The following is a 113,187-nucleotide window of genomic DNA, read 5'->3' as shown; positions in this document are numbered from 1 at the left end:
CGCCTGGGACTGTAGCCCCGCAGGCGCGCGGCTTCGGCGCTATTCGAAAGCGAGGCCGTTGGCCCGCGCGACGGTACGCACGGCCGTGCGCGCGGCTTCGAGACCGGCATCGAGTGGCAGGCGCCGCGCACGGCGATCCAGCGTGCACTCCAGTCCGCGCGACAACAAGGTAGCGTGGGCCTCCAACAGCGCGGCGGTGGTCGCGGCGTCGAACAAGCCGGCCGCGTGCATCGCGTCCACCAGTCCAGGGGTGTTGCGTGGCGCGAGCAGCTCGCGCCGCGATTGCGCATGCACCAGCACCAGCGCCTGCAGCACGAACTCCAAGTCGACCAGCCCGCCCTCGCCCTGCTTGAGATCGAACACGGCCGCATCGCTGCGATCCAGCTCCGCGCGCATGCGCCGGCGCATCGCGACCACGTCCTCGCGCACCTGCGCGGGATCGCGTGCAAGCGCCAGCGTTTCCGCGCGCACGCGCTCGAAGTCGGCATGCAGGATCGGGTCGCCGGCGACGAAGCGCGCGCGCACCAACGCCTGGTGTTCCCAGGTCCACGCGCGCTCGCGCTGGTAGTCGCCGAAGCTGGCGAGCGACGACACCAGCAGGCCCTTGGCACCGTCGGGACGCAGGCGCACGTCGACCTCGAACAGGCGTCCCGCGGCGGTGACCGCGCCCAGCAGCGCCACGATCTTCTGCGCCAGCCGTGCGAACCAGCGCGTCGCGTCCAGGGGCCGCGCGCCATCCGAGTGCGCGTCGGGCGGCGCGTCGTACAGGAAGACCAGGTCGAGATCGGAGCCGAAGCCGAGCTCCTCGCCGCCAAGGCTGCCGTAGCCGAGCACGACGAACCGCGCATCGGCGATGACGCCGTGCGCGCTGCCGACTTCCTGCCACGCCAGGGCCAGCACACGCGCGACCACGCCGTCGGCGAGCCAGGCCAGCTGCTGCGCGCTCGCGGCAGCGGGCTGGCGGTGATCGCGCACGGCCATCGCGATGCGGAAACTCAGCGCCTGCCGCAGCTCGTTGAGCTCCTGCAACACCGCTTCGGTATCGTCGTCGCCAGCGACGGCGGCACACGCGTCGAACAGGGCCTCGCGACCGGGCAGGCTGCCACCCACGCGGGCATCCAGCAGTTCATCCAGCAGGAGTGGATATGCTGCGAGGCGTTCGGCCAACAGCGCACTGCGGGACACGACGTCGACCAGCCGCTGCAGCGCCGCGGGTTGTTCATCGAGCAGTGCCAGGTAGGCACTGCGGCGCAGGATGTTCTGCAGCAGGGCCAGGAGCCGGCGCAGCGCCAGCATCGGGTGCTGCGAACCCGCCGCCCCCTGCAGCAACGCCGGCAGCACGCGATCGAGGCGCGCGCGCGCCGAATCCGACAGCCCTTTCACGCCCGGACTGCGGGCGAGATCACGCAGTAGACCGTCGGCCTGCTCGGCTTCTGCGAAGCCGGCAGCGCGCAGTTCGTCGGCATCGCCTGCATCGGGCAGCGCATGCCAGTACGACGCCAGCGCACCAGGAGTCAGCGCCTTGTGCCGGGGTGCGAGCAGTGCGTCGAACTCGGCGGTGACGCGCGCGCGATGCGCATCGAGCTCGGCCCGCAAGGCGTCCCAGCCGTCGTAGCCCAGTGCGATGGCGATGCGCCGGCGATCCTCATCGCGTTCCGGCAGCGCGTGCGTCTGCGCGTCGGCAAGCATCTGCAGCCGGTTCTCGATGCGCCGCAGGAAGCGATAGGCATCCGCCAGCGCGAGGCCGGTGTCCGCGCTGACGTGGCCGGCATCGACCAGGGCCTGCAACGCCGGCAGCAGGCGGCGCTCGCGCAGGTGCGGCTCGCGCCCGCCACGGATCAGCTGCAACGCCTGCGCCAGGAATTCGATTTCGCGGATGCCGCCAGGGCCGCGCTTGATGTCGTCGGCCAGCTCGCGACGGGCGACTTCGGCGCTGATCGCCGCCTTCATCGAACGCAGTCCGTCGAGCGCGCCGTAGTCGAGGTAGCGCCGATACACGAACGGCCGCAAGGTTTCGAGGAAACGTTCGCCCGCCGCGAGGTCGCCGGCGACCGGCCGCGCCTTCTGCCATGCGTAGCGTTCCCAGTCGCGACCTTCGTGCTGGAAGTACTGCTCCATCGCCGCGAACGACCACGCGACGCGACCGACGTTGCCGTACGGGCGCAGGCGCAGGTCGACGCGGTGACTGAAGCCGTCGGCGGTGGCTTCATCGAGCAGCTTCGCCAGCTGCTGGCCGATGCGCGCGTAATAGGTTTCGGCCGCCAGTGCGCGGGCGCCATCAGACTCGCCGTCGCACTCGTAGGCATAGACGAGATCGATGTCGGAGCTGAAGTTCAGTTCGCCACCACCGAGCTTGCCCAGCCCGTACACCACCAGCCGCTGCGGCTGGCCCTGGCGGTCGCGGATCACGCCATGACGCTGGGCGAATTCCTGCTCGATCGCGCTCAGCGCGCGTTGCAGGCAGGTTTCCGCCAGGGCCGTGGCACCCGCGAGCGTGTCGCCCACCGCGTCCATGCCCAGGACATCGCGCCACACCAGCCGTGCCGATTCCGCCGCGCGATAACGCCGCAGCAGGGCAGGCCAGTCGGCCCGGTTTTCCGCGGTCAGCTCCGGCGGCGCCGGCGCCGGCGTGTCAGCCAGCAACCGGGGCAGCAGTTCGGGCTGGCGCAGCATCGCCTCGATCGCGAAGTCGCTGGCCAGCGCGACGCGGCGCAGGCGATCGCAGGCCTGCGGATCGGCCAGGGCCGCGGCGCACCCGGGCAGGTTGCGCAGGCGCTGCAGTGCGCGTTCGGCGATGGCATCACGGGTTGCGTCCTTCATCCGCGCAATTCTGGCATGCGCCAAAAAAATGCGGCCGCCCTGAGGCGGCCGCATGGTCTGACGCGTTAGCGGAAACTCAGAACTGCACGGCCTTGGCAGCGTTGACGCGTCCGGCCCCGTAGAAGTCGTCGTTACCCGGCTTGCCCAGGTCGTCGGACGACGCGCGCAGGATGCGCTCGACTTCCGACGGAGCCAGCTCGCCACCGTGCTTGCCGATGATCAGCGCGGCAACGCCCGAGACGTGCGGCGCCGCCATGCTGGTACCCGACGACCAGCTGTAGGACGCCAGCAACGGACCGCCCGGATTCTGAGCGTAGCCACCCACCGCAAACACGCCGTCGAACACCCAGCACGGACGGGTGATGCCGGCGACAACGCAGTTCTCGTTGCCCGCATAGGCGAAGTCACCGCCTGGCGCGGCTACCGAGATTCCCGACTGCCCATAATTGGTGTAGCTGGCAGGAAGGTCGAGATTGCTGCCGCCAGCGGTCGCCCAGCCCATCGGCGACGTTGCCGCGACGCTGACCACGTTGGGCAGCTGTGCCGGGAACGCACGCAGGTTGGCGCGGTAGCAGTCGGCGCCATCGCAGATCTGCACGCCCGAATCGTGGTCGAGATCGCGCCCGTCGTTGCCGGCAGAAACAATCGTGATCGCGTTCTGCGAGCGCGCATAAGCCACGGCGCGCTTGGTGGCATTGACCAGTTCCGCCGTGTCGTTGGCGCCCGGGCCATTGACCTGGAGTCCGCCGCGCACGCCCAGGCTCATGTTGATGACATCGGCACCGTGGTCGGCGGCATAGACGATGCCGTTGATGATGCCCTGGAAGCTGCCGCTGCCGGTGACTTCCGATAGCACCTTGACCGCCAGGATCTTGGCTTCCGGAGCGACGCCGATCGTGCCGATGCCATTGTCCGGCGATGCGATGGTGCCGGCGGTGTGCGAGCCATGGTTGAACGCGTTGACATGGGTCAGGCAGACGCCCTCCCCCGGTACGAACGAGGTCGATTCCGACATCAGCAGGTTGGCCGCGATATCCGGATGCAGGCACGCGATGCCCGAATCGAGCACGGCTACCGTCGCGCCGGCGCCGCGATAGCCGGCATTCCAGGCCCCTGCGACGTCGACGGCCGCGCTGCCCCACTCCAGGTTGAATCGCGTGTCGTTATCGCCCGACGCCGGCGGATTGGCGAAGTCCGCCTCGACGACCGAAGTCGCCTCGGGAACGTCGTACTGCAGCACGATGTCCTGCGCCACCGAACGCACACCCTGCACTTTCGCTGCGCGCGCCTTGAAGGCACCGTCCGTCGATTCGACGATGACGACGCCGATCTGCGGCAGTCGCGCGGTGATCGTGCCGCCCGCGGCTTCGATCTTGCGCGCGAGTTGCGCATCGAATGCGAGGTTCTTTGCCTGGACCACGTAAGTCGCCGCGTGCGCGGACGACGCAAACACCACACCGCCGAGTGCCAAGCCAATGGCACGAGAGAGCTGTCTCATGAGTAGGAATCCTTGATTGCCCCTGGGGAAGCGTGAGGCCCATCACGCTTTGGCCAGTCTAGACAGCCGGTGCGGCCCGACGCCCGCTGCGCTGCAGCATCGCTCCGCTCAAGGAAGCACCAAATAAAAAAGCCCGCTATCGGTCGGAACCGGTAGCGGGCCTTGCTCCCTCCCCCACGTCGGGATGCGAGCCGATCGTGAAGGAAGCGTTATTCCCAATGCACGCTGCAGTGCAAAACAATACTTGGGAGTTCAGAAAGGCGCATGCCGAGGCCGCTTTTCCGGGGTCTTGGGCCCGGCTACGCCTTGGGGGGAATGGCTTTTCGCGGTTGTCAGGTCACCATGCGCGCGACAGCGTCACGATCCAGCCGCTGTCGTCACCGCCGTAGATCGGGTACTGGCGCGTGCGTTCGTCGCGGCCGCTGACCTGGCTCCAGGCTATCCGCAGATCGAACGGCTCGAACGCGATGCCCAGCCCGACCTGGGCGTCGACGCGCGTGTCTCCTCCGTCGTCGCCAGCTCCATCTTCGCCGCGGCGCTGCCATCCCAGGTGTCCCAGCAGCCGCAGGCGCCTGCCCATCGGCTGGTTGCCGTTGAGCTCGAAATAGACCGCAGGGACATCCCGGTCGGGATAGCGCGGCGCGTACGAGAGCCGGGCACCCAGTCGCTGCGAGGCGAGGCCGACATGGAACTCCGGATAGTTGTAGTCCGACTCCCCCACCAGCGCCGCGTACTCGGCGCCCGCGTCCCAACTGAGATTGCCGCGCATGCGCCGGGCATAGCCGGCGTACGCAATCGCCTGCAGATCCGCCTCGGTACCGAACGGGCGTCGCACGCTCGAGAGCATGGCCCCTGCATACCAGCCCCCCGCCGTGTCGTAGGCGAGACCCAGTTGCAGTGCCGGCGCTTCATCGCTCAGCGAAATGCCACGCCAGCGGTAGTCCGACGTCAAGGTGACGGTGCCCGAAACCTGGGCATGGGCGCCGGCAGCAGCCAACAGGGCGCCAAGTGCAACCACGACTCGCACGGGATGTTCTCACCGGCGCGGCATCGACCTCGCTGTCTGCGCTGAGGCGCAGTCGCAAACGCAACGCTGGCTGACGTGCGCGACCGCGGCGCACGCGTCGATCGACTGGGGCCGCCTCGGCGCCAACCCTACCGCATCGGTGGTCAATGCGCGGCGCAGCTGCGCGGGGGCGAGTCCCGGCGAGAGTTCGCGCAACAGGGCCACCAGGCCACTGACCTGCGCCGCCGCATACGAAGTCCCCGACACCAGGCGCCAGTGGCCGCCGGGGACCGGCGCAGGAATGCCCTGGCCGGGTGCCAGGAGGACCCCGGGCACGCGCGCGCCCTCGTTGATGGCGGCGATGGCGAGCACACCCGGGTGGATGGCCGGGAAGCCACCATCCACGGCCTTTGCATCGACGGCTCCGACTATGACCACGCCCTGCGCGAGCGCGACATCCAGCAAGCGCGCGAGCAGCCGATCCGATGGACCGGTCAGGCTGAGGTTGAGCACCTGCGTCTTCGCATCCACTGCGAACTGCAGTGCCTTGGCGAGGGTGAAGGTGCTGCATAGCGCGGTGTCGGCCGCCGTCGGTTGCCAGCACGCCCGCAATGCCAGCAATCGCGCATCCGGCGCGACGCCCTCGATCCCGATGCGGTCATCGGTGCGCGCCGCGATGATCCCCGCCACCTCGGTGCCATGGCTCTCGGCGCGATACGCACTGCCGTCGACGAAGTTGCGCGCCAGCGCCACCCGTCCGCGCAGATCGGGGTGCGCGGTGTCGACCCCGCTGTCGACGGCCGCAATGGTGATGCCGTGGCCGGTCGCCAGCGCATGCAGTTCATCCAGGTGCCAGCGCGCCACCGCGGGCTGGGCCATTGCCAGGGGATCACCGGCGCCCAGCATCCGGAAGCGCTGCATCGGCTCGACCGACTCCACGCGAGGATCGGCGGCCAGACTCGGGATGGCGCGTGCGCGTTCGTCGGCGTTGGGCGCTTCGAGCACGAAGCAATCCAGCCCCAGCGCCGGCATCGGCCATTCGTCCGACAACTGCAGGCCATGCTCGCGGGCGAGCGTGGTGACGATGCGCTTGCGCGCCGCGTGTCCGGGCGCGGACTGGTAGCCATTGCCGTAGGCGTTGTCGGGACGGAAGTGCGGCGGCGGTGCGCGCAGCATCACCAGCAGCTGCCGGTCGAGGGCGGCTTCATTCTTGGCGTCGGTGTCGATGGCCGCGCGCCCAGGATCCGGCTGTGCCTGTGCCATCGCGCTGCCCACCATCGACAGGCACGCCATCAACAAGAGGGGCAGAAGCGCGCGCATGTCAGCGCTCAGCCGCGGCATCGAGCGGCTCGACCAGCACCACGCCCGGGGTGGCGCGCAGCGCGGCGCGCGCGCTTGCGACGCGCGCGGCCGGGATGGCGAGCACGTAAGCCCCCGCCTCGTTGGGCCCGTCGATGATGCGTGCCTGGTTCGCGCGCAGCAGCGCGCGCATCCGCTCCTGGCTCATGGCCGGTTCGAACACCACGACCAGCTGGCGGCTTTGCGCATCGACCGGTAGAGCATCCGTCGCGCCAAGGGAGCGGTACACCGCGGGCCCGTCGCGTTGCAGGCCGGGATCCGGGGCCATGCTCATCAGCAGCGTGCCCCCCAACACGAGGATGCCCAGCCCCTGGGCGACGACCAGGCCGCGCAGCCACAGTGGCATCTGCGGCCACGCACGGTGCCAGTCCCGCCACTGCAGCGGCGAAGGCGACGAAGACCTGTCGCTCGCCTGCAGGCGACGCCGCAGGTTGGCAAAGGAGGGCGCCGGCACCGCCGGTGCGGCCTGCGCGTACGTCGCGCGCAATTGCTGCAGTTCCTCCACTTCGCGCCGGCACTGTGCGCACTCGGCGAGGTGGTCCGACATGCGCTCGAACTCGCCTCCCTCGAGCGTGCCGTTGACCCACCAGGGCAGCATGCGCTGCGCCTCGAGGTGCGCCGAACCGCCGAACGGGAGCACGCGGCCGCTCACATGGCCTCCTCGCGGTCCGCGCTCAACAGGTTTTTCAATCGCTGGCGTGCGTAGAACATGCGTGTCTTCACCGTGTCGACCGGGCAACCCATGATCTGTGCGATTTCTCGGCAGGCGTAGCCCAGGTAGTACGTCAGCTCGATCGCGGCACGTTGTTCCGGCGACAAGGTTCGCAGGGCCGCATCCAGGCGCACGCGCAATTCATGCCGCGCCAGCTCGCCTTCCGGCTCCTGCTCGGCGGGCATCGCTCCTGCCGAGTCCGCGCCGGATTCGACGGCATCGTCGACCTGCCGCAAGGCCTTGAGCGCCTGCCGATAGGCGATCCCGAAAATCCATGTCGACACCCTGGCATCCGGGTTGTAGGCATGCGCCTTGCGCCACACCACCAGCATGGTGTCGTCGAGGATTTCCTCGACTAGCGGCGGCCGCCGCGTCATGCCCAACAGGAATCGCGCCAGCCGCGGGTGATACAGGCCATACAGCAATTCGAACGCCTTCATATCTTCGGCCGCGACCTTCTCCATCAGCGCGACCTCGTCCACAGACGCCGCACCCTTCATGTCGCGCGCATCGATGCCGGTGCCCGGCCGTCGCACCATCTGTTCTCAACCTCGCTGCACAGTAAATGCCCGAAGCGGACTCGCCGGTTCAATTGTCGGCGCCCCGGTCGCCGTCGATGTTCAGGCGGTGTGAGGATGAACCTTCGTCGGCGTGGCCGGCATACACCCTTGGCCGCAGCGCCCACCGCACGCAGCGCTGCGCACTCGCAGTTGCAACTGCACTACCCCAAGGAGAACCGAGATGAAGTCGCTTACCGCGCGCACCTGCGCGACCCTGGCCCTGGCGTTCGCATTCGCGGCCGCCCCCGCTTTCCAGGGCGTCCAGGCACACGGATTACGCTTCGAACAGCGCAACCTGGTGTCCGACGGATTCATCCCCGCCGAGCACACCGATCCGAACCTGGTGAATTCCTGGGGCGTTGCCTTCAACCCGTTCGGCTTCGCCTGGGTGGCGAATGCCGATGGCCACACGTCCACGCTCTATGACGGCGACGGCAACGCCAACGCCCTGGTCGTGCAGATTCCCACTCCCACCGATCCCACCGGCGGCTCGCCGACCGGCATCGTCTTCAACGGATCCGGCAACTTCATGGTCGCGCCCAACCAGCCGGCCCGCTTCATCTTCGCCACCGAAGAAGGCGTCATCGCCGCCTGGGCGCCCGCGGTCGACCTGACCCACGCCATCCGCAAGGCGGACAACTCGGCCAGCGGCGCCAGCTATCGGGGCCTGGCGCTCAGTGCCAACGGCAACATGCAGCTGCTGTACGCATCGGATTTCTTCCATGCGAAGGTCGATGTGTTCGACCAGAACTTCCAGCAGTTGCAGCTGCCGGCGGGTGCGTTCGTTGATCCTGGCATCCCGAAAGGATTCGCGCCGTTCGGGATCCATGCCATCGGCGGCGACATCTATGTCACCTACGCCAAGCAGGACCCGTCGATGCTCGAAGACGAGACAGGGCCGGGCCTGGGCTATGTCGACGTGTACACGCCCAAGGGCACGCTGATCCGGCGCGTCGCAAGCCGTGGCGTCCTCAATGCGCCGTGGGGCGTTGCACTCGCACCGGCGAAGTTCGGGGTCTTCAGCAACGCCTTGCTGATCGGCAACTTCGGCGATGGCCGCATCAATGCCTTCGAGCCGGTGTTCGGCTTCCCGATCGGCCCGCTGCGCGACCGCAACTTCAAGCCGATCGAGATCGATGGCCTGTGGGCCCTCGCCTTCGGCAACGGCCTGCTCCATCAGCCAGTCAACACGCTGTTCTTCTCCTCCGGCCCGGATGACGAGGAACACGGGCTGTACGGGCGCCTTGATCTGATCACCCAGTGACAACACGAAAAAGAAAAGCCCCGCATCGGTGCGGGGCTTTTCCGTGTTGCAAGGTTCATCGCGGCGCGATCAGAAATCCATGCCGCCCATGCCGCCCATGCCGCCGCCGCCCGGCATCGCCGGCTCTTCCTTCTTCGGCAGCTCGGCGACCATCGCTTCGGTCGTGATCATCAGGCCGGCGATCGACGCGGCGTTCTGCAGCGCGGTGCGGGTGACCTTGGTCGGATCCAGGATGCCGGCTTCGATCATGTCGACGTATTCGCCAGTCGCGGCGTTGTAGCCGTAGGCGCCCTTGCCTTCCATCACCTTGTTGAGGATGACCGACGGCTCGTCACCGGCGTTGGTCACGATCTCGCGCAGCGGCGCTTCCATGGCGCGCAGGGCGATCTGGATGCCGTGGCTCTGGTCTTCGTTGGCACCCTTGAGGCCAGCGATCGCGGCCTTGGCGCGCAGCAGCGCGACGCCGCCGCCCGGGACGATGCCTTCTTCCACGGCAGCACGGGTGGCGTGCAGCGCGTCTTCAACGCGGGCCTTCTTTTCCTTCATCTCGACTTCGGTGGCCGCACCGACCTTGATGACGGCGACGCCGCCGGCCAGCTTGGCCACGCGCTCCTGCAGCTTCTCGCGGTCGTAGTCCGAAGAGGTTTCTTCGATCTGCGCCTTGATCTGCTTGATGCGCGCTTCGATGGCGGTGTGTTCGCCGGCGCCGTCGATGATGGTGGTGTTCTCCTTGGAGATCTGCACCTTCTTCGCGCGGCCGAGGTCCTTGATCGTGGCCTTCTCGAGCTGCAGGCCGACTTCCTCGGAGATCACGGTGCCGCCGGTGAGGACGGCCATGTCTTCCAGCATCGCCTTGCGACGGTCGCCGAAGCCCGGAGCCTTCACCGCGCAGACCTTGACGATGCCGCGGATGGTGTTGACGACGAGGGTGGCGAGGGCTTCGCCTTCGACTTCCTCGGCGACGATCAGCAGCGGCTTGCCGGCCTTGGCGACGCCTTCGAGCACGGGCAGCAGCTCGCGCACGTTGGAGATCTTCTTGTCGTGCAGCAGGATGAACGGATCTTCCAGTTCGGCCTGCATCGACTGCTGGTTGTTGATGAAGTACGGCGACAGGTAGCCGCGGTCGAACTGCATGCCCTCGACGACGTCGAGCTCGTTCTCCAGACCCGAACCATCTTCGACGGTGATCACGCCTTCCTTGCCGACCTTGTCCATCGCCTGGGCGATGAGGTCACCGATGTTGGTGTCGGAGTTGGCCGAGATCGCGCCGACCTGGGCGATTTCCTTGCTCGTCGAAGACGGCTTGGAGATCTTCTTCAGTTCGGACACGGCTTCGACCACGGCCTTGTCGATGCCGCGCTTGAGGTCCATCGGGTTCATGCCGGCGGCGACCGCCTTCATGCCTTCGCGGATCAGCGCCTGCGCCAGCACGGTCGCGGTGGTGGTGCCGTCACCGGCGTTGTCGGAGGTCTTGGAAGCGACTTCCTTGACCATCTGCGCGCCCATGTTCTCGAACTTGTCGGACAGTTCGATTTCCTTGGCGACGGACACGCCGTCCTTGGTGATCGTCGGGGCGCCGTAGCTCTTCTCGAGCACGACATTGCGGCCCTTCGGGCCGAGCGTTGCCTTGACGGCATTGGCGAGCACGTTGACGCCGCGCAGCATCTTTGCGCGGGCGTCTTCGCCGAAACGGATTTCCTTGGCAGCCATTTGCGGATTACCTCAAAGAGAATTCAGTAAAAAAGAAAATTTGGAAGCGACGCGCGATCAGACAATGACCGCGAAGATGTCGTCTTCCTTCACTACCAGGTATTCGGTGCCGTCGAGCTTCACTTCGGTGCCGCTGTACTTGCCGAACAGGACCTTGTCGCCGACCTTGACCTTGGGGGCACGGACGTTGCCGTTGTCGAAGACCTTGCCGTCGCCGACGGCGACGACTTCGCCCTTGATCGGCTTCTCGGTGGCGGAGTCCGGGATCACGATGCCGCCCGCGGACAGCTTTTCTTCTTCCATGCGCTTGATGACCACGCGGTCGAACAGCGGCTTGATGTTCATGGCAACCCTCGTAAATGCTTGAGTGGTAAGGAAATGGCCTGCGTTTTAGCAGTCACTTCAGGCGACTGCCAGATTCGCGGCGTAGAAAGACCCGGCGAGCCGGGACTGCCACCAGATGGGGCCCAGGGCCGGGCTTTCAAGCGCCGGAAAAGAAAAAAGTCCGAACGGGGGAGGTTCGGACCTAAGGGAGAGGGCCAAAAAGAAAGAGCGCGGACAGGGGTTCGCGCTCTTTCCGGTTTGGAGATGGCTGTCCTCGCCCTGGCGCAGTCCCGGCGCCGCATCTCCTTACCTGACGTCTTGTCGAGCCGGCATCCGTGCCGGACCGGTGCAATTTGTGCCGGCGGTTGCCCCTTGTCCAGTATGAAATCGTAGTCATTTGTTGAACACTGGTATCTGTTTCACTCCAAAAGCTCACATAAAGTATTGATAGATAAATATTTTGCTTTCATTCATGATACCAATGGTGAACACCGACTGGTGTCTGTTGATATCGACGTGACTTTTGGTAACAATCGGCCCGTGTTCATGGAACGGAGCAGGCAATGACGCCCCAGCAGCGCATCCGATTGGCCCGGCGCCATGCCGGCCTGTCCCAAGCCGCCCTCGCCAGTGCGATCGGGGTGCAGCGCAGCGCCGTCAGCCATTGGGAAACCAACAACAGCAAGCACCCCAAGGTCACCCATATGCGCGAGGTGGCCCTGGCGTGCGGAGTGCAGTTCGAGTGGCTCGCAACCGGACGCGGGAAGATGAGCCTGTCCAGCGATACCGCCCTGGATTCGGTCGCCGCGGCCGATGCGTTGTTGATCGAGGACCCGATCGAGCTGCGCCTGATCCTCGCCTTCCGCGACGCCCCCACCCGTTCGCGCGCACCCCTGGTGGAAGTGGTCGAGCAACTGGCCTCGCTGCGCACCGGCCGCAAGATCGGCAGCGCGCGCTAGGGCGGGATCCAGGCGGCGCCACTAGCGACGTGGAGAAAACCGGCACTACCCGGGCTATTTCGTAGTTGCGGCAAAGGCTGGCCGGACGCCCACCGCTACAATCGCGCCCATGTCCGTCCTGCTCGCCTACAGCACCTGCCCTGATGCGGCCAGCGCCGACGCGATCGCGCGTGTCCTGGTGGATGAACGCCTGGCCGCGTGCGTGAACCGCCTGCCCGGCGTGCATTCGACCTACCGTTGGCAGGGCCGGGTCGAGCAGGCCGACGAAGTGCTGCTGCTCATCAAGACCACCGCCGATCGTCTGGACGCCCTGACCGCCCGGCTGCGCACCCTGCATCCATACGAACTGCCGGAACTCATCGCGGTCGAAGCGTGCGCCGGCCTGCCCGCCTATCTCGACTGGGTGAGCGCGGAAACCACCTTGCCACCCTCCCTGGGCGCCTGATCCCGAATGAGCCTCTCTACCTCGCGCATGCCGTGCGCCTTTCTCGCATTGGCCAGCCAGCTCGTGGTGTGTACCGCCCTGCTGTGGACCGGCGCCGCGCCGGCCCTGGCGGCAGCGCCGTCGTGCAACGACCAGAACAACCTGCTGCCGGTCGAGCAGGCCTTCGTGCTCGAAGCCCAGGCGACCTCTGTCGACCGCATCGCGCTGCGCTGGAAGATCGCCCCGGGCTGCTACCTCTACCGCCACCAGATCCGGGTGCAGAGCGATGCCGGCTTCACTGCGCAGGCGCCGCAGATTCCGGCCGGCGAGCCGCACCAGGACGAATACTTCGGCCGCGTCGAAACCTATCGCAATGCACTCACGGTCAACCTGCCGGGCGAAGCGCACGGTGCGTCGACCACGCTGAAGGTGCGTTACCAGGGCTGCGCCGACGCGGGCATCTGCTATCCGCCGCAGACGCGCACCCTCACCGTGGCACTGCCGGCCGCGGCCGCGGCCGACGAACCGGTCGTGGCGTTCGGCAGCAACGCGGCGCGCGGTTCCGGCGTGCCATTGAGCGGTGGTTTGCTGGGCAACGCCGGCGCGGGCGCCGTCGATGCGGCGCCACTGCCTCCTGAAGACGCCTTCCGTTTTGAAGCCATCGTCGGCGATGGCAACGCGCTGCTGCTGCGCTTCACTCCCGCGCGTGGCTATTACCTCTATCGCAACAAGACCACCTTCAAGTTCGACGCCGCCGCCGCGAAGGCCGGCATCGCCGCCGGGCGACCGAAGTGGCCGCAGGGCACCGCGCATCACGACGAACACTTCGGCGACGTGATCGTTTTCTTCGACCAGGTCGACGTGCCCTTGCCGCTGCAGCGCACGCGCACCAATGCGGCGAAGCTGACCCTGACCACCACCTTCCAGGGCTGCCAGACGGACGGCATCTGCTATCCGCCCATGACGCGATCGGTGACCCTCGACGTGCCAGCGGGCACGATCACGCCGGTCGCCAATCCCGCCGACGCCGCGCTGACCGAGGCGGCCGCGACAGGGGCTGTTGCGAACGCCGCGTCGGCCGCAACGACCGCGCAGGCGGGTGACGCAGCGACGGGCGCACACCCGCCCACAGCTTCGAGCACCGCCGCGGTGCCCGGCGTGCTCCCGCGCGGCGGCAACCTCAATCTGTTCTCCGCGCTCGCGCTCGCCCTGCTCGGTGGACTCATCCTCAACCTGATGCCGTGTGTCCTGCCGGTGCTGTCGTTGAAGGCGCTGTCACTGGCCGGCAACGGCGAGGACCCGGCGCGCGCCCGCAGGCATGCGCTCTGGTACACGGCCGGCGTGGTGCTCAGCTTCATCCTGCTCGGCGGCCTGGCACTGGCGCTGCGCCAGGCGGGACTGGCGCTGGGCTGGGGTTTCCAGCTGCAACAGCCGCTGGTGGTGGCGCTGCTGGCGCTGCTGATGTTCGGACTCGGCCTGAGCATGTCGGGCGTCTGGCACGTTGGCGGACGCTGGACCGGCGCGGGCCACGCATTGACCACCAAATCCGGGCCCCTTGGCGACTTCTTCACCGGCGTGCTCGCGGTGGTCGTGGCGACGCCATGCACAGCACCGTTCATGGGCGCCGCACTGGCCTGGGCCTTCACGGCGCCGCCGCTGATCGCGTTGCTGGTGTTCCTGGTGCTTGGCCTGGGTCTGGCGCTGCCGTTCCTGTTGATCGGCTTCGTGCCCGCGCTCGCACACCGGTTGCCGCGCCCCGGCGCTTGGATGGAAACCTTCAAGCAGGCGCTCGCCTTCCCGCTCTACCTCACCGCGGCGTGGCTGGCCTGGGTGCTGACCCGCCAGCGTGGCGCCGACGCGATCGGCTGGTGGCTGTTCGCAGCAGTGCTGCTGGCCTTCGCCGCCTGGGCGTGGACGCGCGCGCGCACGACCGGCCACCGCTGGGCCATGGTGGCAGCGGTGCTGGCGGCGGTCGCCCTGGCCTGGCCGTTGCGGGTGATCCATACGATGCCGCGTCCGGACGCGACCGCCACCCTCGCCGCGCCCAGCGAAGGCATCACCCCGGTGCCCTTTTCCGAACAGCGCCTCGCCGACCTGCGCGCTGCGGGCCGCGTCGTCTTCGTCAACATGACCGCCGACTGGTGCGTCACCTGCAAGGCCAACGAACGCGCGGTGTTCCGCAGCGACGGCTTCCGTAGCGCGATGTCCGCGGCCAACGCGGTCTACATGGTCGGCGACTGGACCGATGTCGACCCCGCCCTGACCGCCTTCCTGCAGCGCTACCGGGCGGTAGGCGTGCCGCTGTACGTGGTGTTTCCGCGCAACGGCGGCGAAGGCCAGGTGCTGCCGGTGGTGCTGACCGGCGACGGCGTGCGCGCGGCACTGACCGACGCCGCGCGATGAAGCTGGGGTCGACAGCGAAGCTGCTGCTGGTCGCACTGGTCGCTGGTGGCCTCGGGGTCGCGGCCGGCCTGTGGCGCCATGGCTCCGCCCCGTTGCTGCATACGGAACTCGGCCAACGGGTGCTGCAAGGGGCCTTGTCGGCGTCGGCACCCAAGCCGCCTGCCGACCTGAAGATCGCCGAACGTGGGGCGATCGTCCCAACTTTCACCCTCCCCACTCTCGGCGGTTCAGCGGTCACCCTGCCGCAGGCCTACGCCGGCCGGCCGCTGCTGGTAAACGTGTGGGCCAGCTGGTGCGGACCCTGCGTCCGGGAAATGCCCGAGCTGGACCGTTATGCCCGGTCCCAGGCGACAAACGGCACGCAAGTGATCGGCATCGCCCTGGATGACACAGCCGCGGTCAAGGCCTTCCTGCAGCGGATTCCGGTGAGTTACCCGCTGCTGGTCGATGCCCCCGGCCCGCGCGATGCCGGCGTCCGCCTCGGCAACCCCCGCGGCGTCCTGCCCTACTCTGTGTTGCTGGACGCGCAGGGCCGGGTCGTGAAGCAGAAGATCGGCCCCTTCGGGGAAGGCGAAATCGAGAGGTGGGCGCAGTGAACGCCGCATTCGAACAGTGTTTTGAAGCAAGAAACCCACGGGCTTGTGATCCGGCGCGCGGCGGCGCGGCAGAAAATCAGGTAGCCTCGGCCTACCGCAGCGCCGTTCTAGAGTGACCGCTCCAACAACTGCTTAACTCCCTACAACTTCGCCGATACGGTAGCGAACGTCTGGACAGCCGAACCGCCTTGGGCCACACTCCCGGCCTTCGGTTCGCGGACCCCCGCTCTCCATGGCAAAGCTGTTGGTCCTGCATGGCCCCAACCTCAACCTGCTCGGCACTCGCGAGCCGGGGGTTTATGGCCACACCACGCTGGACCAGATCGACGGCGACCTGGAGTCCCGTGCCCGCGCCGCCGGCTACGACTTCGACAGCCTGCAGAGCAACGCCGAGCACGAGCTCGTCGATCGAATCCAGGCCGCGCGCACGGACGGCACCCGCTTCATCGTGATCAATCCGGCCGCCTTCACCCATACCAGCGTGGCGATCCGCGACGCGCTGGCGGCGGTGGCGGTTCCGTTCATCGAAGTGCACCTGTCCAACCCGCACGCGCGCGAACCGTTCCGCCACACCAGTTATTTCAGCGATCTCGCGGTCGGCGTCGTCGCCGGCTTCGGCGCCGACAGCTACCGCTATGCGCTCGATGCCGCGCTGGCGCGGCTGGACCAACACTGACGCCGCACGCGCGCGTCGCTCCGATTTCCCACTCATCATCGTTACAGAGGCCCACCATGGACCTGCGCAAGATCAAGAAGCTCATCGACCTGCTGGAAGAGTCGAACCTCGCCGAAATCGAAATCAAGGAAGGCGAAGAGTCCGTCCGCCTGGCACGCACGCCCAGGGGCACGATGACGATGGCCGCGCCGATGATGCAGGCCCATCCCGCACCCGCGCCGGTGATGCCAATGGCGGGTCCGACCGATGCCGCCAGCGGCGGCACGCCCAAGCTCGCTGCCGACCTGCCGCCCGGGCATGTCGTGCGCGCGCCGATGGTCGGCACCTTCTATGCATCGCCCGCGCCGGACAAGCCGGCCTTCGTCACCGTCGGCCAGGCGGTCAAGGCCGGCGAGACGCTGGGCATCATTGAAGCGATGAAGATGTTCAACCCGATTGAAGCCGACGTCGCCGGCACCGTGGTCAAGGTCCTGGTGGAGAGCGGTCAGCCGATCGAATTCGACCAGCCCCTCTTTGTCATTGGGTGAGCGGGGTTTCGAGCGGCGCCAGCCGCGAGCCCGCGAACGCCGGTCGGCCTGAAGGCCGACGGGCCGGAACGAACTCCAGAATTATGAGAACCACCCATGCTCGATAAAGTCGTAATCGCCAACCGCGGTGAGATCGCGCTGCGCATCCTGCGCGCGTGCCACGCGCTGGGCATCCGCACGGTCGCGGTGCATTCCACCGTCGACCGCAACCTCAAGCACGTCGCCATGGCCGACGAGTCGGTGTGCATCGGCCCCGCGCCGTCCACCGACAGCTACCTCAACATGGCGCAGATCATCGCTGCCGCCGAAGTCACCGACGCGCAGGCGATCCACCCGGGTTACGGCTTCCTCAGCGAGAACGCCGACTTCGCCGAACGCGTCGAGCAGTCCGGCTTCATCTTCATCGGCCCCAAGGCCGACACCATCCGCCTGATGGGCGACAAGGTCGAAGCGATCCGCGCGATGAAATCCGCTGGCGTGCCCTGCGTGCCCGGCAGTGGCGGCCCGCTCGGCGACGACGCCGCGACCAACGTCAAGATCGCGCGCGAAATCGGCTACCCGGTGATCGTGAAGGCGGCCGGTGGTGGCGGTGGCCGCGGCATGCGCGTGGTCCACACCGAAGCGCACCTGCACAGCGCCATCCAGACCACCAAGACCGAAGCCAAGGCCGCGTTCGGCAACGACATGGTCTACATGGAGAAATTCCTGGAGAACCCGCGCCACGTGGAGATCCAGGTGCTCGCCGACGGCCAGGGCGGTGCCATCCACCTGGGTGAACGCGACTGCTCGATGCAACGCCGCCACCAGAAGGTCGTCGAGGAAGCACCGGCGCCGGGCATCACGCCGGAGCAGCGCGCGGAGATCGGCAAGGTCTGCGTCGAAGCGTGCAAGCGCATCGGCTACCGCGGTGCCGGTACGTTCGAGTTCCTCTACGAGAACGGCCGCTTCTATTTCATCGAGATGAACACCCGCATCCAGGTCGAGCATCCGGTCACCGAGATGGTCACCGGCATCGACCTCGTGCGCGAGCAGCTCAGCATCGCCGCGGGCAACAAGCTCACGCTCAAGCAGAGCGACATCGTGCTCGAAGGCCATGCGATCGAATGCCGCATCAACGCGGAAGACCCCGAGACCTTCATGCCCTGCCCCGGCCTGATCCAGCACTTCCACGCACCGGGCGGTCCCGGCGTGCGCGTCGACAGCCACATCTACGAGGGCTATCGCGTGCCGCCGAACTACGACTCGATGATCGGCAAGCTCATCGTGCACGGGCCTGACCGCGAAACCGCGATCGCGCGCATGCGCGTGGCGCTGAGCGAGATGGTCGTCGACGGCATCAAGACGAATATCCCGTTGCAGCAGCGCATCCTCTCCGACGCCGGATTCCAGCAGGGCGGACAGAACATCCACTACCTCGAGAAGCGGCTGAAGGAACAGAAGGAAAAGTCGATCTCGATGGCGTGACGAACGCACTGACAGGCGACGAGGAATCTTTCCCTCTCCCCGTATGCGGGGGTGAAGGCGTGCTGCTCACGCGCCACTGGCGCGTGCACGCCTGAACGCCCTCGCGCTATGCGCGAGGGCCGGGAACAGAGAGAGGGACCGCGTCGCCTGCGACGCAGGGTGAGGGGACGTGAGTCCCCCGCAAGACGGAGGCGATCACGCATGGAGCTGCAAGTCTTCATCGGATTGAGCGTCGACAAGAAGTTGTTCGGCGGCCGGGATCCCGCTTCCGAGGAGTTGGAGGCGCTGCTGGAGCAGGCCTCCGAACAATTCGCCGCGCATCTGGCCGCCACCGTCGCCGCGCAAAGATCGCCGCTGCGCCAGATCCACGCGACCTGCGGCCTGTTCGATGCGACCGACACCAGCGCCTCGCGCGCCCGGTTCCGTCGTCAGGGCGAGCAGTTGGAAGTGGAGTGCGCCGTCGACTGGCGTCCCTGGTTGGAGCGTCCCGCGCTCGCGCAGGCCGGCTGCGTCGTCGAGCATGCTGGCGAGGCCATGGCCACGGCACTGGAGAACAAACAGCAGCGCACGCTGGCCGACGCCTGCCGTGCGTTTCGACCCGATTTCGATCTCGATGCGGCGCTGGCCAAACGGCGTGCTTGGCTCGAGGGTGGGGACCAGTGATATCTCCCTTCTCCCCGCACCAGCGGGGAGAAGATGCCCGAAGGGCAGATGAGGGGTGCTGTCTAAAAGATCGCGCCTGCCCCCCTGAGGGATAATGCGCACCGGTTTACGCGGCGCACGTCCATGCCCTTCCTCGAACTCAGCCTTCCCTGCACCGAAGCCCAGCAACCGCGCTTTGAACGCGCGCTGGAAGACGTCGGCGCGCTCGCCGTCACGCTCGCCGACGCGCACGCCGATGCGCCCGACGAGCAGGCGATCTTCGAGCCCGGCGTCGGCGAGCAGCCCTTGTGGGGCGAACTGGTGCTCACCGCGCTGTTTTCCGACGACACCGACGCCCTGATCCTGCTGGCGGCGCTGGAGGCCTTCGACAGCGAACTCGACTGGACCCAGGCGCGCTTCCGCAAGGTCGAGGACCAGGACTGGGAGCGCGCATGGATGGACCAGTACGTGCCGCTGCGTTTCGGCGCGCGCACCTGGATCGTGCCGTGGAACAGCGAGCTGCCCGCGGACGCGCAGGCAGCCGATGCCGCGATCGTGCGCCTCGATCCCGGCCTCGCTTTCGGTTCCGGCACGCATCCCACCACCGCGCTGTGCCTGCAGTGGCTGGATCAACTCGCCAGCGACAACGCACTGCAGGACCGGCGCGTGCTCGATTTCGGCTGCGGCAGCGGCATCCTCGCGCTCGCCGCGCTGAAGCTGGGCGCCGCGCACGCGGTCGGGGTCGACAACGACCCGCAGGCACTGATCGCCACCCATGACAATGCGGAGCGCAACGAGGTCGGCGATCGCCTCAGCGTGCATCTGCCCGCCGACGAACCCGCCGCCACCTATCCGATAGTGGTGGCCAACATCCTCGCTTCCGCGCTGGTCGCGTTGGCCGACACGCTCACCGCACGCGTCGCCCCCGGTGGCCGCCTCGCCATGTCCGGCATCCTCGCCGGCCAGGAAGACGAAGTGATCGCGCGCTATGCCGCCGACTTCGAGGACCTGCGCGCCGAACGGCTCGAAGACTGGATGCGCGTCACCGGCACGCGTCGACGCGGCTGACCGCGCGCGCGTCGGCGTGCTTGAATAGGGCCATGTTCGTCGCCTGCCCGAATTGCAGTTTCCTCGTCGCCGCGCCCAAGGGCGCCAGCCTGCGCTGTCCGCGCTGCGGCAGCGCGATCGATCCGAAGGCGGCCAAGCCGCTGGCGAAGCCTGAAGCCCAGGTCAGCGCAACGGTGCCACCGGCCGACACCGCCGTCGCACCGGTGGCAACGGCCGACGAAGACAACAGCGCCGCGCCCGCACCGCCCCCGGAAGTCGCACCACTGCGCCGCAAGCGCAGCTCCCACGCGCCCAGCTTCGCGCGTCGCCACGCACCGGCCCCGGTACGCACGACGCACTGGCGCAGCTGGCTGGCGGTGATTGCACTGGCCGTCGTGCTGTTCGCGCAGATCCTGCTCGCACAACGCGAGGAACTGGCCGCCAACGCACGTTGGCGACCGCTCATCAGCGGCGTTTGCGGTGCACTGCGTTGCCAGGTGCCGGCATGGCGCGAACCGGCGGCATTCACCATGCTCCAGCGCAGCGTGCAGCCCAAGCCAGGCGCACGCGGGGTGCTGCACGTCAGCGCCAGCTTCCGCAACGACGCCCGCTGGGAACAGCCGTGGCCGACGGTACTGCTGACGCTGTCCGACATGGACGGCCGCCAGGTCGGCCTGCGCGCTTTCACCCCCGCCGAATACCTGGGCAAGCGTGACCAGGGTCACATTGCGCCCGGCCAGAGCGCGACCATCCAGCTCGACGTCATCGAGCCGCCCCGGCAGGTCGTGGCGTTCACTTTCGACTTCATGTAGGGTCAAAAACACGAATTGCGGACCCCCCCGCATTTCTTGTTGTTGCCTGCGACAACCCCGCGCTAGACTCCCGGTCCCGTCGGCACCGTGTGGGCACACGTGCGGCGGAGTATTCCGGGGGGAACTGCTTGAACGCCGCTGCCGATCGTAACGATCACAATCGCACCAAACCGCGCCCCCCCCTGCGCGACCACGTCGCCACCTCGATCCGCCGTTACCTCGGCGATCTCAACGGCAGTGGCACCGAGAATCTGTACGAGATCGCCCTGCGCGAACTCGAGATTCCGTTGTTCGTCGAAGTGCTCGCGCACTGCGAAGGCAACCAGAGCCGCGCCGCCTCGATGCTGGGCATCCATCGCGCGACGCTGCGCAAGAAGCTGCGCGAATACGGGCTCGAGCAGTAAGCGGCAGCGCAGGTGCGGCTCCGGGCCGCACCATCTGGCCCGCACCATCTGGAAACACTGGCCCCCCGGCCCATCCTGCGGCCGCCGGTATAATTCCGGGTCTTTCCCCCCGCCTCACTCCCATGACCACCGATCGTCTGCCCGTGCGCCGGGCATTGCTGTCCGTTTCCGACAAGACCGGCCTGATCGACCTCGCCAAGGCCCTGGCCGCACGCAATGTCGAACTGCTCTCGACCGGCGGCACCGCCAAGGCGATCCGCGAGGCCGGCCTGGCCGTGAAAGACGTCAGCGACGTCACCGGGTTCCCGGAAATGATGGACGGCCGGGTCAAGACCCTGCACCCGCTCGTGCACGGTGGCCTGCTTGGCCGCGCGGGACTGGATGACGAAGTCATGGCCCGGCACGGCATCGGCAGGATCGACCTGCTGGTGCTCAACCTGTATCCGTTCGAGAAGGTATCGGCCAATCCGGAAAGCTCGATGGACGACATCGTCGAGAACATCGACATCGGCGGGCCGGCAATGCTGCGTTCGGCGGCGAAGAACTTCGCCCGCGTCGCCGTCGCCACCGATCCGGCGCAGTACGCCGGCCTCGTCGGCGAATTGGACGCCAACGACGGCACGCTGTCGGCGAAGACGCGCTTCGCGTTGTCGGTCGCCGCCTTCAACCGCGTCGCCCAGTACGACGCCTGCATCAGCGACTACCTTTCCGCGATCAATGATGACGGCTCGCGCGCCTTGTTCCCGGCGCAGCAGAACAGCAACTTCGTCAAGGTGATGGACCTGCGCTACGGCGAGAATCCGCACCAGCACGGCGCGTTCTACCGCGACCTGTGGCCGGTGCCGGGCACGCTGGCGACGTTCACCCAGCTGCAGGGCAAGGAACTGTCGTACAACAACCTCGCCGACGCCGACGCCGCGTGGGAATGCGTGCGCCAGTTCGACAAGCCCGCCTGCGTGATCGTCAAGCACGCCAATCCCTGCGGCGTGGCCGAAGGCAATGGCTGCCTCGATACCTACGAAGCCGCCTACGCCACCGATCCGACCTCGGCCTTCGGCGGCATCATCGCCTTCAACAAGCCGCTCGATGCGGCGACCGCGAAGACCATCCTCGACCGCCAGTTCGTCGAGGTGCTGATCGCGCCGGATTACGAGCCGGGCGCACTCGACTACGCGAAGAAGAAGGCCAACGTCCGCGTCCTGCGCATCCCGCACGGCGACGGCCGCAACAACATGGACGTGAAGCGCGTCGGTTCGGGCCTGCTGATGCAGACCGCCGACATCCGCGAAGTCGGCCGCGACGAACTCAAGGTGGTCACCAGGCTCGCGCCGACCGAGGCGCAGATGGCGGACCTGCTGTTCGCCTGGCGCGTCGCCAAGTTCGTGAAATCCAACGCCATCGTCTACGTCAGGGACCAGCGCACCGTCGGCGTCGGCGCCGGCCAGATGAGCCGCGTGGTGTCGGCGAAGATCGCCGCGCTCAAGGCCGAGGAAGCCGGCCTGGAAGTCCCGGGCTCGGTGATGGCGTCCGATGCCTTCTTCCCATTCCGCGACGGCATCGACGCCGCCGCGGCCGCGGGCATCAAGGCGGTGATCCAGCCGGGCGGCTCCATGCGCGACAACGAGGTCATCGCGGCGGCCGATGAACACGGCATCGCGATGGTGTTCACCGGCGTCCGCCATTTCCGGCATTGATGCCGTCTGCGCCGGCATCAATCCGCCCGCGCTGCCACCCATTCGCGCCTGCGGCGCGAATCGCCCCCTGACTCAGGGGCCGGTATCAGGCAGTTCAGCAAGAAATCGTAGGACCGGCGTCCGCCATTTTCGTCGTTGAGGTTCCTGCAAAAGCTGTAGTTTCCGAGGCGTCGCTGTTTCAATTCCTCGCCGGGAAAGGCCGTCGCGTTACGCCTTCCCCGTTGAGATGAAAGTTAGAGCTGTGTTCCTTCCCCCGCACACGGGGGAAGGTGCCACCCCAACCCTCCCCCGCCAGCGGGGGAGGGAGTGAGAGAACATAAGGAGCAGGCACGCATGAAAGTTCTCGTCATCGGTTCCGGCGGTCGCGAACACGCCCTCGCCTGGAAGCTCGCGCAGTCCGCGCGGGTGACCGAAGTGGTCGTGGCCCCCGGCAACGCCGGCACCGCGACGGAAACCAAGTGCCGCAACGTCGCCGTCAATGCCACTGACATCGACGGCCTGCTGGCACTGGCAAGGAACGAGAACATCGCGGTGACCGTCGTCGGTCCCGAAGGCCCGCTGGTCGCCGGTGTCGTCGACCGCTTCCGTGCGGAGGGCCTGCGCGTCTTCGGCCCCACCGCCCAGGCCGCGCAACTGGAAGGCAGCAAGGCCTTCGCCAAGGATTTCCTCGCCCGCCACAACATTCCGACCGCGCATTACGCCGTGCACACGCACGTCGACGAAGCGCTCGAATACGTGCGCCAGAAAGGCGCGCCGATCGTGATCAAGGCCGACGGCCTCGCCGCGGGCAAGGGCGTGATCGTGGCGATGAACCTGGCCGAAGCCGAAGCCGCGATCACCGACATGCTCGGCGAGTACGCCTTCGGCGCCGCCGGCGCGCGCGTGGTGATCGAGGAATACCTCGACGGCGAGGAAGCCAGCTTCATCTCGATGGTCGACGGCAAGACCGCATTGCCCATGGCCACCTCGCAGGACCACAAGCGCGTCGGCGATGGCGACACCGGCCCCAATACCGGTGGCATGGGTGCGTACTCACCCGCGCCAGTGGTCACGCCCGAAGTGCACGCGCGCGTGATGCGCGAAATCGTGGGTCCCACCGTCCAGGGCATGATCAAGGACGGCGTGCCGTTCACCGGCTTCCTCTACGCCGGCCTGATGATCGACAAGTCGGGCGCACCCAAGGTGATCGAATTCAACGTGCGCTTCGGCGATCCGGAAACCCAGCCGGTGATGCTGCGCCTGCAGAGCGACCTGCTCGACCTGGTGGAAGCCGCGATAGACGCCCGCCTGCACGGCGTACAGGCACATTGGGATCCGCGTCCGAGCCTCGGCGTGGTGATGGCCGCGGAGAACTATCCGGGCACGCCGCGCACCGGCGACGTCATCAACACCATCGACGCCCCCGAGATCGACGACACCAAGGTCTTCCATGCCGGCACCAGGATCGAGGGCGAACACGTCGCCACGTCCGGTGGCCGGGTGCTGTGCGTGTGCGCGCTGGGCGACAGCGTGGCCGATGCGCAGCGCCTCGCCTATGAGGCGGTCGCCGGCATCTCCTGGCATGGCGAGTTCCATCGTCACGACATCGGCTGGCGCGCGATCGCCCGCGAGCGCAAGGCCGCCTGAGGCCATCGCCCAGCGTTCCCCCGCGCGAACGCGGCCAGCGCCGCCAGGCGATCGCGGCAGCACCGCACCGGAAGCCCGCCGCAGATTCGCGGTGTGAAGCCGCCCTTCACATCGCTAACGCAAGATTTCCCGTCCGTCTGTCTCCTCGGGAAACGCCATGGCTTCAAGCGCCGCGGGTGAAGGCCACGCTGCCGGCCTGCCGTTGTCGTCCGCCGAATCGGCCGGCACATCACGGCCCGCGGACGTACCGCCGGTAGCCACCGCTGCGGACAGCGCGCCGGCGCAGTTCGAGCATGCCCTGCAGGCCGGCCGGATCGGGACCTGGCATCTCGACCTGGTCACCCACGAACTCACTGTCTCGGCCTTGTGCAAGGCCAACTTCGGCTTGCCGGCCGATGCGGACCTGACACTGGAGCGTGGCCTGGCCGCGATTCCGGAGCCCGACCGTACGCGCGTGCAGCGCGCACTGGACGATGCCGCGGCGGGCCACTGCGACTACGACATCGAGCACCGCGTGGTCTGGCCGGACGGTTCGATCCACTGGATCAACGCGCGGGGCGGCAGCGGCGCGGCCCACGGCCAGCCCCACAGCCTGTCCGGCGTCACCGTCGACATCACCCGCCCGCGGCGCGCCGAAGCCCTCGCCATGGCGCAGAACGCCCTGCTGGAAATGGTCGCGCTGGGGCGGCCACGCGCGGAATGCCTGGAAGCGGTCAACCAGGCGGTGCATGGCCTCAACCCGCGCATCCACGGCTGTTTCGTATTGACCGATCCGCAACGCACGAAGGTCGTCGAGGCCGTCGCTCCCTTCGCGGAGAGCGCATTGGCCTACCTCGTCCAGATGCCCATCAGCCCGGGACACCACGGCACCTGCAGCGCGGCGATCCACCACAACAGTCCGTTCTCCTGCGCCGACACGGCCGATGACACGTCCTGGGATGCGCGGTGGCGCCAAGTGTGCCTGGCGCACGGCATCCGCGCGACGTATTCGGTGCCGGTACTGCGCCCCGACGACGGACTGGCGGTCGGCTCGTTCTGCCTGTGCCTGGAGGATCCGCGCGCGCCGTATGAATGGGAAACGCAGCTCGCTGTGTTTGGCGCGCAGATGGCGGGCATGCTGGTCGAACGCGACCGGCTGGACGGCACGCTGCGCGAGCGCGAGGCGCAACTCGCCGGCGAACTCGCCGATGCCCATACCCTGCACGAGGTCAGCCGCGAACTCCTCGGCGAGGACGACGTCGCGATCATCCACGAGACGATCATCGACGCGGCCTGCACGATCATGCATTCGCCCTTCGCCAGCCTGCAGATGCTGCACGGCGCGTCGCGGCTGCAGCTGCTCGCCTATCGCGGCTTCACGCCCAGCGCGGCGGCGGCGTGGGAATGGCTGGACGACCATTGCGGCACGTCCTGCGGCGTCGCGCTCGCCACCGGCCAGCGCGTCATCTACGGCGACGTGCGCGGCATGGCCGCCGAGATCGGCGAAGCACTGGTGGAGACGTATCGCGAAACCGGCATCGTGGCGATGCAGACCACGCCGCTGAAGTCACGCAACGGCCGCATCGTCGGCATGATGTCCACGCACTGGGGCGAGGCGCACCAGCCCTCCGAGCACGAGCTGCGCCAGCTCGACATCCTCGCCCGCCTCGCCGCCGACCTGCTCGAACGCCGGCATACCGACATGGAACTGCGCGAAAGCGATCGCCGCAAGGACGAGTTCCTCGCCATGCTCGGCCACGAACTGCGCAATCCGCTGGCGCCACTGCGCAACTGCCTGCACATCCTGCGCATGGAGGGAACGGCCAGCGCCGATTCGCGTGCGCTGTTCGACGTGATGGACCGCCAGGTCAACCAACTGGTGCACCTGGTGGACGACCTGCTGGAGGTATCGCGCATTACCCGCGGCCGCATCGAGCTGCGGCGCCGCCACGTCGCCCTCAGTGACATCGTCACCACCGCGGTGGAGACCAGCCAGCCGTTGCTGGATGCCTATGGCCACCACTTCAGCGTCGAGCTGCCTGAGCAACCCGTCGCACTCGACGTCGATCCGATACGGATCGCGCAGGTGCTGTCGAACCTGCTCAACAATGCCGCCAAGTACACGCCCATTCGTGGCGAGATCGCGCTCAGGGCGCGCGTCCACGGTGCCAGGGTGCGCATCAGCGTCGTCGACAACGGCGCCGGCGTCGACCCCCAGCTGCACTCGCATATCTTCGAGCTGTTCATCCAGAGCGAACACACGCGGCAGCAGACGCAGGGCGGTCTGGGCATCGGCCTCACCCTGGTGCGCAACCTGGTGATGCTCCACGGCGGAACGGTGGCCGTGCACAGCGAGGGCATCGGCAAGGGCAGCGAATTCACCGTCGAACTGCCGCTGCTGGACGCGAACGCCGCCCTCGACCACACGATCGAAACCGCCATCGCCCCCAGCACCCGACCGAAACGCATCCTCATCATCGACGACAACAGCGAACACGCCGATTCCCTCGCCCGTCTGCTCGCCCTCGCCCACCACGAGGTCCACGCCGTGTACGACGGCTTCGACGCGCTCTCGGTGATCGAATCTGTGGCACCGGACGTCGTGCTGCTGGACCTGGGCATGCCGGACATGGATGGCTTTGAGGTGTGCGACCGTATCCGCGCGCTGCCGAGCGGCCGCGACATCGTCGTCATCGCCGTCACCGGCTGGGGCCAGCAGGACGATCATCTGCGCACGGCCAAACATGGCTTCGATGGCCACCTGGTCAAGCCGGTGGATCCGGCCGAAATCCTGGGGCGGCTCGAAGCGGCGTAATGCCCTGCATGGTGCGATCAGAGTGCGATCAGCGTCCGCGCTCTGGCCTGTGCGATCCGCTTGTGGATGCCTGAGTGGCAAGCCCTTGCCGGCATCGCGGCCGGCAAGGGCCACCGTCCCCTCATCAGGCAACGTATCCGAGCATCAGTGCAGCGTGCCGGCCTCTTCCTCCGGCGCCGGCTGCAACGTTACCGCCAGCGCCTCGAGCTCGGTGATCTCGGCTTCGAGCGCGTCGTACAACTCGCCCTGGCGCGTCATCAGTTCCTCGATCCGCGCCGCCTGTTTCAGCTTGGACAGCTCACCATCGAACAGCAGCCATTGCGTCGTCAGCAGCTCCACGTTGTTCTTGCAGTAGTGGCGCATCTCCTTGAGCTGCACCACGGTGGCGTTGACATGGTCGAGCGGTGTCTTGGTTTCCGCGGACATGGCGACCTCCTCTTGCAGGTATCAGCCACAGGTTAGGCGCCTCCCGCGGCCGGACGACGTGAAGACCACACTCACGGCTCGGCCGCGGTTCACCTTGGTGACGCCGCCCTCAAATCCGCCCATTCACGCCGCGCATTACGCGTCGCCGCTCCCTTGCAGCGACAGGCGACTCACGAACACACGCTCGGCGCCCGTGAGCGGATCGGCAAACCGCAGTTCACGCGCCAGCAACTGCAACGGCCGCGCGAAGTCATTGGTGGCGTCCGCCGTGAGCTGCGGATACAGGCGGTCGTTGCGGATCGGTGCGCCCAGCGCTGCCATGTGCACGCGCAACTGGTGCTTGCGCCCGGTGACCGGCTCCAGCGCGTAGGTCCACGTCGCGCCATGGCGGCTGAGCACATCTATGCGGGTCTGGCTGTTCGCCACGCCGTCGACTTCGCGCATGCGGAAGAACGGCTCGCCCGCCTCCAGGCGCGAGGCATGGACCAGTGGAAACGCCAGGGCCGGCAGGGCGGGCGCGATCGCCTCGTAGCGCTTGTGGATGCGGCGCTGGCGAAACAGCGACTGGTACGCGTCGCGCGTGGCGATGTTCGCCGAGAACAGCACCAGCCCGGCGGTATCGCGATCGATCCGGTGTAACGGCACCAGGTCCGGATTGCCCAGCCTGCGCACCAGCCGCGCCAGCAATGTTTCGCGCACGTGGCCGCCGGCGGGCGTCACCGGCAGGAAGTGCGGCTTGTCTGCCACCACCAGCTGCGCATCGGCGTGCAGGACGGTTTCCGCGAAAGGAATCGGCGTCTCGTCCACGACCTCGCGGAAGTAGCGGATCTCCGCACCGGCGCGGTACGGCGCGTCGAGCGGCAACGCCGTGCCATTCGGCGCCTGCACGAGCCCACGGGCGAAGCGATCGATCCAGACGTCGCGCGCGATCGCCGGGAAGCGGTGGCACAAGCCGTCAAGCACCGTGGTCCACGGGCCCGGGGGCAATTGCAGGCGGCTGGGAGCCAGGCCTTCCGCGTCCCGCATCGTCATTGGCTCCGCAAGGCATCCCGGCGCGGATCTTAAGCCCGTCGGCGCTGAGGACATCCCGTTCCGCGGCAACGACGCCTGGCCGCGGCAGCTGTCATGGCCACAGCGGCTCCCGCTTTTGCGGTGTCCGCACCGGCGCGCCGGGCGGGCGCATGGCGGCCTCGACCTCGAATTGCCCGCCACCACGCGCCTTGGCCTGGTAGCACAGCTCGTCCGCACGCTGCAGCAGGCTGTGCGGCGACAGCGCGTCGCCGTGGAAGGTGACCACGCCCATGCTGGCGCCGACCGAGAACTCGTGCTCCTGCCAGCGAAAACGGAACTCGCCCAACGCCTCCATCACGCGCCCGGCCAGCAGTCGAGCTTCGGCGGGATCGCAATGCTCCAGCAGCATCACGAACTCGTCGCCACCCAGCCGCGCCACGGTGTCCATGTCACGCAGGCTGCGCTGCAGCAACACCGCGAATCCGCGCAGGAGTTCGTCGCCGGCGAAATGGCCRCAGGCATCGTTGACGGCCTTGAAGCGGTCCATGTCGAGGTAGAGCAGTGCATGCGCCGTGCCGTCGCGGCCCGCGTTGGTGACCGCGCGCTCCAGGCGCGACTCGAAGGCACGCCGGTTGGACACGCCGGTCAGCGGGTCGTGGGTGGCGTGGTAGTGCAGCTCATCGTTCAGGCGCGTGGCCGCGGTGACATTGCGGAAGGTGACGACCGCACCGACGCTGCGGCGGTGCTCGTCGAGAACGGGCGTGCAGGTGGCATGCACCAGCACCTCGTGTTCGTCCTGGCGAACCAGCAGGGTCACATCGTTACCACGGCCCGCCGCCATCAGGTCCACGGCGAGCCCCTGCGAGTCACGCAACTGGACGACTTCCTGCACGGGTCGCCCCAGCGCCTGCGCCTGCGGCCAGCCCGTCAGGTGCAACGCGCACAGGTTGATGTCGGTGATGCGGCCCTCGGGGTCGAGGACCACGACTCCGTCCGGCAGCGCGTGCAGCGCCGCCTTCACCCTGGCCAGTCGCGCCTGGGATGCGCGCAGAGCCGCCGTCGCCTTGGCCCAGCGCAGGCGCAGCTTCGCATCGCGGGAAACAGCGGGGTCGTCCACGTCCGTCGTTGTTCGAACCAGATGAAACGACGGTACGGACGCTCATGCCAAGGCCAAGTGATGGCGCGCCCGCCCGTCGGATCACGGGGTCTTCGCCGGCTCCGCCAGGACCTGCTGCGCTTCCGCGTTGCCGGGATTGAGCTGCTGCGAGCGGCGGTACGCCGCCAGTCCCTTCTCGCGATGCCCGTTCTTCAGTTCCAGGTCGCCGACATTGTTCCAGGCGCGCCACAGGCCGGGATTGGCTTCGGCATCGACGCTCAGGACTTCGAGCGCATCGGCCAGCTTGCCCTGGTCGACCAGCGCATAGCCGGCGGAGGTCATCGGGTCATCGCGTGCCGCGGTCCACCACGGCACGCCATGGAAGCGCGCCTGGCGCTGCGCGTACACGCGGCGCACCGCCGCACCGCCGTCGCTGGCGGCGATCAGGTGCAGCGCTCGCATCTCATCGCCGGCGAGGATCGGATCCACCGCCGGATCGCGACCGGCGATGTAGTCGGCGAAGGAAAACACCGCCGGCACGTCCACCGGCGTGTACGGATCATGGCTGTCAGAACGGCCCCAGTGGCGGCGCCTCGAGCAGCTCAACGACAGCTGCGCGCGTTCGAATTTGAACGTGCCCGCATCGCCGAAGGAATTGAGCCCCGCGCCCGCCGGCTCGCCGACGAAGGTGGCCGGCGTGCGGGCGAGGAACTCTTCGACCGCGCCCACCGCGGCGCTGAAGGTCTTGCGTCCGGTGAGCACGTACAGCTCCCGCCACGGCGGCGTGTCCCCCGGAGTTGTAACGCCAGTCGACGATCAGGCGGCGCGGCTTCTGCTTGTCGACTTCGGCCATGGCGCGGTGGAAGAAGGCGTTGAACGCCTCGTCCTCGTGATCGAGCACGTAGTTGACCTGCATGTAGTACGCGTCGCGCTCGGGCAGCGGCACGCCGATGTAGTGGCGGCGATAGCGCAGGTGCAGCGGACGCGCCGGATCGGGTGTGCGGAACGCGCTGGAAGGCGACGCGCCGAAGGCTGCGACCCAGTCCGGGTAGTCGCCGATCGATGCGCCGAACACTTCTCGCCCGGGCTCACTCCACCGCGCGCACGAACAGGGTCTTGCCGGTGCTGCCCGGCGTGGTGCGCTCCTCCACGGTGAAGTGGCGCGGATGCTGGCGCAGCAAATCGCTCAGCTTCTTCTGTCCGTACAGGCGTGGATCGAAGTCCGGACGGATCTTGGTGAGGTAGTTGCCGACGCTGCCAAGGTGCGCCCAGCCCTCCTCGTCCGAGGCTTCCTCGATCGCCTGCCGGATCAACTCCAGCGGCAGCGGCAAGGGCCCGGCAGGTTTGTCCGCCGCCGGTGCGGCCGTGACAGGAGCAGCGGGTGCTGGCGCCACGGGCGGCTTGGCCTGCTTCGCGGCCTTCTTGGCCACGGGCTTGGCACCCTTCGCCGGCGCCACGACCGGTGCCGGCCCTTCGGCGCGCAGCACTTCGGTGTAGATGAACTTGTCGCACGCCTGCACGAAGGCATCGGGCGTCTTGCGTTCGCCGAAGCCATACACCGTCAGCCCCTCCTCGCGCAGGCGCTGCGCCAGGCGGGTGAAGTCGCTGTCGCTCGACACCAGGCAGAAGCCGTCGAAGCGACGCGTGTACATCAGGTCCATCGCGTCGATGATCAACGAGCTGTCGGTGGCGTTCTTGCCGCTGGTGTAGGCGAACTGCTGCACCGGATTGATCGAATGCTTGAGCAGCGCCTTCTTCCACTGTGACTGCTGGTTGGAGGTGAAGTCGCCGTAGATGCGCTTCACGCTCGCCACGCCGTACTTCGCCACTTCCGCAAGAAGTCCTTCGATCACCGCCGGCTGCGCGTTGTCGGCATCGATGAGCACGGCCATGCGGCGCTGGTCGTCGGAGGTGAGGGAGGAGCGGGGTTTCATCAAATATTCCTTGTGGGCGCGGGCGGACGGTGGCAGCAGGCGAACGCCGGGTCCGCCATCGACAAGATACCCTGCCGCGGAGAACGGGTCTCACGCCCAGCGGTTTGCGTTCTTCGGAAACCCGGGGCGCTGTACGCGCACCACACAGAATCGCTGCCCCGTCGGCGCCTGCATCACCACCCACCGTTCCAGGCGACTCACCACGCTGGCCCCCAGGCCTTCGAGCCGGGACACCTCGGCGGGAATGTCATCGGTTTCGATGTCGATGTGCACGCGGCTCTCATGCTCGACGCGTTGTATCTGCACGATCGGCTCGTCGGGTGGCGTTTCCAGCATGCGGTAGTTGCCGCGCGTGCCCGGGTGACCGGGGTCGATCGCACGGCCCAATGCCCCGGCCCAGAAGCTCGCGGCCTGGTCGACATCGGCGGTGTTGCAATCGATCAGCAGGGCGCACAGTCGTGAGTAATGCATGGCTTCCTCCATGGCAGCGGGATCGGACAGGCCGTCGGGACACTCTGCTGAAAGGACGGCCTGCTGAACGGACCGCGTCAGTATGCAACGCGCGTCAATGCGCGCCGCAACCCGGGCATGCTGCGACGCCCGACATGCCCGGCGCTGCGCACGCGTCGCGTGATGCACGCAGCATCCACACCGATGAACAGCGCTGGGGCGTTGCGCCCGACACGGCGACGCGATGAACGCGTGCACGCCTGTCGCTTTCACCATTCCTTCGATGCAAAACACTCAACGTAGTGGCACTCCCCACAACGCAAGGAACCCCGACATGAAGAAGTCGGCCATCAACCAGGACCAGCTGCAGGAACTGCTCTACCAGGTCCTGGAAACCGAACTCGGTGGCGTCAAGGTGTACGAGACCGCGCTGCGCTGCGCCGTCAACGACGACCTGCGCAAGGAATGGCACGAGTACCTGGCGCAGACTCGTACCCACGTCGACGTGGCGACACGCCTGCTGACCGAGCTCGGCCTCGACCCCGCCGCGCCCACGCCGGGGCGCAGGATCGTCGCCCACATCGGAGGAGCGCTCGTAGCCGCGATGGAGATGGCGCTCAAGGTCGGCGACCGTACCGCCGCCGAACTGGTCGCCTGCGAATGCGTGGTGCTGGCGGAAACCAAGGACCACAGCAACTGGGAACTGATCGGCCAACTCGCCGAACACGGTTCCGGCGACACCCGCATGCTGCGGGCCGCGCATGACGCGGTGGAACAGGACGAAGACCACCACCTCTACCACACGCGCGGCTGGTGTCGCGAACTGTGGCTGCAATCGCTCGGCATGCCCGCCGTATTGCCGCCACCGGAAGAGGTCAAACAGGTCGAGACCGCCATCGGCGCGTCGCGCGCGGAACAGGCACGCGAGCAGATGCTCAAGCACTGATGCCGCGAACGCAGGGAAGAGAACGGGCCGCTTCAGCGGCCCGTCGCTCGATATCGAAGCAATCCCAACTGCACGCGCGCTCGCCCGGGGGGAAGCAGACGCGCTTGCCTTACGCGGCTGCCTTGTTGCATGCGCGAGTCAGTGCGCCTCGACCAGTACCGCCCGCGGCCGGTACAGCGTGGGATAGAGGCGCTTGAGTTCGCCAATCTTCGGCAGATCGTTGAACCGGATGTAGGCCTCGTCCGGATGCAGCGTCAGGTAGTCCTGGTGGTAAGCCTCGGCTGGGTAGAACCGCTTGCCGCTTTCAACCTGCGTAACGATGGGTGCATGGAACACGCCGGCCCGGCCCAGCTGGACGATGTAGGCCCGAGTCGCCTGTGCCTGCTCCGGCGTGGTGGTGAATATCGCCGAACGGTATTGCGTGCCGTGGTCCGGTCCCTGGCGATTGAGCTGGGTGGGGTCGTGGACGACCGAGAAGAACACCTGCATCAAGGTGGCGTAACTGACCTGCGCGGGGTCGTAGGTCACCTGCACGGCTTCGGCGTGACCAGTCGCACCCGTAGCGACGACGTAGTAACGAGCGGTGGCCGCACTCCCGCCGATGTAACCGGACACGGCCCGTTGCACGCCATTGACGTGCTCGAACACACCCTGCACGCCCCAGAAGCAGCCGCCTGCGAACACGACGGTTTCGCTGTGCGCGGGCATGCCCGCGCGTGCCTGCATGCCCGCCTCGGGGGCCGGCGGCGGAATCGCCATGGCCTGCGCATTGGCGCTGCCGAACGGGACCTGCAGCGCGAACACGGTCGCCATCATCAATCCGGCGACGCCGACGGCGATGACACCGGCAAGCAGTTTTTCCATCGGAAGTTTCATGACGGGTGCTCCAAGGGATATAAGCCGGGGATATCAGCCAAAGGTGAAGGCGTAGGCGCGCGCGCCCGGATCCAGGAACTCGATCTCGAAGGTGTGTTCGCCAACATCGCCGCGCTGGCGCACGAGCTGGTACAGGCGGTGCCCGCCGATCACGCCCATGCCCGAAGCATCCGTGTCCTCGCCGTGCGCATCGCCGGGCGCGCGGCCGTCGACGCGCACGCGGAAGCGCACGGGCCTGGCATCGGCATCCGGTGACAGCACCAGATGCAGGTCACGGGCATGGAAGCGGAAGGCGACGCGGCCACCGGCCTGGTCCACGCGCGCATCCTCGGGGCCGACGGTCCACGTGCCGGACAGGGCCCATTGGTTCAACGCCAGCGGCGTCGTATTCGCGTACTCGTGGCCGCGATCGTGCACCAGGCCGCCCGCCGAGGCGAAGTGTTCGGCGCGCGCGTAGCCGACGTAGGTCTCCGGCGATTGCAGGTTGTCCGTGTCGGCCTGCTGTTCCACTCCCTGCGCTTTGCCGGCGCTGTCCGCCAGGGTCGGCAACTGCGAGCGTCCCGCCTCCTCCAGCAACTGGCGGATGATCCGTTCGGACCCTGCGTAGTCGCCCTCGCCGAAGTGGTGGGCGCGGATGCGGCCTTGCGCATCGATGAAATAGTGGGCGGGCCAATACTGGTTGTTGAAGGCGCGCCAGATCGCGTAGTCGTTGTCGATCGCCACCGGATAGGTCACGCCCAGGTCGGCCACGGCGCGGCGGACATTGCCCAGGTCGCGTTCGAAGGCGAACTCCGGCGCATGCACGCCGATCACCACCAGGCCCTGGTCCTGGTACTTGTGCGCCCACTCGCGCACATAGGGCAGCGAACGCAGGCAGTTGATGCAGGAGTAGGTCCAGAAGTCGACCAGCACCACCTTGCCGCGCAGGGAAGCGGCGTCGAGCGGCGCGCTGTTCAACCACGCATTGGCGCCCGCCAGCGACGGCAGCATGCCTTCGCTGTGGACGGACGCATCAACGGGACCGGCATTGGCAGTCATCATCATCGCGGGGGCATCCGGCGCGTCCTTCATCATCGTGTTGGCTGCGGACGTCGCGTTGGGATGGAAGCGATCCAGCAACGATTGCTCCACGCGCGCGGTGCTGACCGTGGACAGGCGCGTGAGCAGGCCGGTATCCAGTCCCAGCGCGATCGCCGCCACGGCGGCGAGCACCGCCACCCCGAGTCCGCGTCGCACCCATTCGCCCAGGCCGAGCGAACGCTTCAACGCGGCGAAGACGCGGCCGCCGATCAACAGCGCGATGGCGAGCGAGCTTGCGGCACCCAGCGCGTAGGCCAGCAGCAATGCGGTTGTCCCCACGCTGGTCCCCTGCAGGGCGGCGCCCGTCAGCACCAGGCCGAGGATCGGGCCGGCGCACGGCGCCCACAGCAGGCCGGTGGCCACGCCAAGCAGCAGCGACGCACCGACACCGCCGTGGCCCTGTTCGTCGGCAATATCGGAGGAGCGGCTGAGGCGGCTGCCCAGCGCCTGGAACGGCGCACCCACCCGGTTCGCCAGCGCGGGCCACAACAGCGCCAGCGCGAACGCGGCCATCAGCACCAGGGCGATCCAGCGTCCCACCTGGTTGGCTTGCGCCACCCATTGGCTGCCCACGGCCGCGAGCGTCGCCACGGCGGCGAAGGTCACCGCCATGCCCACGAGCATGGGCAAACCGGCGCGCGCGAAGGGTTTGTCCGAACGTGCAAACACGAACGGCAACACGGGCAGGATGCACGGACTGAGGATGGTCAGGGCGCCGCCCAGATAGGCGAGGATGAGTAGCAGCATCGGAATTCCCTGGGCTTTAGGCTGGAAGGAAGAGGCAGACTGGTTATCGGAGTGCGGTTATCGGACTGCGGCTCAGCCGGGGGCGAACAGCATCGCCACGCCGTTCATGCAGTAGCGCAGACCGGTGGGGGCCGGGCCGTCATCGAAGACGTGGCCCAGGTGCCCGCCGCAACGACGGCAATGCACTTCGGTGCGTGCCATGCCGAAGGTCGAGTCGGTGTCCTCCCCGACCGCGTCGTGCAGCGGCGCCCAGAAACTGGGCCAACCGGTGCCGCTGTCGAACTTGGTGGCCGAGGAATACAAGGGCAAGCCACAACCCGCGCACGCGAAGGTCCCGTGGCGGTGCTCATCGTTGAGCGGGCTGCTGTAGGGACGCTCGGTGGCGTGCCCGCGCAATACCGCGTACTGCGCCGGCGTCAGGCGTTGCCGCCATTCGGCGTCGCTGTGCATCACTTCAAAACGCCGGGCCATGGCGGTCGCCGCCGGCGCGCGGCTGCAGGCGCCCAGGCCCAGCAGGCCGCCGGCCATGGCAAGGCCGCCAGCGCGTAACGCTTCTCTGCGGGTCAGGGACATCGTGGGCTCCCGGTTGCGATTGCATGGGCGCATGGTCCGCCCGGCCGTGTCACCGAGTCCTCACGTAAAGTTAAATTTTGCGTGACACCTTCAGCGCCGCGATTGACCACAATCCCGCCTGACCCCACGACGGCTTGCCCGATTTCCCTGGATGCCCCCCGAATGCGCCCGGTCAAACGCGTACTGATAGTCGAAGACGACGCGCACATCGCCGAGCTGCTGCGCCTGCACCTGCGCGATGAAGGCTTTGAGGTGGTGCATGCTGCCGACGGCAACGAAGGCCTGCGCCTGCTCGAGGAAGGCGGCTGGGATGCGCTCGTGCTCGACCTGATGCTCCCCGGCGTCGACGGGCTGGAGATCTGCAAGCGCGCCCGCGCCATGGCCCGCTATACCCCGATCATCATCACCAGCGCACGCTCCAGCGAAGTGCACCGCATCCTGGGCCTGGAACTGGGCGCGGACGACTACCTCGCCAAGCCTTTCTCCATGTTGGAACTGGTGGCACGAGTGAAGGCCCTGCTGCGGCGCGTGGAGGCGATGGCGCACAACGCGCGCATCGACTCCGGCGTCCTCGAGCTGCACGGCCTGCGCATCGATCCCGTCGCGCGCGTGGCCAGCATCGAGGGCCAGGCGCTCGAACTGACGCCGCGCGAATTCGACCTGCTGCACTTCTTCGCCCGCCACCCGGACCAGGTGTTCTCGCGCATGGACCTGCTCAACCAGGTCTGGGGCTACCAGCACGACGGTTACGAACACACGGTCAACACCCACATCAACCGCCTGCGCGCCAAGATCGAAGCCGATCCGGCCCATCCCCGGCGGATCCTCACCATGTGGGGGCGTGGCTACAAGTTCGCCGATGCGCCTTCCACTGCGGGCACCGGAGCATGATCCGCCTGAGCCTGTCGCAGCGCCTGTCCGCCGTGTTCTGCGGCCTGCTGCTGGTGTGCGTCGCCGCGTTGGCGATGATGCAGGTGCGCACCAGCGCGATGCACGAACAGGAAGTGGTGCAACGCCTCTCGCGCGGGCTGGCCGAGCACATCGCCCACAACGGCGAACTGATGGACCAGCGTGGCCTGCGGCCGGCGAATGTGCGCGACCTGTTCGGCAAGCTCATGGCCGTCAATCCCAGCGTCGAGGTCTACCTGCTCGACGACCAGGGCCGCATCCTTGGCCACGACGCGCCCGAAGGCCACCTCAGGCGCAAGCAGGTGGATGTCGCACCGATCCAGCGACTGCTGCGCGGCGACCGCTTGCCGATCCTGGGCGACGACCCGCGCAGCGCGCGCGGCCGCAAAGTATTCAATGCCGCGCCACTGCGCGTGCAGGGACGCGACGTCGGCTACATCTACGTGGTGCTGCTGGGCGAGCAACGCGATGCCCTGGTCGCGGATGTCGCGGCCAGCACGACGCTGCGCACGACGCTGTGGTCGGTGTCGCTGGTGGCGGTGCTGGGACTGCTGGCGGGCATCGCCGCTTTCCGCTGGGTCACACGCCCATTGCGCCAGCTGACCGAGCGCATCCAGGCCTTCGACGTGGAGGGCCACGCGCCGCAGTCGCCGTCCGTCGCACCGGCTCCGCTGCCTGCGGACGAGAAGGACGAGATCGCCATCCTCGATCACGCCTTCACCCACATGTCGCAGCGCATCGGCGAGCAGTGGCAGGAACTGACCCGGCAGGACCAGCAGCGCCGCGAGTTGGTGGCCAACATCTCGCACGACCTGCGCACGCCGCTGTCCTCCCTGCACGGCTATCTCGAAACGCTGGCACTCAAGGACGCGACGCTGGACGAATCCGAGCGTCGCCGCTACCTGGACATCGCATTGGCGCAGAGCCGCAAGGTCGGCCGCCTGGTGCAGGAGCTGTTCGAACTGGCGCGCCTGGAATACGGTTCCGTGCAGCTGGACCTGCAGGCGTTCTCGTTGCCCGATCTGGTCCAGGACGTCTTCCAGAAATTCGAGTTGGCGGCCCAGTCCAGGCGGCAATCGCTGGTGGCCGATATTCCCGCCGATGTTCCCGCCGTTGTCGGCGACTTGGGACTGATCGAACGCGTCCTGACCAATCTGCTGGACAACGCCGTACGGCACACGCCCGAAGGCGGCCGCATCGAACTGGCGTTGCGCACTGCACCGCGTAGCGTGATCGTGACGATCGCCGACAACGGCCCGGGCATCCCGCCGGCGCTGCGAGCCAAATTGTTCGACACGCCGTCGGTGCTGGTGTCAGGCAATCGCGACAGCGGCGGCCTCGGCCTGATGATCGTGCGCCAGATCCTGCAACTGCACGGCACGGCCATCGAGTTGGTCGATGACGATCGCGGCGCGGTATTCCGGTTTGAGCTGGCGACCGGGTAGTCGCCGTGGCGTTTCCAGGCTGCCGTGGCCGCGTCGCCATGAATGTCAGAATTTTTGTGCGGCGCGCCCGGAGCAGGCGATGCGGCGTGATCGCACGCGCGGGCGACCAGTCAGCTGCATGAATCGGAAGCAGCGTCGCAGTGGCGCCGCGATTATCCCCTCGCCTTATCATTCGAAAACGTGAATCACGTTATCCAGTGCTAACGCAAATCGAGCAATCAGCTAACGCGCGATCCGTAAGGTAGGTCGCGGTCCAGCAAGGACCTCCTTCCAACGGAGATCACGAATGCCCACCACCCCGCAGAAAGGCAAGTCGGATTCGCAGAACACCCGCCGCGACGACCAGTCCAGCAAGCAAATGGGTCGCAGCGACGACCAGAACAAGAAGCTGGGTTCACAGGACCAGTCGCAGGATCGCAAGCCCCCCATGGGCACCCCCAGCGATCGTGACCGGAGTGGCAGCGATCGTCACTGATACGTCGCCACTGATACGTCCAACGTAGCGACACACCCACGTAGCGTGGTGTGCCAAAGAAACGGGCCGCTTGATGCGGCCCGTTTCCTTTGGTGCAGGCGCGCTTGACCGATGGCCGAAGCGCCCCTAAAGATGCTGCGCATATCCCGGCTGCGCTGAGTCCTCATGAGCCCAGGTCTAAAGCTGCTGACCATCGGCATCCTGCTTGTTGGACTGATGTATCTATCCATTTGCGGACTGCTCTACTTCTCCCAACGCTCCTATATCTATTACCCGACCGGGCGGAATCCCGACGTTCCCGCATTCATCCTGCATCGCGAGGACGCGCGGATCGTAGTCTCCTCCAACGGCATCCACGGCCATCGCGCCATCCTCTACTTCGGCGGGAATGCCGAAGACGTTTCGAGGGCCATCGCGCCCTTGAGCCAGGCCTTCCCGGGCACGGCGATCTATGCGATGCACTACCGCGGCTATGGCGGCAGCAGTGGAACGCCGTCGGAGCGCGCGCTGGTTGCCGATGGAATCGCACTGCACGACCTGGTAGCCAGGACGCATCCGCGCATTTCCATCATCGGGCGCAGCCTGGGGAGCGGAGTGGCGATTCAAATCGCAGCATCGAGACCAACGGATCGGCTGGTCCTCGTCACGCCATACGACAGCATCGCCGGGCTTGCCGCCGATCGCTTCAATCTGTTCCCGGTCAGGCTGATGCTGCGCGACAGGTATGAATCGTGGCGTTATGCCAGCCGCATGACAGTTCCAACAACGCTCATCGTTGCCACCCAGGACCAGGTCATCCCGAATCGAAGCTCGGAGAAGCTCGCCAGGGCGTTCCCGCCTGGCGTCGCCAAACTGATCAGGATCGTCGGCGCGGACCACAACAATGTGTCCGACTTCCCCGGTTACGTGGCTGCGCTTGGCGGACAGATTGCGCAGGGGCACTAGCGCCGACAGCACGCTCCGCAACGCAGCAACCCGCCCGCACGCTGGCCCCGCCCCACCCCCGGGAGGACAATCCCTGCACCGTCCCGCGGAGCACCGCCATGTCGACCGCCCCCGCCGCAACCGCCGCCGGCGGTCCCGCCACGCTCCGCGACGAAAGCGCCGCCAAGCAGCTGTTCTTCGGCAACATCCTCGACGAGCAGCTGTTCCCGTATCCGCAGATCCGCCCGCGCGACCGCGAGATGCTCGGCGCGATGACCGACGCCATCGACCAGTTCCTCGCCGACAAGGCCACCGACCTCAAGCACTACGACCGCGACGCCGAACAACCCGCCGACTTCCTCCAGGCCCTGCGCGACATGGGACTGTTCGGCCTGATCATTCCCGAGGCCTACGGCGGGCTGGAACTCTCCAACGGCGCCTACGCGCGCGTGCTCGGCCAGACCAGCAGCCACGACAGTTCGGTATCGCTGACCATCGGCGCGCACAGCTCGATCGGCATGAAGGGCCTGCTGCTGTTCGGCAGCGACGAGCAGAAGCAGCGCTACCTGCCGCGCCTCGCCAGTGGCGAGCTGATCGCCGCGTTCTGCCTCACCGAATCCGGCGCCGGTTCCGACGCCGCGTCGATTCGCACCAGGGCGACGCGCAACGACGACGGCAGCTGGACGCTCAGCGGCGAGAAGATCTGGATCACCAACGGCGGCATCGCCGGCTTCTACACCGTGTTCGCGCGCACCGACACGCCCGAGGGCAAGATCACCGCGTTCCTGGTCGAGGCCGGCTGGCCGGGCGTCAGCCACGGCCCGCACGAGGACAAGATGGGCATCCGCGCCTCGTCCACCACCACCGTCGCCTTCGTCGATGTGCGCGTGCCGGCGGAAAACGTGCTGGGCCCGGTCGGCAAGGGCTTCAAGGTGGCGATGAGCATCCTCAACAGCGGCCGCACCGGGCTGGGCGGCGGCGCGGTCGGCGGCATGCGCACGCTGCTGCGGCTTGCGACCGCGCAGGCGAAGGACCGCCAGCAGTTCGGCAAGCCGATCGCCGAGTTCGGCCTGGTGCGCGAGAAGATCGCGCGCATGGCGGTGGACTGCTTCGCCGCCGAGAGCACGGTGTGGATGGTCGCGCACCTGATCGACAGTGGCTGCAGCGACTACTCGGTGGAAGCGGCGATCAGCAAGGTGTTCGCCAGCGAAGCGGTGCAGCGCGCGTCGTACGAGGCGCTGCAGATCGCAGCCGGCAACGGATTCATGCGCGAATACCCCTACGAGCAGATCACCCGCGACACCCGCATCCTGTCGATCTTCGAAGGCACCAACGAGATCCTGCGCCTGTACATCGCCCTGTCCGGGCTCAAGGGCGTTGGCGCCGGCCTGGGCGAGCTCAAGGCCGCGGTGGGCGACATCTTCAACGACCCGATCAAGGGTTTCGGCGTGCTCGGCGACTACACGAGCCGGCGCGTGCGCGAGGCCACCGGCGTCGGCACCGACCGCATCGTGCATCCGCTGGCCGAGCCGCTGCGCAAGCTGGCCGCGGTGTACGAGAAGTACGCGGTGGAACTGTCGAAGTCGTCCGACGCGCTGCTGCGCCAGCACGGCAAGGCCATCGCCGACCAGCAGCACGCACAGAAGCGCATCGCCGACATCGCCATCGACCTGTTCGTCGGCCTGTGCGTGCTCTCGCGCGCCGACAGCCTGCTCAAGCAGCAGCATCCCGCCGCGGCGCAAGCGCAGGAGATCGCTGAACTGTTCACCCGCGCAGCGCGGCGTCGCATGGCGCGTAACCGGCGTGGCCTGGAGCGCAACGAGGATGCGCAGACCGAGCGGCTCGCGGCCGACGTGCTGGCGCGGGGCGGCTATGCGTGGGATGTGATCTGACGGGCCCGAGCCTCGCGTTCTCTCTCCTTCTCCCCGCGACCGGGGAGAAGGTGCCCGGAAGGGCGGATGAGGGCGGGGGGCGGCAGTACCTGGCGCGCTCCCGGCAGATGCGAAATCCCCACAACCGCATGACGCCGCGCTCACATGGCCCGTAGAAAATTCCGCATACCGGAGTTCGTACCCAAGGATTACCCGCAACGCAACCGCCTCCTGCCGCCATGGAAACCAAGTTTCGTCTGATGCAACAGATCGCGGAGCTTGATGAGCAGTTGTCGCAAGCTCAAAGCGCGATATCTCCCGCCGCCAAGAAGCACGCCTTATCGGTATGCGCCGACATACTCGACGAGGCGGATGTCCCAGAAGAGCGCTTCATCTGTAGAGCGATCCACTGCCTGATCCATAAGCACGGCCTGGAGCCGGAGCGTTACTGGCCCCAAGCCCGCGCATAGCGACAACGCGGCGCCCCGGCGCAATGTCGGTGCAGCGGTTCATGTAAATTCTGCGCCCGACTCGCGCGGACGCAGCGCCGGGGCCGGTCAGTGCCTGCTTGCTGCCCTTTCCGGCGCCTGCACCGAGAGCTGGTTGTCCACGCTACGCACGCCCGGCATCTCCGCCACGGCATGCACCACGGGTTCGATTTCGCTGGCGGCCACGGCGCCGCCGAGCACGACGTGGCCCGCCTCCACATCCACCAGCAGCGTCGAGGAATGCGCGACCACATGGCCCAGTCGGGAGCGGATGCGGTCACGCAGCAGCGCGTCGTCGACGGGCTCCGTTCGCACCCGCGTGCGTTCGGGCATCACCGTGCCGTGCGTGCGCTCCGCCCTGCGCCGCGCGCCGGCTTGCGCGGCCTCTTCTAGCTTGTGTCGCAGGTCGCCGCCACCCCCGCGCACACGGGCACGGCGAAGGCGGCCGGCCTCGGGATCGAGGTAGTACATCACGGCGGCACCGGCCGCGAAGGCCACGGCCAGCCTGACTACGCTGTTCATGCCAGCTCCTGTTCCGGGTGCGGCGCTGCGCGGATTGCGCAGAGGCATCGTCGGGGAGCGTGCCATCACCGACGGAAAGACCACGCGAAAAAGGGCTGCCGATGCGCGCCAGGGCCCGGAGCCGCAGCCGCGCCGCTACGCCGCCAACCGATGCTCGTAGTACGGCCGGTCGCGGTCACCGAGGACCGCGCGCTCGACCCGGGCGGTCCGGGTTACGACTCGGCGCGTTCCTGCGCGACGTGCGCGGCGGCCGCTCGCACCACCTACGCGCCGCCCGGTTCTTGGCTCGCATCGCCGGTAAGGCCGGAGGGACACCCGGGTTGCAACGTTACGTCTCGAAGGCCCCGAGTGCGCTTGGCTTGCCCGGCTACGCTTGATTGCCTAGGTCCGGACCCCTTCCTGCCAGAAGCATCGGTAATCGGCGGACCAGTCCGCTGTGCACCAGCGGCGTTCGCGGACGCAAGGGCGAAATGTGTGTCCGGATGGCTATGACAACTCGCCTGAGTGCTGGACCACGTTCACTGGCGCATAACGTTTGCAAGCGTGGAGTGAGAGGGTTCGCCAAGTACATGGGCCGTGGTGTGATCATTGCACGCCTACAAAGCTCAATGGCGTCGATTACCAACGGTGCGGTTCGACGTACTACGCCGCGGCGTTGCAGGGAAGCAGCGTGGTGTTCGTGGCGGTGGTACAGCACCTATGGGCGGCTTTCCGTCGATTCTGGCGACGACAGCCATCGCAATGAATTGGGGGCGTAAACGCATTTCTACCGCAGAGGAATCGACATGAATGCTTCCCGCAACATTGCCCAAACCATCAAGCCTTTCCTGCTTTGTTCACTGCTGGCCATGGCGGGCCTAGCCATGGCGGCCGACAAGAATGATGAGACCCGTGCCAAGGTGCGCACACAGTCAGAGCAGGTTCTGGCTCGCCTCTACGCCGCCCAACCGGGCGCGCGCCAGGTGATCGCCTCTTCGCGGGGATATGCGACCTTCAGTCGCTGGGGTCTGAAGTTGGGCATCATCGGCGGCGGCCTTGGCAAGGGCCTGTTGGTCGCCAAGCCATCCGGCCATGAAACCTTCATGCGCTTCGTCGAAGGATCGGCAGGTTTCGGGTTTGGCCTCAAGAAGTTCGACCTGATCTTCGTCTTCCAGAACGAAAAAACGATGGCCGACTTCACCAAAGGTTGGGAAGCCGGCGGCGATGCGACGATGGCCGCCAAGAGCGACGCCCACGGCAAGACCATTGAGGGCGCTGTTGCAGTGGCGCCGGGCGTTTGGGTTTATCAGAACACCGAAAAGGGACTGGCAGCCGAACTGGGCATCAAGGGCACGAAGTATTACAAGGACGATGCCCTGAACTGACATCTGCCGCTCCAAGTAGTGATCTAAACACGCCGTATTGCTGGATACGGCGTTGCCATAGCGGGAGGAAGATGGGCTTCCTACGGCTTGCTGGCATCGGCCATTGCGGCCACAGCTTTGAGCGAGTACGCGGTGCTCGGCCACTTCGTGATCCGGCGTTATCCGTCGTGCGCATCGGTGCTCAGCAGCGTTGCCGTCCACAGATTCGGGAACGACCGCTTTGGGTCGATAGCGGTCACTGCGCGGTCGGTCGAATGCAGCGTCCGCTAACGGTCAGAAGCAGTCATCTACAGCAGCCGAGGTTTTGCCCCAACCTGCTCTCCGCCGAGTGCGCCGCCGGACGATTCTAACGATGAAAGTCCGCGGTCGCTACGAGCTAACGGCCGGGGCTTCGCCTCCGTTGCCCCCCCCAGCGGCCTTGACGTAATGTGCCGGGCGTGACCGGGTCCACCTCCAGGCTGTCGCACCTTCGCGCCATAGGGTTGGCGCTATTGGCGCTGGGTCTGATCATCAAGCCGTCAATGACGCAGTTGAACGAGCTTCACAGGGAGCAGCACACGCTGTCAGCGGGCAAGCTTCACGGCCATAGCGGCCACGACCACGTTGCCGACCATGCAGATGGCAGCGGCCGCAGCCACGTTGGCAGCCATCGCCACGACGACCAGTCCGGCACTAAGCATACCGATGGCACCCACGGACTCCTGCATCAGGCCGGTTTTGACGGCGCGCTTGACGGAATTGCAAGCGAAATCTCCCTGACTTCCATGCTCGACCCGAGCATGGCATTGCCGACCGCTGCGGCCTTGCCCCCCATCCGACGACACTTCGGTCCGCCCCTCCGGCCCCCAATCGCCTGACGCCAGCTGCGAAACCGCACTGCGTTTTGACCACTACATATTCGCCAATCCCAGCCACCGGGATTGGCGGGAGGGCGTGCGAATGAAATTGTCACAGGACGACCTGCCCCACGCGCAGGCAGCGCAGGGGGAACAAGTAAAGGGCTTTCCGCTCGCGCTCCCGCAAAGCGGCTGGCGACGATGGGTGAAGTTCTCACTTGGCGCCATCATGCTGCGCCTTCATCCGGATCTCGTAACAAGATTCGAGTCCGGCCTGCCTCCGCGTAACCGACTTGAACAGTTGGCGCTCGCGGTGCTTGCCATCCGCTATCGCGAAGCGGGCTGCTTCAATCGACTGGCCCGGCAGCATCATGAGTTCTGGGTGCGCGGTCCTTGTGATTTCGTCTACGACGCCACTGCTCCTCGTCTGGAAAAGCAGCTGTTCCACGGCCCGCATCGGATCGCGCTGGACCGCCTGGAAGCAAAACTTAAGCAGGGCACTTTTCATACCGTCTGCGAGATCGGCTGGGGGAACGGCGCCGTCCTCGCTTACCTTGCTGGTCGATTGCCCGCTGTAGACCGATTCATCGGCCTGGACCTCAATGCTGCGCAAATCGCACGAAACCAAGTGCAACATGCCGCGGATACCCGGCTCGAATTTTCAGCCTGCGACGCCATCGACTGGATCACGCACCATGCGGGGCCAAATATGGCCTTCTACACCTACGGTGGCGTCTTCGAGTATTTCACCCAGAGTCAACTCGAAGGTCTTCTGCTGACGCTGGCCATGCACACGCCAACCTGCATCGCGCTGGTCGAGCCGGTCAGCTTCGACCATGACTTCGAGACGGATTCGACGTCCCGGCCCCACGGCAGAGAACTGAGCTACAGCCACGCATATCCGGCCTTGATAGCCAAGGCCGGCTTCCGGGTGATCTGGCAAGCCGAAAGTGCCGACGAAAAATCACGCTGGATGATGCTGCTGGCGCGCCCATGAAGGGGCGGGCAACACTCTCCGGCCTACGCCCGCCACAGGCGCGGCTGGTTTGCCAGCCCCTGCTCACACCTGGAGATGACGAGAACTCGGCGCAGACACGGCTGACGGAAATGTCGCTCGCGCAGCTGCAATCATCATTCGTGTCAGCCAAGTGCGGCTGGCCGTGGCAAACGGTGAAGTGATCGACGTGCTGGCAACTGAGCCGATTGGAGTCTCGGGCTGTTCAAGGCCGCTGCGCATAGGCGGCAAGCGTCCGCTAAAGGCCAGAGGCGGACGCGTGGCCATGCCACTAAGGGTATCGTCAACGGCACCGCGCTAGGAACGTACCGTATGGCGATTCATGGCGACCACCCACATCCCTCCGGGGAAACCACTGCCGTCGATCCGGTCTGCGGCATGCGCGTAGACCTCGTGACCTCGCGATTTCACACGGAGCACGCCGGGCAAACCTTGCACTTCTGCTCCGGGCGCTGCCTGCAGAAGTTCGTCGCCGACCCGGACGCGTACATGGCGAAGGCTGTACCCACTGCTCCTTCCTCGCCATCGACGCCTATGGCGGTCGCCGGCACGCAATACACCTGCCCGATGCATCCCGAAATCATCCGCGACGCACCGGGCGCCTGCCCGATTTGCGGGATGGCGCTGGAACCGGTGCTGCCGACGGAGGACGAAGGCAATCCCGAACTGGACGATTTCCGCCGGCGCTTCTGGTGGACGCTGCCATTGTCGCTGGCCGTGCTTGCGCTGGCGATGGCAGGCCACCGACTCGCGTGGCCCGATGCGGCGACGCGCACCTGGATCGAAGGGGTGCTGAGCACGCCGGTGGTGCTCTGGGCCGGCTGGCCGTTCCTTGTGCGTTGCGTGCGCTCGCTGCGTACGGGGCAGCTCAACATGTGGACGCTGATCGGCATCGGCGTCGCCGCGGCGTACGCCTACAGCACCGCCGCGGCGGTCGCGCCGGACCTTTTCCCCCCGTCGTTCCGCGAACACGGCCGCGTCGGCGTGTACTTCGAGGCGGCGGCGGTGATCGTCTCGCTCACCTTGCTCGGACAACTGCTCGAACTGAAGGCTCGCTCGCGCACATCCGCGGCGATCAAGTCGTTGCTGCGCCTGTCGCCGAAGACCGCGCGACGCTTGCAAGATGACGGCAGCGAGACCGACGTGCCTCTGACCCACATCCACGTCGGCGACCGCCTGCGTGTGCGGCCAGGCGAGAAGGTCCCCGTGGACGGCGAGGTGCTCGAGGGCCAGTCGAGCGTGGACGAGTCGATGCTCACCGGCGAGTCGATGCCGGTCAGCAAGCGCGCAGGCGACAAGGTCATCGGCGCGACTATGAATGCGAGCGGCGCGCTGGTGATCCGGGCGACGCGCGTCGGCGCCGAAAGCATGCTCGCCCAGATCGTGCAGATGGTGGCGCAGGCGCAGCGCTCGCGCGCGCCGATGCAGCGCATGGCCGACCAGGTGGCGTTCTGGTTCGTTTCGGCGGTCCTGGCGATTGCGGTAGTGACGTTGCTTGCATGGGGGCTGTTCGGCCCCGAGCCTTCCTGGGTCCACGGCGTGCTCAATGCCGTCGCCGTGCTGATCATCGCCTGCCCTTGCGCGCTCGGGCTGGCGACGCCGATGTCGATCATGGTGGCCACCGGACGCGCCGCGAGTGCGGGCATCCTGTTCCGAGATGCAGAGGCAATCGAGACGTTGCGCCGCATCGATACGCTCATCGTCGACAAGACAGGCACGCTGACTCTGGGCCGGCCGGCCTTCGACCGCGTCGTCGCCGTGCCGGGATTCTCTGAAGACGAAGTGCTCCGTTTAGCCGCCAGCCTCGACCGCGGCAGCGAGCACCCGCTGGCGACCGCGATCGTCGCCGAGGCCACCGCGCGCAACCTGCCGCTCTCCGCGGCGGAAGGCTTCGCCTCCGACACCGGCACTGGCGTACACGGTCGCGTCGAGGGCCACGAGCTCGCACTGGGCAGCGCGTCGCTGCTGCAAGCGGCCGGCGCGGACGTGGCACAACTGCAGGCGACCGTCGCCGACCGCCGCGAGGCGGGCGCGAGCGTGATGTACCTAGCGGTAGATGGCCGGCTCGCGGGGCTGCTCAGCGTGGCCGACCCGATCAAGGACACGAGCGCGCGCGCGGTGCACGAACTCCGCGCAGCTGGCGTGCGCGTGATCATGGCCACAGGTGACGGCACGGCGACCGCGCAAGCCGTCGCCGCCGTACTCGGCATTGACGAGGTGTACGGCGAGGTGCGCCCACAGGACAAGCTTGACCTCATGAACCGGCTGAAGTCCGAGGGACGCCGCGTAGCGATGGCTGGCGACGGCATCAACGACGCCCCCGCGCTGGCGGCAGCCGACGTCGGCATCGCCATGGGCACGGGCACCGACGTGGCGATGTCCAGCGCGCAGCTCACCTTGGTCAAGGGCGACCTACGCGGTATCGCGCGGGCGCGAGCGCTGTCGGAGGCGACGGTGGCCAACATGCGCCAGAACCTCGGCTTCGCATTGGTTTACAACGCCCTCGGCGTGCCGGTCGCCGCCGGAGTCCTGTACCCAACCTTCGGCGTGCTCCTGTCGCCGATGCTCGCCGCCCTGGCGATGAGCCTGAGTTCGGTGTCGGTGGTGGGCAATGCTCTCCGGCTATACAGGTCGCGGCTTCCGGACTAGATCACGGCTCTCGCCAGCGACTCGCTGCTGAGTGACCGCCCGGGGTCGGAAGCGGACATTGAGCCGTGCCTACGCCCTTCGCGCGAATGGCTGCTTTCGGCCAGACATCGTTCGCCACTTTGACGGTACCCAGGCTGCCGCCCTTCCAAGGAGGATGCATGTCTTGACCTTGTCACGACGTTGGCATCGTATCCTCGAAATGCTCAGCGCGAGGAGACGAGCAATGGATTCGCTCCGTAGTCGGGTCGCATACCGGTCCCCCATCATTCCACGCGGGATAGGAAGGCATCTGGCTTGCCTCTTCCTGTCGGCGGTATTGGCGATGCCAGGTATCGCACACGCCCAGCAGTGGCATACCGACCGCGACAAAAATGGCATCCGGGTGGAGAGCCGACGCATTCCCGGCGAGCGTTACGACGAGCTCCGCATCAGCACGTCACTAAAAGTGACGCCGGAAGCGATCGCGGACTACCTGTTCGGAAAATTTCTAGATGACAAAAACAAGAACGTCAGTCGCACCTTCATCCAACGAGGTCGAGAACTGACCATCTGGTCGGACGTCCTCCGCACGTCGGTGATCAGCGATCGCTGTTACTCCATGCGCTTCGAGCGGCAAAGCTTCGCCAATGGCGAGATACGGGTGAAGTTCGCGTCCCTTGCCTATGTCGGAAGGAAACCGACGCCAGACTGCATCGCGCTACGCTCGCGCGGCGAATGGATCATGACTCCGACGCACGCCGGGACACGATTGATCTATGTATCGCTGACAGATATCGGCGGCAACGTACCGGCTTTTTGGGCACAACGTTCGCTTTCATCGGCGGCGATCCTGAGTATCCGCAAGGTGGTCGCGGGCGCATCTGGCCTGGCCCTGCCTCAGGGAATACGCGACTGAGCGCCACCAATTCGCATTGTCCGCTTCTTTAATCGGTCGGCGGTATCAAGGTTGAACTCCTTCCTTGGTCGGATTCGTCTCCGCGCGGGGCACGCTTCTTTTCGCAGTCGGCGCGGTGGGGCCCGGCTCGCCACGTTGCCGTAGTTGTTGTCGATGCACCGACTGTGATTGCTTGAAAGACCAACGGTCCGGGTTACGACTCGGCGCGCTCCTGCGCGGCGCGCGCGAGAATCCAGCCTTGCCGGCGCCGTAGCAGGCGCACCCCGCCAAGGAGGTAGTTGACGCTGAACAACAGCGTCAGGCCGATCAGCAGCAGGTGCCAGCGATCGTGCAGCAGCGTGCGCGGATAGGCATGCACCAGCCACCAGGCCAGGCCCTGGAACGCCACCGCCAGCGGCATCATGACCGCGATGTTGAGGCGCTGGTCGCGGATGATGTCGTCGAGCAGTGCGCGTTCCTCCGCGGTGCCGAAATCCGGGGCATGGCGCCGCACCAGGCGCAGGTCCCACGCATACAGGCCCCAGACCGCGGCGGCGTAGAGCGCGTTGAGTGCGAACCAGTGTTCCGGATTGTCGACCTGGCTCAGCGCAGCCGCCTCGATCAGCGTCGCGCCGAAGTAGAGGAAGGTATGGCCGAATTCCAGCGGCCAACCGATGAACGAGAGCGTGTGGATCAGCGAGCGCGACCAGAAGATCAGGATCACCAGCAGTCCGGTCAGCAGATACGGCCATACCTGCCACTGCATCCGCACCAGCGGTTGCACGGCGCTGGCGACGAGCACCCCCAGCGCCAGGCCCTGGATGATGCTGATGAGCGTGAGCTCGATGCCGACGACGGTGGCGTCGAGCTGACTCTTGGCCTCGCGGCGTCGGCGATCGGCGGAGGGCGGCTCGGTCATGGGCGGTCGGATCGCAGCGACGGTGTCCATGCCTACGCGAAGCGGTGATGGCGGCGGCCGCGCGCAGCGCCGATGCGCTGACCCATGGACCGCTTCCGGCAGCAGCGATCACTCCTGCGCCGGTGGCACGTGGTCCAACCGACCAATAGCGACGACTCACGTGGCGATAACAGTTTCGTGCCGACCCTATGGCCCCACGCCACAGGAGAACGAGATGAAGCACGCGTATGCGTTGACTTTGCTGGCGATTAGCATCGCGATGATCGCTGCCGGTGCGCAGGCGTCAGAGCCTGCTTCCAACAAGTGGCCCAGCACGAAGGCTGGCCAGCCTACTCCGACGGTCAGTGGAGTCCCTGCCGAGCTGGCGAGGAATCTGGCGAATTTCGACGACCTCGACTTCCGTGTGTACACCAATCAGCAATGGCAGGATTTGCACAAGTCGCACACCAAGGACGTGATCGTCCATTGGCCGGACGGACACACGACGAAGGGCATCGAAAAGCACATCGAGGACCTCAAGTACATGTGGACGTTCGCGCCCGACAACCGGATCCAGGAGCATCCGGTCAGATTCGGAACCCAGGATGCCGAATGGACCGCGGTAACGGGTTGGCTTGAGGGCACCTTCACCAAACCGATGGTTCTTCCGGACGGAACGACCATCCAGCCCACCGGCAAGGCCTACCGGATTCCGATGGCAACCATCGGCCACTGGAACAAGGAGGGCATCATGTTCGAGGAGTTTTTGTTCTGGGATAACGGCGAGTTCATGAAGCAAATCGGGCTTGGCAAGTAGCGCGGAAATTCCGCCAAGTGTCGTCAGCGGCCTCGCCAATTCACCGCAACGGACTTCCTGGCCATGTCCGCTTCCGGCCAGAGACGGCCGTTCGCGCAACCCCTTGAACGGATCCAGAAGCCGATGGCAGGTGCGCGCCCCGGTGTCGGGTAGCGCTACAATCCGCCCATGTCGATGCGTCACCTTGCCCGTCTGGCCCTGCACTGGCTCCTGGTCATTTCCATGATCACGACGACACTGGTGGTGCCCGCACAGGCCGCGACCGACACGCTGCAAAGCGCCGCGGCCGCGCGGATGGCCGCGGCCATGGCGGACATGCCCTGCGACGACATGGACGCGACAAAAACCGCGCACAAGATGCCCTGCGACTGCTGCACGCCGGCATCCTGCGACCTGTCTGCGTGCATGGGCACGGCTTGCCTGCCCGAATTGCCGCGCCTGGTCATGGGCATTCCCGCAGCGACGGTCCAGGTGCCGTGGGATGCGCCGGCGCCGCCTTCACGACTGATCGATACACCGCTCCGACCTCCGATCGCGTGACCTCTCCGTAACGACGATACGGACGCCTCGCGTCCGCACGCCGCCGTGCGCGGCGATCACGGAGAACATCCATGCAATCCCTTTCACGCTGGGCAGCGATGGCGCTGCTCAGCCTGTTGCCCATGCTGGGCATGGCGAAGCCGATCGCTTTCGCGAAAGGCACGACGGTCATGGCCGAATACGGCGCCGGCACCATGAACGAGGTGCAGCTTTTCTACGCACCGCGCTATTGGTACTCGGCGGGCGGCGGCTGGCTCGAGCTCAGCAGCGAAGACGGCAGCAAGCAGCGCCACGTCACCTACCTGCGCGGCAATCTGCTGGTCAAGCGCTGGAACCTGCCCGGCGCGCAAGCCAATGTCTTCGGCTGGGGCGGCCTCGGGCGTGCCACCGGCAATGATTTCGGCGGCAGCACGCTGGCGCGCAATGCCGGTGTCCAGGCCGATTACGAAACCCGTCGCGTGTACGGCGCGTTCCGCTCCGACCTGCAGGAAAGCGATCACTACTCGCATCGCATCGACACCCTGCAACTGGGCTGGGCGCCGTACAAGCACGAATACGACACGCTGGCCACCTGGTTGGTCGTGCAGGGCCGTCGCTACACCGGCGACCTGTTCGATGGCACCGAAACCGCGCTCCTCGTCCGCTTCTTCAAGCGCGGCGCCTGGGTCGAGGTTGGCGCCACCACCGACGGCAAGCTCCAGGCCATGGCCATGTTCAATTTCTGACAGGACTATTCCCATGAACCGATTCAAGTTTCTTCTGGCCGCATGGCTGCTCGGCGCTTCGCCATTTGCGATGGCGAAAACCATCGAGATGGACGTCAACGGCCTGGTCTGCGGGTTCTGCGCCCAGGGCATCGAGAAAACGCTGAAGGGCCTTCCCGCCACCGAAGGCGTTTTCGTCAACCTCGAACACCACCTCGTCGCGGTGAAACTGAAGGACGGTGCCGACATCGACGATGCCGCCCTGCGCAAGGCACTCAAGGATTCCGGCTACACCGTGGTCGCGATCCATCGCACCGAGCACTCGCTCGACGAAATCCGCCAGCAGGTGAAGCGCGGTGACTGACGCGATCGATGCGCAGGCGCCGCTGCGCCGCAACCTGGGCGTGGCCCTGCTGACCCTGCTCGCCAGCGGTGGCACGCTGGTGTGCTGCGTGCTGCCCGCGGTGATGGTGGCGCTGGGCGCAGGCGCGGCCCTCGCGGGCCTGGTGACCGCGGTACCGCAACTGGTGTGGTTGTCGGAGCACAAGGCCGCCGTGTTCGGACTGGCCTTCGCCCTGCTGGTGCTGTCGGGGGCGATGGTATGGCGGGCACGCACCTTGCCGTGCCCGGCCGATCCCGCGTTGGCCTTGGCGTGCATGCGGTTGCGGCGCGCCAGCCTGGTGCTGTGGACCGTTGCCACGTTGTGCACCACGCTGGGCGCTGCATTTGCGTTTGTACTGCCCGCGTTGCAATGACTTAGGGAGGGCGGCCACGCCGCCCTCCTTCCATCCACCGGAGATCCGAATGACCGCCGTGCAATTGCAAAGCCTCCTGACCTGCCCCCATTGCGGGCACCAGAGCCTGGAGACCATGCCGACCGAGGCGTGCCGCTTCTTCCACACCTGCGCTGGATGTGGCGAAACCCTCAGCCCGAAAGCGGGCGACTGCTGCGTGTTCTGCTCATTCGGCAGCGTGCCGTGCCCACCGATCCAGCAACAGGGATCGTGCGGGAGTTGCGGATCGCCAGGTTGAAATGGCGCGCGAATGTCCGCGTGCGGTCGTCGCGGGCCCGGGCTCCACGGCGTGCGCGCCTCAGCCGGCGAGATGGCGCCGATCTGTGCCGTGATCCCTGCGGATGATCCGATCCAGGCGCCCGCGGACATGGCGCAAGTGCAGGATCGGGTAGACATTGACGAGCACCTGCGCCAGCAGGAACCAGGCTGCGACGCCCCACATGCCGCTCAGCGCGGCGAACACGACATATGGCATGAACAGTACCGCCGCCCAGAAGTGACTGGCTTCCGCCGACTCGGCTAGATGGCGAACCTGGAGTGGATGCCTGCGCTGCCGATCGAGGTACACGGCGGAATTCAGATAGCGAAGCGGGGTCCGGCGAAGCAATCGTCCAAAGCCGACAACGCCGAGCCGACGGTACACATGGCCATCTCGTTCCCAGTGGCGAACCGGGCGCAGCGTAGCCGGCATCCTCAGCACGAACAACGGCTCGGCCACCTTGGCGAGGCCGAGAAAGTAGAACATTAGCAACAGCACCAGCCAGGGCGAAGTGATGCCGATTACCCGGCTCAGCAGTACGAACGAAACTGCAAACACCAGCAAGACGGCCAACAGGGCCAGCGCATGCAGCCGCGGACGCATGGGGCGCTCCTTACGACTCAGCGGGCGGTTGGTTTCCAAGAGGCGTGACTCCGGTTAGCACCACTGCGCCGAATCGAACAGAGTGCTGGGCGATGGGCGCAAAGCTAGGCCGCTAGAACCCGGACTCCACACCGCACCACTGGTCTTCGCACGGCACGCCATCATGGTCCCCATCCATCTCGGTGGCCGGACAATGTTGGATGAAGTACTTGGCCTCGGCGCACGAGGTCATTTGCGGGCAGCGGGTGCGGCCGTCGCAGCGAGACCGATCGACTGCGGAGGGCGCGGCGGAAGCGGAGAGCTGCGCCGGCGCGGCGGCCTGGTTCGAGGTGAACGTGCTGTACCCAAACGCACCAATCGCTCCGACGATCAGCAGGGCGAGCATTGCGGCAACCGGGCCAGGCGTGGCCGTAGTCGAGTCCCTGCTACGTGCCCTATTCGCAGCCGCACGGCGCCCCGGTCGTTGGACGCAGACGGCGCGTTGCTTGCCATCGTTACCGGCTTCGATCTCAAACGACACGAGTTCGCCGATGCGGGGGCGGCCGCCATCGCGTGGGAAGGCGGAGATGTGGACAAGATGTCGTCGCTCCCTTGGGTGGGGGTGATGAATCCAAAGCCGCGATCGTCATTCCACTTGGACAGGTTGCCGTGAACTCGCATGCACTTGCCTGATTTGTCGTTTGAAGAGTCGCGCTACGGCTGGGTTGGCTCGGCCCTATGGGGAAACTGCTCCACGTAAACCCTCTATGGTGGTAGGTCAGAGCGGGATACGAAGTCCTCGACCGAATAATCCTTTACGAAATACCTATCGGTCAGATTCTTGATCGTCTCCAGCCGATCTTTTGGGCGAACAATCTCGAAGACAATGGATGTGAAGTGCTTTTGAAGTAGGTCGAGTTCACGCCTATTGAATTCAGTTTGCGGCTCGTGCAACAAGTTATATGACGAGACCAGGAACTCAAGAGCGAGATTCCTATAGCCCCGATAGGCGGCCGGCTTTTCGTCGCCGAACGCGTCTCCCTTAAGAATGTTTGGGAAGAAGAACCTGCCCTGCTCGATTAGCGAAGAGAGCGCGGAAACATCCGCACGATAGCCATCATCGGAAGCTTCACGACTGATGTGCTTAAAGCGCATCAGCAGATCTATCACACGGTTATGCCAATCCAACAGCTCGGTCGTATAGCTGCTGGCGATGGAGAACTTTGCGTGGGCTCTGTCCCGTAGATAGACGGCCCCAAGAACCACCGAAAACAGCAATGAAATTCCCGCAATGACGTCACTTGCGTCCATTAGTCCTCCACAATATCGCCCAACATCATTGCCTTCCGCTTACTAGTTGGTTAGCTGATCACTGCGCTAAAAGCAGTAACCAGGCTCACTAGCACTCCAGCTATGGCAACCAGCGCCGCAAACCACCAGCGACGCTCCTGCTTGTGTTTGAGCTCACGCTCATGCAGATCGACAGCGAGGTTCACGAGCATCGATATCTCGCTTGAATCGAGCGGCGCTCGACTCAGCTGCTGGGCGTCGTCCTCGGGATCCCGTTGGGCAATGGCGACGGCTGCCTCACGCGGCACCGTGGCGTGCTCGTGGGTATCGAAGTTGCGCTCCTTGCTCCTTCGCCAGACCAAGGACACATTAGGATTGTTCGATTGGTGCGGGGCCCTCTCACGGATGACAGTGAAGAACTCCGGATGCTGCGCAAACACTTCGCACCATGACACGGCGCTCAAGGGAATCCGCCCCAACCGCTTCTCCCAGCGGTCCAGCCGTCGAACCGCGAACCGATAGGTCCCCATCACCTGGATGGCTGCGATCAAATCGGCTAGACGCTCTGGGCGTCTCAGATAGCCACTCATTCTCAACACCCCCAAGCTCAATTCTGCAATGCGCGACGTGACTAAGCAGCCACTTCAGCTAACCGGCGTCCTTTACAACATCAAGTATGAGAGTGCATTTAGCCCCACCGCCCCCTTCACCGTCCCCTTCTCCCGTCGACTGGGGAGGTTCGTTCGGCGGGCCCTGCTCTTCCCCAGTCTCATTGAATCCATAGTGCATTTCAGCCGCGTGTTCGGCCGTAACGAACTCCTCGCACTTTGCTTGAGCGAGGGCGGCCGCGGTTGCATCTAGGAACTGAAACCCAGTTGTCTTGATTGGGCATCCTTTCAGCGATGCTCCAAACCTTGGTGCGTGCCCCGAGAACTCGATCCCAACCGGCCCGTTCAGTAAGGATGAAGGCCCATGCCCCACACCTACCGAAGGCAGGTACGCCGAAAGGTTCAAGACGTGACGCCCTCTGGCGGCTTTGGAGTGACGGCGCGTCCTTCCAAACCGAAGCATTTGCACGGCTAAACGATGCCATTCCGGGTAGTTCGCGGGCTCGTCGATTCGTACACCGAACGCACCCGGCACACCTGCACACATGCCCAACAACTGCTCAGAAAAGGACCCGCTATGCCATGGCGTTCCACGGCCCATCCACCTCCATTGCCACGGATGCGGGCATCTTAGCGGCAGAGCACCCACGTAAGGCGGGCAGTAGCCGTAGTCGTAAGCGGCCAGAAAGCTCCAGTGTCGGTAGTTTCCTGGGATCCGACCAAAATCCGAACTCAAGTCAAAAATTGGACTTGGAGGCTGCGCTAGAAACTCAAAGGGCGGGCACGCCTCAAGCAGTTCGACCTCTTTCTTTGTCGAGTGATCTGTTGGAAGACTTGCTATCGGCGACGAGAGCTTCTTGACCTGCAGTAACCACATGCTTCTTTCGTGCTTATCTCCCACACTTCGGCGAACGATTACCGCAAGATCACACAGCTCCCGCTGCTCGAGCAGTGCGCCTGATCTGCTGCTTGAAGACATATCGACTGGCGCCACATATTGCGCCTTGTCCAGCCAAACCGAAGTTATACGTATGTCTGCATGCAGCTGGGCAGTGATGAACTGCTGGATCTCCGTAAGGGTTTGGACATTATGGAAACCGTGGAGATAGTCGAGCTCATGAGGAGGCGGCGCTCCGCGCTTGATATGCGGAACGCTGTTGAAGTGAAATACTCCTGCATCCCAGATGCGAAAATCCATCCACGCCGGTGTGTTTACGGGGTGCGGGTTCGTGAGTCGTGGGACCTTCATTTCGGCACCACGTATGCCGCCAAGTCATTGCCCATAAGCGCTCGCGCCCGCGCCAAAGTAGTGGTCGTACACGTGCGCATAGGCGCGCGCGAGCTTTTCAGTTCGAATGTCGCTTACATAGGCCGATGGCAACCTGCGGAGGTTGAGCTTGATGGCTTGCATGACCGCCGCGCGGGCCTGCTGCTTCTCCCGCCAGTCGAGCACTAGCTTCTCGCGTTTCAACGACTCCAACAGATCTCGGCAGACCCGCTTAACCTCATTTACTTCCTTGTTTGATAGCGCGGGCTCCGGCTTCGTGAGGATGTCGAAGAGCGCCAACTCCTCCTCGCTCAGCCCTTCCGATACAGCCCGTCTCTCCTCCTGCGTGAGCTCTCGGGCGATCTTCACCAACTCGGCGAACATCTCCTCGACGTTCTTGCTGCCGGAGTTGTACTCGTCGATCAGCTTCTGGAACTTGTCGGCAAAGTCCACCCGGGACGGGTTCAATCGGAGCATCTCGGCGAGCTTGCCCTCGATCAGGCGTCGCAGTTTCTCTGCTTCGGTGTGCTTGCGGCTGCTGGCAAATTTCTGCTGCAGCGCCTCGAAGTCAATCTCCGACAGATTGATCAAAGACTCCGGCCGGCTAGGCGGGGCGATGTGATAACCCTCGGTGGCGATGGAGTCGTTCAACAGCGACTCGATGTCACCCATCACGCCCGAGATGTCTGGCTGCTCGGTCTCGGCGCGGATCTTGGCGGCGAGGTAGGTGACCAGGATCGCCATCGGCGCCAGTTCGTTGGCCATCGGGTCCGGCAGGATCGCCTTGAACAGCCGCGCCACTCGCCCCGCCAGCTGGATGAAGCGCTTCTTGTCTTCGTCGCTGCCTAGGATGGCCTCGATGGCGTCATCGATCCGGCCGATCCGCTCGAAGCCCTGCGCCTTGGCAATGGCCGCAAGCTCGACACCGCGCGCGGCGCAGAACCGTTGCGCCTCCTCCAGCGCCTCAGCCAGCGCGGCGACCAGCAGCTTCTTGGTCTCGATCGGGTCGCTACGCTCACCCGATTGGCCGGTCGTCGGCTTGGCGTAGATCGCCAGCGCCTTCTGCAGCGAGCGGAAGATACCGACGTAATCGACGATCAGGCCGGACTCCTTGCCCGGCGCCACGCGGTTGGCGCGGGCGATGGTCTGCATCAAGGTATGCGCACGCATCGGCTTGTCGAGGTAGATCGTCGAGCAAGTCGGCACGTCGAAGCCGGTGATCCACATCGCGCAGACGAACACCAGGCGCAACGGGCCGTCGGGGTTCTTGAATTGCTCGTCCAGATCTTCCCTTAGCATCCGCTGGCGGTGCGGCGTGATCTCCAGTCCCTTGGCCCTTAGGTCTTCGACCTCGTTCTGGCCCTGCGACACCACCACCGCCATGTCGGTGGTTTCCATCAGCCGGATGCGGGCGATCAGGCGCTCGCGGTCGTCGCTACCGGCCTTGCCCAGTTGCACTTTGAGTTGCGCGATCTCGGCCTGCCAATGCGCCTGCACCTTGTCGTACATGCGTACGGCCGTGGCCTTGTCTATGCAGATCATCATCGCCTTGCCGCGATAACCGCGGCCGGTGAAGTGCGCGACCACATCTTTGGCGATGGCGTCGAGCCGATCCTCGCGGGTGATGATGTGGTACTCGCGGGCGAACTCGCGCTCCAGCTTCTTTTCCTGCGCCTCGTCCAGCTCGGCGTCCTCCAGCAGGCGCTCCAGGTCCTGGTTGAGGTCCTGGTTGGTGAGCTGTACCTCGGGGATACGGTTCTCGTAATACAGCGGCACCGTCGCCCCGTCCTCGATGGAGCGGGCGAAGTCGTACACGCTGACGTAATCGCCGAACACCTCGCGAGTGCGCTCCTCCTCGCCGGCGATCAGCGGCGTGCCGGTGAAGCCGATGAAGCCGGCGTGCGGCAGCGCGTTGCGCATGTTGAGCGCAAAGATGTCGTACTGGCTGCGGTGCGCCTCGTCGGTGATGACGATGACATCCGAGCGGTCGGACAGCTCCGGGTACGGCTGGCCGGGCTGAGTCCGGAACTTCTGGATCAGCGTGAAGATGTAACGCTCGTTGCCGCGCAGCAGGGCCTTCAGGTGTTCGCCGCTGGTGGCACGCACATCCTCGCGGGTGGTGGCCCCCGTCGCCTTGAAGGTCTTGCTGATCTGGTCGTCCAGCTCCTCACGGTCGGTCACGACCACGAAGCTCCAGTTGCCGGGCAGTTTGCGCAGGATCTTCTGGGTGAAGAACACCATCGACAGCGACTTGCCCGAGCCTTGCGTGTGCCAGAACACGCCCAGCCGCTTGCGTTCCTGGGCGTTGGCCTGGCGCAGCTCCACCAGCCGGTCGATGGCCTTGTTGACGCCGAGGAACTGGTGATTCTTCGCGGTCTTCTTGATCAGCCCGCCCTTGCCCTCCTCGAACACCGTGAAATTCTCGATGTAGTCGAGCAGGCGCGCCGGCTCCAGCAAGCCACGTAGTGCGCGCGGCAGCGAGACCTTGTCGGCGGCGTCCACGACCTCGTCCTCGCTGAGCACGCGCTTCCAGTCGAAGAAGTGCTCCCATGCGCTGGTCAGGGTGCCGACGCGGGTGTCCGAGCCGTTGGACAGCAAGATGAAGGCATTGGGGTGGAACAGCTGCGGCACCGACTGGCCGCGGTAGTCGCGCAGGTTGTCGTCGAAGGCACTGCGCAGCGGCACCGACGGCTTCTTGAGCTCGATGAACACCAGCGGCAGGCCGTTGACGAAGGCCAACAGGTCGCAGCGGCGGCGGTACATGTCGCCGGCCACCCACATCTGCGAGGTCAGCAGGAAGTCGTTGTTGGCCGGCAGCGTCCAGTCGATCACCCGCAGCGTTTCGGTGACGTGGCCGCCGTGCTCGTCGGGGACGGTCACCTTCACCCCATCCTTGAGCAGCCGGTAGACCTCGCGGTTGGCGTTGACTGGCAACTGCTTGCTGCGGTCCTGAGTGAGCTGGTCGATGGCCTGCGCGTAGGCGTCCTCGGGCAGACCGGGATTCAGACGCAACAACGCCGCCCGGAGGCGGCGCGTGAGGATGACCTGGTGTTCACTCTCGCGTCCCTCGGTGCCGTGCTCGCCGAAGGTCTCGGCGAACAAATTGCGATGCTCCCACCCCAGCTCGGCCAGCAATTCGATAGCGGGTTGCTCGACCAGCCGAAGCTCACCGTAGCCGGCGGCGATGTCGCCGATGCCGTTGCGCGGGGTCATGCAGCGGCAGCCTCTGGCTCGGGAAGTTCGGATACGTCCAACTCACCGGAGATCAGCCTGGGAAGAATTAGATCGCGGGCGCTCCGGAGACTTGTGTTTGCCGCTCGCAGCTTCTCTGCAAGCGTGTGAATCGGCGAAACAACTCGATCAAATTCGTCTAGAACAGCGTCAGCTGGAACAACGATTCGCAGTGCACGAAACTCCGTCTTATTGAACTTCGACTGAGCCGATCCAGAAGTGATTCCACGGATCCGATGCTGCCCCTCGTCGCTACGGAGAAAGTGAAAGAGGAAGCTCCGCCCCTTTAACGGCTTTGCGAGAACACTGTTCGGCCCAAGAGTCATAGGGCGACCGAGATCCGGAACCATAAATGTTGTCCCAACGGTTCCAACATTAGTTACAACAATGTCACCGGGCTGGAGAGCACTCTTTCTCAGAAAACGATAGCTATGTTCTGGCACATAGACGTAGCCGCCTTTCCATCCGGAGTTGAAATCAGTTCCCCTAACAAGAACTGCGTAGTCCACCTCACTCCGATAGATAACGTTCTGCTTAAGGGATGCGAAGCTACCATTAGCCACATAATCCGTTACGTCACACATGGTGGACAGCGGCTGAATCGACCAACCATCAGGTATGGCTCCCAGCTCTGTTTCGACTATCCGCAATTCATCTTTGGCGGGAAAGCGAAAGCGGACAAACCACTCCTCGTAGATGCGACGGGCCATCTCCTCCAGGACCGCGACGCGCCGCGTGTTGTTCTCGATCAGGTCGTCATAGGCAGAGAGGACGAAGACGATGCGGCGCTGCACATCAACATTTGGATAACGAATTCGTGCCCGCTTGAAATCTCTTAGCACCACCCTCGGAATCGCGGCGCCCGTTGTGAATGCAGCTTTCATGTACTGCCGCGTTGGCTCGGCATCCAAGTAGTACCGAAGATACCGTGGAAGAACCTTGTCGCTGTTTGCACGCAGTATCGCCACAGAGGACAGCAGCACAGCTTCTATGGGCTCCCGAATAACGCATACGGAGTCGAGCGCGGTTGCGCCGTCTTTCGCCACGAGCACGTCACCCACCTCTGGCTTGCACCCTTGTCGAACCAATCGGCCAAAGTCTTCTGCAGAAATTCGCCTCGCAGTCTTAAGGTTCAACCCAAATGGAGTCATGTCCTTAACTGATGCCATGGGCAGTCCGTCGTCTACTGACTTAGGACTCGCATGTGCCCCATCAGTGATTCGCAAGCAAATGTCGTCAAGCGTGCCTTCCTGCCATAAGCTCCGCATCAAGGGCGCTCCAAAATGCTTGCGACGCCAATAGCGATTCGCTGTTGCAGATCGAGCGCTTCGGAGTTGAGCCCCTCCAATTCTTCGTTCAACTCTTCCAGCCGCTCCGCGAAATCAAACTCATCCGCCGCGCGGTCGCCGACGCCCACATAGCGCCCAGGATTCAAGCTCCAGCCCTGCGCCTCAATCTCGGCCAGGGCCGCTGCCTTGCATAGCCCGGCCACGTCTCGATACGTACCTTCGGAAAACCGCTCGGCCAGCAGCGCACGACTGTCACTCTCGAACTCCGGAGCCTCGCCTCGGTACAGCCGCACCACGTTGGCCAGGAACTCCAGTTGCTCTGGGGTGAACTCGCGCACTGCACGCGTGACCTGTTTGAAAAGCGGTCGCGCATCGAGAAACAAGACCTGGTCTCTGCGCGCCTTCGGCTTGCCCTTGTCGAAGAACCACAGCGTGCACGGTAGGGTGACCGTGTAGAAGAAGTTGGAGCCGACGCTGACGATCACGTCCACGGCGCCGGATTGGATCAGCTTCTTGCGGATTTCCAACTCGCTGCCGCGCGCGTCGCCGGCGGAGTTGGCCATTACGAACCCGGCGCGACCGTTGGCGTTGAGCGCGCTATGGAACAGCTGGATCCACAGGTAGTTGGCGTTGTCGGTGCTGGGCAGACCCAGTGGGAAGCGCTGGTCGTCCTTGAGCCGGTCCTTGTCCACGCCGCTCACGTTGAACGGAGGATTGGCCATGACGAAGTCGAAGCGGCCGAGCGCCGCATGTGGATCTTCGTAGTAGGTGTTGGACTCGCGAATGTCGCCGGACAGGCCGTGCACGGCGAGGTTCATCTTGCCGAGTTTGACGGTGTCGCCGGCCTTCTCGGTGCCGAACACGGTCAGCTCGCGCGTGGCCGACTTGTGGTGGCGCTGCACGAACGCCGCCGACTGCACGAACATGCCGCCTGAGCCGCAGGCGGGATCGAAGATGCGGCCGTGGAAGGGCTGCAGGATTTCAACGATTAGGCGGACGATGCTGGTCGGGGTGTAGAACACGCCGCCCTTCTGCCCCTCCTTCATGGCGAAGTTGCCGAGGAAGTATTCGTAGACCTTGCCGAAGGCGTCGCCTTCCAGGTCCAGCGGCGCTAGCAGGCGCAGCAGTTCGACCAGGGTGGCGGTGGGCAGTTTGTTGTAGGCGCGCGGCAGCACGCCCTTGAGTTCTTCGTTGTGGGCCTCGACCAGCGCCATGGCGTTGTTGATGACGCGGCCGAGGTTGTCGCCCTCGGTCAGTCTGAGCAGGTACGAGAAGCGGGCTTCCGCGGGCAGGTACAGCACGCCCTCGGCCTGGTAGTCCATCGGCTCCAGCTCGTCGGCCGCCAGGCCCTTGGCGGTGAGCTGGGCTTCGGCCTCGGTGAAACGCTTGTCAGCGAAGCGCAGGAAGATCAGGCCGAGGACCGGGGTGGAGAACTCCGAGGGTTTCAGGCCGGTGTTGGCCCAAAGCTGATCGGCGGCCGCCCACAGGCGGTTTTCTACTGCTACGAGGTCTGCTGCCATGGTGCCCCTGAATGACTGCCCGTCTGAGGCGGGCTACCGGGGAGTATCGGGCAATCCTCAGGTGCGGCCAAATGGCCGCCGTGCCCGGTTGGGGCCCTACCATTGGCGCATCGCCCTTTCGCGGCCGCGACGGGCTGGCAACTGAATCGTTTAGGGGAATTCCGTGATCTTCTCTATCTCTCCGGCCCTGGATAAGGCCACCAAGGTCAGCGCCAACAGCTTCGTCGGCCTGAGCATTTGGGAACGCACCCACATCGAGGAGTGGGTACGGTCCAACCCCGAGATCCTTGGGGAAGATCTATTGGTCGTGAGTATCGAGTTCGACCGGTTCAGCGCCAGCTCGGATCGGCTCGATCTCCTGGCCGTCGATCGCCAGGGCAACCTGGTGGTGGTGGAGCTCAAGCGGGATTCCGCGGCCGGCTACGCCGATCTGCAGGCGATCCGCTACGCCGCGATGGTGTCGTCGATGACGCTGGACAAGCTGGTCCCGCATTACGTCGCGTACAAGCGCAAGTACGAGAACGAATCGATCTCCGACCTCGCCGCGAAGGAACAGATCATCGAGTTCGTGGAGTCCGACTCGTTCTCCGAACTGTCGACTAAGCCGCGCATCATCCTGTGTTCCGAGGGCTTCTCGCAGGAGATCACCGCAACGGTGCTCTGGCTGCGCGACTCGAATATCGACATCAGTTGCGTCTCGATCACGCCTTACAAGGTCGACGACAAGGTCGTGATCGTTCCCCGCGTCATCATTCCGCTGCCCGAAGCACGGCAGTACCTGATCGACATCAAGAACAAGGAAGAGGTGCGCGAGTCCTCTGGCCGCAAGGCTCGGCCCAAGACGATGAAGATCCTTCTCGAGAACGGCCTGGTGGCCGCGGGCGACGAAGTCTTGCTGAAGAACGCATTGCCGTCGTGGGTCAAATTCGACAGCACTGACGCCACGTTTAGAGCGACGATCACCGGGAAGCAGGGGCAAAGCGACGCGGTAGTGTGGGCCAAGGATGGTCAGGAATATGCGGTATCCGCATTGGCCTGGAAGATATTCAAGGACATGCACCCGGATAACCGAAACCCCGGCGGCATCAATGGGACTTGGCATTGGGTTCGATCTGACGGCAAACCGTTGTGGACGGTCGCTAAAGAGTATCTAGCGCAAAGCGCCGCCTAATTGCGGGGATCGCTGATCTCCTAGGGTGCGGGCGCAGGTGTTGGGCTCCGTGAGTCCACGTTCAAGTGGGTGCGCGCGAAGGGGGTGAACTGCGCGGACGCAGCCCATCCGGCCCGACTGCGAGGCTCGCGGGCCTACGAGCGGAGGGGAAATGATGCGGACGCGCACCGGTGGACCTGCGTGGTCGTGCACGCAGGCTGCGCCGGCGTAGGTGTCGGTATGCGTTGACGGAGGCGTCCGGGCGCACGCACGCAGGTGTCCGGTTGCACGCGAGCCCGCGCGAGGTCCGGCCGCGGAGCGGCCGGGGTGCGTGCGCAGGCGACGGGGCCTGGATTCGTACACACGCAACCCTGCGCGCTTGAAGCCCCCGGGGTGCGCTCGGTTAAGCTCGCCCGGCAGGGCCATGGTGGCCCTGCAACGGAGTTCCATCACGCATTACAAGGAAGGAGCAAGGAATGACACAGAACTTTGCAGCTACGCATCTGAGCAACGAGCAGTGGGCCGCGGTGGATGCGGCGATCGACCAGCTGACGGCGGCGCTGGAACCGGCCCTGGTCGCGCTGTCGCTGGACCAGCGGCAGCGGGTGGTGAAGATGGGCGACGGCTCGGAGGCGTTCTGCCGCACGGCGCTGGACGTGATCGCGCAGAACGCGGGGCTGATGCCGCGCAATTTCGATATCGATGAGATGCGGCGCGATCTGGCCTCGCACGATGCGCTCAGTGCGCGCGTGGTGCGGTTGACGCGGTTGCTGGAGAAGGCGCACCACACCGACATGGCGCTGGGCAGCGATGCGATGGTGGCGGCGCTGGAGGGGTATGCGGTGCTCAAGGCCGTGGGCAAGCATGAGGGTGTGGATGCGTTGAAGAAGCTGTTGGGCAAGCGCTTTGATGGCAATGGGCGGAAGGTGGATTCGCCGGCGCCGGTTGTGGCTTGACGGCTAGTTGATGGAGAAAAGGCCCCGTTGGGGCCTTTTCTTTTTTGCGACGTTGCGAGGGCAAGAGCTGCCCCTCATCCGGCGCTGCGCGCCACCTTCTCCCCGCGCGGCGGGGAGAAGGAATGCAGGGCGGGAGAAGGAATCGTGGCTTGCGGGGGAGAAGGCGTGGAGGGCGGTCCCGAGAAGGTTCCCACGCCCCCACCCATGCGGGTAATCCCGGTCTTCACGTGCGTCATGGCTTACTGAATGCGCCCCGTCAGCAGGAGCTGCCGTCATGCCGCATTGCACGGTCCGCTACAACGTACGCCTCAGGCCCAAGGTAGCCGACGCCCCGGCGATGGACGCCATCGGCATCTTCTGCGAGGAACGCGAACCCGATTGGCTGGGCGACCCCGGTGCCCTGACATGGCGGTGCCTGACCACGTTCGACGGGCCGACCGGCTATTCCCTCAAGGAGATGGTGACCCGCAAGCGCGAATGGGAGATGGTCGTGCGCGATCGGATTGGGCCACTGGTGTGGGATAGCTGAGGGGCTTTACCGAACAAAAAAGGCCCCGCACTGGCGGGGCTTTTTTGTTTTGGTGTGGGGAGCAAATGCGTCCCCTCTGCCGCCCTGCGCTCAACGACTATTGCCGCGGAGCGCCCCTCATCCGCCCTTCCCTCAACGGCTGATCGCCGTTTCGACCTTCTCCCGCAAGCGGGAGAAGGAGAGACCAAGCGGGAGAAGGAGAGCTGTTACTGCTTCGTCGGCGCCGGCGTCGGCACGCTGCCCGGTGGGAAGGTGGCGAACATCTGCTGCACGGCGGTGTAGATGTCGGCGGTCTGGCGGGCGGGATCGCGGTGCACGGTGCTTTCGGCGCTGCCGCGCCAGATCGCGCGCTTGGTGCGCGCGTCGAACATGTCGACGTTCAGGGTGCCGACGGTGTAGGCGCGCACGGTGGAGTTGTTCCAGCCGTAACCGGCACCCCAGTAGCCGCCGTGGCCCCAGCAACAGCCACCCCAGCCCCAGCCACCCCAGCCCCAGAACGGGTCGTAGTAGGTGTCGATGTCGTATTCCTGGCGACTGTCGACGCTGGCGGCGACGACGACGTCGCTGCTGCCGCTGGGTGCGCGGCTCCAGCCCTTGGCGCTGAGCTGTGCGTCGATGGCGTTGATGATGCGCTGCTGCATCAGCGGCGCGGCGCGCTCGGCCTTTTCTTCCTGCCAGCTGTAGGTGCGGTACTGGCCGAACTGCGCGGACGGATCGAAATCGGTGTAGACCACGGGTGTGGTCGCGCACGCGGCCAGGCCGAGGGCCATGGCGGCGGCGATCGCGACGAGCATGCGGTTCATGGCGGTGCTCCGGCGGGCGAGAACTTGATGGTACGCCCGCGTGACGCGGGCGGAATCCTATTCCGGCCGAAACGGCCGTGCCGTTGTAAACCGGTCAGGAAGTTCCGCACGCTGGTTCGCCCTGCCTTCACCGCGCGCTATCGAAAGTGGATGCCTCTTTCGGGAGGTTCCGTTCATGGCGTCATCGTGTCCACAGCTTCGCCCCGGCGGTCATCGTTGTGGGTGCGTCCGGCCATTGCGACGGAGACGGCCTTGAACCCGTCGACGCTTCCGCCGGCGCTGGAGTCCATGGCCGGGGTGGTCGCCAACCCGGCCATGGCAGATGCGGGCCGTACGCCGGACGACGGCGGCGCCGTGCATGCGGTGCTGTTCGATGCCGACGGCACTGATCGCGAAGTGGCCGTCGAGCGGATCGACCTGGAGGCCCTAGCGGAACGACAGCTGCTATGGATCGACGTGCGCGGCGAGCAGGCCGCGGCCTGCCTGGAGAAGCTGGGCCTGGCGGCGGCGGTGCGCTGCCTCGAGGAAGGCAATGGCAAACCGCGCCTGCAGAACTTCGGCGAGTGGTTCGTTGTCCAGGTGGTGGCGGTAGCGGACGCGACGCGGATGGAGTTTCCTGGCCAGGCCATCACGCTGATCGTGGGCCGCAACTTCGTGGTGACGGTGCACCGCGAGCCGCTCGCCTACCTGGAGCAGTTGCTCGATCGCGAGCGCGCCGACACCCGGCTGGGCGTGCTCAGTGCGGAGAGTTTCACGGCGTCGGTGCTGGACTGGCAGATGACGACGTACTTCGATGCCGTCGCGGCACTGGAGAGCGAGGTGGACCACCTCGAAGTCGAGCTGCTGACGCGCCCCATCCACCGTGAGCACGTACCCGAACTAGCGGTGTTGCGCCGCGCCGCCTCGCGCCTGCGGCAGCTGCTGGCGCCGCATCGCATCGTCTACAGCGCGATGGCGCGTCCGGACTTCCGCCCGGATGCGGGCGAGGACGTCGAGGCGTTGCTGCGCGGCTTGAACGAGCGCTTCGAGCGCGTGATGGAGGCGGTGGAGGCGGCGCGCGAGCTGGTGATCGGCAGCTTCGAACTGTTCGCCACGCGTACGGCGCAGCGCACCAACGAGACGATGCGGGTGCTGACCTTCGTCACCGTGCTGCTGGGGACGCTGGCGGTGCTGGCGGGTGTGCTGGGGATGAATTTCGATGCCCCGATTTTTCGCAGCGGGGAGCGCGGATTCCTGATCACGATCGCGCTGATGGTGGCGCTGGTGATCACCGCGCTGGTGGCAGGGCGGTGGCGGCGGTGGTGGTAGGGGTGGCACTCATCCGCCCTTCCCTCAACGGCCCCGCCATTTCGACCTTCTCCCCGCGACGCGGGGAGAAGGAGTGCGGGGTTGTCTGAGGTTCGTGCGAGAGAGTCCCTCATCCGCCCGGCCCTCATCCGCCCTTCGGGCACCTTCTCCCGCAAGCGGGAGAAGGAAATGCCCAGCGGCACCCGCTCGGGAACCGCATCCGTTTTGCTAGGCTCCCGCCAAACCCCGGGGGACGCATGGCGGCCAACCATCATTCGCAGTTCGACTTGCTGCGGCAGCGACGTTTCCTGCCGTTCTTCCTGACCCAGTCGCTGGGTGCGTTCAACGACAACGTCTACCGGCTGGCGATCATCGGCCTGCTCGGCTACCTCGCCGTCAGCCCCGAGGACAAGACGCTCTACACCAACCTGGCGCCGGCGATCTTCATCCTGCCCTACTTCCTGTTCTCGGCCACGGCGGGGCAGATCGCGGAGAAGCTGGAGAAGTCGAAGCTGATCCGCATCACGACCACGATGGAAATCGTGATCATGTCGTTCGCGGCGATCGGCTTCATCACCCAGAACATGGTCGTGCTGCTGGTGGCGCTGTTCGCGACCGGCCTGCAGTCGACGCTGTTCGGGCCGGTGAAGTATTCGATCCTGCCGTCGGTGCTCAGGCCGGAGGAACTCACCGGCGGCAACGGCCTGGTGGAGATGGGCACGTCCATCTCGATCCTGGCGGGGATGCTGTTCGGCGGACTGATCTTCCAGGTGTCCGGCGCGCACGGGCCGGCGGTGGCGGCGGTAGCCATTGTGCTGCTGGCGATCACCGGCAACGTGGTCAGCCGCTTCATCCCGCGCGCGGAAGCCGGGGCACCGGACCTCAAGATCGACTGGAATCCGTGGCAAGAGTCGCTGCAGATCATGCGCCTGACGCGCAAGCAGGAAGGCGTGCGCAATTCGGTGCTGGGGGTGTCGTGGTTCTGGTTCTTCGGCACGGTGGTCACGTCCAACCTGCCGACTTACGCCGAGATCAACCTCGGTGCGCCGCGCGATGATGCGACGATCTACATCCTGGCGCTGGCGTTGTTCTCGATCGGCACCGGCGTGGGCTCGCTGCTGTGCGAGAAGCTGTCGGCGCGCACGGTCGAGATCGGCCTGGTGCCGATGGGCGCGATCGGCATGACCGGCTTCCTGCTCGACCTGTACTTCGCGCGCAGCGGCCTGGCGCCGGTGACCGGGCTGGATGCGGGCGGTTTCCTGCGCCAGCCGGGGGCGTGGCGGATCGTGATGGACCTGGTCGGCATCGGCCTGTTCGCCGGCTTCTTCCTGGTGCCGCTGTTCGCGCTGATCCAGAGCCGCACGCCCAAGGGCGAGCTGTCGCGCGTGATCGCGGGCGTGAACATCCAGAACGCGTTCTTCATCGTGCTGGCGGCGGGCGTGGGCATCGCGGCGCAGCGGCTGTTGCACTGGTCGATTCCGCAGCTGTTCCTGGCGCTGGCGATCACCAATGCGCTGGTGGCGATCTGGATCTTCACGATCGTGCCCGAGTTCGCGATGCGCTTCGTCAGCTGGTTGCTGGTGCGCACGCTGTACCGGCTGAGGCTGCACGGCATCGAGAAGCACGTGCCGGACGAGGGCGCGGGGCTGATCGTGTGCAACCACGTCAGCTACATGGACGCGCTGATCCTCGCGGCGAGCATTCCGCGGCCGGTGCGCTTCGTCATGTATTACAAGATCTTCAACATTCCGGTGATGAGCTGGATCTTCCGCACCGCCAGGGCGATCCCGATCGCCGGTGCGCGCGAGAACCCCGAGGTGATGCAGCGCGCGTTCGACGAGATCGATGCGGCGCTGAGGAATGGGGAGCTGGTGGGGATCTTTCCCGAGGGCTCGTTGACCCGGGATGGCGAGATCGCGAAGTTCAAGTCGGGCGTGGAGAAGATCCTCGAGCGGCGGCCGGTGCCGGTGATCCCGATGGCATTGCGCGGGATGTGGTCGAGCATGTGGAGCCATCGCGACAATCGCCTGGGGCGGATGCGCGTGCCGCGGCGCTTTCGTGCGCACGTGGAGGTGGCGGCGGATGCGGCGATCGATCCGTTCCTGACCACCGCCGAATCGCTGCAGGCGACGGTGCGGGAGTTGCGCGGGGATGCGGCGTGAGGGGTGTGGACGGGTAGTGGCGGTTTTCGCAACGGCAAGAAGCGCCCCTCACACCCCAAGGGTGCTTCCTTCGGGGCGTCTGCCCTTCGGGCATCTTCTCCCCGCGGTGCGGGGAGAAGAGTTGCACTCTCCGCGCAGCGGCATGGGCTGTCACTATTTCCACGATGACGCTGGCAAAGAGCCGCTGCTAGGATGCCGCCAGGGCCATCGGCCTGCCGGGGATCCATCCTTCATCACTTAGGGGAAGAGTAATGAGCGCACCGCCGTCATTTCCGCCGGAACAGCCGCAGCAGTACGGGCCAATTCCCAACTACCTGGTCTGGGCGATCCTGATCACCATCGTCGCCTTCTGCGTCTGTTGTGTCGTCGGCGCGATTCCGGGCGTGGTCGCGATCGTGTTCGCCTCGCAGGTCAACAGCAAGCTCGGCGCCGGTGACCGCGCGGGTGCCGAGGACGCATCGAAGAAGGCCAAGCTGTGGTGCTGGATCACGACCGGACTGGTCATCTTCGGCCTGCTCATGAATGTCGGTCTGCAAATGGCTGGCTACAACAACCAGTACTGGCAGAACTACATCGAGCAGATGGAGCAGCGTCACTGATCCTGGCGCATGCGCACCGTGCCGCAACGATCCGGATTGTCCCACCCCGCGATGGCCGCGATCGCGGCCGTCGCGCTGGGTGCTGCGGTCGCGGGGATCTGGTTGCTGCGCACCTTTGATCCGAACGCGACGGGAAGCCTGTTCCCGTCGTGTCCGTTCCACGCACTGACCGGGTGGTACTGCCCCGGCTGCGGCATCACCCGCGCGCTGCATGCGCTGGTGCATTTCGATGTGGCGCGCGCGCTGGCGATGAATGCGCTGGTGGTACTGGGCCTGCCGCTGCTCGCGGTGATGGCAGTGCAGGGGCTGACGCAGCGCGCGTTGCTGCCGCGGGTGCTGGCGCGCGTAGCGTTCGACGGCCGCGCCTGGATCGTGGTGTTGCTGGTGTTCGGCGTGGTGCGCAACCTGCCGGGGTTCGCGTGGCTGGCGCCGGGCGGGCTGCTGTAGCGCCGCGACCTGGTCAACGTGCGGTTATGTTCAGCGCGCCGCAGCGCGCGGGGAAAGCCGACGCGCGGATTCAACGGCGTAGACCTAGAGCGGCGTAGCCCGGGTAAGCGCAGCGCACCCGGGATCAAGACGCAGGTTGCCACCCGCCCCGGGTGCGGCCTTCCGCCTTACCCGGGCTACTCGTCGAAACGTTGATTGGCGAGGCCGAGTGTTACGCCACGTAGCCGGCGATCACGAACAGCGCGAGCACGGCCAGCCATACCAGCAGGCTGCGCCAGACCAGGCTCATGGCGTCGCGCAGTTCCGGCAGTTCGGCAGCGGTGGCAATCGTGGCGACGGGTGCCGCGCCGGTAGTGGCGGCGTCCACGCCGTCGCCGTAGTCGGCGGCTTCCTCGGCCAGTTCGCTACGCACGCTGGCGCGACCCGCGGCGTCGAGGAAGTGGTGGTCGATCGTGAACGACGCGCCGCCGTTCTCGCGCCAGGCGCCGAGCACGGTGTCGAAGTTGCCGACCAGCGCGAGCGAGAGGGTGAGCAATTGTGCGACCGGCCAGTCGAGCAGTTTCAGCAGGGTGCGCGCGCCGATCGCGGTCTCGTGCGGCAGCTTGCGCGCGAAGCTGCCTTCGCAGGCGAGCACGGTCAGGCGGTACAGCATCGCGCCCCACGGACCGAACACCAGGAACCAGAACAGCACGCCGAACCAGCGCCGCAACGCGTTCTGGAACACGGCGGAAACGATCGCGCCACCGTCGAGGATGGAGGGCGCACCATCGGGCCAGAGCCGCAGCAGCGCTTCGCGGCGCGAGGCGGGATCGGTTGCGTTGGCGATGGCGTCGATGTCGAGGTCGAGGTCGCGAGGACCCCAGGTGTAGAACAGCACGGCGATCGCGAACAGCAGGCCGACCAGGCCGTACAGCGGTTGGTGCAGCGCGACCTGGAACAGGCTCACCGCGAGCACCGGCGGCAGCAGGGCCAGGGCTACGCCCCAGCGGCCGTGCCAGAAGCTGCCTTCGGGGAACTGTGCGTCGAGCCAGCCCAGCCAGTGTCCGTACCAGTCGTAGTGGCGCATCGCCGCGGCCAACGACTGCGCGACGTGCCCGATGACCAGCGCGGCGACGACGGCAAGCAGGGTGACGGCCATGACGGGTCCTTTCGGGGGGACGGCTGGATTCTAGCCCTCTGCCCAGCGGTCGATCAGCCAGCGCGCGATGGACAGGCGCGGCGAGACCAGCAGGCCGGTGCCGTCGTCGCGCGTCGGGTCGGCTTCGCGCGCCTGCGCCTCGCGCACTTCCTCGCGGGTGAACCAGCGCGCGTCCTCGAGTTCGTCGCCGGTGCTGGGCGTGTCCGGATGGGCGTCAGCGACGAAGCCCAGCATCAGCGAGCTCGGGAACGGCCACGGTTGCGAGGCCTGGTAGCGGCACGACTTCACCCGCACGCCGGTTTCCTCCAGCACCTCGCGGGCAACGGTGTGTTCGAGCGATTCGCCGGGTTCGACGAAGCCGGCGATGGTGGAGTAGCGGCGCGCGGGCCAGCCGTTCTGGCGGCCGAGCAGGAGGCGTTCGCCGTCGCTGACGGCGACGATCACGGCGGGATCCGTGCGCGGGTAATGCTCGGCGTGGCATTGCGTGCAGGTGCCGAGCCAGCCGCCGCGCGAGTACGCGAGCGTGCCGCCGCAGACACCGCAGTGGCGATGGCGCTGGCGCCAATGCTGCACGGCGCGCGCCTGCGCGAACACGGAGGCGTCGAAGTGCGGCCAGTGCGTGGCGGCAGTGCGCAGGTCGCAGCGTTCCGGGGCAGCGAACGCGGTGAGGGCAGCATCGAGCGCGAACCAGCCGGTGCCGTTGTCGTCGACGCCGAGGAACACGGCGGCACCCGGGCCGCCGGGACCGGCGCTCAGTTGCGCGCCGGTGGGCGCCAGCAGGCGGCGTTGTTCATCCGCGAAGGCGAGACCGCTGTCGTCGAGCAGCACCACGCGCGCGTCGGGCCACAGATTGGCGAGCGCGTCGTTGTCGTGGCGCAGGTGGTCGGCGCGATCGAGCGCGGCCCGACAGGCATCGGCTTCGACAAAGGCGAACGGGGATGCGGGCATCGGGCAATCCATGGCGCGGAGATGCGGGGATTATCGCTCGTGCCCCCACCCCGGCCCTCAGCTCGCGCCTGCGGCGCTCGTTCCCCCACCCCAGCCCTCCCCGGCTATGCGGGGGAGGGAGATTCACGGGCTACGCGGAAAACGAAGAACCGCAGCCACAGGTGGTCTTGGCGTTCGGGTTGCGGATCACGAACTGCGCGCCGTGCAGGCTTTCGGTGTAGTCGACTTCGGCACCCATCAGGTACTGCAGGCTGAGCGGATCGACCAGCAAGGTGACGCCGTCGGTCTGCACGGCGAGGTCATCCTCGCCCTGCTGTTCGTCGAACTCGAAACCGTACTGGAAGCCGGAACAGCCGCCGCCCTGGATGTAGACGCGCAGCTTGAGCTCGGCATTGCCCTCTTCGGCGATGAGTTCGCGCACCTTGGCCGCTGCGGCAGACGTGAACTGCAGCGGGCGGTCGAGCGACTGGTAATCGGGTGTGGCCGGTGCGGCGGTGGGGATGCTGGAGCTGTTCATGGACTCAGGATGGGGCGCCAGGGCGGGGCATTCAACCCATCATTCGGCAACGGTCTGTCCGCGCTGGGCCTCGGCCCAGGTGAAGGACTGCTCGATCGCGGCGCCCGAACGCGGCTGCAGGCGCACGGTGACCTTGACCGGGGTCACCCCCGCGGGCAGGAAGATGTCACCTTCGACCTGCTGGAAGTACTTGAACGAATACACGATGCCCGGCGCGGTGGCCTGCTGGCGCAGGTCGTTCCAGGCCAGCTTCTGCAGCTTGCCCTCGCGCGTCCCCTCGAGCGTGAGGGTCAGCGTGCCGTCGCTGATCGCGCCGCGGTTGAGGTTCTGGGTGAGCGTGCCGATGAAGTGCCAGGCGGGGCCGTTCTGCTGCTGCACCTTCAACGCATGCACGGTCAGGCCGTGGCGCGTGGCGGTAGCGCCCACGAGGCGCTCGTAGAAGGCAACGTCGGCGCGCAGGCCAGCGATCTCCTCGTCGCGGTCCGCGATCGCGCCCTGCAGGTCGCGGTTGGCATCGCGACTGATCTGGTCGGAGCGGCTGAGCGTGGCGACACGCTGGCGCAGCTGCTCGGTGTCGTCGCGCAGCCGCGCCTGCTCACGCTTGAGGCTGCCGATCTCTGCGCGCGGATCGCCCGAGACCGGTGCGAACACGCGCCACGCACCCCAGCCACCGAATCCGATCGCCAGAAGGAAAATGACCGCGCCGAGCAGCACGTGCCAGTGTTCGCCGAGCCAGGAAGTTTTCTGACGTTGGTACATGCGGCGAGGGTAACGGCATTGACCGCCGGCAGTATGTGCCGGCGGTTACGACAACGCCACGCTCGCTCAGGCGATGGTCACGTCCGGCGTGATCGGCGTGACGTTGGTCGCATCCGCCACGATCACGGTTTCGGCATGGATCAGGCGGCCGGTCAGCGTGGAGCCGGCGATCATCTCGATCACCTTGTAGTGCACGTTGCCGTTGACGCGCGCCAGCGGGTGCATCTCGACCAGCTCGCCGTAGGCATCGCCGACCAGCTGGCCATTGATGACGACGTTGGGCGCGCGGACTTCGCCTTCGACCACGCCGGTTTCGGCGATGGTGACCTGGGCGGCTTCGCCATTGCTGGCGATGACTTTGCCGATGACGCGGCCTTCGATGTAGAGGCCGCCGGCGAAATGGAAGTCGCCCCGGATGACGACCTGCGGGCCGATCAGGGTGTCGACCTGGCCAGGCGCAATGGTCGACTTCTTGTCTTTCTTGAACATGGTTTTTCCCCAGGTGCTGATGGAGCAAGGCCAGGCCGTCCGGGCAGTCGAACGACCGGCGTGGCGCCGCGTGAACCCGCGCCGACCGGGCCATTGGGCCGGACTGGGCGGTATTCCCCTTCCCCTATACTCGGCGCGGAGTCTAGCGGGAGACACGCCATGTCGGATGCGCACTTGTTCGCAATTGGCGTAGTGCTGGCCTGGCTGGCCGGTATTCGCGTCTACCTCACCGTGTTCGGTGTGGGCCTGGCCGGGGCGCTCGGCTGGCTGGACCTGCCCCCGGCCCTGGAAGTGACCCAGTCGCCGTGGGTGATCGGCGTTTCTGGCGCCTTGGCGGCCGTCGAGTTCTTCGCCGACAAGATCCCGGGCGTGGATTCGGGCTGGGACCTGTTGCATACGCTGCTTCGGGTGCCAGCCGGGGCGTTCCTGGCGGCGGCGACGCTGTCGCCCGACGGACACCTGGGCGCGGGCGCGCTCGCCGCGGGCGCGGGCGTGGCACTGACCAGCCACGCATTGAAGGCGGGCTCGCGCGCCCTGCTCAACACCTCGCCCGAACCGGTGACCAACTGGACCGCATCGGTGGCCGAGGACGTCGCGACGGTGGGCGGACTGGCGCTGGTATTCGCGCATCCATGGCTGGCGCTGTCGATCGTGGTGCTCATCACGGTGACCATTGCGCTGGCGCTGTGGTGGTTGTGGCGCAAACTGTTCCGGCGCCGCCGCAGCGACGATGGCCAGTCGGGGCTGGGCACTGTGTAACGCGGCGGTGCGATCCGGCCCTGCGCAGCGATGCGGCCGGCAAAGAAAACGCCACCTTGCGGTGGCGTTTTCGTTATCCAGCACGGCGGACGGTGACGCTCAGCTTTCGATCTTCATCGCCAGGTAGTTCTGTTCGCCGATGCGATCGATCAGCGACAGCTGCGTTTCGATCCAGTCGATGTGTTCCTCTTCCGACTCGAGGATGTCGGCCAGCAGCTGGCGGCTGACGATGTCCTTGATGCTTTCGCAGTAGATGATGCCTTCGCGCAGCATCGGCAGGGCTTCCAGTTCCAGCGCGAGGTCGCAGGTGAGTACTTCGCGCGGCGTTTCGCCGATGCGCAGTTTGCCCAGTGCCTGGAAGTTCGGCAGGCCTTCGAGGAAGAGGATGCGCTCCGACAGCTTGTCTGCGTGCTTCATTTCATCGATGGACTCGTGGTACTCGTGTTCGGCGAGTTCCTTCAGGCCCCAGTTCTTCAGCATCTTGGCGTGCAGGAAGTACTGATTGATGGCGATGAGCTCGTTGTAGAGCGCCTTGTTGAGGTATTCGATGACCTTGGCGTCGCCCTTCATGGCCCTGCTCCGTGCGCTGTCGATGCGCGGACTCTAGTCCGCGCACGCGGGCGATGCCGAAACGCGAATCGACTGCATCCGCGAACAAGTTGTATCGGGAAACGCCGTGGCCCCTTCAGGGACCGGCGGGATCAGGCTGCTTGCGACAGGACCGGCAGTGGCAGGTCGCGCACGGCACGCGCTTTGTCCATCAACTCCGCGGCCAGGTCGAGGCAGCTGCCGCAGCTGGCGCCGGCGCCCGTCCGCATGGTCAGCTCGGCCACGCTGCGACACCCGGCCTCAACGGCCTGGCTGATGTCGTGATCGGTGACTCCGTTGCAGATGCAGACGTACATGGGGCGGCGTGATCGGAAAAAGCAGCCGGTTCGGCTGCGGGACTATTCCGCCATGAATGAGAATGATTGTCAATTAGAGGCAGGATCGGAGCCGCTTCCGCCCCGCGCCTGCGAATCGGGGCGTGCCCGGGGCCGCTGGCGATTGCGGCTGGCATTGCGGCGCAGGTCGCGAGGGTCGGGCCCCGGCACCGGGACCGCCTGCAGTCCCGCCACCACGCGGGCGACCGGCGCCAGGTGGCGCAGGGCGCTGTTATAGACGCCGCGTTTGAAGGTCACCACGTGTTCGACCGGGTACCAGAAGTCGACCCAGCGCCAATGGTCGAATTCAGGTTTGTCGGTCAGGTCCAGGCGCAAATCGCTCTCCTGCCCAGTCAGGCGCAGCAGGAACCAGACCTGCTTCTGGCCGATGCAGACAAGGCGGTCGTGGCGGCGCACGGCGCGCGGCGGCAGGCGGTAGCGAAGCCAGCCCGGGGTGGCGCCGAGGACTTCGACATGTTCGGGCAACAGGCCGGTTTCTTCGCGTAACTCGCGATACATGGCCTCCAGCGGCGTCTCGTCGCTGTTCATCCCGCCCTGCGGGAACTGCCAGCCGTCGCGATGCACGCGGCGGGCCCAGAACACCCGGCCATCCGGATGCATCAACACAATGCCGACGTTGGGTCGGTAACCGTCCGGATCGATCACGATGCGGACTCCAGAATGCACTGCGTCCGACTCTGCCACGGCCTCTGTCGGCGGACAAGCAAAGCGCCGGAGGATTGACGGGGGGTGCCCAAGCCGGAATAATTTGCGGTTCTTCGCGCGGCTATGTAGCTCAGCCGGTTAGAGCACAGCACTCATAATGCTGGGGTCGGTGGTTCGAGTCCACCCATAGCCACCACCGCGTCGAGAAAGAAGAAGCCCCGCCCATGCGGGGCTTTTTGCTTTCCGGGATTTGCTACCAGGGCGGACACTGGCAACAACATGCGTGGCCGCGCTGATCATCAGCAGCGAAGAAAGACGCGACGCCCGCGCCGCGACAGAGAAAACTCCGCGACAGGGAAAGGCCGCGCCACGCATCGACACGTGGTGTCAGGCGACGCGAACACACGCGCTTCGACCTCGGGCACGCGGCCAACAAACGAGCCGAACGCACGCACCGGTTCGCCAAGCCCCGGACGACTCGCTACCCTTGGCCGCTTATCGCCTGTCGGCGCAGCGGACCCGGAACGTCCAACCATCGGACCCATGCGACCGGACAACGTACCTCCCGAACTCGTGTTGAAGGCCACGCCGCCGCGCCTGGGCAAAGGCCTGCTGCTGCGCCAGAACCTGCGCCTGGACGCCCCTGGCTACGAGCACAAAGCGGTGATCGCGGTGCAGGCGCCGGCCGGTTTCGGCAAGACCTCGCTGCTGGGCCAATGGCGGCGCGAATCGCTGGCGCGCGCCGCCGTCGTGGCCTGGCTGACGCTCGACGAACGCGACGAGCCGATACGCTTCGTCAAGGGGTTGATCGCGGCCTCGCGCCTGGGAAGCGACCGCGGCGCATTCGGCGCCGGGCTGGCGGGCGCCCTGCTCGACGAGGGCGACGCGCTGGATGCATTGACCGCATGGCTGGCGGCCGTGGCGGATCTCGCGCACGAAGTCATGCTGTTCCTGGACGACGTGCACGCGTTGCCGGACGCAACGGTGCGGACGCCGCTCGCCTATCTGCTGTTGAATGCGCCACCGAACCTCAAGGTCGTGCTCGCCTCACGCAGCCGCGTCGCCCTGCCGGTGGCGGACATGCTGGCGCGTGGCGAATACGCCACGGTCACGGCACCCACGCTGCATTTCCGGCTCGAAGACACCATGGCGCTGCTCCGGGCCCGCTTCGGCGAACGCATCGATGCCGACGCCTGCGCCCTGCTGCAGGAGCGTACCGAGGGCTGGCCCCTGGGCTTGCAGCTGGCGATTTCCTCGATCGAGAAGAGCCAGGACCTGGACGAGGCGATCCGGGCGATCTCGTCTGGCCGCGGCGACCTGCAGAGCTACTTCGTCGAATCGCTGTTTGCGCGCCTCACCCCGGAACAGGCCGATTTCCTGATCCGCATTGCCCTGGTCCAGGCGGTCACGCCCGCGTTGTGCACGGCGCTGACCGGCAACGACGAGGCACGCACGCTGCTGCTGCACCTGTGCGAGACGACCCCGATCTTCGTCGAGGCCACCGACAGCGAATGGATCCGCATCCATCCGCTGGCGCGCGAGTTCCTCCTGCGCCGCTTCGAGCGGCTGCCCGCGTCCGAGCGCCAGGACCTGTCCGAACGCGCCAGCCGCTGGCTCGCCGACCACCACATGTACGAGGAGGCCGCGCAGCTCGCACTCAGCGCCGGCCAGGCGGCGTTGGCCTACGACCTGGCCGAGCGCTGCATGTACGAACTCATCCTGCGCGGGCAGATGGGACGCGTCCTGGAGTGGCTCGACCGCCTGCCCGAGACCGAGGTGACGCGGCGCCCGCGCCTGCGCCTGGCAGCGGCCTGGGCGCTGGCACTGGGCGGGCATCACGATGCGGCCCGGGGCTTGGTGGCGCACATCTACGCCGATCCGGACGCGGCCCCGGAAGACCGCGGCGAAAGTGCGGCGGTGTGCACCGCCGCCGCGTTTTTCTCCGATCGGGTCGACGAAGCGGCGGCCCTGCTCGGGGACTGGTCGGTACGTACACCGCCGTCCTCGACCAAGCTGCAATGCTTCCTGGCCAACCAGCAGGCGCAGATCTGCCTGTACCGGGGTGAGCCGGAACAGACGCGCTATCTCTTCCTGAGTGCCCCGCACGACAACGGCATCCCGGGCATGGAATCCAGCCGCAGCTTTGGCGACTGGCTCGTCGGGATGAGCTACCTGGCCGAGGGCCAGGTCCGGCTCGCCGAAGGGGTGCTGCGCACCGCCCTGACCCAGGCCGAGAGCGTCGTGGGCCGGCGCAGCCAGGTGGCGGGGATGCTGGCCACGGCGCTGGCGTCTGCGTTGTGGGAACGCGACGAGCCGGAGGCGGTGGTCAGCCTGCTGGCGAACCGCCTCGACGTGATCGAACGGCTGGCGGCGCCGGAGACGGTGGCCAGTGCCTATGTCCTGCGCGCGCGCTGGCTGGCACTGCACGGCCAGGAACACCGCGCCTACGACCTGCTGGAGAGCCTGCATGCGCTGGGCGAGCGCCGGCACATGCCCCGGCTGTGCCTCGTGAGCCTTGCCGAACAGATCCGGATGCATGCCCTGCGCCAGCACGGCGAGACCTGCGCCACGCTGTACCGGCGCCTGGAAGCCGTGGTTCCGGACGAGATCAAGGCCGGCCAGGGTTTGCTGGGCACACAACTGACCATCGTGCATGGCATCGCCCAGGCCTATCACGCCCTCGCCCGGCGCGATCCGGACGCCATGCTCGCCGGGTTGAACCGGATCGCCCCGATCGCCGACCGGTTGCGCCGCAACCAGGACAGCATCCGGATCAAGCTGCTGCGCGCGCTGGCCCTCCGGCGCGCGGGCGAAGACGGACGCCCCCTGTTCAAGGAGGCCAACAGCCTGGCGGAGGCTTACGGACTGACCCGGATCGTGGTCGACACCCACCCAGAACTGACTGACCTGGCGCCCCGCCCTGCCGTCGCCACGCCACGCCCTCCTTCGCCCCGCCCAGCCCCGACGCCGGCACGGGTCACGACCAGCGCCCTGCTGACGGCCAAGGAGAGCGAGATCCTGCGCCTGCTGGCCAACAACATGTCCAACAAGCAGATCGGCCTGACCCTGGACGTGCGCGACGAAACCATCAAGTGGCACCTCAAGAACCTGTTCGGCAAGCTCGGTGTCGGCTCACGCCGGAATGCCGTGCACCAGGCGCGCCTGATCGGCCTGCTCGACGACGGCGGCTAGTCAGGTCGCCGGCGATGCCCGGCCCGCGGCGCTGCCGCGGCACCTGAATCGGGGAGGCCATCAGGCATTTCCGCGCAGTCCTCCGCACATCACGCGATCGCCTGCTCACCCCCCCCGACACAGGGGGGGCGGCGGCCAGAAAATCCGCATCAACTCCACCGTCCCCTTCTGGATCCGGCCGCAAAAGAACGGCCGTTCCGGAAGGGCCTGATCAACACACGGGGGGGTGGGTTAAGTGAAGTCATCGCAAGTAAACAAGGCGTCGCCGAAGACGCGGAAGCGGTTGCTCAGCGCCATGATCGTGGCATCGCTGGCGGCCACCGGCAGCGCCGCGGCCGTCGAGATCAATACGGGGAACCCGGACGTCGTCCTGCGCTGGGACAACACGATCCGCATCAATCTGGCCAATCGCGTCGATGAGCAGCGCGAGGCGATCCTGAAAAGCCCGAACTACGACGACGGCGACCGCAATTTCGATCGCGGCATGGTGTCCGAACGGCTCGACCTGCTGAGCGAGTTCGACTTCGTCTACAAGGACCGCCTGGGCTTCCGCGTCAGCGGCGCCGGCTGGTACGACCTGGCCTACGAAGATTCGGACAACGACCATCTGGTCTCGTCCAACCACATGAAGGACGGAAAGGCGGCGCTGGGACTCAGCGACGAGACCGACCGTTATTTCCATGGCCCGTCGGGCGAGCTGCTGGACGCCTTCGTGTTCGCCAAGTTCGACGTCGGCTCGGTGCCGGTCAACGTGAAGCTGGGCCGCCACACCGTGTTCTGGGGCGAGGCCATGCTCAGCCCGGTGCACAGCCTGAGCTACGGCCAGTCGGCGCTGGACCTGGGCAAGCTGTTCTCCGTCCCCGGCACTGAGGCCAAGGAACTGTTCCTGCCGCGCGAGGCCATCTCGGCACAGATCCAGGCCACGCCGGAGCTGTCCTTCGCCGGCCAGTATTTCTTCGACTGGGAACAGGCGCGCATCCCCGAATCCGGCTCCTTCCTCGGCTTCAACGACCACCTGCTGCGCGGCGGCGAATCCTTCATCTTCAGCGCCGCGCCGGTCACGGCGGCCAATCCGCTGGGCGTCAATCGCCTGGTACGCGGCAAGGACAGCGATCCCCAGGAAAGCGGCGACTGGGGCGTGTCCGCGCGCTGGAGCCCGCAGTGGCTCGACGGCACGCTGGGCGCCTACTACCGCATCACCGCCGACGTGCTGCCGCAGGGCAACGCCACCCCGGCGGTACGCCCGGGCACGCCGGCGGCCCTGTGCCGCGCGCTGGGCCTGATCCCGCTCAACGCGACCACCTGCTACATCAACCCGTCCGCGGCGACCGTGCCGGAAGTGCTCGGCGGCACCATCGGTCGCTACGCCGCCGCCTACGCCGACGACATCAAGATCTACGGCCTGAGCCTGTCCAAGAACCTGTGGGGCGTGAGCGTCGGCGCCGACCTCAACTACCGCGAGAACATGCCGCTGCTCAGCGACACGGTGAGCGTGTTGCCGGCGTCGCTGGCACCGTTGGCGGCGTCGCTGCCGGCGGGCAGCCTGTTCGCACCGCCCAAGACCGGCGAAACCGGTGGCGCGCGCGGCTCGACCTGGCACGGCGTGCTCAACGGCTTCGCGACCTTCGCCGACACCCCGGTGTGGGATGCGGCCAACCTGATCGTGGAGCTCACCTGGAACCGCTGGAACGACGTCAGCGAAGGTGCCGCGGTCTTCAAGGGTCGTGACAACTACAGGGTCGTCGGCCCCACCGGCGCGCTGATCACCCCGGCCGACAAGGTGACCAAGGACTTCTACGGCCTGGCGATCAACTTCACCCCGACCAAGTACCAGCTCTTCCCGGGCGCCGACCTGTCCGTGCCGATCAGCTATTCGCGCGGCCTGAGCGGCAACTCCGCCGTGCTGCTGGGCGGCAACGAGGATGCCGGCAGCTATTCCGCCGGCGTGGCCGTCGACCTCCACTCGAAGTACCGCTTCGACCTGAAGTACGTGGACTTCTTCGGCCCGACCACCACCAACGCGCTCGAAGTGATCACCTCCAACGGCGGCGCCAACGCGCTGCTCAAGGACCGCGGCTTCGTGGTCTTCACCTTCAAGACCACGCTGTGACGCCCGGTCGACATACGCAAAGGAACACACCATGAAATTCGCTCACACCATCCTGGCCGGCGCGCTGCTGGCCGTCCTCGGCAACGCCGCCCACGCGGCCGTCAGCGCGGAGGATGCCAAGCAGCTCGGCACCAAGCTGACCCGCGTCGGCGCCGAAATGGCCGGCAACGCCGATGGCACCATCCCGGCCTACACCGGCGGCCTGACCACGCCTCCGGCTGGCTTCAAGGCCGGCAGCTCGATCCGTCCCGACCCCTTCGCCAAGGAAAAGCCGCGCCTGACGATCACCGCGGCCAACATGGCGCAGTACGAGGGCGAGCTGACGGTGGGCACGCGCGCGCTGCTGAAGAAGTACCCGAAGTTCCGCATCGACGTGTATCCGACCCACCGCACCGTGGCCCTGCCTGATCGCGTGCTGGACAACACGCTCGCGAACGCGACCCGCGCCAACACCAGCGATGGTGGCCTGGGCATCTCCGGCGCCATCGGCGGTTATCCGTTCCCGATCCCCAAGAGCGGCTACGAGGCGATGTGGAACCACCTGCTGCGCTACGTCGGCGTGGCGAGCACCTTCAAGTACGACAACTGGAACGTGGACTCCTCCGGCACGCCGGCGCTGGCCACCAGCGGCAAGCTCTTCGTCGAATATCCGTACTACGACGCGAAGAACACCAAGCCGGCGCAGGAAACCGACGTCTACTTCCGCACCAAGATCTTCTACAACGCGCCGGCACGCCGCGCGGGCGAAGCGCTGATGGCAGTGGACGTGGTCAATCCGCTCAAGCGGCCGCGCCGCGCCTGGCTGTACCTGCCGGGACAGCGCCGCGTGAAGCTCGCACCCGACATCTCCTACGACACGCCGAACCCGGGCACGGCCGGTTCCGCGACCTATGACGACTCGTGGATCTTCAACGGCGCCATGGACCGCTACGACTTCAAGCTCGTCGGCAAGAAGGAAATGCTGGTCCCGTACAACACCTACCGGCTGACCTATCACAACAAGGCTGCCGACGTGACCACGCCGCAATTCATCAATCCGGACCTGGTGCGTTGGGAACTGCACCGCGTGTGGGTCGTGGAAGCGACGCTCAAGCCAGGCAAGCGCCACATCTACGCCAAGCGCACCTTCTACCTCGACGAGGACAGCTGGACCGCCCTGGCCGCAGACCAGTTCGATGCCAAGGGCAAGCTGTACCGCGCATCCTTCGCGCACATGTCGCCGAGCTACGACGCCAAGACCCCCAACGCGGAAACGCAGGTGTTCTACGACCTGACCTCGGGCGTCTACAACATCAGCTTCCTGATGGGCCCGTATGAAGGCGTGCGTTACATCAATCCGCTTCCGGCCAACGAGTGGTCGCCCGACGCGCTTGCCGGTGCCGGCATCCGCTGACAAGACCTGACGGACTCGGCCTCCGGCAGCGGCGTGCCCGCCGCCGGAGGTCCGCTGTCCGGGTTGACCTGTCGTAGAACGAAATCAATTCATGAAAACACCTTCTGCCCGCCGCCTGGCCGCCGCATCCGGATTGGCCGCCGCGTTCGGACTGGCGACGCTGCTCGCCGCACCGATGGCTCACGCTCCGAGCTTCATCGACGTCCTCAATCAACCGTCCGCCACCAGCGCACTGGTCTCGCAGCGATTGCTGCAGGCCAGCGCCGTCGCCGGCCAGCGCCTGGTGGCCGCCGGTGCGCGCGGCCACATCGTCTACTCCGATGATCGTGGCGTTTCCTGGAAACAGGCGAAGGTGCCCGTCAGTGCCGACCTGACCGCGCTGCATTTCGCCAACGCGCACGAAGGCTGGGCCGTGGGCCACGAAGGCGTGGTGCTGCATACGCGCGATGGCGGCGCCTCCTGGGAGGTGCAACTGGACGGCCGCCGCGCCAACGCCCTCGTGCTCGCGCACGTGCGGCAGTTGCCTGCGACCACCGATCCGGCCGTGCTCGAGTCCCTGCGCACCGAGGCCGAGCGTGCCGCCGGGGAAGGACCGGCTCGTCCGTTCCTCGACGTCTGGTTCGCCAATGAGCGCGAAGGCTTCGTCGTCGGCGCCTACAACCTGATCTTCCACACCAGTGACGGCGGCAAGACCTGGGAACCCTGGGTCGAACACACGCAGAACGAGCGCTTCTACCACCTGTACGGCATCCGCGGCAGCAGCGACGGCGTGTACATCGTCGGCGAACTGGGACTGGCACTGCGCCTGGATCCGGCCACCGGCCAGTTCGCCGCGTTGCACACCCCTTACGAAGGCAGCTACTTCGGCGTACTCACAAAGCCCGGCCTCGTGCTCGCCTACGGCCTGCGTGGCACGGCCTACCGCTCGCTCGATGGCGGCCAGCACTGGGAACAGGCCGATACCGGCGTCACCGCTTCGATCACCGCCGGCCAGGTGCTGCCCGACGGGCGCGTGCTCCTGTGCTCCCAGGCCGGCGACGTGCTGGTGAGCGATGACGACGGCGCGCACTTCCGCCGTCTCACGATGAAGACGCCGATGTCGTACACCGGTGTCGCCGTGTCCGGCCATGCCCTGCTCCTGAGTGGGCTGCGCGGCGTGCGGGTCGAAAGCTTCGAGGCTGGTGTTTTGCCGCGCACGTCGGCCCGTTTTTGAGGATTAGCAATTGAACACGTCACCCGCCCCGCTCGACGAGATGCCGGTCGTCCGGTCGATCGAGGATTTCAACCAACGCTCGGGCCATGTCTTCGAGCGCGCCATCTTCAACAACCGGTTCTGGATCGTCGTCGCCTGCGCGATGCTGACGCTGCTGCTCGGCTTCCAGGCCACGAAACTGGCGATAAATGCCGGTTTCGAGAAGATGATTCCGCACCGTCACGCCTACATCAGGAACTACCTGGAAAGCCGCGGCAGCCTGCGTGGCCTGGGCAATTCCGTGCGCGTCGTCGTCGAGAACACCGACGGTGACATCTTCGATCCGGCTTACCTGGAAGTCCTCAAGCAGGTCAACGACGAACTGTTCCTGATGCCGGACGTCGACCGCGCCTGGATGAAATCGATCTGGACGCCGGCCGTACGCTGGAGCGAGGTCAACGAGGAAGGCTTCGTCGGCGGGCCGGTGATGCCCGACAACTACGACGGCACGCCCGCCTCGGTGGACGCGCTCAAGCTCAACATCCGCCGCGCCAACATCGTCGGCAACCTGGTGTCCAACAATTTCCGTTCGAGCATGGTGTTCGTGCCGCTGCTAGAGCGCAATGCGGAAACCGGCAAGCGCCTGGACTACCACGCGTTCTCGCAGATGCTGGAGCAGCGCGTCCGCGCCAAGTACGAAGGCGCAGGGCACGGCAAGATCAAGATCCGCGTGATCGGCTTCGCCAAGCTGGCCGGTGACCTGATCGCCGGCCTGGTCAAGGTCGCCAGCTTCTTCCTCGCAGCCGCGGCGATCGCCGCACTGATCATCTTCCTGTACACCCGCTGCCTGCGCAGCACGGTGCTGGTGGTGGCGTGCTCCGTCATCGCCGTGGTCTGGCAGCTGGGCCTGGTGCGCCTGTTCGGCTTCGAGCTGGACCCCTTCTCCGTGCTGGTGCCCTTCCTGATCTTCGCCATCGGCGTCAGCCACGGCGCGCAGAAGATGAACGGCATCATGCAGGACGTGGGCCGCGGGACCCATCGCCTGGTCGCCGCGCGCTACACCTTCCGCCGCCTGTTCCTCGCCGGCCTGACCGCGCTGCTGGCCGACGTGGTCGGTTTCGCCGTGCTCATGCTGATCGACATTCCGGTGATCAAGGAACTGGCGCTGACCGCCAGCATCGGCGTCGGCGTGCTGGTGTTCACCAACCTCATCCTGCTGCCGGTGCTGCTGTCCTACGTCGGCGTCAGCCCGGCCGCGGCGCAGCGCAGCCTGCGCGAGGAAGACAAGGAAGCATCCGGTCGTGGCTTCGGCGCGTTCTGGAACATCCTCGATCGTTTCACCGAGCGGCGCTGGGCAATCGGCGCGATCGCGTGCGCGGTGGTGCTCGCGGCGGGCGGCCTGTGGATCAGCCGCGGCCTGCAGACCGGAGACCTCGATCCGGGCGCGCCCGAACTGCGCAAGGATTCGCGCTACAACCAGGACAACGCCTACATCACCGCGAACTACGCGCTGTCCAGCGACCTGTTCGCCGTGATCGTGCACACGGCGAAAGACGCCTGCCTCAACTACAAGACGCTGGTGCAGGTCGACCGCTTGGGCTGGGCGCTGCAGCAGGATCCGTCGGTGCAGACCACCGTTTCGCTCGCCGATGCCGTGCGCAACATCACCGCCGGCTCCTTCGAAGGCAACCCGAAGTGGCTGACGATCAACCGCAACCAGGACGTCATCAATTACTCGGGCCAGCAGGCCACGGTGCTCAATCCGGACCTGTTCAACACCGAGTGCTCGGTGCTGCCGGTGATCGCCTTCCTTTCCGACCACAAGGCCGGCTCGCTCAAGCGTGTTGCCGCCATCGCCGAGGACTTCGCCGCACGGCACAACGACAAGGACGTGACGTTCAAGCTGGCCGCCGGCTCCGCCGGCATCGAGGCCGCCACCAACGAGGTGGTCAGCCGCGCCAGCCGCACGATGCTGCTGTATGTCTACGGCGCGGTGATGCTGCTGTGCTTCGTCGCCTTCCGCAGCTGGCGCGCGGTGATCGTGGCGGTGCTGCCGTTGATCCTGACCTCGATCCTGTGCGAGGCGCTGATGGTGATGCTCGGCATCGGCGTCAAGGTTGCGACCCTGCCGGTCATCGCGCTCGGCGCCGGCATCGGCGTCGACTACGCGCTGTACCTGCTCAGCGTGCAGCTGAGCCAGCAGCGCGCCGGCGTGCCGCTCGCCGCTGCCTATCGGCGCGCGGTGATGTTCACCGGCAAGGTCGTGGGCCTGGTGGGCATCACCCTGGCCGCGGGCGTGATCACCTGGGCGTTCTCGCCCATCAAGTTCCAGGCCGACATGGGCATCCTGCTCACCTTCATGTTCGTGTGGAACATGATCGGTGCGCTGGTGCTCATTCCCGCGCTGTCGCACTTCCTGCTGCGCAAAGTGGAGGCATGACATGCTCGGCCTGATGCAGGAACAAAAGCTGCTGATCCCGTCCCTGATCGAGCATGCGGTGGCCTCCCATCCCAATGCCGAGATCGTCTCGCGCACGGTCGAGGGGCCGCTCCATCGCTGCACCTATCGCGACATCCACCGGCGCGCGAAACAGGCCGCCAACGCCCTGTCCGCGCTGGGCGTACAGCGTGGCGACCGCGTCGCGACGCTGGCATGGAACGGTTACCGGCACATGGAGCTGTACTTCGGCGTGTCGGGCATGGGCGCCGTGCTGCACACGGTCAATCCGCGCCTGTTCCCCGAGCAGCTCGAATACATCATCAACCACGCCGAAGATGCGGTGCTGTTCTTCGACCTGAGCTTCGTCGCGCTGGTTGAGAAGATGGCACCGCAGTTGCAGGGCGTGCGCGCCTTCGTGCTGATGACCGATCGCGCGCACATGCCGGAGTCTTCGATTCCCGGACTGCTGTGCTACGAGGACCTGCTCGCGGCCCAATCCGACGACTATCCGTGGCCCGACCTGGACGAAAACAGCGCCGCCTCGCTGTGCTACACCTCGGGGACCACCGGCATGCCCAAGGGCGTGCTGTATTCGCATCGTTCGACGGTGCTGCACGCGTTCGGCGCCTGCACGGTGGACAGCCTCGCGGTGTCGAGGAACGAAACCGCGCTACTGGTCGTACCGATGTTCCACGTCAATGCCTGGAGCATGCCCTACGCCGGCGCGATGAGCGGCGCCAAGCTGGTCCTGCCCGGCCCGGCGCTGGACGGTGCGAGCGTGTACCAGTTGCTGCGCGGCGAGCAGGTCACGCTCGCCCTGGGCGTGCCCACGGTCTGGATGCTGCTGTTGCAGCACGTCGCGGCGATGGAACTGAAGCCGGCCAGCGAACTGGCGCTGCGTCGCGTCGTGATCGGCGGCGCCGCGGCGCCACGCGCGATGGCCGAGGCGTTCGAGCGCGATTTCGGCGCCCTCGTGGTGCAAGGCTGGGGCATGACCGAGATGTCACCGCTGGGCACGGTCTGCAACCTGCTGGCCAAGCACCGGTCGTTGCCGTTGGACCAGCGCCTGGACGTGCACGTGAAGCAGGGGCGCGCCGTATTCGGCGTCAGCCTCAAGCTGACCGACGACGAGGGCCGGCGCCTGCCGCATGACGGCGAGGCCGCGGGCCACCTGAAGGTGCGCGGTCCGTGGATCGCGAAAGCTTATTACGGCGATGACGATGGTCCGATCCTCGACCACGAGGGCTATTTCGACACCGGCGACATCGCCACGATCGATGCGGACGGCTACATGCAGATCACCGATCGTGCCAAGGACGTGATCAAGTCCGGCGGCGAATGGATCTCGTCCATCGCCCTCGAGAACGCGGCCATGGGCCACCTGCTGATCGCCGAAGCCGCCGTCATCGGCATCGCACACCCGAAGTGGCAGGAGCGGCCGCTGCTGCTGGTCGTGGTCAAGCCGGGCCAGGCACTGGAACGCGAGGCCGTGCTGCACTACCTCGCAGGTCGCGTCGCCAAATGGTGGCTGCCCGACGACGTGCTGTTCGTTGCGAGCCTGCCGCACACCGCGACCGGCAAGCTGCACAAGGCCGTCCTGCGCGAACAGTTCCGCGACTACCGCTTCGCGGACGCCTGAAGTCCATCAGGCGTGGGTGGTCGAACACCGCCTTACTCTGACCCGCTCCAACACCAAAAGCGCTCCAACACCAAAAAGAATGGCCGCTCTAGAGCGGCCATTCCCCCCTGTCACTGGCGCATGCAGCCGCGCCAGAAGACAACTCGCGTAGCAGGGCTACGCGCCTACCTCTTCCAAAATCGGATGAAGGCACACACAGCGCCCGCCGCGACAGCACCGGCGAGGGATACATATCCGGTGCTCACCCCAGACGCCAGATAGATCGCCGCCACGATACCCAGCGGCAACCAGGTCCAACAGAATGGCCCTGACGACTTCATATCGCTCCCTCCCTCTGGGTGTACTGAATCGTCCTGATAGCGCATGCAAGGCCGTGTCCAGCTCACGTGCAGCGTTATTGCTGCGATCCAAACTTTCCAGAGCGGATGCGTTTCGTCTACGCCAGTGGCGCGAACGCCATGTGGCGTAAAAGCGAACAAGGAGGACCGAGGCATTCGATAGGCGGCAATTGAATTGCCCACGCTGCGTGCAACCGCTCAGCGATCGAGGCTGGCGATCAGCTCCAGCGCCTGCGGCCACTCGCCAAAGCCCGCCGCCGGATTGAGGTGGCCCACGTCGCCGAGGTCTTCCAGCCTGCTGCCCCAGTCCTGTGCCAGCGCCTGCGCACGTGCGTAGGCGCACAGCGGATCATTGCGACTGGCCGCGACCAGGCTCGGAAACGGCAGCGGGCTGCGCGGAATCGGCAGCCAACCGTGCCGGGCCAGTGTGTCCGTCGTCGGATAGCCCTCCGGAAACGGGTTCTCCACGTCCGCCGGCGTGGCCAGCAATGCGCCCACGATGGGGGGACGCGACATCCGATGATGTGGGTCCGACTCCAGCGTCTGCGCCCAGTGCGCCACCATCAGCACGCCCGCGCTGTGGGCGACCAGGACGATCGGCCCATCGATGGCACGCAGCGCCCGGTCGAGCGCCTGGACACGCGCGGCGCAACTGAGCTTGTCCTCTTCCAGCGGCGGCACGGTGTGCACTCTGGGCAGCCGGGCTGCCAACAGGGTCTGCCAGTGTTCCGGCACGTGCTCGCGCAGGCCGGGGACGATGAGGACGGTCGCGTGGGTGGTCATCAATTCTCCTTGGAAGGTTCGACGCTCGGCGGGTGTCACAGCCACAACAGCCCGAGCACCAGGACCGCGAGGAACACGGTCTGGCCGAGCATCAGCACCACCGGTTTGATGCCGACCGTGGTCAGTTCCTTCAGCTGGATCTTCATGCCCAGTGCGCCGATCGCCGTGATCAGGCACCAGGTCGACAGGCCGCTGCCGAACTTCTGCAGTGCCGGCGTGATCCCGCCCAGGCTGCCCAGCACCGCAAGGCCGAGGAACGCCACCGCGAACCAGGGCAGCAGTGGCGGACGCTGGCCGCTCTCGTGCCCGCCCTGGGCGCGGGTGATCATGACCGCGCAGACGATGACCGGCAGCAGCATCGCGATGCGGATCAGCTTCACCACCGTGGCGGTGTCGCCGATTTCGTGCGACAGGCTGTAGCCCGCACCGACGACCTGGGCGACGTCGTGGATCGTGCCGCCGAGGAACACGCCTGCCTGGATCGGGTCCAGCCCGACGGCGCGCACGATCATCGGGTAGACGATCATCGCCACGGTCGACAACGCCGACACGCCGATGACGGTGAACAGGGTCGCGCGTTCCTTGCCGGGATGCGCCGGTAACGCCGCCGCCAGCGCCAGTGCCGCGGAGGCGCCGCAGATGGCGGTCGCACCGCCGGAGAGCAGGCCGAACAGCATGTTGAAGCCCATGGCCCGCGCCACCAGCATCGACAGCACGATCGTGACGACGACCGAGATGACCACCAGCAGCACCGGATGCCAGCCCAGCGCGGCGATCTGTTCCAGGGTGATGCGCGTGCCGAGCAGCGCGACGCCCAGCCGCAGCACGCCGCGCGCGGCGAGGTCGATACCCGGCTTGCAGGCGCCCTCCGCCGACAGGAAGTTCATCGCCATGCCGAGCAGGAGCGCGAACAGCATCACCGGCGCCTGGTACTGGCTCGCCAGTGACCGGGCCGCGATGGCGACGACAACGCTGGCCAGCAGGCCGGGCAGATAACGCCCGGCGAGCGTCCGGAACCGATCAAGGTTCATGCTGCTCAGGCCGCGGCCGATGCCTGCACGGCCTGGCTCATGGCCACGAGCAGGAGCGTGGCATCCTGCGCGCCCGCCAGGGACCGACGCCCGTTGAACACGAAGTGCGGCACTCCAGCGAGTGCCGAAGTGTCCGCCGGCGCGGCCGGCGCCAGCCCGGCGTCGGCTTGGGTCGCAGCGGCGAGCCGATCCGGCGACACGCCGACCTCTTCCGCCAACGCGCGCAGCGTCGCGGCATCGCCGATGTCTTCGCCGCGCTGGAAGTACGCGGCAAACAACCGCTCGAGCAGCGCCTCGTACAACGCCGGCGCGCCCAGCGCCGCGACCCGACGCAACAGCTCATGCGCACGGGAGGTGTTGGGCATGCGCTCGATTCCGGCCAGATCCAGCTCGAGGCCCGCGCTGCGGGCGGCCAGCGTGATCTGCTGGCGTCGCTGCCGCACCGCTTCGGCCGAGCCCAGGCGCCGCTCATAGAACTCGGCGAACGGCAGTCCCTGTTCCGGCACATCGGGCAACAGCTGCACCGGATGCCACACCGTCTCCACGGCGATGTCCGGGAACTTCTGCGCGAACCGCTGCCGCGCGAGCGCGAAGTGGCGCTTGCCGATGAAACACCAGGGGCAGATCAGGTCGAAGTGGATGCCAATTACGAGCGAGTTCGTGAGCGAATTCGTGAGCGAGTTGGCGCGTGTGTCCCCGCCACTCACGTCGGCACCTCCATGCCGACGTCGCAGGTGCGCACGTGCCGTCCCACCTGCTGGATGTCGTCCAGGTAGTGGCGCTTGGCGAAGTAGAACACCGCGGCTGCGGCCAAACCGACCAGGGGTACGAGCTGGAATGCCCGCGCCAGGCCCAGTGCGTCGGCGAGCACGCCGGTGAGCAGCGGGCCGGCAGCGAGCCCGAGCAGGTTGTTGGCCAGCGTCAGGGTTGCGAACGCGGTGCCGTGGATCGGCAGCGGCGTGAGATTGGCGACCATGGCCCCGGCCGGACCGCTGGTGCCGGCGGCCAGGAACATGCCCAGCCCGATCACCAGCAGCTGCGGCGTTCCATGCGGCAGCGCGAACGCCAACGACAACAGCACACAACTGCCCACGCTGTAGGCGATGGCCAGGCTGAACTTGCGCGTCGGTGCATTCCGGCACAGGCGATCGCTGAGCATGCCGCAGGCGATCATGCCCATGCCGCTGACCAGCACGATCATCGCGGACACGACGCCGGCGGCGTCGGTCGCCATCGCGTAGTAACGATTGAGATAACTCGGCAACCAGACGATGACGGTGCCGCCGACGAACAGCTGCAAGCCGCTGCCAACATAGGCGCCGATCACCGAGCGGCTGTTGACCAGGCTGCGCAGGGGCACCCGCACGGCCGGCGCGGACGCGCGCGGCTCACCGGAATTCGGCTCACCCGAACGCGGCGGCGCGATGCGTTTTTCCCTGACGATGAGCGGATACAGCAGCGCCAGCACCAGGCCGAACGATGCCATCGCAGCGAACGCCCAGCGCCAGCCCATGTGCGCGGCCACGGCTCCGCCCAACGCCATGCCCAGCACCGAACCGAACATGCCGCCGGCCATGAACGCGCCGGTCAGCGTTGCCCGCATGTGCTTGGGGAATACCGACAGCACCACGGCGATGCCGACGCTGCCGTAAGCCGCCTCGCCGACGCCGACCAGGAAGCGCGCGGCCAGCATCTGCGGGTACTGCTGCGCCAGGCCGCAGCCCAGCGTCGCCAGGCTCCAGACCGTCGCCATCAGGGCCAGGCTCCTGACCCGTCCGAACCGGTCGGCCAGCAGCGACAACGGGAAGGTCAACACTCCCACCATCAGCGCCACAATGCCGCTCAGCAAACCGAGCCGGGCATCGGTCAACGCCCACTCGGTCTTGAGCAGGGGGAACACCGCGTTGAGCACCTGCCGCGACATGTAGTCCGACAGCAGCAGGCCGAAGCTCAGCGCGAACACGACCCAGGCATACCGGCGCGGGATGAGCGCGCCCGGGTCATCGGTGCCGGTGTCGGGAAGGGAATGGAAGGCCATGGTATCGACGTCGTATTCGGGGCTCAGGCCGGCTGCGGCTCGGACTGCGATGCAGGCAGCGGCACGCCCTTCCAGAACGGCTTGCGATTCGGCGCGAAGCCGTTCGCCGCCAGCGTCTCGTCGGCATCCTTGTAGAACGTGCCGATTTTGTAGATCGCGCGCGCTTCGTCGGCGGTGGCGATGTCGCGGCCGAATTCGCGCGAGATCCGCACCAGCTGCTCGATCTGCTCGATGCTGCCCATCTTGCGGTCGCGGCGCTGGGTCCAGATGTTGTCCTCGTTGCCGCAACGCACATGCAGGCCCATCGCGATCGCCATCATGTTCACCGGCAGCACGTTGAGCATGGACGACTCCAGCGTCAGCACCGAACCATCCGGGCAACCGCGCACGAAGTTGGCGAGGTTGTAGATGTTGGGCGCATCGAAGCCGCCGCCGATGGCCACCCAGGTCAGGATCAGCGGCACGTTGCAGGTGCCACGGCGCATCATGCGCTCGACCGTCTCGAGCTGGGTGATGTTGGCCAGCTGGAAGTGGGTCTGGATGCCGTTCGCTGACAGGCGGCGGATGTGCTCCTCGACCCATTCCGGACCGGCGGGAATCGTCATCTCGCGGTAGGCGCGATAACCCTCCGGCGTGCCCAGGCTGGTGCCGGCGAGGTCGGCCTCGCACATCTGCTCGACCACGTTCATCTGGTTGGTGTTGATTGCCAGGGTTACCTGGTCCGGCTTCGGCGTCAGTTCCGCCAGCATGTGCCGGGTGTCGTCGGACAGCCACTTGGCCACGTTGCCTTCGCCTTCCGGCGCGAACGAGATCGAGCCGCCGATCTGGATGATCAGCTCGGGCACGCGGGCGCGAATGCCGGCGATAAGCTCGTTGAACATCGACAGGCGCTTGGATCCCTTGCCGTCGAGTTCGCGCACGTGCGTGTGCAACACGGTGGCGCCGGCGTTGTAGCAGTCGACCGCTTTCTGGATGTGTTCCTCCATCGTGACCGGAAGATCTTCCGGAAAGTCGGACGGCATCCACTCCGGGCCGTAGGGCGCGGCGGTGATCACGAGTTTCTGCTGGTTCTCGGGGAACAACGATCCGTCGAGGAAATTCATGGTTTTCTCCGTGGTGCGGACGAGGCGATATCGGCTCGGCGGTCAGGTGGTCAGTAGGGAACGTCGCCGATGATTCCGGCCCGTTCCATCTTTCGATGGCAAGGCGGGTAATCCATCACCGCGTAGTGCTGGGTGCTGCGGTTGTCCCAGATGGCGACGCTGCCCGGCGTCCACCGCCAGCGCACCTGGTACTCGGGGACATGGGCCTGGCTGATCAGGTACTGCAGCAGGTGCTGCGCACCCGGGGCGTAGTCCTGGCCATAACGCACGTTGTCGGGCGTGTGGAAATTGCTGAGGTGCGTGGTGAACGCATTGACGAACAAGATCTTCTCGCCGGTATCCGGATGCGTGCGCACCACCGGGTGTTCGGCATCGGGAAACTGCGCCTTCAGCGCGAGGCGCTTCTCGATCGGCATGGCGGCGCCGAAGCTGGCCTCGATGCTGTGGCGCGCCCGCAGGCCGGCGATCTGCTGCTTGATGTGCTCCGGCAGCTTCTCGTAGGCGAGCACCATGTTCGCCCACATCGTGTCGCCGCCCGTCGGCGGGCATTCCACGCAGCGCAGCACGCAGCCGAACGGCGGCGCCACGCGCCAGGTGGCATCGGTGTGCCAGGCGTTCTCGTAACGATCGTTGGGCTGCTCCGGTGACTTGTAGATACGCACCAGCCCCGGATGATCCGGATCGCTGCCGGCCACCGGGTGATCCTCGAGCGCACCGAAGCGACGCGCGAAGGCAACGTGCTGGGCGCGGGTGATGTCCTGGCCACGCAGGAACAACACCTTGTGCCGGACCAGCAACGCGCGCAGCGCCTGGAACAGGCCGTCGTCGTGGATCGCATCGGCCAGGTCGACGCCGGACAGTTCGGCGCCGATGGCGCAGGTCAATGATTCAACGCGCATGCCGGTCTGCCTCAGATGACGAAGATCGACGAGCCGGTGGTCTTGCGCGATTCCAGGTCGCGATGCGCCTGCACCGCGTCCTCCAGCGCGTAGCGCTGGTTGATCTCGATGCGCAGGCGGCCGGCGGCTACGTGGTCGAACAGCTCGGCGGCCAGCTCGGCCTTGTCGAGCGGGTCGGCGATGTAATCGGCCAGCGCCGGGCGGGTCAGGTAGAGCGAGCCCTTCATCGCCAGGAGCTGCGGGTTGAACGGCGGGATCGGTCCCGAGGCGGTGCCGACGCAGACCATCAGGCCACGCCGCTTCAGCGAGTCGAGCGAGGCCTCGAACGTGGTCTTGCCGACGCTGTCGAACACCACCGACACGCCCACGCCACCAGTCAGTTCGCGCACGCGCGCGGCGACATCCTCGTGGCTGTAGTTGATGACGTGGTCGCAGCCGTGGGCGCGGGCGATTTCCGCCTTGGCCTCGGTCGAGACCGTGCCGATCACGGTCAGGCCCAGCAGCCTTGCCCATTGCGCGACGATCAGGCCGACGCCGCCGGCGGCGGCGTGCAGCAGGATCGAGTCGCCGGGGCGGAACGGATAGATGCGGCGCAGCAGGTAGGCCGCGGTCAGGCCACGCATGGTCATGGCGGCGGCGGTCTCGCAGGCGATGGCCTCGGGCAACCGGATCAGCGGCGCGGCCGGCACCAGGCGCTCGGTGCTGTACGCGCCCAACGTGTTGACGAAACCGGTGTAGGTCACGCGGTCGCCGACCACGACCTGGTCGACGCCCGGCCCCACCGCCTGCACCACGCCGGCCGCCTCGACTCCGATGCCCGCGGGCAGCGGGATCGGATAGGTGCCGTTGCGGAAATAGGTGTCGGCGTAGTTCAGGCCGACCGCGACATGCCGCAACCGCACCTGGCCCGGCCCCGGCTGACCGACCTCGACGGGTTCGTAGCGCAGGACCTCGGGGCCACCGGCCTCATGGAATCGAACAGCGTGGGCCATGGCAGTCTTTGAAACCTCTCAAACGGAACCGGAGTCGTGGCCTCCGCAGGGAGGCGAACGGCTTCGACTGTAGGCAGGAGGGGTGCGCAATTCTTGCCAAACGGCGACAATGACTTTTCATTTCATGACACCCCCCCGACGCCGGACCCGTTCATGAGCAGCCTCATTCGCGCGGCCACGTTGAAGAACTATTTCGAGGTGGCACAGGAGCTCGGCCTCAATCCCCAGCCGCTGCTGCACGCGGCCGGCCTGAGCCGGACCATGCTGGCCGACCCCGACCGGCGCATTCCGGCCGCCGCCGCCGTCAGGCTGCTGGAAGACTCCGCGCGCCTGGGCGATTGCGACACCTTCGGCCTGCGCATGGCCGAGTCGCGGCAGTTGTCGGACTTCGGCGTGGTCAGCCTGCTGCTGATCCACCAGCCGACCCTGCGCGACGCCCTGCTCGCGACCATGCAGTACCGCCATCTGCTCAACGAGTTGCTGGCGATCCACGTCGAGGAAAGCGGCCGCACCGTGGTGATCCGCGAGGAATTCGTGCCCGACGCGGGCACGTCCTCGCGCCAGGCCACGGAACTCGCGCTCGGCGCCCTGTACCGCCTGTGCGGCGCCCTGCTGGGTCCGCACTGGAAACCGCACAGCGTGAACTTCACCCATGGCGCGCCCGAGAACCTGCTGGTCCACCGCCGCGTGTTCCGCTGCGCCCTGGAATTCGACCGCGAGTTCAATGGCATCGTCTGCGATGCCACCGACCTCAATTTCCCCAACCCGTCGGCCGATCCCGCCATGGCCGTCTACGTCAAACGCCTGGTGGAATCACTGCCGGCACCCGACCGGAACTCCATCGCCACCGATGTGCGCAAGGATCTCTACATCCTGATGCCGATGGGACAGGCGACCATCGAGCAGGTGGCGCGCGGCCGCGGCATGAATGTGCGCACGCTGCAGCGTCGGCTCGAGGAAGCCAACGAAACCTTCTCCAACACCTTGAATTCGGTGCGCACCGAACTGGCGCTGCGCTACATGGAAAACCGGCGCTACTCGCTGCAGGTGGTCGGCCGGTTGCTGGGCTTTTCCGCGCCCAGTTCTTTCACGCGCTGGTTCAGCGCCGAATTCGGCACGGCGCCACGCGAATGGCGCAAGGCCTTCCGGCAGCGCGGCTGAGCCCGCAAACGGAATTGGCGGGAGCGCGACTGGAGGAAGCGTTCGAGGTTGCGCAGCGCGCGACGCCCACGACGATCGATGCGGACAAGCGCCACCCCGATCATGGGGACAGCGCCCGCCGGTTCCGCCGGCGGGCGTCTCTTGTTGCTCAGCTGCCGTTCTTGGCGCGCGCGAATGCCGCCGCCAGCGCGTTGTTGGCCGGTGCCGGTGCCGACGCCTGCGGGCGCGGCGCTGGACCGCGGTTGCCATCCCGTCCGCCGCCACGCGCGGCATTGCCGCGTGCATCGCGGTCGTTGCCGCGCGGTTCGCGCGGCGCCGGCGCCGCATCGTCGAGCCTGCGCGTCAACGCGATGCGCTTGCGCGCGATGTCGACTTCGAGCACGCGCACCTTGACGATGTCGCCCGCCTTCACCACGTCGCGCGGATCCTTCACGTAGGTGTCGGACAGCGCGGAGATGTGGATCAGTCCGTCCTGGTGCACGCCGATGTCGACGAAGGCGCCGAACGCGGCGACGTTGCTGATCACGCCTTCCAGGATCATGCCGACCTTGAGGTCCCTGATCTCCTCGACGCCGTCGGCGAAGCGCGCGGCCTTGAACTCGGGGCGCGGATCGCGGCCCGGCTTCTCCAGTTCCTTGAGGATGTCGCGCACTGTCGGCACGCCGAACTTGTCGTCGGTGAACTGCTCGGCCTTGAGGCCGCGCAGCAGCGCGGCATCGCCGATCAGTTGCTTCACTTCACGACCGCACTGCTTGAGGATGCGTTCGACGACGGGGTACGCCTCGGGGTGCACGGAGGAGCTGTCGAGCGGCTGCTCGCCACCGGCGATGCGCAGGAAGCCGGCGCACTGCTCGAAGGTCTTGTCGCCCAGGCGCGGCACTTTCAACAACTCCTTGCGGCTTTTGAAGGCGCCGTTCTGGTCGCGGTAGACGACGATGTTCTCCGCCACCGTCGACGACAGGCCCGACACACGCGTGAGCAGGGCGGCCGATGCGGTGTTCACGTCGACACCGACGGCGTTCACGCAGTCCTCGACCCTGGCGTCGAGCGCGCGCGCCAGGCGGAACTGGTCGACGTCGTGCTGGTACTGGCCCACGCCAATGGCCTTGGGCTCGATCTTCACCAGTTCGGCGAGCGGATCCTGCAAGCGGCGTGCGATCGACACCGCGCCGCGGATCGACACGTCGAGGTTCGGGAATTCCCTGGCGGCGAATTCGGACGCCGAATACACCGACGCGCCGGCCTCGCTGACGACAATCTTCTGCATCTTCAGCTCCGGCGCGAGCTTGATCAGATCGCCGGCAAGCTTGTCGGTCTCGCGCGAGGCGGTGCCGTTGCCGATCGAGATCAGTTCGACACCGTGCTTCGTGCACAGCGCGCGCAGGGTGTGCAACGACTGGTCCCACTGCCGGCGCGGTTCGTGCGGGTAGATGGTGTCGGTGGCCACGAGCTTGCCGGTGTTGTCGACCACGGCGACTTTCACGCCCGTGCGCAGGCCGGGATCGAGGCCGAGCACGGCCTTGCGACCGGCAGGCGCGGCGAGCAGCAGGTCCTTGAGGTTGTTGCCGAACACATCGATGGCTTCGGCTTCGGCCTTCTCGCGCGCCTGTCCGAACAGGTCGAGCAGCAGGTGCAGGTGCAGCTTCGCCTTCCAGGTGAGGCGGCAGCTGTCCTGCAGCCACTTGTCGGCGGGACGGCCCTGCGCCTTCACGCCGGCGTGGTGGGCGACGCGGCCTTCGGCGAGCACGTGACCGGCGTCGGCATCGGCGCCGGGATCCAGGTCGAGGAAGAGGATTTCCTCGCGGCGCGCGCGGAACAGCGCAAGCAGGCGGTGCGAGGGAATCTTCGCCAGCGATTCGCTGTGGTCGAAGTAGTCGCGGTACTTGGCGCCTTCGTTCTCCTTGCCTTCGGCGACGCGCGCACGGATCACGCCGACTTCGTGCAGCCAGTTGCGCAACTCGCCCACGAGCGCGGCGTCCTCGCCCCAGCGCTCCATCAGGATCGCGCGGGCACCGTCGAGCGCGGCCTTGGTGTCGGCCACGCCCTTGTCGGCATCGATGAACGTCGCCGCGAATTCCTCCGGCATGCGCGTCGGATCGCCGAGCAGTCCGTCCGCCAGCGGCTCGAGGCCGGCTTCGCGCGCGATCTGTGCCTTGGTGCGGCGCTTGGGCTTGTATGGCAGGTACAGGTCTTCCAGGCGCGACTTGCTGTCGGCACCCAGGATCTCCGCGCGCAGTTCGTCGCTGAGCTTGCCCTGCTCGTCGATGCTCGCCAGCACCGCGGCGCGGCGGTCTTCCAGCTCGCGCAGATAGGTCAGGCGCGTCTCGAGGTTGCGCAGCTGGGTGTCGTCGAGGCCGCCGGTGACTTCCTTGCGGTAACGCGCGATGAAGGGAACCGTGGCGCCTTCATCCAGCAGGGCGATGGCGGCCTGGGCCTGGGCGGACTGCGCGCCGATCTCGGCGGCGATGGTGGAAGCGATCTGGCGGGCGAGCTGCGGGGAAATCTCGGGCATGCGTTGTTCGGCATCGTTGCTGCGGGAATGCAGGGCCGATTGTGGCAACGCATACGCTGCGGCGTAAGCATTGACAAAGCGCGCTCGTGCGGAGCGTGACGCGGATGGCTTTGGCGTCATCGCTAGATGAACAGCCCGTGGTTCGCCATCGCCGGCCGCGGGCGCGGCGCCGATGGTGTCGTTGGCTCGAGTCATTCGCGGGCCAGTAGAATGGCGGCATGGATATCTTCAAGGTCTTCACGCTCGAAGCCGCGCACCGGCTGCCCAACGTGCCCGAAGGCCACAAGTGCGCGCGCCTGCACGGGCATTCGTTCCGGGTGGAGATCCGCCTGCGCGGCGAGATCGGCGCGGAGACCGGCTGGGTGATGGACTTCGCCGACGTGAAAACGGCCTTCCAGCCGCTGTACGACCAGCTGGACCACCACTACCTCAACGACATCCCCGGCCTGGACAACCCGACCAGCGAGCGCCTGGCGGTCTGGATCTGGGAGCGCCTGAAGCCCACGCTGCCCCTCCTGGACGAAGTGGTGGTGCACGAGACCTGCACGTCCGGCTGCCGCTACCGCGGGCCGTAAGCCAGCGCGCCGCGGCCGTCATGGCCGCACAACCCCTTGTTTCCTAAAAGGATCCTGAATCCGGGCCCGCTGTCATACGCTTGTTGTTGCATTGCAACAATTGCCCCGGTATGCTGCACCGCACCAATCCGGCATCCGCTGGATCCGCAGTCCCCACAGGAGCCGCCATGTACCAGTTCAACGAACAGTTTGCCGCCGCCTCGCGCCAGTTCGCGGACACGGCCGCCCAGATCAACCGCATCGCCCTCGAGAATGCCCAGGCCCTGTTCGGCCTGCAGGTCAGCGCGATTGAAGAGCGCGCCAACGCCACCTTCGCCTTCTTCGGTGAAGCCTCCCAGGCCCGCGATTTCGACGCCCTCAAGACCCTGCTGCCGAAGGGCGTGCAGATCGCCCGCGAGAACGTCGAGCGCACTGTCGCCGTCGGCCAGGAAGTCTACGGCCGCACCCTGAAGGCCAACGAGGCCATCGGCCAGATCACCAAGTCGCAGCTGGAAACCGTCGTCGCCAAGACCCAGGCCACGGTCGAAGAAGCCGCCGACAAGGTCGCCAAGGCCGCCAAGGCCAAGTAAGCCGCAACCGTCTCTCTCTCCACTCCCCCAGTGGAACAACGAACCCGGTGGCCCCCGCTACCGGGTTTTTTGTTGCCTGTCGCCAAAATTAGCCATTTGCTCAAAATTTGAATCGCGTTCAAAATCACTAACCCCGCCTGCCCCCATCCCTCCCCCGCCCATGGGCACCAAGGAACGCCGCCAGCGCGAACTCTCCGCGCGCGAACAACGCTTCCTCGACTGCGCGCAGGGCCTGATCCAGCGCGACGGGCTGCTGAGCCTGCAGATGTCGCGGATCGCCGAGGAGTGCGACTACGCGGTAGGCACTCTGTACCAGCACTTCGCCAGCAAGGAGGACCTGCTGGTCACGCTGGCCACGCGTGACTGCATGAGCCGCGTGGAGTTGTTCGAACGCGCGGCGAGGTGGACCGGCCCCACCCGCGAACGCATGCTCGCCATCGCCATCGCCGACCTGATGATGATCCGCGCGCAACCGGAATTCTTCCGTCTCGCGCAATACGTCTTCACTGACGTGATCTGGCATGCCGCATCGGCGAAGACACGGCAGCGTTCGCTCGAAACCAGTGCGCCGATCGGGGTGTTGATCGAAGGCATCGCCACCGACGCCGTTCGCCTGGGCGACCTGCCCGCGAATACCGGCCTCACCCCGGAGACCCTGACCATCGGCCCATGGACCCTGTGCATGGGCATGCATACTTTGGTCCATGCCGAAGGCGTGCTCGAGCGCCACGATGCTGGCGAGCCCTACCGCCTGCTGATCAAACACCTGCAGCACCTGCTCAATGGCTACGGCTGGCGGCCGCTGTTCGACGTGTCGGACGAAGCGGCGATCGACGCGCAACTGGCGCGCATCAGCCGCGAGGTCTTCGATTCACCTTCTCCGCCACTCGGCGGCGCAACGCACTCCTACAAGGAAGCAACGTAATGGCCAGGCACGACTCTCCGCGCACGTCTGCAACGCGCGAACCCTCGAGCAAGAAGCGCATGTTCTGGATGCTGCTGATCACCGGGCTGGTGTTCGGCCTGGTGTTCGGCGTCAAGGCTTTTTTCGCCGCGCAGACCAACAAGTACTTCGACAACATGCCGCAACCGCCGGCGACGATCAGCGCGGGCATCGCGCAGCAGCAGGTCTGGCACGACACGGTGCAGGGCGTCGGCACCATGGTCGCGGTCAACGGTACCCAGGTGACCACCGAATCGCCCGGCGTGATCAGCGAGATCCATTTCAACCCCGGCGACCAGGTCAAGGCCGGCGCGGTGCTGCTGCAACTCAATGCCTCGACCGAAGTGGCGACACTGAAGTCGCTGGAGGCCACCGCACACCTGACCGCGACCCAGAGCGACCGCTACTACGAGCTCGCCCAGACCAAGCTGGTCTCGCGCGATGAAGCCGACAAGCGCGCCGCGGACGCCGCCACTGCGCGGGCGCAGGTCGACGCGCAGCGCGCGCTGGTCGCGCGCAAGACCATCCGCGCGCCCTTCTCGGGCGTGCTCGGCATCCGCAAGGTCAATCTCGGCCAGTACGTGGAACCGGGCGCCGAACTGGTCAGCCTGCAGCAGCTGGATCCGATCTACCTCAACTTCACCCTGCCCGAACAACGCCTGCCGGCCATCCGGCAGGGTTCGGTGGTGAGCGTGCAGGTCGACGCCATGCCGGGGCGGAATTTCGAAGGCACGATCACCTCGGTCGAGCCGCAGGTCGATCCGCAGACGCGCAACTTCCAGGTGCAGGCGACGCTGCGCAATCAGGACAACTCGCTGCGCCCCGGTACGTTCGCCCGCGTCACCTTCGACCAGGGCAGCGAACAGCGCGTGGTGGTGATCCCGCAGACCGCGATCAGCTTCAATCCCTACGGCAATTCGGTGTACGTGATCACGCAGGCACCGGCGCCGGCCAAGGCCGATCCCGCGCAAGCCAAACCCGAGGGCAAGCCGCCGGGACCGACGCTGATGGTCAAGCAGCGCTTCGTGAAGACGGGGGCCACGCACGGCGACCTCATTGCCATCACGGAAGGCCTCAAGCCCGGCGAACGCGTCGCCACCAGCGGCCTGCTCAAGCTGCGCAACGACGCCACGGTGATCATCAACAACTCCGTGCTGCCCACGTCGGAAAAGGCGCCGACGCCGGTCAACCGCTGAGCACCCTTATCGCCGTCGCGCCGCGCAGTGCGCGGAGTGACGGCAACACGTAGCGCCACCCCACCAAGGCCGCACGATGAAATTCACCGACATCTTCATCAAGAAACCCGTGCTGGCGCTCGTCGTCAGCCTGTTCATCCTGCTGCTGGGACTGCGGGCGAGCACGTCACTGAACGTGCGCCAGTACCCCGAGCTGCAGAATGCCGTCATCAACGTCAGCACCACGTACTTCGGTGCCGACGCCGACCTGATCCAGGGCTTCATCACCACGCCGCTCGAGCGCGAAATCGCCAGCGCCGAAGGCATCGACTACCTGGTGTCCAACAGCACCGCCGGCTCGTCCTCCATCCAGGCCTACATCCGCCTGGACCGCAACGCGAACGAGGCCCTCACCGAGATCGCCGCTAAGGTCAACAAGCTGCGCGGACAACTGCCGCCGGAGTCGGAAGACCCGGTGATCGAACTGCAGCAGGGCGAACAGATCGCGGCGATGTACCTGTCGTTCGACAGCACCCTGCTCGACAACAACCAGATCACCGACTACCTGGCGCGCGCGGTCGAACCCAAGCTCGCGACCATCCCCGGCGTTCAGCGTGCCGAGGTCATCGGCAGCGGCACCTTCGCCATGCGCGTATGGATGAAGCCGGACCGCATGACCGCGCTCAAGGTCACCGCGAGCGACGTCTTCAACGCCCTGCAGTCCAACAATGTGCTGTCCGCACTGGGCCAGACCAAGGGCCAGATGGTCTCCATCGACCTCACCGCACGCACCGACCTGCGCACGCCCGAGGAGTTCAAGCAGTTGGTGATCCGCTCGCAGGACGGCGCGATCGTGCGCCTGGGCGACGTCGCCGACGTGGTACTGGGTTCGGAAAGCTACGGCTCGTCGGTGTCGATGAACGGCCGCTCGGCGACGTTCATGGGCATCTTCGTCGCGCCCGACGCCAACTCGCTCGACGTGATCAAGCAGGTGCGCGAGACCCTCGACCGGGACATCAAACCGCAGCTGCCTGAGGGCCTGAGCGCCAGCGTCCCCTACGACAGCACGAAGTACATCGACGACGCCATCAACGAGGTGATCCACACCATCGTCGAGGCGGTGCTGATCGTGATCGTGGTGATCTACCTGTTCCTGGGCAGCTTCCGCAGCGTGTTGATCCCCGCGGTGACCGTGCCGCTGTCGCTGATCGGCTCGTTGTTCCTGATGTTGCTGATGGGCTTCACCATCAACCTGCTGACCCTGCTGGCGATGGTGCTCGCGATTGGCATCGTGGTCGATGACGCGATCATCGTGCTGGAGAACGTGCACCGGCACATCGAGGAAGGCATGAAACCCTTCGATGCGGCGATACGCGGCGCGCGCGAACTGGCATGGCCGGTAGTGGCGATGACCACCACGCTCGTCGCGGTGTACATCCCGATCGGCTTCCAGGGCGGCCTGACCGGCGTGCTGTTCACCGAGTTCGCCTTCACCCTGGCCGGCGCGGTGCTGCTGTCGGGCGTGATCGCGCTGACCCTGACGCCGATGATGTGCGCAAAGATCCTCAAGGCACACGAGCATGGCACCGGCAAGGGCAAGCTGGAGATGTGGCTCGACAACCAGTTCGAGAAGCTGCGCGGCAGCTACGAGCACCGCCTGCACAGCGCGCTCTCCACGAAGGCGGTCATCGCGGTCTTCGGCGTGCTCGTCTTCATCTCCTGCGTCTTCCTGTACCGGGGCTCGCCGCAGGAACCGGCACCGGCGGAAGACCAGGGCTTCATCTTCTCGTACTCGTCGGCCGACCCGGCGTCCACGCTCGACTACGTGGAGCGTTACAGCGCCGAGCTCACCAAGATCGGCAAGAACACGCCGGAGAACGAGAACTTCTTCCTCATCAATGGTGGCGCCGGTACCAACACCGCCATCGCCGGCTTCGTGCTGAAGCCGTGGGGCGAGCGCAACCGCTCCACGCAGCAGGTGCTGGACCAGACGATCCAGCCGGAGCTGTCGAAGATCACCGGCCTCAACGTGTTCGCACAGGTGCCGCCCGCGCTGCCCAGCGCCGGTGGCGGCGGTGGCGGCGGCGAATTCGTCATCGGCGGTACCGGTTCGCTCACGCAGTTGCAGGAACTGGCCGACGCGGTGCTGACGAAGGCGCGCGAAAGCAAGCGCTTCATCTTCCTCGACAAAGACCTGAAGATCGACAAGCCGCGCGTGGAGGTTCAGATCGACCGCGACAAGGCGGCGTTGCTGGGCATCGACATGCGCACGCTGTCGGCGGACATGGCGGCGATGCTGTCGGGCGGCTATTCCAACCGCTTCTCGCTGCAGAACCGCTCCTACCGCGTGATCCCGCAAGTACAGCGCAGCGACCGCCTCAACGCCACCGACCTCAACAACTACTACACCCGCACCAAGGACGGCGACCTGATCCCGCTGTCGACGCTCGTCACGTTGAAGGAATCGGCGCAACCCGAACAGCTCAAGCGCTTCCAGCAGCTCAACGCGGTGGCCATCACGTTCGCGCCACGCCCGGGCGTGAGCAAGGGTGAGGCATTGTCGATCCTGGAGAACGCGGCGAAGCAGGTGCTGCCACAGGGCTACAGCGTCGACTACGCCGGCGAGTCGCGCCAGTTCAAGCAGGAGGGGCAGGCGATGCTGCTGACGCTGGCCCTGGCGATCATCGTGATCTTCCTGGTGCTGTCGGCGCAGTTCGAGAGCTTCCGCGACGCGATCATCATGTTGCTGACCGTGCCAATGGCGATCTGCGGCGCGCTGCTGGTGCTCAACATACTGGCGATCCTCAACGGCATCCTCGGCGCCATGGGGATGGCGGGCTTCCCCGGCATGAGCATCAACATCTACACCCAGGTCGGGCTGGTGACACTGGTCGGCGTGATCTCCAAGCACGGCATCCTGATCGTGGAGTTCGCCAACAAGCTGCAGGTCGAACAGGGCCTGAGCAAGCGCGACGCCATCGAGAAGGCCGCCGGCATCCGCCTGCGCCCGGTGCTGATGACCACCGCGGCCCTGGTCTTCGCGATGATGCCGCTCCTGATCGCCAGCGGCGCAGGCGCCGCCGCGCGCTTCTCGATGGGCCTGGTGATCGCGGCGGGCATGCTGATCGGCACGATGTTCACCCTGTTCGTGCTGCCGGCGTTCTACCTGTACCTGGCCCAGGACCACAGCGCGCGCCGCGCAAGGCAGGCGGAAGCGGGTACGGGTACGGAACCGTCATTGCCGCCGACACCCGACGCCGGCTGAGGCGAGACCTGACCACCAGAACGGGCGCAGCGATGCGCCCGTTTCTGCTTCTGCGCGAGCCTGCCCTGCGCGAGCCTGCCCTGCGCCAACGTGCTCTGCGCGAGCCTGCGTCAGCGCGGCAGGGTCAGGTAGCGCGACATCGCCCGCGCATCCGGCGCGGGCGCATGCGGCAGCCGCCCCCAGCAAGCCACCGGCAGCACGCGCTGCAGGATGACGAAGTTGTCATCGGCGCGCGCCATCCCCGGATCGATGCCGTTGGCGATCCAGCCGACGAGCTTCGCGCCATCCGCCGCGATCGCGCGCGCCGTCAGCCGTGCGTGGCTGATGCAGCCCAGGCGCAGGCCGACGACCATCACCACGGGCAGCTGCAGGGCACGCACCACCTCGACCTGGTCGATCGTTGCCGTGAGCGGCGCGGCCCAGCCGCCCACGCCTTCGACCACCACCGCATCCGCCTGCGCCGCGAGCCGCGCGTGCGCGGCAACAATCGTGGCCAGCTCGATCGTCACGCCGGCCTCGGCCGCCGCCAGCTCCGGCGCCAGCGGCTGTGGCAGCGCATAGGGGTTCACGTCGGCGTAGGCCGGGACCGGATCGCTGGCCTGCTGCAACGCGAGGGCATCCTCGTTGCGCCAGCCCTCGCCCGTGTCTTCGCAGCCGCTCGCCACTGGCTTCATGCCCACGGCGCGCTGGCCACGCGCACGCAGCGCATGCAGCAGCGCTGCGCTGGCAATCGACTTGCCGATGCCGGTATCGGTGCCGGTGACGTAGCAGGAATACGGGGTCATGGCCGGCATCCTAGTGCAGGGACAGGCGAAGCGTGAGGCGCTGTCCTGTTGCGAGTCTGCGGCAGCGCATGAAGCACGGTTTTGCCGTTATCAGCCGCCGGCGCGGCGTCATTGATACCGCCGGGGCACTCGACTGCGGGCCACTGTTACACTGCGGCCATGACCTTCACCGCCACCCAGCTCGCCGGCAGCAAGCAGCAGCAGTACGCGCAGCTGCTGGAGCAGGCGCGCGGGTTGATGCATGGCGAGCGCGACCGCGTCGCCAACGCCGCCAACGTCTCGGCACTCGTTTATAACGCGCTGCCGGCGCTGAACTGGGTCGGCTTCTACTTCTTTGACGGCAAGGAACTGGTGGTCGGCCCGTTCCAGGGCCTGCCGGCCTGCATCCGCATCCCGCTCGACAAGGGTGTGTGCGGCGCGGCCGCGACCACGCGGCAGACGCAGCGCGTAGCCGACGTGCATGCCTTCCCCGGCCATATCGCCTGCGATGCCGCGTCGCGTTCGGAAGTCGTGGTGCCGTTGCTGCATGGCAATGAGCTGGTGGGCGTATTCGATCTGGACAGCCCGGAACCCGACCGCTTCGACGCCGACGACCAGCTCGGCCTTGAAGCCATCGCGCAGGCCTTAGTGGAGTCGCTCGCATGACCGCAGTGAAGATGCGCAACATCGGACCCAAGAGTGCCGCCTGGCTGCGCCAGGTCGGCCTGCGCTCGCTCGAAGACCTCACGGCCGTGGGCACGGTCGAAGCCTTCATGCGCGTCAAGCGCGCCGGCTTCAAACCGGGTCTCAACCTGCTTTACGCGATCGAAGGCGCCCTGCTCGACTGCCACTGGCAGGAAGTGCCCGAGGAGCGGCGCCAGCAACTCATCCTCGCCGCCGATGCCGCCACCGCGCTGCTGCCGCCGCCACGCAACCGCCCCGCCGCCGGGCCGGTAACCACGACCATGAGCTCGCGTGGTCCCGACGAGGCCATGGGCACGGACGACCACGACCTTGATTTGGCTGGCGATGCCGCCGCGGGTGACTCGTCCTATGACCACAGTGCGGCAGGCAGCGAAGACTGAGCCGCACCAGGACGCCGGCAGGCTGGCGTAACGTCCCTGCAGAATCGGTCGCACGGCAATGCCCCGCTCGCCCCGCTGCGCCTGCGCCCCCCGGCAGCCGGGCGAACAGCAGCTTGCTGGAGGCCCGATGGGCCCAACGGCCAATTGGAACCGGCTGACCCGGGCACTACCGTGCTCCTTGGCTAGGCCCGCTCCGGGCCAGGTCGAAAGTTGCCAGCACCCCAGCCCACTCTCGAGCCACCCTCGAGGAGAACCCCATGGACCTAGCCCCAACTGACGTGCAGGACGAGCCGGTTGCGACGCAGGCCTATTCCAACCGGCAACGGCTGTTCATGCGGTACTTCACCGCGGTGCTCGTCGACCTCGTCATCCTCAATCTGTTCGAGGAGTACTGGGACTGGGTCACGATCGAGTCATTCATGATCTCGCTGCTCGCCGCGATCCTGCTGCAGATCCTGCTGCGGGCGACGATCGCCGTCGAGCATCGGGTGGCCGCCTACTTCAATGCGCGCAAGGGCAAGTGGGCGCGGTTCATGCGCTTCTTCTGCGCGTGGCTGGTGATCTTCGGTTCCAAGTTCGTGATCCTCGAGGCACTCGACATGGCCTTCGGGGACGAGGTGAGTTTCGGCGGCCCGTTCCATGGCCTCATCGCGATCATCGTCGTCGTCGTGGCGATGCTCGGCATCGAGGAGCTCATCGTGCGCTTCTATCGCCGGCTCGGCGACAGTCCAGGCGACTGATGCGCAAACCCGGATGCAAGAAAAAGCCCGGAATTTCCGGGCTTTTTCTTTCTCACTCCACGGTTACCGATTTCGCCAGGTTGCGCGGCTTGTCGACGTCGGTGCCGCGAGCGAGCGCGGCGTGGTAGGCCAGCAGCTGTACCGGGATCGCGTGCACGATCGGTGAGAGCACGCCGACATGGCGCGGCGTGCGGATCACGTGCACGCCTTCGGATTCGCCGAACTGGCTGTCGGCGTCGGTGAACACGAACATCTCGCCGCCGCGCGCGCGCACTTCCTGGATGTTGGACTTCACCTTTTCCAGCAGGGCGTCGTTCGGCGCGATCACTACCACCGGCATCTCGCTGTCGACCAGCGCGAGCGGGCCGTGCTTGAGCTCGCCGGCCGGATAGGCCTCGGCATGGATGTAGGAGATCTCCTTGAGCTTCAACGCGCCTTCCAGCGCGATCGGGTAGTGCATGCCGCGACCGAGGAACAGCGCGTGCTGCTTGGGCGCGAAGCGGTCCGACCAGCCCGTGATCTGCGGTTCGAGGTTGAGCGCATGCTGCACGCTGCCCGGAAGCTGGCGCAGGGAGTCGAGATGGTCGGCTTCCTGCGCTGCATCGAGCATGCCGCGCAGCTTGGCGATGGTGCAGGTCAGCGTGAACAGTGCGACCAGCTGGGTGGTGAAGGCCTTGGTCGAAGCCACGCCGATCTCGGCACCGGCGCGGGTGTAGTACACGAGCCGGCTGGCGCGCGGGATCGCGCTCTCGGGCACGTTGCAGATCGACAGCGTCCGGTCGTGGCCGAGCGACTTGGCGTACTTGAGCGCCTCCATCGTGTCGAGCGTTTCGCCCGACTGCGAGATGGTGACCACCAGCTGCTTCGGATTGGCGACGACGCGGCGATAGCGGTACTCGCTGGCGATGTCGACCGCGCACGGCAGGCCGGTGATGGCCTCGATCCAGTAGCGGGCGGTCAGGCCGGCGTAGTAGCTGGTCCCGCAGGCGAGGATCTGCACGCCTTCGATGTCGGCGAGCACGGATTGCGCGTTGTCGCCGAACAGTTCGGCCGAGAAGCCGCCGTTGTCCATCACCGCCTCGATGGTGTCGGCGATGGCGCGCGGCTGCTCGTGGATTTCCTTCTGCATGAAGTGGCGGTAGGGGCCGAGTTCCAGCGAGGCCAGCGACACGTCGGAGACGTGCACGTCGCGGTCGATGGCCACGCCCTCCGCGTCGAACACGCGGACCGTCTCGCGCGTGATCGCCGCGGTATCGCCTTCCTCGAGAAAGATCACCCGGCGCGTGGCCTGGATGATGGCGGACACGTCGCTGGCGACGAAGTTCTCGCCTTCACCCAGTCCCACCAGCAGCGGGCAGCCCATGCGCGCGGCAACCAGGCGGCCCGGCTCCTTGCGGCTCACCACCGCCAGCGCGTAGGCGCCATGCAGTTCGCGCACCGCATGCTGCAGCGCGCCCAGCAGGTCGAGGCCGCTCTTGAGGTGATGGTGGATGAGATGGGCGATGACTTCGGTATCGGTCTGCGATTCGAAGACGTAGCCCAACAGGCGCAGGCGTTCGCGCTGCTCCTCGTGGTTCTCGATGATGCCGTTGTGCACCAGGGCCACGCCGTGGCTGATGTGCGGGTGCGCATTGGCCTCGGTGACGCCGCCGTGGGTGGCCCAGCGGGTATGGCCGATGCCCAGATGGGCGCTGAAATCCTCGGCCTGCGCGGCGGATTCCATTTCGGCCACGCGGCCGGTACGACGGACCCGGCGCACCTCGCTGCCACCGCCGGGGTCCGTGACCACTGCGATGCCGGCCGAGTCGTAGCCGCGGTATTCGAGGCGCTTGAGGCCTTCGATCAGGACGGGAACCACATCGCGATCGGCGATCGCACCAACAATTCCGCACATGGAGGGGAGTCTCGCGTTGAATGACCCGCAGTTTAGCGAAAGCGCGTGAGGCCGCCGCGCGTGGATTTCACACACAGACCTCGCGCGCATGGCTTCGAACCGGCGCCGCGGCGGCGTGTCCGCGCGGACACGCCGCTGTCCGGACGGACACCCGGATCGGGGCGGACAGTCTTTTAAATCAGATACTTACGGTTGGCACGCGTTCTGCTTAATAGGGGTAGTGCCCTCATTTCCCAGAACCCTCCCATGAGCATCCGCGACACCTCCGGCCAGGACCGGCCCCTCCACGGCGATTCCGCCGCTTCCGCAAGGACGCTGTCGCTGCGCCGCCGCCAGTGGCTGTATGCGGGCGCGGGCGTGGCCGGCCTGGTGGTCGTGGTTGGCTGGCTGCTGTCGGGCTGGACCGCCGGGGCGCATTCCTTCGACGCCTCGCGCCTGCGCATCGCCGCCGTCACCCGCGGCGACCTGGTCCGCGACATCTCCGCCGAGGGCCGCGTGATCGCAGCCAACAGCCCGACCCTGTACGCCATCGCCGGCGGCACGGTCACGCTCAAGGTCGTGGCGGGCGACAAGGTGGCGCCGGAGCAGGCGCTGGCCGAAATCGACAGCCCCGAGCTGCGCAGCAAGCTCGCCCAGGAACAGGCCACCCTCGCCGGCCTCGAAGCCGAGGCCAGCCGCGCCGTGCTCGATGCGCAGATCACGCGTTCGAACGCACGCAAGCTGCTCGACCAGGCGCAGATCGACCGCCAGGCCGCGCAGCGCGACCTCGAGCGCAACCAGCGCGCCTTCGAAGGCGGCGCGGTCGCGCAGATCGACGTGGCGCGCTCGCAGGACACGCTGAAAAAGGCCGACCTCGGTCTCGCCAGCGCCCGCAACGACTATGGCCTGCTCGGCCAGGGCGCCGGCCTCGACATGCGCAACAAGCGTCTGCTCGCCGATCGCCAGCGCGCGGTCGTGACCGAACTGCAGCGCCAGGTCGACGCGCTCACGCTGCGCGCGCCCTTCGCCGGCCAGGTCGGCCAGGTGATGGTGGCGCAGCGCCAGAACGTCGCGATCAACGCGCCGCTCTTGAGCGTGGTCGACCTGGGCGTGTTCGAGGTCGAGATCAAGGTGCCCGAGAGCTTCGCCCGCGACCTCGCCATCGGCATGCCCGCGCAAGTCACCGGTCCCACCGGCACGCTCCCGGCGGAAATCTCCGCGGTGTCGCCGGAAGTGGTGAACGGCGAAGTCACCGGCCGCCTCCGCTTCAAGAGCCAGCAGCCGCCGGGCCTGCGCCAGAACCAGCGCATGAGCGTGCGCATCCTGCTCGACACGCGCCGCAACGTGCTGATGGTCGAACGCGGCCCCTTCCTCGAACAGGGTGGCGGCAACAGCGCCTACGTGATGGACGGCAGCAGCGCGGTGAAGCGCCCGCTCCACACCGGCGCCAGCAGCCTGAGTGCCGTCGAGATCCTTGGCGGCGCGAAGGAAGGGGACCGCATCGTGGTATCCGGCGCCGACGGCTTCGGCGAAACCGAACGTGTCCGCATCACTGGAGAATGATCATGAGTACCGACTCTGCCTATCCCCGTCATTCGTTCCCGCAGAACTG

At 66.4% G+C, this 113,187-nt stretch carries 105 protein-coding genes and 1 tRNA gene (2 of these 106 cut by a window edge); 60 read left to right on the top strand and 46 right to left on the bottom strand.

The window, feature by feature from the left end:
* Positions 1–15: the 3' end of a mitochondrial fission ELM1 family protein gene (locus ACXJJ9_RS09230; RefSeq protein WP_457096891.1), read on the top strand. It extends 939 nt beyond the left edge of the window; the window shows 15 of its 954 coding nt (coding positions 940–954); the start codon falls outside the window, past its left edge; its stop codon occupies positions 13–15.
* Positions 16–39: 24 nt separating this feature from the next.
* On the opposite strand, the gene glnE is transcribed toward ACXJJ9_RS09230, so the two are convergent.
* From glnE to ACXJJ9_RS09200, 6 genes are all read right to left on the bottom strand, one after another.
* Positions 40–2,820, bottom strand: coding sequence for a bifunctional [glutamate--ammonia ligase]-adenylyl-L-tyrosine phosphorylase/[glutamate--ammonia-ligase] adenylyltransferase (gene glnE / locus ACXJJ9_RS09225; protein WP_457096890.1), 2,781 nt, complete (start codon positions 2,818–2,820; stop codon positions 40–42).
* 76 nt (positions 2,821–2,896) lie between these two features.
* Positions 2,897–4,318 (bottom strand): S8 family serine peptidase, encoded by a 1,422-nt coding sequence (locus ACXJJ9_RS09220; RefSeq protein ID WP_457096889.1) that lies wholly within the window; start codon positions 4,316–4,318, stop codon positions 2,897–2,899.
* Between the two features lie 337 nt (positions 4,319–4,655).
* On the bottom strand, positions 4,656–5,345 hold the full coding sequence (locus ACXJJ9_RS09215; protein WP_457096888.1) for a TorF family putative porin: 690 nt from the start codon (positions 5,343–5,345) through the stop codon (positions 4,656–4,658).
* Positions 5,346–5,354: 9 nt separating this feature from the next.
* Positions 5,355–6,644: a S8 family peptidase gene (locus tag ACXJJ9_RS09210; protein WP_457096887.1), complete on the bottom strand. Its 1,290-nt coding sequence runs from the start codon at positions 6,642–6,644 to the stop codon at positions 5,355–5,357.
* 1 nt (position 6,645) lies between these two features.
* Positions 6,646–7,335, bottom strand: coding sequence for a S8 family serine peptidase (locus tag ACXJJ9_RS09205; protein WP_457096886.1), 690 nt, complete (start codon positions 7,333–7,335; stop codon positions 6,646–6,648).
* Positions 7,332–7,934: an RNA polymerase sigma factor gene (locus ACXJJ9_RS09200; protein ID WP_457096885.1), complete on the bottom strand. Its 603-nt coding sequence runs from the start codon at positions 7,932–7,934 to the stop codon at positions 7,332–7,334. Before ACXJJ9_RS09200 ends, ACXJJ9_RS09205 begins: the two co-directional genes overlap by 4 nt.
* 202 nt (positions 7,935–8,136) lie before the next feature.
* On the opposite strand from ACXJJ9_RS09200, the gene ACXJJ9_RS09195 reads away from it, so the two are divergent.
* Positions 8,137–9,219 (top strand): TIGR03118 family protein, encoded by a 1,083-nt coding sequence (locus ACXJJ9_RS09195; protein WP_457096884.1) that lies wholly within the window; start codon positions 8,137–8,139, stop codon positions 9,217–9,219.
* A 69-nt stretch (positions 9,220–9,288) separates the two neighbouring features.
* On the opposite strand, the gene groL is transcribed toward ACXJJ9_RS09195, so the two are convergent.
* Together groL and groES are read right to left on the bottom strand one after the other, a co-directional pair.
* Entirely contained in the window at positions 9,289–10,929 is a 1,641-nt protein-coding gene (gene groL / locus ACXJJ9_RS09190; protein WP_457096883.1) for a chaperonin GroEL, read from the bottom strand.
* Positions 10,930–10,986: 57 nt separating this feature from the next.
* Positions 10,987–11,274 carry a co-chaperone GroES gene (gene groES, locus ACXJJ9_RS09185; RefSeq protein WP_187713004.1) on the bottom strand — a complete coding sequence of 96 codons (288 nt, stop codon included), beginning with the start codon at positions 11,272–11,274 and terminating at the stop codon, positions 10,987–10,989.
* Between the two features lie 542 nt (positions 11,275–11,816).
* Between groES and ACXJJ9_RS09180 the strand changes: the two genes are divergently transcribed.
* The 14 genes from ACXJJ9_RS09180 (at position 11,817) to ACXJJ9_RS09115 (ending at position 27,321) form a co-directional block, all read left to right on the top strand.
* Positions 11,817–12,212, top strand: a complete 396-nt coding sequence (locus ACXJJ9_RS09180) for a helix-turn-helix transcriptional regulator (RefSeq protein ID WP_457096882.1) — start codon at positions 11,817–11,819, stop codon at positions 12,210–12,212.
* Between the two features lie 109 nt (positions 12,213–12,321).
* On the top strand, positions 12,322–12,657 hold the full coding sequence (cutA, locus tag ACXJJ9_RS09175) for a divalent-cation tolerance protein CutA (protein ID WP_457096881.1): 336 nt from the start codon (positions 12,322–12,324) through the stop codon (positions 12,655–12,657).
* 6 nt (positions 12,658–12,663) lie between these two features.
* On the top strand, positions 12,664–15,039 hold the full coding sequence (locus tag ACXJJ9_RS09170; RefSeq protein WP_457096880.1) for a protein-disulfide reductase DsbD domain-containing protein: 2,376 nt from the start codon (positions 12,664–12,666) through the stop codon (positions 15,037–15,039).
* On the top strand, positions 15,036–15,635 hold the full coding sequence (locus tag ACXJJ9_RS09165) for a TlpA family protein disulfide reductase (RefSeq protein ID WP_457096879.1): 600 nt from the start codon (positions 15,036–15,038) through the stop codon (positions 15,633–15,635). Before ACXJJ9_RS09170 ends, ACXJJ9_RS09165 begins: the two co-directional genes overlap by 4 nt.
* Positions 15,636–15,867: 232 nt before the next feature.
* Positions 15,868–16,311 (top strand): type II 3-dehydroquinate dehydratase, encoded by a 444-nt coding sequence (gene aroQ / locus ACXJJ9_RS09160; protein WP_310055730.1) that lies wholly within the window; start codon positions 15,868–15,870, stop codon positions 16,309–16,311.
* Between the two features lie 56 nt (positions 16,312–16,367).
* Complete coding sequence (accB, locus tag ACXJJ9_RS09155; RefSeq protein ID WP_310055728.1) at positions 16,368–16,838, top strand: acetyl-CoA carboxylase biotin carboxyl carrier protein; 471 nt, start codon at positions 16,368–16,370, stop codon at positions 16,836–16,838.
* A 96-nt stretch (positions 16,839–16,934) separates the two neighbouring features.
* Positions 16,935–18,302: an acetyl-CoA carboxylase biotin carboxylase subunit gene (accC, locus tag ACXJJ9_RS09150; protein WP_310055725.1), complete on the top strand. Its 1,368-nt coding sequence runs from the start codon at positions 16,935–16,937 to the stop codon at positions 18,300–18,302.
* Positions 18,303–18,503: 201 nt separating this feature from the next.
* Positions 18,504–18,965 (top strand): hypothetical protein, encoded by a 462-nt coding sequence (locus ACXJJ9_RS09145; protein ID WP_457096878.1) that lies wholly within the window; start codon positions 18,504–18,506, stop codon positions 18,963–18,965.
* Positions 18,966–19,088: 123 nt separating this feature from the next.
* Positions 19,089–20,012 carry a 50S ribosomal protein L11 methyltransferase gene (gene prmA / locus ACXJJ9_RS09140; RefSeq protein ID WP_457096877.1) on the top strand — a complete coding sequence of 308 codons (924 nt, stop codon included), beginning with the start codon at positions 19,089–19,091 and terminating at the stop codon, positions 20,010–20,012.
* Between the two features lie 32 nt (positions 20,013–20,044).
* On the top strand, positions 20,045–20,803 hold the full coding sequence (locus tag ACXJJ9_RS09135) for a zinc-ribbon and DUF3426 domain-containing protein (protein ID WP_457096876.1): 759 nt from the start codon (positions 20,045–20,047) through the stop codon (positions 20,801–20,803).
* A gap of 128 nt (positions 20,804–20,931) precedes the next feature.
* Positions 20,932–21,207, top strand: a complete 276-nt coding sequence (gene fis, locus ACXJJ9_RS09130; protein WP_310055715.1) for a DNA-binding transcriptional regulator Fis — start codon at positions 20,932–20,934, stop codon at positions 21,205–21,207.
* 122 nt (positions 21,208–21,329) lie between these two features.
* Positions 21,330–22,901, top strand: coding sequence for a bifunctional phosphoribosylaminoimidazolecarboxamide formyltransferase/IMP cyclohydrolase (gene purH, locus ACXJJ9_RS09125; RefSeq protein ID WP_457096875.1), 1,572 nt, complete (start codon positions 21,330–21,332; stop codon positions 22,899–22,901).
* 333 nt (positions 22,902–23,234) lie between these two features.
* Positions 23,235–24,527, top strand: a complete 1,293-nt coding sequence (purD, locus tag ACXJJ9_RS09120; protein WP_457096874.1) for a phosphoribosylamine--glycine ligase — start codon at positions 23,235–23,237, stop codon at positions 24,525–24,527.
* A 157-nt stretch (positions 24,528–24,684) separates the two neighbouring features.
* Positions 24,685–27,321, top strand: coding sequence for an ATP-binding protein (locus ACXJJ9_RS09115; protein WP_457096873.1), 2,637 nt, complete (start codon positions 24,685–24,687; stop codon positions 27,319–27,321).
* A 144-nt stretch (positions 27,322–27,465) separates the two neighbouring features.
* Here ACXJJ9_RS09115 and ACXJJ9_RS09110 read toward each other — a convergent pair whose 3' ends face one another.
* The 6 genes from ACXJJ9_RS09110 to ACXJJ9_RS09085 form a co-directional block, all read right to left on the bottom strand.
* Positions 27,466–27,747, bottom strand: coding sequence for a hypothetical protein (locus ACXJJ9_RS09110; RefSeq protein WP_310055703.1), 282 nt, complete (start codon positions 27,745–27,747; stop codon positions 27,466–27,468).
* Between the two features lie 135 nt (positions 27,748–27,882).
* Complete coding sequence (locus tag ACXJJ9_RS09105) at positions 27,883–28,833, bottom strand: pseudouridine synthase (RefSeq protein WP_457096872.1); 951 nt, start codon at positions 28,831–28,833, stop codon at positions 27,883–27,885.
* 37 nt (positions 28,834–28,870) lie between these two features.
* A complete protein-coding gene (locus ACXJJ9_RS09100) occupies positions 28,871–29,875 on the bottom strand; it encodes a diguanylate cyclase domain-containing protein (protein ID WP_457096871.1) in 1,005 nt (334 codons plus the stop codon).
* 81 nt (positions 29,876–29,956) lie between these two features.
* Positions 29,957–30,616 (bottom strand): hypothetical protein, encoded by a 660-nt coding sequence (locus tag ACXJJ9_RS09095; RefSeq protein ID WP_457096870.1) that lies wholly within the window; start codon positions 30,614–30,616, stop codon positions 29,957–29,959.
* Positions 30,617–30,942: 326 nt separating this feature from the next.
* The gene (locus ACXJJ9_RS09090) at positions 30,943–31,788 is read right to left on the bottom strand and encodes an NYN domain-containing protein (protein ID WP_457096869.1); all 846 of its coding nucleotides are present in this window, start codon (positions 31,786–31,788) and stop codon (positions 30,943–30,945) included.
* Positions 31,789–31,878: 90 nt separating this feature from the next.
* Positions 31,879–32,259, bottom strand: coding sequence for a VOC family protein (locus ACXJJ9_RS09085; RefSeq protein ID WP_457096868.1), 381 nt, complete (start codon positions 32,257–32,259; stop codon positions 31,879–31,881).
* A 313-nt stretch (positions 32,260–32,572) separates the two neighbouring features.
* Between ACXJJ9_RS09085 and ACXJJ9_RS09080 the strand changes: the two genes are divergently transcribed.
* Positions 32,573–33,184 (top strand): hypothetical protein, encoded by a 612-nt coding sequence (locus ACXJJ9_RS09080; protein WP_457096867.1) that lies wholly within the window; start codon positions 32,573–32,575, stop codon positions 33,182–33,184.
* 138 nt (positions 33,185–33,322) lie between these two features.
* On the opposite strand, the gene msrA is transcribed toward ACXJJ9_RS09080, so the two are convergent.
* From msrA to msrB, 3 genes are all read right to left on the bottom strand, one after another.
* Positions 33,323–34,060: a peptide-methionine (S)-S-oxide reductase MsrA gene (msrA, locus tag ACXJJ9_RS09075; protein ID WP_457096866.1), complete on the bottom strand. Its 738-nt coding sequence runs from the start codon at positions 34,058–34,060 to the stop codon at positions 33,323–33,325.
* A 33-nt stretch (positions 34,061–34,093) separates the two neighbouring features.
* Positions 34,094–35,887, bottom strand: a complete 1,794-nt coding sequence (locus tag ACXJJ9_RS09070) for a cytochrome c biogenesis protein DipZ (protein WP_457096865.1) — start codon at positions 35,885–35,887, stop codon at positions 34,094–34,096.
* Positions 35,888–35,959: 72 nt separating this feature from the next.
* The gene (gene msrB, locus ACXJJ9_RS09065; protein ID WP_457096864.1) at positions 35,960–36,460 is read right to left on the bottom strand and encodes a peptide-methionine (R)-S-oxide reductase MsrB; all 501 of its coding nucleotides are present in this window, start codon (positions 36,458–36,460) and stop codon (positions 35,960–35,962) included.
* A 162-nt stretch (positions 36,461–36,622) separates the two neighbouring features.
* On the opposite strand from msrB, the gene ACXJJ9_RS09060 reads away from it, so the two are divergent.
* The 6 genes from ACXJJ9_RS09060 (at position 36,623) to ACXJJ9_RS09035 (ending at position 42,554) form a co-directional block, all read left to right on the top strand.
* Positions 36,623–37,351: a response regulator transcription factor gene (locus ACXJJ9_RS09060; RefSeq protein ID WP_457096863.1), complete on the top strand. Its 729-nt coding sequence runs from the start codon at positions 36,623–36,625 to the stop codon at positions 37,349–37,351.
* Positions 37,348–38,814 carry an ATP-binding protein gene (locus tag ACXJJ9_RS09055; RefSeq protein WP_457096862.1) on the top strand — a complete coding sequence of 489 codons (1,467 nt, stop codon included), beginning with the start codon at positions 37,348–37,350 and terminating at the stop codon, positions 38,812–38,814. The genes ACXJJ9_RS09060 and ACXJJ9_RS09055 overlap by 4 nt, the downstream gene beginning before the upstream one ends.
* 286 nt (positions 38,815–39,100) lie before the next feature.
* Positions 39,101–39,289, top strand: coding sequence for a hypothetical protein (locus tag ACXJJ9_RS09050; RefSeq protein ID WP_457096861.1), 189 nt, complete (start codon positions 39,101–39,103; stop codon positions 39,287–39,289).
* A gap of 165 nt (positions 39,290–39,454) precedes the next feature.
* Positions 39,455–40,234 (top strand): alpha/beta hydrolase, encoded by a 780-nt coding sequence (locus tag ACXJJ9_RS09045; protein WP_457096860.1) that lies wholly within the window; start codon positions 39,455–39,457, stop codon positions 40,232–40,234.
* Positions 40,235–40,332: 98 nt separating this feature from the next.
* Positions 40,333–42,105, top strand: a complete 1,773-nt coding sequence (locus ACXJJ9_RS09040) for an acyl-CoA dehydrogenase family protein (protein ID WP_457096859.1) — start codon at positions 40,333–40,335, stop codon at positions 42,103–42,105.
* 218 nt (positions 42,106–42,323) lie between these two features.
* The gene (locus ACXJJ9_RS09035; protein WP_457096858.1) at positions 42,324–42,554 is read left to right on the top strand and encodes a hypothetical protein; all 231 of its coding nucleotides are present in this window, start codon (positions 42,324–42,326) and stop codon (positions 42,552–42,554) included.
* Positions 42,555–42,641: 87 nt separating this feature from the next.
* On the opposite strand, the gene ACXJJ9_RS09030 is transcribed toward ACXJJ9_RS09035, so the two are convergent.
* Complete coding sequence (locus ACXJJ9_RS09030) at positions 42,642–43,094, bottom strand: BON domain-containing protein (RefSeq protein WP_457096857.1); 453 nt, start codon at positions 43,092–43,094, stop codon at positions 42,642–42,644.
* A gap of 785 nt (positions 43,095–43,879) precedes the next feature.
* Between ACXJJ9_RS09030 and ACXJJ9_RS09025 the strand changes: the two genes are divergently transcribed.
* The 5 genes from ACXJJ9_RS09025 (at position 43,880) to ACXJJ9_RS09005 (ending at position 49,853) form a co-directional block, all read left to right on the top strand.
* The gene (locus ACXJJ9_RS09025) at positions 43,880–44,458 is read left to right on the top strand and encodes a lipid-binding SYLF domain-containing protein (protein WP_457096856.1); all 579 of its coding nucleotides are present in this window, start codon (positions 43,880–43,882) and stop codon (positions 44,456–44,458) included.
* Positions 44,459–44,895: 437 nt separating this feature from the next.
* On the top strand, positions 44,896–45,315 hold the full coding sequence (locus tag ACXJJ9_RS09020; protein ID WP_457096855.1) for a hypothetical protein: 420 nt from the start codon (positions 44,896–44,898) through the stop codon (positions 45,313–45,315).
* A gap of 82 nt (positions 45,316–45,397) precedes the next feature.
* Positions 45,398–46,291, top strand: coding sequence for a hypothetical protein (locus tag ACXJJ9_RS09015; protein ID WP_457096854.1), 894 nt, complete (start codon positions 45,398–45,400; stop codon positions 46,289–46,291).
* Between the two features lie 330 nt (positions 46,292–46,621).
* Complete coding sequence (locus ACXJJ9_RS09010; protein WP_457096853.1) at positions 46,622–48,958, top strand: heavy metal translocating P-type ATPase; 2,337 nt, start codon at positions 46,622–46,624, stop codon at positions 48,956–48,958.
* A 223-nt stretch (positions 48,959–49,181) separates the two neighbouring features.
* Positions 49,182–49,853, top strand: a complete 672-nt coding sequence (locus tag ACXJJ9_RS09005) for a hypothetical protein (RefSeq protein WP_457096852.1) — start codon at positions 49,182–49,184, stop codon at positions 49,851–49,853.
* 193 nt (positions 49,854–50,046) lie between these two features.
* Here ACXJJ9_RS09005 and ACXJJ9_RS09000 read toward each other — a convergent pair whose 3' ends face one another.
* Complete coding sequence (locus tag ACXJJ9_RS09000) at positions 50,047–50,751, bottom strand: hypothetical protein (RefSeq protein ID WP_457096851.1); 705 nt, start codon at positions 50,749–50,751, stop codon at positions 50,047–50,049.
* A gap of 214 nt (positions 50,752–50,965) precedes the next feature.
* On the opposite strand from ACXJJ9_RS09000, the gene ACXJJ9_RS08995 reads away from it, so the two are divergent.
* The 6 genes from ACXJJ9_RS08995 (at position 50,966) to ACXJJ9_RS08970 (ending at position 53,823) form a co-directional block, all read left to right on the top strand.
* Complete coding sequence (locus ACXJJ9_RS08995) at positions 50,966–51,547, top strand: ester cyclase (RefSeq protein WP_457096850.1); 582 nt, start codon at positions 50,966–50,968, stop codon at positions 51,545–51,547.
* 168 nt (positions 51,548–51,715) lie between these two features.
* Positions 51,716–52,087 carry a hypothetical protein gene (locus ACXJJ9_RS08990; protein ID WP_457096849.1) on the top strand — a complete coding sequence of 124 codons (372 nt, stop codon included), beginning with the start codon at positions 51,716–51,718 and terminating at the stop codon, positions 52,085–52,087.
* A 71-nt stretch (positions 52,088–52,158) separates the two neighbouring features.
* The gene (locus ACXJJ9_RS08985; RefSeq protein ID WP_457096848.1) at positions 52,159–52,812 is read left to right on the top strand and encodes a hypothetical protein; all 654 of its coding nucleotides are present in this window, start codon (positions 52,159–52,161) and stop codon (positions 52,810–52,812) included.
* A 13-nt stretch (positions 52,813–52,825) separates the two neighbouring features.
* A complete protein-coding gene (locus ACXJJ9_RS08980; protein ID WP_457096847.1) occupies positions 52,826–53,155 on the top strand; it encodes a heavy-metal-associated domain-containing protein in 330 nt (109 codons plus the stop codon).
* Positions 53,148–53,546 (top strand): hypothetical protein, encoded by a 399-nt coding sequence (locus ACXJJ9_RS08975; protein WP_457096846.1) that lies wholly within the window; start codon positions 53,148–53,150, stop codon positions 53,544–53,546. The genes ACXJJ9_RS08980 and ACXJJ9_RS08975 overlap by 8 nt, the downstream gene beginning before the upstream one ends.
* A gap of 49 nt (positions 53,547–53,595) precedes the next feature.
* Positions 53,596–53,823 (top strand): GDCCVxC domain-containing (seleno)protein, encoded by a 228-nt coding sequence (locus tag ACXJJ9_RS08970; RefSeq protein ID WP_457096845.1) that lies wholly within the window; start codon positions 53,596–53,598, stop codon positions 53,821–53,823.
* 60 nt (positions 53,824–53,883) lie between these two features.
* On the opposite strand, the gene ACXJJ9_RS08965 is transcribed toward ACXJJ9_RS08970, so the two are convergent.
* The 8 genes from ACXJJ9_RS08965 to ACXJJ9_RS08930 form a co-directional block, all read right to left on the bottom strand.
* Positions 53,884–54,447, bottom strand: a complete 564-nt coding sequence (locus tag ACXJJ9_RS08965) for a glycosyl-4,4'-diaponeurosporenoate acyltransferase CrtO family protein (RefSeq protein WP_457096844.1) — start codon at positions 54,445–54,447, stop codon at positions 53,884–53,886.
* A 112-nt stretch (positions 54,448–54,559) separates the two neighbouring features.
* Positions 54,560–54,832, bottom strand: coding sequence for an excalibur calcium-binding domain-containing protein (locus tag ACXJJ9_RS08960; protein WP_457096843.1), 273 nt, complete (start codon positions 54,830–54,832; stop codon positions 54,560–54,562).
* 359 nt (positions 54,833–55,191) lie between these two features.
* Positions 55,192–55,737 (bottom strand): hypothetical protein, encoded by a 546-nt coding sequence (locus tag ACXJJ9_RS08955; protein ID WP_457096842.1) that lies wholly within the window; start codon positions 55,735–55,737, stop codon positions 55,192–55,194.
* Between the two features lie 50 nt (positions 55,738–55,787).
* The gene (locus tag ACXJJ9_RS08950) at positions 55,788–56,306 is read right to left on the bottom strand and encodes a hypothetical protein (RefSeq protein ID WP_457096841.1); all 519 of its coding nucleotides are present in this window, start codon (positions 56,304–56,306) and stop codon (positions 55,788–55,790) included.
* 58 nt (positions 56,307–56,364) lie between these two features.
* Positions 56,365–57,522 (bottom strand): hypothetical protein, encoded by a 1,158-nt coding sequence (locus tag ACXJJ9_RS08945; protein WP_457096840.1) that lies wholly within the window; start codon positions 57,520–57,522, stop codon positions 56,365–56,367.
* Between the two features lie 75 nt (positions 57,523–57,597).
* Entirely contained in the window at positions 57,598–60,804 is a 3,207-nt protein-coding gene (locus ACXJJ9_RS08940; protein WP_457096839.1) for a type I restriction endonuclease subunit R, read from the bottom strand.
* Positions 60,801–61,883: a hypothetical protein gene (locus ACXJJ9_RS08935; protein WP_457096838.1), complete on the bottom strand. Its 1,083-nt coding sequence runs from the start codon at positions 61,881–61,883 to the stop codon at positions 60,801–60,803. The genes ACXJJ9_RS08940 and ACXJJ9_RS08935 overlap by 4 nt, the downstream gene beginning before the upstream one ends.
* Before the next feature lie 206 nt (positions 61,884–62,089).
* Positions 62,090–63,631, bottom strand: coding sequence for a type I restriction-modification system subunit M (locus ACXJJ9_RS08930; protein ID WP_457096837.1), 1,542 nt, complete (start codon positions 63,629–63,631; stop codon positions 62,090–62,092).
* 163 nt (positions 63,632–63,794) lie between these two features.
* Between ACXJJ9_RS08930 and ACXJJ9_RS08925 the strand changes: the two genes are divergently transcribed.
* The 3 genes from ACXJJ9_RS08925 to ACXJJ9_RS08915 all read left to right on the top strand — a co-directional run bounded on the left by ACXJJ9_RS08925 (position 63,795) and on the right by ACXJJ9_RS08915 (position 66,266).
* The gene (locus ACXJJ9_RS08925; RefSeq protein ID WP_457096836.1) at positions 63,795–64,802 is read left to right on the top strand and encodes a hypothetical protein; all 1,008 of its coding nucleotides are present in this window, start codon (positions 63,795–63,797) and stop codon (positions 64,800–64,802) included.
* A gap of 455 nt (positions 64,803–65,257) precedes the next feature.
* The gene (locus tag ACXJJ9_RS08920) at positions 65,258–65,737 is read left to right on the top strand and encodes a hypothetical protein (protein ID WP_457096835.1); all 480 of its coding nucleotides are present in this window, start codon (positions 65,258–65,260) and stop codon (positions 65,735–65,737) included.
* Between the two features lie 274 nt (positions 65,738–66,011).
* Positions 66,012–66,266 carry a hypothetical protein gene (locus ACXJJ9_RS08915; protein WP_457096834.1) on the top strand — a complete coding sequence of 85 codons (255 nt, stop codon included), beginning with the start codon at positions 66,012–66,014 and terminating at the stop codon, positions 66,264–66,266.
* Positions 66,267–66,472: 206 nt separating this feature from the next.
* Here ACXJJ9_RS08915 and ACXJJ9_RS08910 read toward each other — a convergent pair whose 3' ends face one another.
* Positions 66,473–67,069 carry a DUF4136 domain-containing protein gene (locus ACXJJ9_RS08910; RefSeq protein WP_457096833.1) on the bottom strand — a complete coding sequence of 199 codons (597 nt, stop codon included), beginning with the start codon at positions 67,067–67,069 and terminating at the stop codon, positions 66,473–66,475.
* Between the two features lie 252 nt (positions 67,070–67,321).
* Between ACXJJ9_RS08910 and ACXJJ9_RS08905 the strand changes: the two genes are divergently transcribed.
* The 4 genes from ACXJJ9_RS08905 to ACXJJ9_RS08890 all read left to right on the top strand — a co-directional run bounded on the left by ACXJJ9_RS08905 (position 67,322) and on the right by ACXJJ9_RS08890 (position 71,564).
* On the top strand, positions 67,322–68,377 hold the full coding sequence (locus ACXJJ9_RS08905; RefSeq protein WP_457096832.1) for a CorA family divalent cation transporter: 1,056 nt from the start codon (positions 67,322–67,324) through the stop codon (positions 68,375–68,377).
* A 236-nt stretch (positions 68,378–68,613) separates the two neighbouring features.
* The gene (locus tag ACXJJ9_RS08900; RefSeq protein WP_457096831.1) at positions 68,614–70,518 is read left to right on the top strand and encodes an MFS transporter; all 1,905 of its coding nucleotides are present in this window, start codon (positions 68,614–68,616) and stop codon (positions 70,516–70,518) included.
* A gap of 251 nt (positions 70,519–70,769) precedes the next feature.
* Entirely contained in the window at positions 70,770–71,117 is a 348-nt protein-coding gene (locus ACXJJ9_RS08895; RefSeq protein WP_457096830.1) for a CD225/dispanin family protein, read from the top strand.
* A gap of 51 nt (positions 71,118–71,168) precedes the next feature.
* Complete coding sequence (locus ACXJJ9_RS08890; protein WP_457096829.1) at positions 71,169–71,564, top strand: DUF2752 domain-containing protein; 396 nt, start codon at positions 71,169–71,171, stop codon at positions 71,562–71,564.
* 211 nt (positions 71,565–71,775) lie between these two features.
* Here the strand turns inward: ACXJJ9_RS08890 and ampE are convergent, their stop codons facing one another.
* The 5 genes from ampE to ACXJJ9_RS08865 form a co-directional block, all read right to left on the bottom strand.
* Positions 71,776–72,702, bottom strand: a complete 927-nt coding sequence (ampE, locus tag ACXJJ9_RS08885) for a regulatory signaling modulator protein AmpE (RefSeq protein WP_457096828.1) — start codon at positions 72,700–72,702, stop codon at positions 71,776–71,778.
* Positions 72,703–72,732: 30 nt separating this feature from the next.
* Entirely contained in the window at positions 72,733–73,650 is a 918-nt protein-coding gene (nudC, locus tag ACXJJ9_RS08880; RefSeq protein ID WP_457096827.1) for an NAD(+) diphosphatase, read from the bottom strand.
* 130 nt (positions 73,651–73,780) lie between these two features.
* Entirely contained in the window at positions 73,781–74,167 is a 387-nt protein-coding gene (gene erpA, locus ACXJJ9_RS08875) for an iron-sulfur cluster insertion protein ErpA (RefSeq protein WP_457096826.1), read from the bottom strand.
* A gap of 39 nt (positions 74,168–74,206) precedes the next feature.
* Complete coding sequence (locus ACXJJ9_RS08870) at positions 74,207–74,926, bottom strand: DUF6776 family protein (protein WP_457096825.1); 720 nt, start codon at positions 74,924–74,926, stop codon at positions 74,207–74,209.
* Between the two features lie 66 nt (positions 74,927–74,992).
* Positions 74,993–75,415 (bottom strand): bactofilin family protein, encoded by a 423-nt coding sequence (locus ACXJJ9_RS08865; RefSeq protein ID WP_457096824.1) that lies wholly within the window; start codon positions 75,413–75,415, stop codon positions 74,993–74,995.
* Between the two features lie 159 nt (positions 75,416–75,574).
* Here ACXJJ9_RS08865 and ACXJJ9_RS08860 point away from each other — a divergent pair, with 159 nt between their 5' ends.
* Positions 75,575–76,174: a DUF4126 domain-containing protein gene (locus ACXJJ9_RS08860; protein ID WP_310055605.1), complete on the top strand. Its 600-nt coding sequence runs from the start codon at positions 75,575–75,577 to the stop codon at positions 76,172–76,174.
* Positions 76,175–76,273: 99 nt separating this feature from the next.
* On the opposite strand, the gene bfr is transcribed toward ACXJJ9_RS08860, so the two are convergent.
* From bfr to ACXJJ9_RS08845, 3 genes are all read right to left on the bottom strand, one after another.
* Positions 76,274–76,744 carry a bacterioferritin gene (gene bfr / locus ACXJJ9_RS08855; protein WP_457096823.1) on the bottom strand — a complete coding sequence of 157 codons (471 nt, stop codon included), beginning with the start codon at positions 76,742–76,744 and terminating at the stop codon, positions 76,274–76,276.
* A 131-nt stretch (positions 76,745–76,875) separates the two neighbouring features.
* The gene (locus ACXJJ9_RS08850; protein ID WP_457096822.1) at positions 76,876–77,079 is read right to left on the bottom strand and encodes a (2Fe-2S)-binding protein; all 204 of its coding nucleotides are present in this window, start codon (positions 77,077–77,079) and stop codon (positions 76,876–76,878) included.
* A 69-nt stretch (positions 77,080–77,148) separates the two neighbouring features.
* Positions 77,149–77,763, bottom strand: a complete 615-nt coding sequence (locus ACXJJ9_RS08845) for an RNA pyrophosphohydrolase (protein ID WP_430538024.1) — start codon at positions 77,761–77,763, stop codon at positions 77,149–77,151.
* 119 nt (positions 77,764–77,882) lie between these two features.
* On the opposite strand from ACXJJ9_RS08845, the gene ACXJJ9_RS08840 reads away from it, so the two are divergent.
* From ACXJJ9_RS08840 to ACXJJ9_RS08810, 7 genes are all read left to right on the top strand, one after another.
* A tRNA-Met gene (locus ACXJJ9_RS08840) sits at positions 77,883–77,959 on the top strand.
* A gap of 347 nt (positions 77,960–78,306) precedes the next feature.
* Positions 78,307–80,955, top strand: coding sequence for a LuxR C-terminal-related transcriptional regulator (locus ACXJJ9_RS08835; RefSeq protein WP_457096821.1), 2,649 nt, complete (start codon positions 78,307–78,309; stop codon positions 80,953–80,955).
* A 295-nt stretch (positions 80,956–81,250) separates the two neighbouring features.
* Positions 81,251–83,065, top strand: a complete 1,815-nt coding sequence (locus tag ACXJJ9_RS08830) for a DUF1302 domain-containing protein (protein ID WP_457096820.1) — start codon at positions 81,251–81,253, stop codon at positions 83,063–83,065.
* Between the two features lie 31 nt (positions 83,066–83,096).
* The gene (locus tag ACXJJ9_RS08825) at positions 83,097–84,458 is read left to right on the top strand and encodes a DUF1329 domain-containing protein (RefSeq protein ID WP_457096819.1); all 1,362 of its coding nucleotides are present in this window, start codon (positions 83,097–83,099) and stop codon (positions 84,456–84,458) included.
* Between the two features lie 91 nt (positions 84,459–84,549).
* Positions 84,550–85,671, top strand: coding sequence for a WD40/YVTN/BNR-like repeat-containing protein (locus ACXJJ9_RS08820; RefSeq protein WP_457096818.1), 1,122 nt, complete (start codon positions 84,550–84,552; stop codon positions 85,669–85,671).
* Positions 85,672–85,681: 10 nt separating this feature from the next.
* Positions 85,682–88,090 carry an efflux RND transporter permease subunit gene (locus ACXJJ9_RS08815; protein ID WP_457096817.1) on the top strand — a complete coding sequence of 803 codons (2,409 nt, stop codon included), beginning with the start codon at positions 85,682–85,684 and terminating at the stop codon, positions 88,088–88,090.
* Position 88,091: 1 nt separating this feature from the next.
* A complete protein-coding gene (locus ACXJJ9_RS08810; protein WP_457096816.1) occupies positions 88,092–89,729 on the top strand; it encodes a 3-(methylthio)propionyl-CoA ligase in 1,638 nt (545 codons plus the stop codon).
* A gap of 536 nt (positions 89,730–90,265) precedes the next feature.
* Here ACXJJ9_RS08810 and ACXJJ9_RS08805 read toward each other — a convergent pair.
* Genes ACXJJ9_RS08805 through ACXJJ9_RS08775 form a run of 7 tightly spaced genes read right to left on the bottom strand, consistent with a single transcriptional unit; the run spans position 90,266 to position 96,913 of the window.
* The gene (locus tag ACXJJ9_RS08805; protein WP_457096815.1) at positions 90,266–90,850 is read right to left on the bottom strand and encodes an RBBP9/YdeN family alpha/beta hydrolase; all 585 of its coding nucleotides are present in this window, start codon (positions 90,848–90,850) and stop codon (positions 90,266–90,268) included.
* A 35-nt stretch (positions 90,851–90,885) separates the two neighbouring features.
* Positions 90,886–91,881 (bottom strand): YeiH family protein, encoded by a 996-nt coding sequence (locus ACXJJ9_RS08800; protein ID WP_457096814.1) that lies wholly within the window; start codon positions 91,879–91,881, stop codon positions 90,886–90,888.
* Positions 91,882–91,886: 5 nt separating this feature from the next.
* Positions 91,887–92,588: a DsbA family oxidoreductase gene (locus tag ACXJJ9_RS08795; RefSeq protein WP_457096813.1), complete on the bottom strand. Its 702-nt coding sequence runs from the start codon at positions 92,586–92,588 to the stop codon at positions 91,887–91,889.
* Positions 92,585–93,919, bottom strand: coding sequence for an MFS transporter (locus tag ACXJJ9_RS08790; RefSeq protein ID WP_457096812.1), 1,335 nt, complete (start codon positions 93,917–93,919; stop codon positions 92,585–92,587). The genes ACXJJ9_RS08795 and ACXJJ9_RS08790 overlap by 4 nt, the downstream gene beginning before the upstream one ends.
* Positions 93,920–93,942: 23 nt before the next feature.
* The gene (locus ACXJJ9_RS08785) at positions 93,943–95,022 is read right to left on the bottom strand and encodes a 3-keto-5-aminohexanoate cleavage protein (protein WP_457096811.1); all 1,080 of its coding nucleotides are present in this window, start codon (positions 95,020–95,022) and stop codon (positions 93,943–93,945) included.
* 50 nt (positions 95,023–95,072) lie between these two features.
* Positions 95,073–95,921: a TauD/TfdA dioxygenase family protein gene (locus ACXJJ9_RS08780; protein ID WP_457096810.1), complete on the bottom strand. Its 849-nt coding sequence runs from the start codon at positions 95,919–95,921 to the stop codon at positions 95,073–95,075.
* Positions 95,922–95,932: 11 nt separating this feature from the next.
* A complete protein-coding gene (locus tag ACXJJ9_RS08775; RefSeq protein WP_457096809.1) occupies positions 95,933–96,913 on the bottom strand; it encodes a quinone oxidoreductase family protein in 981 nt (326 codons plus the stop codon).
* 153 nt (positions 96,914–97,066) lie between these two features.
* Here ACXJJ9_RS08775 and ACXJJ9_RS08770 point away from each other — a divergent pair, with 153 nt between their 5' ends.
* A complete protein-coding gene (locus ACXJJ9_RS08770) occupies positions 97,067–98,074 on the top strand; it encodes an AraC family transcriptional regulator (RefSeq protein WP_457096808.1) in 1,008 nt (335 codons plus the stop codon).
* Positions 98,075–98,222: 148 nt separating this feature from the next.
* On the opposite strand, the gene ACXJJ9_RS08765 is transcribed toward ACXJJ9_RS08770, so the two are convergent.
* Complete coding sequence (locus ACXJJ9_RS08765) at positions 98,223–100,586, bottom strand: Tex family protein (protein WP_457096807.1); 2,364 nt, start codon at positions 100,584–100,586, stop codon at positions 98,223–98,225.
* Positions 100,587–100,804: 218 nt separating this feature from the next.
* Here ACXJJ9_RS08765 and queD point away from each other — a divergent pair, with 218 nt between their 5' ends.
* From queD to ACXJJ9_RS08740, 5 genes are all read left to right on the top strand, one after another.
* Complete coding sequence (gene queD, locus ACXJJ9_RS08760; protein ID WP_310055563.1) at positions 100,805–101,161, top strand: 6-carboxytetrahydropterin synthase QueD; 357 nt, start codon at positions 100,805–100,807, stop codon at positions 101,159–101,161.
* A 167-nt stretch (positions 101,162–101,328) separates the two neighbouring features.
* Positions 101,329–101,730, top strand: a complete 402-nt coding sequence (locus ACXJJ9_RS08755; RefSeq protein ID WP_457096806.1) for a phasin family protein — start codon at positions 101,329–101,331, stop codon at positions 101,728–101,730.
* A gap of 160 nt (positions 101,731–101,890) precedes the next feature.
* Complete coding sequence (locus tag ACXJJ9_RS08750) at positions 101,891–102,655, top strand: TetR/AcrR family transcriptional regulator (protein WP_457096805.1); 765 nt, start codon at positions 101,891–101,893, stop codon at positions 102,653–102,655.
* Positions 102,655–103,869, top strand: a complete 1,215-nt coding sequence (locus ACXJJ9_RS08745) for an efflux RND transporter periplasmic adaptor subunit (protein WP_457096804.1) — start codon at positions 102,655–102,657, stop codon at positions 103,867–103,869. Before ACXJJ9_RS08750 ends, ACXJJ9_RS08745 begins: the two co-directional genes overlap by 1 nt.
* Positions 103,870–103,945: 76 nt before the next feature.
* Positions 103,946–107,113 (top strand): efflux RND transporter permease subunit, encoded by a 3,168-nt coding sequence (locus tag ACXJJ9_RS08740; protein ID WP_457096803.1) that lies wholly within the window; start codon positions 103,946–103,948, stop codon positions 107,111–107,113.
* A gap of 110 nt (positions 107,114–107,223) precedes the next feature.
* On the opposite strand, the gene bioD is transcribed toward ACXJJ9_RS08740, so the two are convergent.
* Positions 107,224–107,898, bottom strand: a complete 675-nt coding sequence (gene bioD / locus ACXJJ9_RS08735) for a dethiobiotin synthase (protein WP_457096802.1) — start codon at positions 107,896–107,898, stop codon at positions 107,224–107,226.
* Positions 107,899–108,057: 159 nt separating this feature from the next.
* Between bioD and ACXJJ9_RS08730 the strand changes: the two genes are divergently transcribed.
* The 3 genes from ACXJJ9_RS08730 to ACXJJ9_RS08720 all read left to right on the top strand — a co-directional run bounded on the left by ACXJJ9_RS08730 (position 108,058) and on the right by ACXJJ9_RS08720 (position 109,702).
* Positions 108,058–108,543, top strand: coding sequence for a GAF domain-containing protein (locus ACXJJ9_RS08730; RefSeq protein WP_457096801.1), 486 nt, complete (start codon positions 108,058–108,060; stop codon positions 108,541–108,543).
* The gene (locus ACXJJ9_RS08725) at positions 108,540–108,962 is read left to right on the top strand and encodes a TfoX/Sxy family protein (protein ID WP_457096800.1); all 423 of its coding nucleotides are present in this window, start codon (positions 108,540–108,542) and stop codon (positions 108,960–108,962) included. Before ACXJJ9_RS08730 ends, ACXJJ9_RS08725 begins: the two co-directional genes overlap by 4 nt.
* A gap of 257 nt (positions 108,963–109,219) precedes the next feature.
* On the top strand, positions 109,220–109,702 hold the full coding sequence (locus ACXJJ9_RS08720) for a hypothetical protein (protein WP_457096799.1): 483 nt from the start codon (positions 109,220–109,222) through the stop codon (positions 109,700–109,702).
* A gap of 52 nt (positions 109,703–109,754) precedes the next feature.
* On the opposite strand, the gene glmS is transcribed toward ACXJJ9_RS08720, so the two are convergent.
* A complete protein-coding gene (gene glmS, locus ACXJJ9_RS08715) occupies positions 109,755–111,596 on the bottom strand; it encodes a glutamine--fructose-6-phosphate transaminase (isomerizing) (protein WP_457096798.1) in 1,842 nt (613 codons plus the stop codon).
* Positions 111,597–111,842: 246 nt separating this feature from the next.
* Here glmS and ACXJJ9_RS08710 point away from each other — a divergent pair, with 246 nt between their 5' ends.
* Both ACXJJ9_RS08710 and ACXJJ9_RS08705 read left to right on the top strand, forming a co-directional pair.
* Complete coding sequence (locus ACXJJ9_RS08710) at positions 111,843–113,138, top strand: efflux RND transporter periplasmic adaptor subunit (protein ID WP_310055539.1); 1,296 nt, start codon at positions 111,843–111,845, stop codon at positions 113,136–113,138.
* 2 nt (positions 113,139–113,140) lie between these two features.
* Positions 113,141–113,187, top strand: the start of a protein-coding gene (locus ACXJJ9_RS08705) for a hypothetical protein (protein ID WP_457096797.1). It continues 181 nt past the right edge of the window; the window shows 47 of its 228 coding nt (coding positions 1–47); the start codon lies at positions 113,141–113,143; the stop codon falls past the right edge of the window.

The organism is Lysobacter sp. P5_B9, assembly GCF_054049835.1.
The sequence above is the reverse complement of the archived record's forward strand: the minus strand, read 5'-3'. Positions and strand labels throughout refer to the sequence as shown.

What these genes read in the sequence shown, in the direction of transcription:
- ACXJJ9_RS08740 (WP_457096803.1), top strand. Translation starts at nt 103,946, where the DNA reads ATGAAATTCACCGACATCTTCATCAAGAAACCCGTGCTGGCGCTCGTC.
- purH (WP_457096875.1), top strand. Translation starts at nt 21,330, where the DNA reads ATGACCACCGATCGTCTGCCCGTGCGCCGGGCATTGCTGTCCGTTTCC.
- ACXJJ9_RS09060 (WP_457096863.1), top strand. Translation starts at nt 36,623, where the DNA reads ATGCGCCCGGTCAAACGCGTACTGATAGTCGAAGACGACGCGCACATC.
- ACXJJ9_RS08785 (WP_457096811.1), bottom strand. Translation starts at nt 95,022, where the DNA reads ATGAATTTCCTCGACGGATCGTTGTTCCCCGAGAACCAGCAGAAACTC.
- ACXJJ9_RS08800 (WP_457096814.1), bottom strand. Translation starts at nt 91,881, where the DNA reads ATGAACCTTGATCGGTTCCGGACGCTCGCCGGGCGTTATCTGCCCGGC.
- groES (WP_187713004.1), bottom strand. Translation starts at nt 11,274, where the DNA reads ATGAACATCAAGCCGCTGTTCGACCGCGTGGTCATCAAGCGCATGGAA.
- msrB (WP_457096864.1), bottom strand. Translation starts at nt 36,460, where the DNA reads ATGTCCCTGACCCGCAGAGAAGCGTTACGCGCTGGCGGCCTTGCCATG.
- ACXJJ9_RS08775 (WP_457096809.1), bottom strand. Translation starts at nt 96,913, where the DNA reads ATGGCCCACGCTGTTCGATTCCATGAGGCCGGTGGCCCCGAGGTCCTG.
- ACXJJ9_RS09090 (WP_457096869.1), bottom strand. Translation starts at nt 31,788, where the DNA reads ATGAAACCCCGCTCCTCCCTCACCTCCGACGACCAGCGCCGCATGGCC.
- glmS (WP_457096798.1), bottom strand. Translation starts at nt 111,596, where the DNA reads ATGTGCGGAATTGTTGGTGCGATCGCCGATCGCGATGTGGTTCCCGTC.
- ACXJJ9_RS09195 (WP_457096884.1), top strand. Translation starts at nt 8,137, where the DNA reads ATGAAGTCGCTTACCGCGCGCACCTGCGCGACCCTGGCCCTGGCGTTC.
- ACXJJ9_RS09070 (WP_457096865.1), bottom strand. Translation starts at nt 35,887, where the DNA reads ATGCTGCTACTCATCCTCGCCTATCTGGGCGGCGCCCTGACCATCCTC.
- ACXJJ9_RS09035 (WP_457096858.1), top strand. Translation starts at nt 42,324, where the DNA reads ATGGAAACCAAGTTTCGTCTGATGCAACAGATCGCGGAGCTTGATGAG.
- ACXJJ9_RS08930 (WP_457096837.1), bottom strand. Translation starts at nt 63,631, where the DNA reads ATGGCAGCAGACCTCGTAGCAGTAGAAAACCGCCTGTGGGCGGCCGCC.
- purD (WP_457096874.1), top strand. Translation starts at nt 23,235, where the DNA reads ATGAAAGTTCTCGTCATCGGTTCCGGCGGTCGCGAACACGCCCTCGCC.
- ACXJJ9_RS08890 (WP_457096829.1), top strand. Translation starts at nt 71,169, where the DNA reads ATGGCCGCGATCGCGGCCGTCGCGCTGGGTGCTGCGGTCGCGGGGATC.
- ACXJJ9_RS09050 (WP_457096861.1), top strand. Translation starts at nt 39,101, where the DNA reads ATGCCCACCACCCCGCAGAAAGGCAAGTCGGATTCGCAGAACACCCGC.
- ACXJJ9_RS08770 (WP_457096808.1), top strand. Translation starts at nt 97,067, where the DNA reads ATGAGCAGCCTCATTCGCGCGGCCACGTTGAAGAACTATTTCGAGGTG.
- ACXJJ9_RS08750 (WP_457096805.1), top strand. Translation starts at nt 101,891, where the DNA reads ATGGGCACCAAGGAACGCCGCCAGCGCGAACTCTCCGCGCGCGAACAA.
- ACXJJ9_RS09080 (WP_457096867.1), top strand. Translation starts at nt 32,573, where the DNA reads ATGAAGAAGTCGGCCATCAACCAGGACCAGCTGCAGGAACTGCTCTAC.
- ACXJJ9_RS08960 (WP_457096843.1), bottom strand. Translation starts at nt 54,832, where the DNA reads ATGCTCGCCCTGCTGATCGTCGGAGCGATTGGTGCGTTTGGGTACAGC.
- ACXJJ9_RS08820 (WP_457096818.1), top strand. Translation starts at nt 84,550, where the DNA reads ATGAAAACACCTTCTGCCCGCCGCCTGGCCGCCGCATCCGGATTGGCC.
- ACXJJ9_RS08950 (WP_457096841.1), bottom strand. Translation starts at nt 56,306, where the DNA reads ATGAGTGGCTATCTGAGACGCCCAGAGCGTCTAGCCGATTTGATCGCA.
- ACXJJ9_RS08790 (WP_457096812.1), bottom strand. Translation starts at nt 93,919, where the DNA reads ATGGCCTTCCATTCCCTTCCCGACACCGGCACCGATGACCCGGGCGCG.
- ACXJJ9_RS09000 (WP_457096851.1), bottom strand. Translation starts at nt 50,751, where the DNA reads ATGACCGAGCCGCCCTCCGCCGATCGCCGACGCCGCGAGGCCAAGAGT.
- cutA (WP_457096881.1), top strand. Translation starts at nt 12,322, where the DNA reads ATGTCCGTCCTGCTCGCCTACAGCACCTGCCCTGATGCGGCCAGCGCC.
- accB (WP_310055728.1), top strand. Translation starts at nt 16,368, where the DNA reads ATGGACCTGCGCAAGATCAAGAAGCTCATCGACCTGCTGGAAGAGTCG.
- ACXJJ9_RS08810 (WP_457096816.1), top strand. Translation starts at nt 88,092, where the DNA reads ATGCTCGGCCTGATGCAGGAACAAAAGCTGCTGATCCCGTCCCTGATC.
- ACXJJ9_RS08945 (WP_457096840.1), bottom strand. Translation starts at nt 57,522, where the DNA reads ATGGATTTTCGCATCTGGGATGCAGGAGTATTTCACTTCAACAGCGTT.
- msrA (WP_457096866.1), bottom strand. Translation starts at nt 34,060, where the DNA reads ATGAAACTTCCGATGGAAAAACTGCTTGCCGGTGTCATCGCCGTCGGC.
- glnE (WP_457096890.1), bottom strand. Translation starts at nt 2,820, where the DNA reads ATGAAGGACGCAACCCGTGATGCCATCGCCGAACGCGCACTGCAGCGC.
- ACXJJ9_RS08955 (WP_457096842.1), bottom strand. Translation starts at nt 55,737, where the DNA reads ATGGACGCAAGTGACGTCATTGCGGGAATTTCATTGCTGTTTTCGGTG.
- ACXJJ9_RS09115 (WP_457096873.1), top strand. Translation starts at nt 24,685, where the DNA reads ATGGCTTCAAGCGCCGCGGGTGAAGGCCACGCTGCCGGCCTGCCGTTG.
- ACXJJ9_RS08850 (WP_457096822.1), bottom strand. Translation starts at nt 77,079, where the DNA reads ATGTACGTCTGCATCTGCAACGGAGTCACCGATCACGACATCAGCCAG.
- groL (WP_457096883.1), bottom strand. Translation starts at nt 10,929, where the DNA reads ATGGCTGCCAAGGAAATCCGTTTCGGCGAAGACGCCCGCGCAAAGATG.
- ACXJJ9_RS08940 (WP_457096839.1), bottom strand. Translation starts at nt 60,804, where the DNA reads ATGACCCCGCGCAACGGCATCGGCGACATCGCCGCCGGCTACGGTGAG.
- ACXJJ9_RS08835 (WP_457096821.1), top strand. Translation starts at nt 78,307, where the DNA reads ATGCGACCGGACAACGTACCTCCCGAACTCGTGTTGAAGGCCACGCCG.
- ACXJJ9_RS09010 (WP_457096853.1), top strand. Translation starts at nt 46,622, where the DNA reads ATGGCGATTCATGGCGACCACCCACATCCCTCCGGGGAAACCACTGCC.
- ACXJJ9_RS09030 (WP_457096857.1), bottom strand. Translation starts at nt 43,094, where the DNA reads ATGAACAGCGTAGTCAGGCTGGCCGTGGCCTTCGCGGCCGGTGCCGCC.
- ampE (WP_457096828.1), bottom strand. Translation starts at nt 72,702, where the DNA reads ATGGCCGTCACCCTGCTTGCCGTCGTCGCCGCGCTGGTCATCGGGCAC.
- accC (WP_310055725.1), top strand. Translation starts at nt 16,935, where the DNA reads ATGCTCGATAAAGTCGTAATCGCCAACCGCGGTGAGATCGCGCTGCGC.
- ACXJJ9_RS09220 (WP_457096889.1), bottom strand. Translation starts at nt 4,318, where the DNA reads ATGAGACAGCTCTCTCGTGCCATTGGCTTGGCACTCGGCGGTGTGGTG.
- ACXJJ9_RS08920 (WP_457096835.1), top strand. Translation starts at nt 65,258, where the DNA reads ATGACACAGAACTTTGCAGCTACGCATCTGAGCAACGAGCAGTGGGCC.
- ACXJJ9_RS08765 (WP_457096807.1), bottom strand. Translation starts at nt 100,586, where the DNA reads ATGCCCGAGATTTCCCCGCAGCTCGCCCGCCAGATCGCTTCCACCATC.
- prmA (WP_457096877.1), top strand. Translation starts at nt 19,089, where the DNA reads ATGCCCTTCCTCGAACTCAGCCTTCCCTGCACCGAAGCCCAGCAACCG.
- ACXJJ9_RS08970 (WP_457096845.1), top strand. Translation starts at nt 53,596, where the DNA reads ATGACCGCCGTGCAATTGCAAAGCCTCCTGACCTGCCCCCATTGCGGG.
- ACXJJ9_RS08915 (WP_457096834.1), top strand. Translation starts at nt 66,012, where the DNA reads ATGCCGCATTGCACGGTCCGCTACAACGTACGCCTCAGGCCCAAGGTA.
- ACXJJ9_RS09210 (WP_457096887.1), bottom strand. Translation starts at nt 6,644, where the DNA reads ATGCGCGCGCTTCTGCCCCTCTTGTTGATGGCGTGCCTGTCGATGGTG.
- ACXJJ9_RS08730 (WP_457096801.1), top strand. Translation starts at nt 108,058, where the DNA reads ATGACCTTCACCGCCACCCAGCTCGCCGGCAGCAAGCAGCAGCAGTAC.
- aroQ (WP_310055730.1), top strand. Translation starts at nt 15,868, where the DNA reads ATGGCAAAGCTGTTGGTCCTGCATGGCCCCAACCTCAACCTGCTCGGC.
- ACXJJ9_RS08985 (WP_457096848.1), top strand. Translation starts at nt 52,159, where the DNA reads ATGCAATCCCTTTCACGCTGGGCAGCGATGGCGCTGCTCAGCCTGTTG.
- ACXJJ9_RS08720 (WP_457096799.1), top strand. Translation starts at nt 109,220, where the DNA reads ATGGACCTAGCCCCAACTGACGTGCAGGACGAGCCGGTTGCGACGCAG.
- ACXJJ9_RS08745 (WP_457096804.1), top strand. Translation starts at nt 102,655, where the DNA reads ATGGCCAGGCACGACTCTCCGCGCACGTCTGCAACGCGCGAACCCTCG.
- erpA (WP_457096826.1), bottom strand. Translation starts at nt 74,167, where the DNA reads ATGAACAGCTCCAGCATCCCCACCGCCGCACCGGCCACACCCGATTAC.
- ACXJJ9_RS08825 (WP_457096819.1), top strand. Translation starts at nt 83,097, where the DNA reads ATGAAATTCGCTCACACCATCCTGGCCGGCGCGCTGCTGGCCGTCCTC.
- ACXJJ9_RS08895 (WP_457096830.1), top strand. Translation starts at nt 70,770, where the DNA reads ATGAGCGCACCGCCGTCATTTCCGCCGGAACAGCCGCAGCAGTACGGG.
- ACXJJ9_RS08865 (WP_457096824.1), bottom strand. Translation starts at nt 75,415, where the DNA reads ATGTTCAAGAAAGACAAGAAGTCGACCATTGCGCCTGGCCAGGTCGAC.
- bioD (WP_457096802.1), bottom strand. Translation starts at nt 107,898, where the DNA reads ATGACCCCGTATTCCTGCTACGTCACCGGCACCGATACCGGCATCGGC.
- nudC (WP_457096827.1), bottom strand. Translation starts at nt 73,650, where the DNA reads ATGCCCGCATCCCCGTTCGCCTTTGTCGAAGCCGATGCCTGTCGGGCC.
- ACXJJ9_RS08725 (WP_457096800.1), top strand. Translation starts at nt 108,540, where the DNA reads ATGACCGCAGTGAAGATGCGCAACATCGGACCCAAGAGTGCCGCCTGG.
- ACXJJ9_RS08995 (WP_457096850.1), top strand. Translation starts at nt 50,966, where the DNA reads ATGAAGCACGCGTATGCGTTGACTTTGCTGGCGATTAGCATCGCGATG.
- ACXJJ9_RS09200 (WP_457096885.1), bottom strand. Translation starts at nt 7,934, where the DNA reads ATGGTGCGACGGCCGGGCACCGGCATCGATGCGCGCGACATGAAGGGT.
- queD (WP_310055563.1), top strand. Translation starts at nt 100,805, where the DNA reads ATGGATATCTTCAAGGTCTTCACGCTCGAAGCCGCGCACCGGCTGCCC.
- ACXJJ9_RS09025 (WP_457096856.1), top strand. Translation starts at nt 43,880, where the DNA reads ATGAATGCTTCCCGCAACATTGCCCAAACCATCAAGCCTTTCCTGCTT.
- ACXJJ9_RS08805 (WP_457096815.1), bottom strand. Translation starts at nt 90,850, where the DNA reads ATGACCACCCACGCGACCGTCCTCATCGTCCCCGGCCTGCGCGAGCAC.
- ACXJJ9_RS09170 (WP_457096880.1), top strand. Translation starts at nt 12,664, where the DNA reads ATGAGCCTCTCTACCTCGCGCATGCCGTGCGCCTTTCTCGCATTGGCC.
- ACXJJ9_RS09135 (WP_457096876.1), top strand. Translation starts at nt 20,045, where the DNA reads ATGTTCGTCGCCTGCCCGAATTGCAGTTTCCTCGTCGCCGCGCCCAAG.
- ACXJJ9_RS09040 (WP_457096859.1), top strand. Translation starts at nt 40,333, where the DNA reads ATGTCGACCGCCCCCGCCGCAACCGCCGCCGGCGGTCCCGCCACGCTC.
- ACXJJ9_RS08860 (WP_310055605.1), top strand. Translation starts at nt 75,575, where the DNA reads ATGTCGGATGCGCACTTGTTCGCAATTGGCGTAGTGCTGGCCTGGCTG.
- ACXJJ9_RS09015 (WP_457096854.1), top strand. Translation starts at nt 45,398, where the DNA reads ATGAAATTGTCACAGGACGACCTGCCCCACGCGCAGGCAGCGCAGGGG.
- bfr (WP_457096823.1), bottom strand. Translation starts at nt 76,744, where the DNA reads ATGAAGGGCGACGCCAAGGTCATCGAATACCTCAACAAGGCGCTCTAC.
- ACXJJ9_RS09145 (WP_457096878.1), top strand. Translation starts at nt 18,504, where the DNA reads ATGGAGCTGCAAGTCTTCATCGGATTGAGCGTCGACAAGAAGTTGTTC.
- ACXJJ9_RS09055 (WP_457096862.1), top strand. Translation starts at nt 37,348, where the DNA reads ATGATCCGCCTGAGCCTGTCGCAGCGCCTGTCCGCCGTGTTCTGCGGC.
- ACXJJ9_RS08980 (WP_457096847.1), top strand. Translation starts at nt 52,826, where the DNA reads ATGAACCGATTCAAGTTTCTTCTGGCCGCATGGCTGCTCGGCGCTTCG.
- ACXJJ9_RS08965 (WP_457096844.1), bottom strand. Translation starts at nt 54,447, where the DNA reads ATGCGTCCGCGGCTGCATGCGCTGGCCCTGTTGGCCGTCTTGCTGGTG.
- ACXJJ9_RS09085 (WP_457096868.1), bottom strand. Translation starts at nt 32,259, where the DNA reads ATGCATTACTCACGACTGTGCGCCCTGCTGATCGATTGCAACACCGCC.
- ACXJJ9_RS08755 (WP_457096806.1), top strand. Translation starts at nt 101,329, where the DNA reads ATGTACCAGTTCAACGAACAGTTTGCCGCCGCCTCGCGCCAGTTCGCG.
- ACXJJ9_RS09105 (WP_457096872.1), bottom strand. Translation starts at nt 28,833, where the DNA reads ATGTCCTCAGCGCCGACGGGCTTAAGATCCGCGCCGGGATGCCTTGCG.
- ACXJJ9_RS08830 (WP_457096820.1), top strand. Translation starts at nt 81,251, where the DNA reads ATGATCGTGGCATCGCTGGCGGCCACCGGCAGCGCCGCGGCCGTCGAG.
- ACXJJ9_RS09165 (WP_457096879.1), top strand. Translation starts at nt 15,036, where the DNA reads ATGAAGCTGGGGTCGACAGCGAAGCTGCTGCTGGTCGCACTGGTCGCT.
- ACXJJ9_RS08870 (WP_457096825.1), bottom strand. Translation starts at nt 74,926, where the DNA reads ATGTACCAACGTCAGAAAACTTCCTGGCTCGGCGAACACTGGCACGTG.
- ACXJJ9_RS09110 (WP_310055703.1), bottom strand. Translation starts at nt 27,747, where the DNA reads ATGTCCGCGGAAACCAAGACACCGCTCGACCATGTCAACGCCACCGTG.
- ACXJJ9_RS09180 (WP_457096882.1), top strand. Translation starts at nt 11,817, where the DNA reads ATGACGCCCCAGCAGCGCATCCGATTGGCCCGGCGCCATGCCGGCCTG.
- ACXJJ9_RS08990 (WP_457096849.1), top strand. Translation starts at nt 51,716, where the DNA reads ATGTCGATGCGTCACCTTGCCCGTCTGGCCCTGCACTGGCTCCTGGTC.
- ACXJJ9_RS08780 (WP_457096810.1), bottom strand. Translation starts at nt 95,921, where the DNA reads ATGCGCGTTGAATCATTGACCTGCGCCATCGGCGCCGAACTGTCCGGC.
- ACXJJ9_RS09005 (WP_457096852.1), top strand. Translation starts at nt 49,182, where the DNA reads ATGGATTCGCTCCGTAGTCGGGTCGCATACCGGTCCCCCATCATTCCA.
- ACXJJ9_RS08900 (WP_457096831.1), top strand. Translation starts at nt 68,614, where the DNA reads ATGGCGGCCAACCATCATTCGCAGTTCGACTTGCTGCGGCAGCGACGT.
- ACXJJ9_RS08710 (WP_310055539.1), top strand. Translation starts at nt 111,843, where the DNA reads ATGAGCATCCGCGACACCTCCGGCCAGGACCGGCCCCTCCACGGCGAT.
- ACXJJ9_RS09045 (WP_457096860.1), top strand. Translation starts at nt 39,455, where the DNA reads ATGAGCCCAGGTCTAAAGCTGCTGACCATCGGCATCCTGCTTGTTGGA.
- ACXJJ9_RS08910 (WP_457096833.1), bottom strand. Translation starts at nt 67,069, where the DNA reads ATGAACCGCATGCTCGTCGCGATCGCCGCCGCCATGGCCCTCGGCCTG.